Consider the following 115343-nt stretch of genomic DNA (forward strand, 5'->3'; position numbering starts at 1 on the left):
CGGAGTCCGAGTCGACGTGGAGCAGGACCACCTCAGGGGTGTCCGGCCCGTCCGGGAACCAGGCCTCCACCACCTGATTCCACATGTCGTGGATCAGTTGCCGGTCAGTGACCACTTCAGCGGTCCCGGCCACCGAAACCCACTCGGTGCGCTTGCCGAAGGAGACGTTCACCGCCGGGTTGGCGCGGATGTGGGCCACCTGAGAGGTGGTCGCCGACGTGAAAAACCACATGTCGCCGTCGTCCTTGACCTCCTGGACGGCCAGCGGCCGGCTGACGAGCGCGCCTGCTTCGTTGATGGTGGTGAACATTCCGATGTGCGAATCGTTGATGATGTCCGTGACCTTGCTGATGCTTTCGGCATCCGACATGCTCTCACCTCGTTCTGGTTCCAACGGAGGAAGGTCCCCCTCCGGACAGCCTATTGGTAAGTGTGCTTACTTTCCAACGGCTGCCGGCCGGAGACCTTCCCGGGACCTTCCCTGAACCGGCAGTGGACTCAGTGCCCGCGGGTCAGGACCTGGCCCCTGAAGAACTCGGGGCGGAGCTTGGCCATGACCAGCATGAGCACCACGCCCAGCAGGAGGACGCCCATGCCCAGGATGAAGACCAGCCCCACACCGCCGATCGACGACCCTGATCCGTACGCGGGATCCATGGAGTCGTAGGCGGTCTTGACGAACATGACCAGCAGGATGACGCCGCCCAGGAGTGGCGCGAGGAACTTGAAGAAGAAGGCCCTCGCTCCGCTGAACGCCTCGGCGCGGAAGAACCAGACACAGGCCAACGCGGTGATGCCGTAGTAGAAGCAGATCATCATGCCCAGGGCCGTGATGGTGTCCCACAGTGCGTTTTCCGACGTGGTCCGGGTGATGACATAGAACGCCGCGGCCGCGATGGCAGAGGCGATCGTGGCATAACTCGGCGACTTGTATGTGGGGCTGATCCTGCCGAACTTCTGCGGCAGCGCCCGGTAATGGCCCATGGACAGCAGGGTGCGCGCCGGCGAGACAAATGTGGACTGCAGAGACGCGGCGGAGCTGCTCAGGATAGCCAGGGACATCAGGATGGCGAACGGGCCCATTACCGGTCCCGCCAGAACGGCGAAGATGCTGCCCTGGTTCTCCGGGTTGCCGGTGCCCAGCCCCGTGTCGCCGACGCCGGCGTAGCTCAGCGTGGCCAGGGCAACCGTCATGTAGATGATCACGATGACCAGCACGGTGATCGTGGCGGCACGTCCCGGCGTTTTCTCCGGGTTCTTGGTCTCCTCGTTCATGGTCAGCGTGACGTCCCAGCCCCAGTAGATGAAGATGGACAGCGAAACGCCGGCGGCGAAGGCGGAGAAGGATCCCACGGCGAACGGGTTAAACCAGTCCGGGGAGATGGCCGTGGCGTCAAAGGCGGTTCCGTTGGCGACGTGGCTGAACGCTGAGATCGAGAACCAGGCGAGGACCAGCAACTGAAATCCCACGAGAACGTACTGGACGGTCTTGGTGGTTTCCATGCCGCGGTAGGAGATCCAGCACGCGAGGGCGATAAACACCAGTGTGGTCGCGATATTCAGCGGCAGGTTGGTGGTGAGGTCGGCGAGTTCGGGATTGCCGAAGATCTGCGCCAGCATGAGGTAGAAGAAGTCCACCGCTACGGCGGCCAGGTTCGAGAGCACGATGATGGTGGCGGCGATGAGTCCCCAGCCGCCCATCCAGCCAATCCAGGGGCCGAACGCCCGCGACGCCCAGGTGAAGGAGGTCCCGGCGTCGGGCATGGCGTTGTTCAGCTCCCGGTAGCCGAAGGCCACCAGCAGCATGGGGATAAAGCCCACCAGGAAGATCGCCGGCAGTTGCACGCCGACCTCGGCCACGGTGGGACCCAGGGCGGCCGTAAGGGTGTATGCCGGGGCGATACAGGAAATGCCGATGACGACGGCGCCAATGAGCCCCACCGATCCGGCTTTCAGGCCCTTCTCACTGAGTCCGTGCTGCTGTTCGGTGTGCTGTCCTGTCTGCTGTCCTGTCTGCGACGGCTTGGACATCGCATGGTCTGCGCTCATTGTTGTGCCTCTCGGGGGGTGTCACTCGACGCTGAATGATTGAGGTGCTTGAGTTCATAGTCGCTGGGGACCACGATCATCGGCACCGGCAGGGCGCGCAGAATGCGGCCCGCTGTGCTGCCGAGGAAGATGGACCGGCCCTTGGCAAGCCGGCTGGATCCGATCAACAGGACCTCGCCGTCTTCCCAGTCCAGGCGGTCCACGGCTTCCTCGATGCTGCGCCCGTGGGCGACGACGATTTCCGTCTTCGCCTCCACCTGGGCTTCCGTCTTGGCCTCCCCCGGGACCTCCGCCTTCGCCTCCCCCGGTACTGCCGGCCCGCCGGCAGCCAGTGCGTCGGCAAGGCACTTGGCCGCATACTCCCGGGCCGCGTCGGCTGAATCGGCCGCATCGCCGTCGAGGGCCAGAAGCGACACCACCCGCAGTGGCACGTCCCGGTTCGACGCCATGCCTAGGGCGAATTCGAGCAGCTTCTCCGCACCGGCCCGGGTTCCGAGCCCGCAACTGATCCGGGTCAGAGCCTCCTGGCGGTGATAGCCGTGCGGTGCCAGGGCCACCGGAACGGTCGAGGCGTGGAGCAATGCACTGGCCACCGACCCGATCGTGAACCGTTTGAAGAGTCCGGTGCTGGTGGCCCCGATGATGAGCATGTCCGCGCCCAATTCCTCGGCCGCCTCGATCAGTGCGTGCGCGTCGGAATCATGGCTGCGGATGTGTGCCTGCGCCGGGACACTGGATGGAACCAGCGCCAGGGCCTGGTCGAGCCACTCCTGGGCCTGCTCGGTGAGCAGATTTTCGAAGCCGGCCTTCGGCGCGAGGGCGTGCCCGGACTGCTGCACTTCGGGCACCACCAGCACAAGGTCCAGGCTCGCCCCCCGCCCGAGCGCCAGGGAGACGGCCAGATTGACCGCATCATGGCCCCTGGCATTGGCTGAATACCCCACTACGTAACGCATCTGGCCGCTCTCCTAACTGAACTGGACTGCATTCAACTGAATTGTTGGGATTCTCTACGAGGCGACGGACGCACGGTCCGCAGCAGCGACGATCCGGGCCGCCGTGAGCTGCCCTATCCGGACGGCGCCGTCAACATGCTGGTAGCCCTCGGCCGCAAGATCCGAGCAGGACCAATAGATCGGCCCGACCGGCGTCAGCTGGTCCTTGCCGTAGCGGTGCAGTCCGCCAAGGTCGTAGCTGGCGGCGTAAGCCCCCCGGGTCCATTCCTCCGAACCCCAGTCGGACTCGTAGTAAACCTCGGGATCCAGGGCCTTTTCGCCGAGGAAGGACGCAATCGACTCGAGGATGGCGCGGCGGCGGTCCTCCGCGCTGAGCTCGAACATGGCGTCGGCCTTCTCATCCGAGACAAAGCCCACCAGCGTGCCGCGCGGGTCCTCGTGGTTGGTGTTGTCGTAGACCTCCTGCACAATGGCGCCGGCGCCGAAGGCCGTTCCGGACAGGCCGTCTTCGCGCCAGAACGGGCTGCTATAGACGGCGTGGACCTTGATGACCAGGCCAAGTGACTGGTGCTGGTGCATCTGGTGCTGGCGGCGGGGCAACGGCGGGTTAAAGGACACCCGGGTGTAGAGGTTCGGCGGCACGGCCATAATGACGAAACGTGCGTTCACCGTGGCCCGGTCGGAGACGGCAGTGACACGGTAGCCTCCGCTCGCGTCATCGGCCCAGTTGATGGTGCGGACCGGGCTGCCGAGGACGACGTCGTCGCCCAGTTCCGCGGCCTGCAGCAGCGAAACCTGCTGCATCCCGCCGACAACCCGCTTGTCCAGGATGAAGTCCTCATCCGTGAGGTTGGTGAAGGACCCCGCCGAGGCAGCCATGAGGACGGCCTGCAGGGCGGAGAAGGCGTGGGCCGGTTTGGTCAGCATGCCGCCGGCGATGAACAGGCCGATGTTGTTGCAGGCTTCCTCATCTGTTGAGTTCTGCCGCAGCCAATGGTGAAAGGAGATGGTGTCCAGCTCGCGGGCCTTGGGGTGGGCCCACGGCTCCTCGGGAGCCATCTCCGCGGCCAGGGAGTCCAGCAGGGCCGTGAGCTTGTCCATTTCGACGGCGGTGGTTTCGCTGACCGGGAAGGTGTCACCGGTGTACAGGGTGCGCCTGCCGTCCGCGCCAATGTAGACGGATTCGCCGTCGCGGTAGCGGGAATAGGTCTGCAGTCCGAGCTCATCCAGGAGCCCCAGGAGCCCGGTCTGGTCCGGCGAAACCCACTGGCCGCCGATCTCGAGCATGGCCCCGTCAACCGTGTCGGTCCAGGTCCGGCCGCCCACGCGGTCCCGCGCCTCGAGCACCGCCACACTGAGTCCGGCCTTTCTCAGCTCGCGGGCGGCGGTCAAGCCCGACGGGCCGGCTCCTACGATGACGACGTCGCGGTCAAGTTCCAGCATGATGTTCCTCCCCGTGGCCGCTAGAGTGATGCGGACCACAAAATGAATGGCGTTCATTTAGAATGATAGACCTTCCACACGCTTCGGGGAAGACCCTCCGCCTAATGAATTTCGCCCGTAAAGTAGGGGCAGAACGGGCTCACCCCGAACCCGCCAGCCAAACTGAGAAGCCAAGCAGAGAAGAAAGGCCCGGAATGACGGCAGCAACCAGCGCCCCCGCCGATCCGCACGGCCCCGCAGCCAGGCCCCGCCGCCGCGCGGGACGGCCCGCCGCGGCAGTGCTGGACCAGAACGGCATCACCGTGGCGGCCCTGCAGCTGATTGGCAAGAGCGGCTACGACGGGTTCACCATGGCTGCCCTGGCGAGGACCCTCAACGTGGCTCCCTCGGCGCTGTACAACCATGTCTCGTCCAAACGGGACGTGCTGGTCCTCGTCCAGGACCACCTGACCTCGTTCGTGGACGTCACCGCCTTCGAGGCCAGGGACTGGGAACAGGCCGTGAGGGATTGGGCCTGGAGCTACCGCGATGTATTTTCCAAGCACACCCCGCTGATTCCCGTCATTGCCGTACTGCCCGTGACCGACGCGCCCAAGACACTGGCCATGTATGAGGCCGTCAGTGCCGGTTTCAGCCGCGCAGGCTTTCCGCAGGAGCGCATTGTCCCGGCCATTGTCGCGATCGAATCGTTCATCTTTGGCTCCGCCTACGACGTCACCGCACCCGCGGACATCTTCGATTCCGGCACCATGGCCGCGTCGACACCGCATTTCACCGCCGCCGTCCAGCGCCTGGCCGAGGAAGGCCATGAGAAACCGGCCGACGTCGCCTTCAAGCTGGGACTCGAGGCACTCCTCGCCGGGCTCGGGGCACTGCGGGCAGCCTAGCGGTCTTGCCGCGTGGTCCGCTGCTGCGGAGTTTCCCCACTTTTGACGGACCGGCGCCGCCACACACCGGTGTGTCGGCGCAACACGCCGGGCCAAGCCTTCGAATGTGGGGAAACCGGGAAACCCCGACGCCGGCTGCCCCCGTGCGGGTTAAACAAAAGAACCCCGGTCCAAGACCGGGGTTCTTTCGATTGCGTGCGCGAGGGGGGATTTGAACCCCCACGCCCTTTCGGACACTGGCACCTGAAGCCAGCGCGTCTGCCGTTCCGCCACTCGCGCGCAACTTCTTCCACTCGGATAGGGCCGGTTTCCCGGACCGCCAACCTCGTAAAAGCAGCGAGATCAAGCATAACGGACAATTGCCGGAAAACACCAATCGAGCCCCAGAGCCCCCTGAATGGGGTCGTTTGCCGGCCACGCTTGCCCCGCCGCCGGGCGTCAAGCGGGGACCCGCCGCGGCAGTCCCGGCGGCGGTGTCCGCGCACGTCAGGGCGCGGCGGGCACTCATTTTGACGTCGCCCCGGCGGCGTCCGTTGAGGCCATTCCCAGACACGCCCAGTAGTATCTGATGTAGGAGTGTCCGCTGAGCGCGGGCTCGCAAAAGTTGGAAACCGAGTTCCGGAACGAACGCTGCCCCGCAGCCAACAGGAAAGGAGAAGGACCATGGGATTGCTGGACAAAGTCGAGCGCGGCATCGAAAAGGCCGTCCGCGGAGTCTTCTCCACCGGTTCCCGCGCCCAGGTTGAGCCTGTCGAGATCGCGAGCCGCCTCCGCACCGAGGTGGACAACAAGGCCATCACGATCGCCGCGGGACGCACCCTGGCCCCTAACGTTTTTGACGTACTCCTCAGCAGCGAGGACTTCCAGCGCGCCCAGGAATGGGGCACACCGCTCGCGGAGGAACTGTGCGACGTCGTCATCAACCATGTCCGCAGCCAGGGCTACACCCTCCAGGGCCCGGTCCGGATCAGTTTCCGCCGCGATGAGGAGCACCGCGCCGGGAATTTCGACATCACCTCGCGGACCGAGAAAGCCTCCGCCCCTTCCGTCCCGGCGCAGCCTGGTATTCACGGCAACGTACCCGCGGCTCCAACACGCCAGCCGGCACAGCTTCAGCCTGTACTGGACATCGACGGCCAGCGCTATTCGCTGAACGCGCCCTCAATCGTCCTCGGACGGTCCTCCGAAGCAGACATCCTTATTGACGACACCGGCGTTTCGCGCCGCCACCTGGAAATCCGGACTGGGCCTGGTACGGCCCAGGCGATCGATCTCGGCTCCACGAACGGCAGCTACGTCAACGGCCAAAAGATCGTGGGCAGTTCGGATCTTGCTGACGGCGCCACGATCATGATGGGACGAACCAAAATCATCTTCCGCCTACTGCCCGCCCACCCAGGCGGCCACGCATGAGCGAATTGACCATCACGGCCCTGCGTTTCGGGTTCCTCATCCTCCTGTGGGTGCTGATCTTCAGCATTGTCTCGGCCATGCGCCGCGACCTGATGATCGGCCGCAAGGCGGCGGCCGGTGCCCCCACGGCACGCCAGGTGCGCAAGAATCCTTCCCTTGCCGAACCGCCGCCCGCCCCCGTCAAACAACAGGCCCGCCAGCTGATCGTGACCGAGGGACCGTTGAAGGGCACCACCATCGCCCTCGCGGCGAGCCCCATCCTCCTTGGCCGGGCACAGGAAGCCACCCTGGTCCTGGAGGACGACTACGCCTCGGGCCGCCATGCCCGCCTGTTCCCGCAGGGCAGCCGCTGGTTCATCGAGGACCTCGGCTCCACTAATGGCACATATCTGGCAGACCAGCAGCTGACCCGGGCCCTCCCGGTGGAGCTGGGCGTCCCCGTGAGAATCGGCAAGACGGTCATCGAATTGAGGCCGTAGCCGTGGCTGCCCCGGAATTTCCCGCAGACAGGGCCGAAGGCAAGCCAACTGCCCCGAAGCGGCCGCTCATCATGCGCTACGCCGCGCGGTCAGACGTCGGCCGCATACGCGCCAAGAATGACGACTCCGCCTACGTCGGCCGGCACCTCGCCGTCGTTGCCGACGGCATGGGTGGCCATGCCGGCGGCGACGTCGCCTCCGCCGCGACCGTCCTGGACATGATCCACCTGGACCATGACGACTACGACGGCGACGCCGGCACCGTGCTCGCCGACGAAATCCAGACGGCCAACTCCCTGCTGTCCGAACTGGTGCACATGAATCCCAAGCTCGCCGGGATGGGCACCACGGTCACGGCCCTGCTCCTCGCCGAAGGAAAGCTCCACTTCGCCCACATCGGCGACTCCCGGGCCTACCGGCTGCGCGACGGCGAGTTCGAACAGGTCAGTGTCGACCACACCTTTGTCCAGCGGCTCATCGATGAGGGCAGGCTCCGCCCCGAAGAGGCCGAAACGCATCCGCACAAGAACGTCCTCATGCGCGTGCTGGGCGACGTCGATGCCAGCCCGGAGCTGGATCTTGACACACTGGCAGTCCAGGCCGGGGAACGATGGCTGCTCTGCTCGGACGGCTTGAACTATGTGGCCGGCCACGTCGTGGAGCGCACCGTCCGGGAGACGAAGGACCTGGGCGAATGCGCCGAACTGCTGGTTGAACTCACGCTGGAGGCCGGCGCCCCGGACAACGTGACCGTGGTGGTACTCGACATCGCCGAGCCGACACGCGATGACGTCCGGACCGCCGCCGTCGACGTCGTACCCGCGCCCGCAGCGGCCGCCGGGACGTCAGCGCCCGCCGCCCCGGCCGGACCCCTGGCCGGCAGCACCGTTGGTGCCGCGAAAACCCCCGGCGAGTCCGTAAAGAAGGACAACTCCGCCCAGGACACCGGGCCCGCCGCGCTGGCCGCCGCGGCAGGAGCCTCGGGGCCGCCGGCCGACCCGGCCCCAGGGTCCCCGGCCGACGGCACATCGCCGGCCGCATCCACACAGAAGGCCGCCGAGGGCAAGGAACCCGAGACCACCACCGACCCGCATCTGGGCGAACACCTCTCGGCCGAAGTCCTGCGGGAAGAACTCTCCATGCGCCCGCACGAACTTGTCGGGGCCGCCGCCGCTGCAGCGGAATCAGGGTCCATTCCTTCCATCGCCGGACGCACCGTGGCCCGGCGCGCGGCCACGGTCCTCACGCACAAGTCCGAACAGGACCGCGAGGAGGCAGACGACTTCAGGCCCGCCGGACGGCCGCGCCGGTGGCTTACCGTATCCATTGCCGCCGCGATCGTCGCGCTGCTGGCCGTCGGACTCTGGCTTGGCTACGCCTGGACCCAGACGCGCTACTACATCGGCGAACACGATCAGCATGTGGCCATCTTCAACGGCGTCTCCCAGCGTCTCGGGCCCATCCAGCTTTCCACTCTCGAAGCGGTAACCGATATCAAGATGTCCGACCTTCCCGAATTTTCGCAGCAGCGGGTGCGCCAGACTGTGCCCGCCCGCGACCTCTACGACGCGCAGCGGATCGTCAAAAACCTGGAACGCACCGGCACGACCGCCCCGGCCGATGAATGCCTCACCCCGTCCCCCGCAGCGACGGCCGCCGGTGCCACCCCCTCCCCCGGGACCACGGCCAAGCCGGGCTCCACGGCGTCGCCAAGTGCCACAGCCTCCCCTGGAGCGGCGGCCAAGCCGTCGCCATCCGCCACCCCGACTACGAATTGCGAGGGGGCCAAATGACACCCATCGACCCCGTGCCCAGGCCACGACGAAACGTGGAGCTTGTCCTCCTGGTCCTCGCCCTCGCCGTAGGGATTGGTGCCCAGGCACTCGTGGGCGTGGACCGGCAAAAAGCGTTTGACACCGACTTCTGGTTCCAGTCCGGACTCCTGGCGTTGGCCGCCCTCGCCTTCCATGTGGTGCTGCGGCTCCGCGCAAAATATGCCGACCCGGTAATACTTCCGCTCGTGGTCGCCCTTAACGGGCTGGGCCTGGCCATGATCCACCGGCTGGACAGGGTGGGCGAAGACACCGGCAACAACCAGCTGCGCTGGACCCTGGTGGCCATGGCGGTCGCGATCGCGGTCATTTGGTTCCTCAAGGACCACCGGATCCTGCGCCGCTTCACCTATATCTCCCTGGCCATCAGCGCCGTGCTCCTCATCCTGCCGCTGGTTCCCGGCGTCTCCGCCGGAGAGGTCCTGGGTGCCAGCGTCTGGATCAAGATCGGTTCCATGACCTTCCAGCCGGGTGAAATCGCCAAGATCACGCTGGCCATCTTCTTTGCCGGCTATCTGTCGTCGAACCGGGACCTCATCCTGCTGGCGGGCCGCAAGATCGGCCCGGTGCAGTTCCCGCGGTTCAAGGACATGGGCCCCATGATCACCGCCTGGCTCGTGAGCATCGGCGTGCTGGTCTTCCAGCGTGACCTGGGATCCTCGATCCTGTTCTTCGGCCTGTTCCTCGTCATGATCTACGTCGCCACGAGCCGCATCAGCTGGGTGATCATCGGCCTCGTGCTGATTGCCGTCGGCGGCGTCGTCGCTGCCCGCGTGTTCTCGCACGTGGCCCTGCGGATCGACGGCTGGCTCAACGCGTTCACCGATGAGGTCTACGGCCGGCAGTTCGGCGGCAGCCTCCAAATTGTCGAGGGCCTGTTCGGCATGGCCAACGGCGGCCTGGTCGGCACCGGCCTCGGCCAGGGCCGGCCCAACCTCGTCCCCTTCGCCAACAGCGACATGATCATCGCCTCCTTTGGTGAGGAACTGGGCCTGATCGGCGTCTTCGCGATCGTCCTGATGTACCTGCTGCTGTTCACCCGGGGCTTCCGTGCCGCGCTGGGCACCCGTGACGCGTTCGGCAAACTGCTCGCCACCGGGCTCTCCTTCGCGATCGCGCTGCAGTGCTTTGTGGTGATCGGCGGCGTGACGCGCCTGATCCCCCTGACCGGACTTACGACGCCGTTCCTCGCCGCCGGCGGGTCCTCGCTCCTGGCGAACTGGATCATTGTGGGTCTGCTGCTCATGATTTCGCACTCTGCGCGCGGCCCGGTGGATACAACGCCGTTGCCGCCCGGCCAGGAACCCGGTGCGCGCAAGAACTTCCCCGTGCTGCCTGCCAAACCGGCGCCGGATCCCCGTAACAGTCCCGACGCACCCACCGAGGCGGTGAAACAGCTGTGAACCAGGCCATCCGCAATTCATGGATTGCCGCCATCGCGATGTTCGTGCTGATCTTCGGCGCGCTCAGCTATGTGCAGGTGGTTGGCGCCGACGAGCTTAAGGCCAACGCCTGGAACAGGCGCGCCATCCTGCAGAACTACTGCAACGACCGCGGTGCGATCATTGTCGGCGGCACCCCGGTGGCAGAGTCCGTGCCCGCCACGGAAAGCTGCAAATTCCAGCGGACCTACTCCCAGCCCGAGCTCTACGCGGGCGTCACCGGCTACTTCTCCAAGAACTACGGCCTCACCGGACTCGAGAAGTCCATGAACGATGTCCTGGCCGGCAGCTCGGACCAGCAGTTCCTGGACCGGGTGGGCCAGTTGTTCCTCGGCAACCAGCCCAAGGGCGCGTCCGTGGAGCTGACCCTGGACCCCAAGCTCCAGAAGCTGGCGTACGACCTCATCCCGGACGGCATTCGCGGGCACATCGTGGTCACCAACCCGAAGACCGGCGCGGTCCTGGCCATGGTGTCCAAACCGTCCTATGACCCCAACCTGATTGCCACCCAGGACGCTGCCGCCGAACAGGCCAACTACACCGAGCTGAACCAGGTCCCCGGGATCAACCTGAACCAGAACGTCTCTGGACCCACGGGCGAGCTGCTGGCACCGGGATCGGTGTTCAAGCTCATCGACACCTCTGCGGCGCTGAAATCGGGCAAGTACAACAAGGACAGCGACCTGCCCAACCCGGCCGAGATGTCCTTCCCCGGCATCGACTACAAGCTGCCCAACTACGCGGGCGGCAACTGCTACACGCGCACGACGGCGTCGTTCGCGTTTGCCCTGCAGCAGTCCTGCAACACACCGTTCGCCAGCATCGCCCTGGACCTGAAGCAGAAAGCCATCGCGGACGAGGCGGAGAAATTCGGCTTCGGCCAGGACTTCGGCGACCAGCTCAAGCTCGACAGTGCCCCAAGCTTCTTCCCGACCGAACCGCTGGACGACGCCGGGCTGGCGCAGTCCTCGATCGGCCAGCGCGACGTCCGCGCCACGCCGCTGCAGATCAACACCATGACGGCGGCGATCGCCAACGACGGAGTGCAGATGCAGCCGAACCTGATCAAGGCCGTACGCGCCCCCGACCTGCGGACGATCAACGAACCGAAACCCCAGGCCCTGCGCACCGCCACGACTCCGGAGATCGCACGGCAGATCAACGAGTGGATGGTCAGCGTTGTCGACGACGGCATCGCACACCGTGCGGCCGTGCCCGGTGTCCAGGTGGCCGGCAAGACCGGTACCGCGGAACTCGGCAACGGCCTGAACAATTCTTGGTTTACCGGGTTTGCCCCGGCAAATGACCCGCAAGTGGCCGTCACCATCGTCATGGAAGGCGTAGACATCACCACTGGCGCAAACCTAACCAGTCCGAACGCGAAGAAGATTTTTGAGGCGGTGTTGAATAAGTGAGGCCTACTTCGGGAATCACCCTCGGCGGCAGATTCCAGCTGACCACGCGCATTGCGATCGGCGGCATGGGAGAAGTCTGGAAAGCCAAAGACCTGATCCTTGGCCGCATCGTCGCCATCAAGGTGCTCAAGGAGGAATACACGGGCGACCCCGGTTTCCTGCAGCGCTTCCGCGCCGAGGCACGCCATACCGCCCTGCTGAACCACGTGGGCATCGCCAACGTCTTCGATTACGGCGAGGAAGAGGGTTCCGCCTACCTGGTCATGGAACTGGTTCCGGGCCAGCCGCTGAGCAGCATCATCGAGCACGAACAAGTGCTTTCCCCGGACCGCACCCTTTCGATGATCGCCCAGACGGCGCGGGCCCTGGCAGTCGCCCACGCCCAGGGCCTCGTGCACCGCGACATCAAGCCGGGGAACCTGCTCATCACCCCCGACGGCCGCGTCAAGGTCACCGACTTCGGCATCGCGCGCCTGGCCGACCAGGTTCCGCTGACCCAGACCGGCCAGGTGATGGGCACCGCCCAGTACCTGGCGCCCGAACAGGCCACGGGGCAGACTGCCACCGGAGCCTCGGACATCTACTCCCTCGGCGTCATCGGCTACGAGTGCCTCACGGGCCACCGGCCGTTCTCCGGGGAATCCCAGATCGCCATCGCGCTGGCCCAGGTCAACGATGCGCCTCCGCCCCTGCCGGACACACTGCCCAGACCCGTCCGCGCCCTGCTGATGTCCATGCTGGCCAAGGATCCGAAGAACCGCCCGGCCGACGCCATCAAGCTGTCCGAGGCGGCCGAGGCCATCCGCAACGGTGATATCGCCGCCGCACACGCAGCCGTACCGGGCATGCTGCTTTTCGAGGCAGCCACCGGGCCCATCACGGCCCCCGTCGACGTCCCCACAGCGGCCACCAGCGTCATTGGCTCCAGCGCCGCAGAGGACAAGTCGACGTCGGCGACGTCCGCGCTGCCCGTAGTGGGCGCCGCCGGTGCAGGTGCAGCCGCGGGCCTGGCAGCAGGCGCTGCCGCAGCCAGCGGCTACGGCGCCCGCAACGCTCTCAACCGCGCCGATGCCCTGGCGGCCGAGCGAAGCTGGGTGCAGGAAGAGGAGGAAGAAGACTACGACGAGCCGGAGGAGGAGCCGAAGCGCCGCGGACGCAGCCCGTGGACGTGGCCGCTGATTGCGCTGATCCTGCTGGTGGTGTTCGCCCTGGTCGGTGTGGTCCTGAGCCAGGCCGGCAGCCTCTTCCCCTCGCAGGGTCCGGCCACGAGCAGTGCCACGTCCAGCATCGCGAAACCGAGCAGTGCCACGCCGTCGGCGTCCTCGGCTTCCCCGACCGAGACCCCCACCCCCACGCCCAGCTCCGCGACACCCACCGAATCCACCCCGGCCGCGGTCAACCTGATCCCGGACGCCTACCTCGGGCGGCCGTACAACGATGTCCGCAATGAGCTGATCGGCAAGGGGCTGCAAGTCACTGGTGTCGAGGTCGTCAACGACGCGACGCCAGGCACCGTCACCAACATCGATCCCTCCGGTGCGGTCCAGCCCGGCACCACCATCACGGTCAGCTACTCCAAGGGCCCGGAAATGGTCGACGTCCCGTCCATCAAGGCGGGCGCCAGCGAGGCTGAAGTCCAGCAGGCAATCCAGGACGCCGGGCTGCGCTGGGCCAAGGGAGCCGACGTCAGTCCCACAAACAAGAAGGAAGATCCGGGCACTTTCGTGAGCTCGCAGCCTCCTTCCGGGTCCAAAGTGACCGCGGGAAGCGTCGTGACCTACCACCTCGCCAAGGCCACGGCCGCATCCCCTTCACCTTCAGCTACCAAGTCCGGACCCTAAACGATCATGAGCAATACACCCCGCACTCCGTCGCACAGGGAGGAACGCCCGGCGAACACGCAGCGCGTCCTCAGCGGGCGCTATGAGCTGGGTGAGCTGATCGGCCGTGGCGGCATGGCGGATGTTTTCCGCGGCCTCGATACCCGGCTGGGACGTACCGTGGCCGTCAAGCTGCTGCGCCCGGACCTGGCCCGGGATCCGCAGTTCCAGGCCCGCTTCAAGCGCGAGGCCCAGGCTGTCGCGGCACTCAACCACCCCTCGATCGTGGCTGTCTTCGACACCGGGGACCACGCGGTCCCCGGTGACCACGACGACAGCGTCCGGGTGCCCTACATCGTGATGGAGTTCGTTTCCGGCAAGACCATCCGCGACATGGTGCGGGCCAAGGACGTCACCATCGACCAGGCGATCGACTTCACCCTGGGCGTGCTGTCCGCGCTCGATTACAGCCACAAGGCCGGGATCGTGCACCGCGACATCAAGCCGGCCAACGTGATGTTTTGCCCCGATTCAAACAGCGTCAAGGTCATGGACTTCGGAATCGCCCGCGCCATTGCGGATTCGTCCGCTACCATGACACAGACGCAGGCCGTCGTCGGCACGGCGCAGTACCTGTCCCCGGAACAGGCGCGGGGCGAAGCCGTCGACGCGCGCAGCGACCTGTACTCCGCCGGATGCCTTCTCTACGAGATGCTGACCGGCCGGCCGCCCTTCATCGGCGACAGCCCCGTCTCCGTGGCCTACCAGCACGTTCGCGAGATCCCCGAGCCCGCCAGCAGCCTCAATCCCGAAGTCTCCGCCGCGCTGGACAGCGTGTTGATGAAGGCCCTGCAGAAGAACCGCGCCGACCGTTTCCAGGACGCCGCCGCCTTCCGCCGCGCCCTGCGGGCCGCGCGCAGCGGCGTTCCGGTGACGGCGCCGTCCGCCAGCGAGGCCCCCACCGACCCCACCAACGAGGTTCCCCGGCACGACCCCCTGGCGCCCACGGCAGCTTTCTCCCTGACCGGCGCCAAGTTCCTCGACGATTCCCCCGGCGGCCGGCTGCGGCCCGCCGAAGAAATACCCGACGACGAGGAAGTGCTGCAGCCGGCTGGCACCGAACTCTATGGCATTGCGGACACCGGCAGCCTGCCACTGGCACTGCCGGTCGAACGCGAGCACACCCCGCGCCAGAAGACGCGCCGCCGCACCTGGATCGCGACGCTCGTGGTCCTCACACTGCTGGTGCTGGCCGGCGGCGGCCTGTGGCTGTACAACCTCATGAATCAGGCCCCGCCGCAGGCAACCAAGGTACTGGTTCCCACGGTGACGTCCCTGACGGAATCAGAGGCCCTGCAAAGGCTGTACAATGCAGGTTTCAAGCCACAGCTCCAACGGCTGCAGCACGAGAGCATTCCCAAAGGCACCGCGATTGGCACCGTGCCGACGTCGGGGAGTTCCATGGACGCCAACTCGGACATCATCCTCAACATCTCCGAGGGCCCCAGCGCGATCACCATCCCGACGGACCTGCCCGGCCGGACCGAGGCGGCAGCCCGCGATCTTCTCCACCAAACGGGGCTGACTGGCGCCCTCACCACCAAGATGTCCAACAACCCCACGGTTCCGGTCGGCATTGTCATCACCACCAACCCGGCCCCCGGCCAGATTGTGGCCGTGGCGGACGCGGTCGAAATCGTCGTCTCCACCGGCAAGGTGGCTGTGCCGCAGCTGATCGGGCTGCCGCTGGCGGAGGCGGAGGCGAAACTGAAGGAACAGGGCCTGGTGCTCAAGGCCACCGAGGTGGAGAACTCCCAGGTGGCTCCGGGCAAGGTGACAGGCCAGGCCGATGCCGCGGATTCGCTCGTCGAACAGGGCAAGACCATTACCGTGACCGTGGCGAAGGCACCGGCGCCGCCGCCGCCCCCGCCGTCGCCCACACCGACGCCGACCAAGAGCGCGTCCAAAGAGGACGCGGCCCTGGGCGGACTGTTCCCCTAACCCGGTCGGGAAAAACCTAAGGTGCCGGCTACCGCCGCGCCCGCGCTTTCAGTGCCTGCCGGGTCAGTGTTTGATGAGCGGGCTCAGGTCCGCTGCCCGTTCGGCAGCGCCCGCCATGCCCAGTGACTCCAGCCAGTTGCCGAGCATCTGGTAGCCGCCTTCGGTCAGGACGGATTCCGGGTGGAACTGGACGCCGCACAGCGGGGCGGTGCGGTGCTGCAGGCCCATCACCACACCGGTGCCCGTTTCCGCGGTGATCTCCAGGACCTCCGGGATGCTCTCGCGGACAGCGGCCAGCGAATGGTAGCGGGTGGCCGTGAGGGGCGACGGGAGCCCCGCAAAGACGCTGGTTCCATGGTGTTCGACGAGGGAAGTCTTGCCGTGCATCAGTTCGGGAGCGTGCGTCACGGTTCCGCCGTAGGCCTCCGCCAGCGCCTGGTGCCCCAGGCAGACACCCAGCATGGGCTTGTCGTAGCTGCCGCACCACTTGATCAGCTCAATGCAGACGCCGGCCCCGGCTGGATTCCCCGGACCGGGAGAGATAAGGACCCCGTCCCGCGCCTCGGCCATTTCGATCGCCTCGGCGAGCGTGACGTCGTCGTTGCGGACTACGGTGGTCTCCGCACCGAGCTCCTGGAGATAGCCGACCAGGGTGTAGACAAAGCTGTCGTAGTTGTCTACGACCAGGATCTTCGTTGTGCTCATGGGTGCCTTGCCGAACCAATCGTTGAATCTGTTAACTGGGTGAATTGCGCCAGCCAGGGAAAAAGGAACTGAACCATCAATACCAGTGCTCCGGCCGCCAGCACCAGCGCGGTCGCAATCCTGAGCCACAAGGGCCCGGGAAGGCGGCGGAAAAGCCAGCCATACATTCGTCAGCCTTCCCCGGCCGCGCGGGCCGCCCGGGAAATTTCAGCCGGCGGTCCAGCCGAAAGGGACTGCCACCGCTCCAGCAGGGCGTAGGCCACAAAGCGTTCCTCGGAGCCAAACCGCGGGTTGCAGCTCGTCATGGTCAGGTAGCTCTCTGTCGGCGCGGCGCCCGGCCGCATCGGCACCGGCAACAGCACATCGGTCCGCGAGGGGAGGACTGTCTGGCTGTTCCGGAACACGTAGACATAGTAGCCCTCACGGGTCTGGACGTAGATCCGGTCCCCGGGCACCAGGGCGTCGATATGGTCCAGGACGGCGCCGTGGGTCTGCCGGTGCCCTGCCAGGGCGAAGTTTCCCGCAGCCCCTGGCATGGCCGTGCCCTGATAGTGCCCGATGCCCAGCGTGTCCAACACCGCCGGAGTGGTTCCCTGAACGATTGGACGCGTGTATCCGGCGCCGAAACGGGGAACATACAGGATGCCGATGGTCGCGCCCTCGGCCGGTTCGGGCGCGACGGCGGGATCCGGGGCAACAGCCGACGGCAGAGGCGGCGCTGCGGGAGCGGCTGTTCCAATCCCGCGGGCAAAGTCGTGCACCGCCTCGCGCTGCCGGGCGTCGGAGGCCACATTCGTCCACCACAACTGCCAGGCTACAAAGAGCAGGACAATGACGCCCACGGTCAGGAGCAGCTCGCCCGCGACGTGGATGGAGCGCAGGAGCAGCCCGCGGCGGCTGCGCGCCGTCCGGCCGGATTCCTGCTCCAACTCCAGCACTGCGGGTTCTCCTCCAGGACGGTTGCGCGGGTCCACGGCGTGGCCGGAACTACAGCTAGAATTGTGCGACACAAGAATTCAAGCTCGACCAAGAGCACGTTGGCCGGCGGGGGCTCGCTTCCTGCAGGATACCAAGCCACGTTGGCCGCTCTTGTTCCAGCCCGCCAAGGAGGATCAGTGCCCGAGTCGAAGCCGCGTAAAAGGACTGCCCGTGTGGCCCCGCAGACTTCTGCCGCGGAGGCCTACAAGCCCAATCCGGTCTGGTTCAAGCCCGTCATGTTTGGCCTGATGATCATTGGCCTGCTGTGGATCATCACGTTCTACATCACAGAGGGCGCCTTCCCGGTTCAGGCTTGGGGCTCGTTGAACATCGTCGCCGGCTTCGGAATCGCGATCATCGGCTTCCTGATGACCACACGCTGGCGTTCCTGACACCAGGCCCGCGCGGCGCAGATCCCTGACGGGCCGGTACACACAGTGTGCCGGCCCGTCGCCGTTAACCCACAGCACTAGTCCCGGCCCAGCGAAGGAATCCAGATGACCCCGGCAGTAAACGGCTCGACCATTGGCGACGACGGACTGGCGCGGCCGGCGTGGGCCGCCGTGGATCCCATGCTGCGCGAGTATTACGACTCCGAATGGGGCATGCCCGTCCGGGACGAACAGGGCCTCTACGAACGCATCAGCCTCGAGGGATTCCAGGCGGGGCTTTCATGGGCGACAATCCTGCGCAAGCGGCCCTCTTTCCGCGCGGCTTTCAAGGAGTTCGACCCGGAACTGGTGGCGCGCTTCACGGACGCCGATGTGGAGCGGCTCATGCTCGATGCCGGGATCGTCCGGAACCGGCTGAAGATCCAGGCAACCATCACCAATGCCCGCGCTACTCTGGCGTTGAGGGACGACGGCGGCCTGGCTGACTTCGTATGGGCGTTCCAGCCGCCCGCCACACCCCGGCCGAACTCCCTGGATGAGGTCCCCACCACCTCGGCCGAGTCCGTCGCGCTCTCCAAGGCGCTGCGCAAGAAGGGCTTCGCCTTCGTGGGGCCCACCACGATGTTCGCGCTCATGGAGGCCATCGGAATGGTGGACACCCATCTGCTGGACAGCCACCGGCGCGGGTCATCGGGCGTCTGGCCACATTGACCCGGCGGCGACCCGGCGAGGTCCCGCCTCATTATCCACAGCTGTGCACAAGTCTGGGGAAACTTATCCACACTGTTCATAAGTTTCCGGGTCTTCATGCGGTTCAGTCGGGTTCCGAGGCCACAGCGGGGCGCAAAGCCACTTTTGAGATCCCCGGCCTGCCCTGAATTACACGGCTGTAAGTTATTAACAGTGTGGATTTCCTGTGGACAAGTTCCCTGATCCCGGCAACAGGCCGCGGATGGCACCGCCGTCCCGCCGCACGGCCGCCGCACGGCCGGCTCACGGCAGCCTCGGTGCCGCCTCGGGGCAGGCCGGCCTCCCGACATTGTGGCCCGTCCCGACCACAGCTGCACCGGACGAGTTATCCACTTAATAACAGCCCACTACCCACAAGTTATCCACAGCTGGGGATAACAGGCGGCGCATCGGAGCCGCAACCCCCTCTGCCGGGCCATGAGCCGGGTTAAATCCCGCGGATGCTCAGACCATCAAGTTATTAACACTGTGAATAACCCTGTTGAAACACACACCGCGGCCGTCCCACGGCCCGTCGCGACCTGCCGCCGCCGCGCGCGGGCCCTGTGGGGGCGACGGCGCTGGGAGAACGTCGGGGAGACGCGGCGCCGCCTGGAGGTCCTGAGGCACCGGTCCCTGGTGTGCCCGTGGCACCGTTCTGTGGAGTACTCCCTGGGGTGCCCGCGGCGCAGGGCCGGAACAGGGCTGGTGCCGCCCGGCGCCAGGCAACAGGGCCTGGGCGGGCACAGTTGTCCACTTACTCACAGGGCAACCCACAGAAGTTATCCACAGGTGTGGAGATCGGGTCGGCAGCATCGCCTGCAAGCTGGATAATCGCCAGCCCGGGCGGTCAGAACCGGGTCGTCACAGTGAACTACACGCTTGTAAGTTATTAACAATGTGGATAACCGCTGTGGAAAACTCTCGGATCCGCACCTGTGATTTCAGGTTCGGGGCGCGGCCCGGGTGTACAGGGGGAAAGATCCACAAAGCGGAGGGAACAGCCAAGGAACACCAGCGAGGGAAACACTGGAAAAGAGTGAAGGGGCCGGGCGTTCAATTCCGGCCGGTTACGGCCGATTGCGGCCGGGGACTTCGGCAGGAGCGGGCTAAGCGCCGGCGCCGGCCATCCGCACGACGGACACGGCGATCACCAAGGCCAGGACCACCGCGAGGCCGATGGCCTGCAGCAGGGTCTGCCGCGGGCCGCGGGGGGTGTAGGCAATCACGGCGGCGCTCAGGGCGCCGGTGACGAGGCCGCCAAGATGGGCCTGCCAGGCGATCTGCGGGACCATGAAGCCGATGACGCCGTTGATGGCAATCAGGACCAGGAGCTGGCGGACTTCACCGCCGCGCTGGCGCTGGACCACCAGCAGGGCGCCAAACAGGCCGAAGATGGCGCCGGAGGCGCCGACGAGGCCCACCGGGCCGTTCACCGGATACACCGGGGTCAGCAGGAGGAAGCCGACGGAGCCTCCGACGGCCGAGAGCAGGTAGATGGCCAGGAAGCGGGCGTGGCCCAGCAGCGGCTCAAGGATCTGGCCGAATATCCACAGCGTGTACATGTTCAGGACGATGTGGAGCAGGAATCCCTGCGAGTGCAGGAACGCCGAGGTGAGCATCCGCCACGGTTCAACGCCGGTCAGGGCGGGAGCGTAGGCCAGTTGCTGGTAAATCCCGTCGTTGGGGACTATCCACTGCAGCGCATAGACAAGGGCACACAGCGCGATGATCACGTAAGTGACCACGGGTTTGCCGGCGGTCACAGCGCCGCCGTAGACGGTCCTGACGGCCGGCGTCGTGCGCTTGGTTTCGTTGACACAGTCAACGCATTGGAATCCGACGGCGGCCGCCCGCTGGCAGTCGGGGCACGCAGGGCGCCCGCACCGCTGGCAACGCACATAGGCGGGCCGGTCCGGGTGCCTGGGGCATACCGGGACCTCTGCGGACGGCTCTGCCGCCGGAATTCCGTAGCTCATGGTGGTGGGTTAGAGCTTTTCGATGTCAATGCTGTTAATGGTGACATCCTCGACGGGGCGGTCGCCCATGCCGGTGCGGACGCCTTCGATCGCGTCGACGACCTTCTTGGATTCGTCGTCGGCGACCTCACCGAAGATGCTGTGCTTGCCCTGCAGCCAGCCGGTGGGGATGGTGGTGATGAAGAACTGCGAGCCGTTGGTGCCGCGGCCCATCTGGACGCCGGCGTTGGCCATGGCCAGCTTGTACGGCTCGTTGAAAGTCAGTTCCGGGTGGATCTCATCGTCGAACTTGTAGCCCGGTCCACCGGTGCCGCGGCCCAGGGGATCGCCGGCCTGGATCATGAAGTCCTTGATGATGCGGTGGAAGATGGTGCCGTTGTAGAGCGGCGTGCCGGTCTTGTCCTCGCCCGTTTCCGGGTGGGTCCAGGCCTTCTCACCGGTGGCCAGCCCGACGAAGTTGTCGACGGTCTTCGGCGCGTGGTTGCCAAAGAGGTTGACGACGATGTCGCCGAGGCTCGTGTGGATAGTGGCTTTTGCGGTTGCGTTGGCAGTCATAGGGCCCATTCTTCCATGACGGCTACGCCCGCATGGGGCCGCACAGTCAGTTCCGCGCTGGGTGAAATCCACTGGAAATCGGCCTGAAGAATAGCCGGTGCGTTCCTAGACACGTAGGCTAACAGCAGAACCGTCACATTAATCGGGAGGTAGTTGTGAAGAAAACGGATCGTATTGCCCGTGACTTGGAGCAGTCAGTCAGCACCGGAGTAGACAGCGCCAAGGATTGGGCGGCCCCGCGGGTTGAGGCTGCCGTGAACTGGGCTGTTCCCCGCCTGCAGCACGGACTGGACACCGCCTCTCCCAAGATCCAGGAGGGCCTCAAGTCGGCGGCCCACAATCTGGCCGGCGGCGTTGCCACTGTCACTCCCCGCCTTCAGGATGGCCTGGCCCAGCTGGCGCCGAGGATCCACGATGCCGCGGACAGCGCGACCCCGCGCCTGCACGAAGCTGTGGACAAGGCAGCCCCGGTCATCGCCAATGCACGCGACCGGGTAGTTGTCGAGTACCTGCCCAGGCTTTCCGACCAGATCGGGCAGGCTTCCGTGGCCGTCCACCGCACGTTGGAAAACGCCCCGGCCCACGTGGACGCCGTCGCACAGAAGCTTGTTGATTCCGGTGTTGTCACCGGCGTCCAGACGCAGGCCCAGGCCGTCAAGGGACACGCCAAAAAGGCAGGCAAGAACGCCAGCAAGAACATCAAGGCGGCCGCCAATGAGGTCACCAAGACGGCTAATGCCAAGCTCGCCAAGCAGCAGAAGCCCAAGCACCGCGGCCTGCTGATCTTCGGCATCATCGCTGCCGCCGTTGCAGCCGGTGTCGCCGCCTGGCGGGCGTCCAGGCCGGTGGAGGACCCCTGGAAGGTACCGACGCCGGTAAAGCCCGCCCCCACGGCCGCCCCGGCCGGCGAATCGCTGAAGGACGCCGCCGACAAGGCCGGTTCCGCGACTGTAGCGGCAGCGGACTCCGCGGCTGAGGCATCCAAGGAGGCTTCCGATTCCGCAGCCACCGCGGCGGACAAAGCCACGGAAACGGCCAAGGACGCCGCCGGCAACGCCGCTGAGGCCGCCGACAAGGTTGCCACCGACGCCAAAACGGCCGTACGCAACATCGCGGCCAGCCTGAACAACGGCGCAGACAAGCCCGGCAAGTAGAACCTGGCCGGCACAGGCCGGCTGAGTCGAGACCCTGCGCCGGGCAGTCCCGCTGCCGGCAGGTGACCTGCACTCTCCCAAGGAGGGATTCCGCCACGGTGCGGGATCCCTCCTTTTGTTTGACGCGGCCTCCGCAGGCACGTCACGGTCCGGCTTGAAATGCCAGGCTAGATGCTAAATTTGTGGTGATGTCACCCCATAGATCACCCCAGGATGCCTTGCTCCTTGCTTCGCCGCCGGCTGTGTCTATCGTCATCCCGGCGTACAACGAGGAAAGCGTCATCCGGCAGTGTCTGATCGCCGCGGTTTACCAGTCGGTGCCCGCTCACGAAATCATTGTGGTGGACAACCTGTCCAAGGACCGCACGGCGGAAATCGTGCGGCAGATGCAGCTGGAGTATCCGGAGAGCCCGATCATCCTGCTCAGCCAGGACCGCGACCAGGGGCTCATCCCCACACGCAATTTCGGTTTGGACCACGCCACGGGCGATATCCTCGGCCGGATCGACGCCGATTCCGTGCTGGAACCGGACTGGGTGGAGCAGGTGCAGAAGGCCTTCGCCGACGAGTCTGTGCACGCTGCGACCGGTCCGGTGGTCTATTACGACATGCCCATGCGCCGGTTCGGGCTCAAGGCCGACGACAAAATGCGCCAACTGATGCTCAGGCTTGCCAAGCACCAGTATCACTTCCTCTTCGGGTCCAACATGGCAATGCGCCGCTCGGCCTGGGAGACCATCCGCACAGAAGCCTGCCGCGACGAGCGGGACGAGATGCACGAGGACATCGATCTGTCGCTGCACCTGGCCGATCACGAGCTCCGGATCCAGTACTGGCCGCAGATGATCTCGGGCATGTCGGCCCGGCGACTGGAGGACTCGCCGCGGGATTACCGCTACTACGTGACGCGCTTTGACCGCACCTACAAGGCCCACAACGTCAAGAAGATGGCACTGAAGGCGCCCATGGTGGTCTTCTTCTCGGTCTACTTCCCGGCGAAACTGCTCCGTGCCATCCACACGGTAAACGTTCCCCAGCCGGCCCGCCGCGGCGGCCAATAGCGGCCAATGACGGCGGCCACGCGGCCACCGGGAGATGCGGCCGCCGGGAGCGGCCTAGTCGGTGCCGAGCTCCGCCAGCCGCTCTTCACCGGCTCCCTCGCCCGTTCTCCGGGCGGAGCGTGAGCCTCGCTGCCCCAGGACCACGACGGCGAGCCCCACCAGGATCATCGCCAGCCCCGCGTAGGTTCCGGCCGGCAGCGTCTCGTCCAGGAAGGCTGCGGCCAGGAGCGCCGCTCCGGGGATTTCCAGCAGGATGATCATGGACACCAGCAGCGGGCTCATGGTCGCCAGCAGATAGTTGAACGCGGTGTGCCCCACCAGCTGTGCGCACACGGTAATGGCGAGGATCCCCAGCCAGCCGGTGGCTTCGAACCCTGCCAGCGGCTGTCCAGCCAACAGCGCCATCCCCGCCACAATCGCGGCGCACATGCCGTAGCACAGGGTCGTATAGACGCCGGTGCCCATGCTCTGCCGCGCCTTGCCTCCGGCGAGCGTGTAGATGCCCGCCAGGGCGCCGCCGGCGACGGCCAGGAGATCGCCCACAAGCGCCTCGGGCGAGGAACCCATATCAAAACCGGTGATTGTCACGACACCGCCGAAGGCGAGCCCCAGCCCTACCAGGACCGGCCAGCGGAACCGGACTCCCCGGAAGAGTTGGAAGATCGCGATCCAGCCTGACTGAAGGCACACCAGCGCCGTCGCCGCCGCGACCGACGTCAGCTGCAGGGAGGTAATGAAGCACGCGAAGTGCAGGGCCAGGGCCACCGCCGCGGCGAGCGACCAGCGGAACTCGGCTCCGGTCACCTTTCCGAACTGACGGGGGTTGCGGACCACAACCGGACCGGCCATCACGACTGCTCCAATGGCGTTGCGCCAGAAAGCGATGGCGAGGGCACTGACCGACGTGGCGCCCAGCGTGGCGGCAATGAGGGGCCCCGACGAGGCCACACCCAGCACGCCTACGGCCGCAAGTAAGAAGTTCACGCTCCAACACTAATGGGACGGACAGCAGGGGCCCTTACGGCCGCTGCTCCTTGACGGGTGCATACCGCGGTGCCAATCTTAAGGCGCGGTCTCACGTTCCGGTCTCGCCATCATCGAAGAAGGAGACCATCATGGCGTCAATGATCCGCAAGAGCCTGGACGATCCCGAAGAGACGCGCCCCGTTGCCGAGGGCATGGGTCAGGTGGATCTCGTCAACCTCGAGGCCGGCCCGGTTGGACGGGCCACCTTCCTTCCGGGCTGGAAATGGTCAGACCACGTCAAGCCGATCGCCAAAACTGACAGCTGCATGGCCAGCCATACCGGCTACACGATTTCCGGCCGCATCAAAGTCGTCATGGACGACGGCGAAGAACTCGAATTCGGGCCCGGCGACTTCGGTGTGATTCCGCCGGGCCACGACGCCTGGGTCCTCGGCGACGAGCCCTACGTGTATATCGACTGGCAAGGGATGGCGGACTACGCCAAGCCGAAGGAGTGAGTGGGGAAGGCATGAAAAAAGCCCCGGACAGCGTTTCCGCTGTCCGGGGCTTTTCCTATGGTGGAGGCACGGGGACTCGAACCCCGAACCCCCTGCTTGCAAAGCAGGTGCGCTACCAATTGCGCCATGCCCCCATAAGAAGCAACCAGACAATCATACCCTAGGTCCGGAGAGCCGGTTTCCAGCTTCCATCCCCAGATTCCGGGCTAGTCAACCGTATCGGTTGAATTGCTCCAGACCACTTTCCGGGCTTCGGATTCCTGCACTTTCCTGTAGAGGAGGACGCCTGCGACCGTGGCTGCGATAACCAGCAACTTCTTCACATGCACCCCGTTCCGGTTCTGTCATGGACGAACCTTCACTAACCTCTGCCAGAACCAGTACAGGTTCCGTGGGCGTACCAGGACTTGAACCTGGGACCTCTTCGTTATCAGCGAAGCGCTCTAACCGCCTGAGCTATACGCCCCGATGCCTCATCGGGCCGAGATATGACTGTACAGCACATCCCGGCCCGATCTCAAATCGAGGCCTTTTTCCGCGGGAATCCGCGGAAAAGTACGGGAATTAGTCGTCCGTGAGGGTCACGCCGATGCCGCCGACGAGCGTCGCGGCAATGTTGTAGAGCACCGCCGAAAGCATCGACAACGCCGTCAGCAGCACCACATTGATCACGGCGATGATGGTGGCGAATGAAGCCACCTGGCCCAGGGATGCCACCTTCTTCAATTCGAAGCCGCCGCCTTCAGAGCCCGCGAGGGTCCCGAGCAGGCTGTCCACCTGGTCAAAGATCCCGGTCAGGTCCAGGACGGTCCAGAGCACGATCGCCGCCACGACGGTGACGATTCCCAGCGCTACGGAGAGCAGGAAGGCCATTTTCAGCACGGACCAGGGGTCCACCTTGCTGACCAGCAGCCGGGCACGGCGCACCTTGGCCTTGGGAGCGGGCTTGATCAGCCCGGCAGTGCCTTGCCCGCCGGACTGGGCGGGGCGCTGCCCCGGGACGGCTGGGCGCTGGCCGGGGACCGTGGGGCGCTGGCCGGGTGCGGCGGGCCGCTGGCCCGTTCCCGTGGCTGCGCCGGACACGCCGGGGCGCTGCTGCGGACGCGAGGGGGCGCCTACGCGCGGTGCGGCGGCGGGCTGCCGCACTCCGCTCGGCACGCCGCTGCTCGGCTTGGGATATGAGTCGGAATTACTCACTCGTTACCTCCGGTATTGTCTTCGTCCAGCTCGGCATTGCCTGATGACTCATCTGACTCCGGGGCCGGTACTGATTCTGCCGCTGCGGACTCCTCATGCAGTCCGCCATCTTCAGCCAACGTTACGTCATCGGGCGTGGATGCCCGATTTTCGGTCACGTCTGCGGTATTTTCGCCGGTGTCTTCACCGGCATCTTGACCCTCGGCCGGTTCCTCGACTTCGAGCCCGCGTTCGCTGTTGCGCGCGACGGCGATGATGCGGTCGTTCTTGTCCGGCTTGGCAAAGATCACGCCCATGGTGTCGCGGCCCTTGGCCGGCACGCCGCTGACCGACGAGCGGACCACCTTGCCGCCTTCCATGACCACCAGGACTTCGTCTTCCTCGTTGACAATGAGGGCCCCGACGAGGTGGCCGCGTTCTTCCTGGTACTTGCCCACCTTGATGCCAAGGCCGCCGCGGCCCTGGAGGCGGTATTCCTCCACAGCGGTCCGCTTGGCGAAGCCGCCTTCGGTGACAATGAAGACAAACGAACCGTCCTGCACGACGTCGGCCGCCAGCAGTTCGTCGTCCTCGCGGAACTTCATGCCGGTCACGCCCGAGGTGGCACGGCCCATCGGGCGCAGCGCATCGTCCGTCGCGGTGAAGCGGACGGACTGGCCCTTGCGGGAGACCAGCATGAGGTCATCGGTCTCGGACACCAGCTGGGCCGAGACAAGCTCATCGCCGTCGCGCAGGTTGATGGCGATGACGCCGGCGGACCGGTTGGTGTCGTAGTCCTCCAGACGGGTCTTTTTGACGAGGCCGCGTTTGGTGGCGAGCACCAGGTACGGGGCGTGCTGGTAGTCGCGCAGGTCCAGCACCTGGGCGATGTGCTCGTCCGGCTGGAACGCCATCAGGTTTGCCACGTGCTGGCCCTTGGCGTCGCGGCCGGCTTCCACGAGCTCGTACGCCTTGGCGCGGTAGACCCGGCCCAGGTTGGTGAAGAAGAGCAGCCAGTGGTGGGTGGTGGTGACGAAGAAGTGTTCGACGACGTCGTCGCCGCGCAGCTGCGCGCCCTTGATGCCCTTGCCGCCGCGCTGCTGCGAGCGGTAGTTGTCGCTGCGGGTGCGCTTGACGTAGCCGCCGCGGGTAATGGTGACGACCATTTCCTCCTCGGGGATCAGATCCTCGATGGACATGTCGCCGTCGTAGCCCAGCAGGACCTTGGTGCGGCGGTCATCGCCGTGCTTGGCCACGATCTCCGAGAGTTCGGTGCTGATGATCTCGCGCTGGCGCTCCTCCGAGGCCAGGATCGAGTTGTATTCGACGATCAGGGCCTCAAGTTCGGCGTGCTTGTCCTGGATCTTCTGGCGCTCCAAGGCGGCGAGCCGGCGCAGCTGCATGTCCAGGATGGCCCGGGCCTGCACCTCGTCGATGTCCAGCAGCTCCATCAGCCCGTCGCGGGCCGCTTCGGTGGTGGTGGACGCACGGATCAGGGCAATGACCTCATCGAGCGCATCCAGCGCCTTGAGAAGGGCCCGCAGGATGTGCGCTTCCTCCTCCGCCTTCCGCAGCCGGTACCGGGTGCGGCGGGCAATGACGTCCATCTGGTGCGTGACCCAGTGCCGGATGAAGGCATCGAGGCTGAGCGTGCGCGGCACGCCGTCGACGATCGCGAGCATGTTGGCGGCGAAGTTGTCCTGCAGCTGGGTGTGCTTGTAGAGGTTGTTCAGCACCACCTTGGCCACGGCGTCGCGCTTGAGCACGATCACCAGTCGCTGGCCGGTGCGGCCCGAGGTCTCGTCGCGGAGGTCGGCGATGCCGGAGATCTTGCCGTCCTTGACGAGTTCGGCGATCTTGATGGCCAGGTTGTCCGGGTTGGCCTGGTACGGCAGCTCGGTGACCACCAGGCACGTGCGGCCCTGGAGTTCCTCGACGTTGACCACGGCGCGCATCGTGATGGAGCCGCGGCCCGTGCGGTAGGCGTCCTCGATGCCCTTGTGGCCCAGGATCGTGGCGCCGGTCGGGAAGTCCGGTCCCTTGACGCGCTGGATCAGCTCTTCGAGCAGCTCTTCGCGGCTGGCGGTCGGGTTGGCCAAGTACCACTGCACACCGTCGGCGACCTCACGGAGGTTGTGCGGCGGGATGTTGGTGGCCATGCCGACGGCGATGCCCGAGGAACCGTTCACCAGCAGGTTCGGGAACCGGGCCGGCAGGATGGTCGGCTCCTGGTTCTTGCCGTCGTAGTTGTCCTGGAAGTCGACGGTTTCCTCGTCGATGTCCCGGACCATCTCCATGGCCAGCGGCGCCATCTTGGTTTCGGTGTACCGCGGGGCGGCCGCGCCGTCGTTGCCGGGCGAGCCGAAGTTGCCCTGGCCCAGTGCCAGCGGGTAGCGCATGGTCCAGTCCTGGATCAGGCGGACCAGGGCGTCGTAGATCGCGGTGTCGCCGTGCGGGTGGTACTGGCCCATGACCTCGCCCACCACGCGGGCACACTTGTTGAAGGAGCGTTCCGGGCGGTAGCCGCCGTCGAACATCGCATAGAGCACGCGGCGGTGGACGGGCTTGAGGCCGTCGCGGACATCCGGCAGGGCACGGCCCACGATCACAGCCATGGCGTAGTCGAGGTAGGAGCGCTGCATTTCGGTCTGCAGGTCCACCTGCTCGACGCGGTCGGTCAGTACGTCGCCATCGAGGATGGCGCCTTCAAGGACGGGCTCGGAGCCGGCCGGCACCTCTGGTGTTTCGTCACTCATAGTCTATATTTTCCGTTTCAGGTATATATCAGTCCGGGCATATTCGGGGCTTGACTGCCCTCTAGATGTCCAGGAACCGAACGTCCTTGGCGTTCTGCTGAATGAAGTTTCGGCGCGATTCAACGTCCTCGCCCATCAGGACCGAGAAGATCTGGTCCGCCGCCAGGGCATCGTCCATCGTCACCTGCAGCAGGGTCCGGTGGTCCGGGTCCATGGTGGTGTCCCACAGTTCCGTGTAGTCCATTTCACCGAGGCCCTTGTAGCGCTGAATGCCGTTGTCCTTGGGGATGCGGCGGCCGGCGGCCTGGCCCGAGAGCAGCTTCGCGTCGCGTTCACGGTCGCTGTAGACGTAGTCGTGCGGGGCATTGGACCACTTGATCCGGTACAGCGGCGGCTGCGCGAGGTAGACGTAGCCGTTTTCGATCAGCGGGCGCATGTAGCGGAACAGCAGCGTCATCAGCAGCGTCGTGATGTGCTGGCCGTCGACGTCGGCATCGGCCATGAGCACGATCTTGTGGTAGCGCAGCTTGGCGATGTCGAAGTCCTCGCCAATGCCGGTGCCGAATGCCGTGATCATGGACTGGACCTCCGCATTGCCGAGCGCCTTGTCCAGCCGGGCACGCTCGACGTTCAGGATCTTGCCGCGCAGCGGCAGGATGGCCTGGGTCTCCGGGTTGCGGCCGCGCTTGGCGGAGCCGCCGGCCGAGTCACCCTCCACGATGTAGACCTCGCACCTCTCCGGGTTCTTCGAGGAGCAGTCGGACAGCTTGCCGGGCATGCCGAAGGATTCCAGCGGGCTCTTGCGGCGGGCGTTGTCCCGGGCCTTCCGGGCGGCCATGCGCGCCTGGGCTGCGGAGATGGCCTTGCGGATGACGTCCCGGGCGGGGCCGGGGTTGCGCTCGAGCCAGTCGCCCAGGCCGTCGGTGACAACGCGCTGGACAAAGCCCTTGACCTCGGAGTTGCCGAGCTTGGTCTTGGTCTGGCCCTCGAACTGCGGTTCGGAGAGCTTCACGGAAATGACTGCCGTCAGGCCCTCGCGGATGTCGTCCCCGGTGAGGTTGTCTTCCTTTTCCTTGATGATGTTCTTCTCCCGCGCATAGCGGTTGATGAGTGAAGTCATCGCGGCGCGGAAACCCTCTTCGTGGGTGCCGCCCTCGTGCGTGTTGATCGTGTTGGCGTAGGTGTGGACGCTTTCGGAGTACGCGTTGGTCCACTGCATCGCCATTTCCAGGGCAATGTGCCGTTCCGTGTCCTCGGTTTCGAAGGCGATGACGTCCTCGTGGACCACATCAACCTTCTTGCCGGAGTTCAGGTGCTTGACGTAGTCCAGCAGGCCGTCGTCGTACTGGTAGACCACGGTGTGGAATTCCGCGGCGATCTCACCTTCGGTGGGGACGGTGTCCAGGTCCAGGTCGTCGTCCTCGGACGATTCCTCCGGAGCGCGGCGCTCGTCCGTCAACGTGATGCGCAGGCCCTTGTTGAGGAATGCCATCTGCTGGAAGCGGGCCCGCAGTGTTTCGAAGTCGAAGTCGGTGCTCTCGAAGATGCTGGCATCGGGGTAGAACGTCTGGGTGGTGCCGGTCTCGGTGGTTTCCTCGCCCTCGACCAGGCCGCCTTGCGGCTTGCCGCCGTCAGCGAAAGACATCCGCCAGACGTGTCCCTGGCGGCGGACCTCGGTGTCGACCCGGCTGGAGAGTGCGTTGACCACCGAAATGCCGACGCCGTGCAGGCCGCCGGAGACAGCATATCCGCCGCCGCCGAACTTGCCGCCGGCGTGCAGGATCGTCATGACGACTTCCACGGTGGGCTTGTGCTCGGTGGGGTGCATGTCCACGGGGATGCCGCGGCCGTTGTCGACCACCTTGACCCCGCCGTCGGCCTGCAGCACGATTTCGATGTGCGTGCAGTAGCCGGCCAGGGCCTCGTCCACCGAGTTGTCCACCACTTCATAGACCAGGTGGTGCAGGCCGCGGGGGCCGGTGGAGCCGATGTACATGCCGGGACGTTTCCGGACAGCTTCCAGGCCTTCAAGTACGGTGATGTCGCTGGCGCCGTATTCGCGCGATGTCGCGGTCCCCGACGGCGCCGCCACCGCAGCCTCTTGTTCCACTGCTTCCGCTACGTCTTCCACTGCCGGGATCTCTGCATTGTCGTTAGCCACAGGCGCTTTCGACTCCTCTATGTTCGTTGAAGGCCGGCGGTTGCCCCTTCCGTGGAAAAGGCTCCTGCCAACAGGCACGTCACTGACGACGCCGGGTGTTTCCGCTGACTTGGGGATCCCGTCCGCCGCACGCTGAAATTGCGTCGGAAACGGACTCAGTCAACGCTTCACCGGCGCCCAGTTATCTACACCGATTCTATCGTGTTATAGGGGCCAAACTTGCATTCCAGGGCGCCAAACGGGCGGGAAAGTGCCGCTGGGAGGGCGCTGGCTCCCCCTGCAAGGCTTTCGGGGTCCAGCCCTAGGGTTCCTATACGACTCCGGGAGGTTCAAGCGCCCTACACGCCGCTTGCGGATTTTTCAAGGGTTTTTGCAAGAAGTGCTTCAGATCCGGTGCCCGCCATTGGGCCGGGGCTATCCGTACGTGTCGCGGGGACCCCGGCCGTTGACCGTCCGGAGGCCCTTGCGCCAGCTCGGGGCGGCGGGTCCGAGCACCTGGATGCTGGTGACGACGCCATCGCCAAGCTCGGTCCGGAATTTTTCCAGCAGGCTGCTGCTGAGCAGCCGCAGCTGGGTTGCCCAAGCCGTGGAATCGGTCCGCACATGCAAGGTGGTGTCGGTAAAACTCTCGGGAGTGCAGTGCGCCGAGATCTCCGGGCCCACCAGCACGGCCCACTGCGCCATGACGGACCCGACGGCCACCGGCGAGCTCCAGCCGCGTTCGGCCACGAGGCGTCCCACGACTTTTCCGAGGCCCAACGGATCCCTGCCGGTACCGTGGAATTGGGAGAACCCGCGGGTTCCAGCGCTGCGGGCAGGCTTTTGGGTACTGCCGGGCCGCGGCGGCGCCTTTCGGCGGATTTCGCCCCGGGCCGCGGCGGCGTCGCGCATCCGGTTCAATGCGGCCTGCGCGGCATCGATATCGTCGGGGTCACGGCCGGGCTGCAGGCCGCCGTCGGTATCCTTATTCATCGATCTTCCTGCTCATCGATTCCTCCCGGGATGACCTTCACCCGCCGTCCGGTCAGCTCTGCCGGGATATCGTCCTCGACGGCGGCAGTGACCAGCACTTGCTCGGCGCCGGATACTATTGCCGCCAGTTTACGCCGCCGCTGGACGTCGAGTTCGGCAAAGACATCGTCCAGAATCAGGATCGGGGGCGAGCCGCCCGTGCGGGCATCGTCGAGCATGACGTAGTAGGAGGCCAGGCGCAGGGACAGGCACATGGACCAGGTTTCCCCGTGGGAGGCGTAGCCCTTGGCCGGCGCCGATCCAAGCACGAGCTCAAGTTCGTCGCGGTGTGGCCCGACCAGCGAAATTCCCCGTTCCAGTTCCTTGCGCCGGGCTGCGGCGAAGGCCTGGATGTAGCGGTCGGTGAGCTGCTCGACGGAGAGCAGGCGCAGGTCTTCCGCCGGCGCGGCCTCATCGGCTGCGGTTCCGTCCGCAGGCCTGGAATCTGCTGGTCCTGAGGTGGCGCCGTCGTCGTCCAGGCTGTCCTGCAGCGTGGAACGGTACACCGCAGTGGCCTCCTTGGAGCCGTCAGTCAGCTGCGCGTAGGCATTTTTCAGGTGCGGTTGCAGCCGGTCCACCAGCTCCAGGCGCGCGTGCAGCAGCTCAGCCCCGGCCCGGGCCATGTGCTGGTCCCAGACATCGAGCGTTGCCTCGTGGCCGGTGCTGAATTTTCCGGCGCGGGCCGACTTGAGCAGCGCGTTGCGCTGCTTCAGGACCCGGTCATAGTCGCTCCTGGTCGCGGCGTGGCGCGGCATGAGGCTGACCAGGAGCTCGTCCAGGAACCGGCGGCGGCTGGACGGATCGCCCTTGACCAGCGCCAGGTCCTCCGGCGCGAAGAGCACCGTCTGGCAGATCCCGAGCAGGTCCCGGGCGCGGACCGGATTGCTCCGGTTGATTCGGCCGCGGTTGGCCCGGCCCGCGTTGATTTCCAGCTCCAGCACGGTGGACTGCTCGCCACGGACCAGCTTGGCCCGGATCATGGCCCGTTCGGCACCGAACCGCAACAGCGGCGCGTCCGTGCTGACCCGGTGCGAGTTGAGCGTGGCCAGATACCCGATCGCTTCCATCAGATTGGTCTTGCCGATGCCGTTGGAACCCACCAGCACGGTGACTCCGGGCTCAAGGCTGAGATCGACCTGGGCGTAGCTGCGGAAATCGGTGAGCGAGAGCTTTTCTAGGTACACGCGGGATTCAGGACTTCACAGGCAGGATCAAGTGGCCGGGCAGGATTATTTGGCCGGCCGGGTCGCGTGGCCGCCGAACTGGTGGCGCAGCGCGGACACCATCTTCATGGCCGGCGAATTGTCCTCGCGGGAGGAGAACCTGGCGAACAGCGCAGCCGTGATCGCCGGGGCCGGCACCGCGTTGGCAATGGCCTCCTCGACGGTCCAGCGGCCTTCGCCCGAATCCTCGACGTAGTCGGAGATCGATTCCAGTCCGGGATCCTCGTCAAGGGCCTTGACCATGAGGTCCAGGAGCCAGGAGCGGACAACCGTTCCCTTCTGCCAGGCCCGGAATGTCCCGGGAAGATCGGCGACGATTTCCTTGGCGGCCAGGAGCTCGTACCCCTCGGCGTAAGCCTGCATCAGGCCATATTCGATCCCGTTGTGGACCATTTTGGCGTAGTGCCCGGCGCCGACGCCGCCCACGTGCACAAAGCTGTCGGCCCGCTCACCTGCGGGACGGAGCGCATCGAAGACGGGGAGTGCCCGTTCGATGTCCGCGGCATCGCCGCCCGCCATCAGGCCGTAACCGTTCTGGAGGCCCCAGACCCCGCCGGACACGCCGCAGTCCGCAAAGCGGATTCCCTTTTCGGCCAGCGCGGCACCGTGCTTCTGGTCTTCCGTGAAGCGGGAGTTGCCGCCGTCGATCACGAGGTCACCGGCGTCGAGCTTGGTGCCCAGTTCGGTGATCACGGCGTCGGTAATCTCGCCCGAGGGGACCATGACCCAGATCAGGCGCGGCGCCGGGACGGCGGCGATGAGTTCGTCCAGGGTGGCGACGTCGGCAACGTCGGGGTTGCGGTCAAACCCGGTGACCTCGATCCCGCCGTTGCGCAGCCGTTCACGCATGTTGAAGCCCATTTTTCCAAGGCCGATTAGTCCGATGTGCACGGGGATGAACTCTTTTCTGCGCTGGGGTGCTTCGTTGGTGACGGCCGTGATGGCCCGCAGGTGCCGTGCTCCGGAGGTCCGGGGCACGGCAATGACGGGCTAGTTGGGCAGCCGGACGGGCATGACGAGGTAGCGGTAGTCGCCCTGGTCCTCGCCCTCGGCGTCCTGCTGGGCAGTGATCATGGCCGGCTTGGGTGCGGTGGTGAAGGAGAACCGCACAAACTTGGTTTCGATGACGCTGAGGCCCTCGATCAGGTAGTGCGGGTTGAAGGCCACGGTGATGTCTTCACCGGACAGCTGGGCTTCGAGCTCTTCGGAGGCCTGGGCGTCCTCGCCGGTGCCGGCGTCCAGGTGCAGCTGGCCCTGGGTGAAAGCGAGCCGGACAGGCGTGTTGCGTTCGGCCACGAGCGAGACGCGGCGCACGGCTTCGACCAGTTCCTGGGTCTGCACGGTGGCGTGGATGGGGGTCGAATCCGGGAAGAGCGAACGGATCTTCGGGTAGTCGCCGTCGACCAGGAGTGAAGTGGTGGTCCTGCCGCCGCTCTCGAAGCCGATCAGCCGGCTGTCGTCGTCGGCGAGGGCGATGTTGATATCGCCGCTGCTGCCCAGGGTCTTCGCCACTTCGTTGAGGGTCTTGGCCTTGACCAGGGCGCTCGTGGAGATGCCCGGCGTCGCAGGCTTCCAGGGGACTTCCCGCATGGCCAGGCGGTAGCGGTCGGTGGCCAGGAGGGTGATGAGGTCGTCCTCGATTTCCATCCGCACGCCGGTCAGGATCGGCAGGGTGTCGTCCTTGCTGGCCGCGATGATCACCTGGGATACGGCTTGGGCGAACGAATCGCCGGGCACGGTGCCGCTGATCGTCGGCAGGGCCGGCAGCGGCGGGTATTCAGCCTCGGGCATCGTGGCCAGGTGGAAGCTGCTTCGGCGGCAGGTGAGCGTCACTTTGTTGCCGTCGGTTTCGACCTCGACGGGGGCGGACGGCAGGCTGCGGCAGATGTCCGCGAGCAGGCGGCCCGATACCAGGATAGTGCCCTCGGTGCTGATGTCAGCGGGGATTTCGAGCCTCGCGGAGGTCTCGTAGTCGAAGCTCGACAGGCTGACGGTACCGGCTTCAGCTTTCAGGAGCAGGCCCGAAAGTACGGGAACGGGCGGCCGCGGAGACAACGACCGGGCGGTCCATGTCACGGCTTCTGCCAGGACGTCCCGTTCGACTCTGAACTTCACGGAAGGGTGCCGCCTTTCATTGCTGCTGTTAGTGCTGAAAATCGCTGAAACTGCTCGAGCTGCGGCGGACGTCGGCAGGGACGCCGAATTCCGTCAACAAGGGAATCGTCCGCCCACCCGGGCCCCATGGCCCGGTAGGAACCACAAAAGATGTCCGGGACGGACGCACTGCAGACAGCTTAGCCCCAAGGTGTGCGTTTCTCCCATCCCCGGGTTACATCGGTGTTGTTCGTGGGGCCGGTCTCCTGCGCCGGTCCGGAACGGGCCTGGGAGCTGCTCGGAGGTGGGAAGGAGATTGTTGTTTGAGGGAATTTCATTTTCTTGGGATTAGTAGTGTTAATAACTGCTGTGGAAACTGTGGATAACTCGATCCTGCCGTGCGAATCCGCGGTTAAGCCCTGTTCATGGACTGTGGGCGGAGCAGGTTTTAAACAGGGTGTGGATGGGGACAAGATTTTTGGCCGACTGGCCAATCCACAGGTGCCTTAAGGGTTTTAAGCCCATTAACCGCGGTTGTCCCCTTAAGTATCCACAGGGTTGTCCACAGGGCCCTGTTAATAAGGTATGAGTGCGCCGGCCGATGGCTCAGGAATTGCGCTGCTGCTGCTTGATCCGGTTGGTCAGCTCGGTCACCTGGTTGTAGATGACCCGGCGCTCGGCCATGAGTTCGCGGATCTTGCGGTCGGCGTGGATAACGGTGGTGTGGTCGCGGCCGCCCAGCTCCTGTCCGATCTTGGGCAGGGACATGTCCGTCAGCTCCCGGCACAGGTACATCGCGATCTGCCGGGCGGTCACCAGCGTGCGGGTGCGCGACTTGCTGCAGAGTTCTTCCATGCTGAGCTTGAAGTAGTCGGCTGTCTGGGTGAGGATCTGCGCCGAGGTGATTTCCTGGGCACCGTCGTCGGTGATCAGGTCCTTGAGCACCATCTCGGCCAGGGCCACATCCACCGGCTGCCGGTTCAGGCTGGCGAACGCCGTGACGCGGATGAGGGCTCCCTCAAGTTCGCGGATGTTGCTGGAAATCTTGGAGGCGATGTATTCGAGCGCATCGTCCGGCGCGGAAAGGCCCTCGCTGAGGGCCTTCTTCCGGAGGATCGCGATGCGGGTCTCCAGTTCGGGTGGCTGGATGTCGGTCAGCAGGCCCCATTCGAAGCGCGACTTCATCCGGTCCTCGAAGCCGGCGAGCAGTTTCGGCGGCTGGTCCGAGGTGATGACCACCTGCTTGTTGTTGTTGTGCAGGGCGTTGAACGTGTGGAAGAACTCCTCCAGCGTCCGGTCCTTGCCGGCCAGGAACTGGATGTCGTCGATCAGCAGCACATCCACGTTGCGGTACGTGGTCTTGAAGCTGGTGCCTTCATCGTCGCGGATGGAGTTGATGAAGTCGTTGGTGAATTCCTCGGAATTGACGTAGCGGACCCGGATCCCGCTGTAGAGCCGGCGCGCATAGTGGCCGATCGCGTGAAGCAGGTGGGTCTTGCCGAGTCCGGAGTCCCCGTAGATGAACAGCGGGTTGTAGGCCTTCGCCGGCGCCTCGGCTACTGCCACGGCGGCTGCGTGGGCGAACCGGTTGGAGGAACCGATCACGAAGGTGTCGAAGACGTACTTCGGATTCAGCCGGCCGAATTCATGCGAGGTGCTCGGCAGCATCGGCTGCGGCTTCAACTCCACGGTCGGGTCGGCTGCCAGGGAAAGTTCGACGGCGGGTTCGGGTTCTGTGTGCAGCGGCACCAGATCCGTGTCGACGTCGATCGCGCAGCGGATTTCGTCGGAAAACACGCTGCGGAGCGCGTCGTCGAGGGCTTCCTTGACCTGGGTCTGCAGCACTTCGCGGGTGAGCTCATTCGGAACTGCCACCAGCAGGGTGGAACCGATGAGCCCCTGCGCCTGGGCGAGGATGACGAAGCCGCGCTGCCGGGGAGAGACACGGTGGTCGTTCTCCAGGAGGCTCACTACCCGCCGCCAGGAACTTCCGACAGTGTTGGCTTGGTTGGCTTCGTCTACTGTCATCAATCAGTTCCTCAAACTTGCTGGCCTGCATTACGTGCATCCACGCGGTCCGGAGCTGTCCACCGGCCGGCTCAATCCACAGGGTTATGCACAGTCCGTGGATAAGGGGTTACTGAGACACTGTAGGGGATGAAAACGCCAGAAGATAGCTGGGTTCAGTCCTGTGGATAATTACACCGTTGTGGTTCTGAAATGGGGCGCGTGACGCACTTCATCCACAGGTTGCGGGAGTAGTTAGCCACAGCTGGGGATAGCGTGCGGAGCGGTCCCCGGTTTGACTCGGGAGGTTGGCAAGCCCTAACGTTGTGAAGTCCCATGTGTACGCTTTTCGCCTCATCTGCATCTTTCCTGACGCCCCGCGTCGTGTGAGATACGAGGGAAGCGGCACATACCAAAACTTAGCGTCGGCCAGTTCTTCCCCTTGATCGGGTGGGCGCACCTTTGATCCACTGGAGTAACTAACGTGAGCAAGCGGACTTTTCAGCCGAATAACCGCCGTCGAGCCAAGAAGCACGGCTTCCGCCTTCGTATGCGTACCCGTGCCGGCCGTGCCATCCTGGCAGCCCGTCGTGGCAAGGGCCGCACCGAACTGTCGGCCTAAATAACTGACTCGTCGGTCCATATCCCTGTGCGAGTTGAACGGTGCTAGCCACCAGGAACCGTCTGCGGACATCAACCGATTTTTCAACAACTGTACGTTCCGGTGTCCGCAATGGACGCCGGAACGTAGTGTTATATGCGGCAGCTCTCGCTGCCGATGAACCAAGCCGGATCGGATTCATCGTTTCCAAGAGTGTCGGGAACGCTGTTGTCAGGAACCTCGTTAAGAGGAGACTGAGAGAAGCCGGTGCTTTGTCGTTGCAGAAATACGGCAGCGGGTTCGCCATTGTGGTCCGGGCCCTGCCCGCCGCAGCGGGAGCCAGCTGGGACCAGCTGCTCGCCGACTATGACGCCGCTTTGGAGACGACCATGAAAAGGCTGGGCAACCGCCTTTCGCAGGCTGCTTCACCAGGTTCTAACGAGACGACACAGGAAGGGACCCCGCGTGCGTAACTCAACTGCCGCCGTCGTCCCTCCTGCAAGATCCGCAGCAGCATGGTTGGCCCGGGCAGTCTGGAACTTGCCCCGCGATGTCCTCATCCTGTTGCTCCTGGCGTACCGCAAGGTGATCTCACCGCTGTACGGCCAGGTTTGCCGTTTTTTCCCCAGCTGTTCGGCCTATGCCCTTGAAGCGATCACCGTCCACGGCGCGGTGAAAGGAAGCTGGCTCGCTGCGAGGCGCCTGTTGCGCTGCCATCCATGGAATGCCGGTGGTGTGGACCATGTCCCCGCCGGGCATCGGGAATGGCCCGCGGGCCGCACCCCCACAATTGTTGTGCTGAACAATCCGGACATCTACCTGGCTGCTCAGCCTGATGGAGAAGGCCGCACTGCGGCCTGACGAATAGGGAATCGTATGGACATCTTTGGAACAATCTTGGCGCCGTTCAAATGGCTGGTCTCAGCCATCATGGTCGGCTTCCATGACGGACTCAGCGCCATTGGCATGCCGGCGGCCAGCGGCTGGACCTGGACCCTGGCCATCATCGGGCTGGTGCTGGTCATCCGCGCCGCCCTGATTCCCGTCTTCGTCAAGCAGATCAAGGCCCAGCGCGGGATGCAGCTCCTGCAGCCGGACCTGAAGAAAATGCAGGACAAGTACAAGGGCAAGACGGACCAGCTCTCCCGCCAGGCCATGGCGCAGGAACAGATGGCGCTGTACAAGAAGCACGGCACCAACCCGTTCTCCGCCTGCCTGCCCATGCTGATCCAGATGCCCTTCTTCTTTGCGCTCTTCCAGGTGCTCTCCGGCATCACTGCGGCGGCCACCACCGGCCAGGGCATCGGCGCCATGAGCCCCGAGCAGGTCAAGCAGTTCGACGAGTCCACCATCTTCGGTGCCCCGCTGTCCGCCACGCTGCTGCACGGCACGCCTCCGGGCGGCAATGTGGTGTCGGTGTGGATCCTCTCCATCGTGATGATCCTGGCCATGACGGCCTCGCAGTTCATCACGCAGAAGCAGATCATGGCCAAGAACATGTCCGAAGAGGCCCTGGCCAGCCCGTTCATGCGCCAGCAGAAAATGATGCTCTACATCCTGCCGGTCGTCTTCGGTGTGGGCGGTATTAACTTCCCCATCGGCGTCCTGATCTACTGGACCACCACCAACCTGTGGACCATGGGACAGCAGTTCTTCGTGATCCGCCGGATGCCTACGCCGGGATCGCCGGCGGCCAAGGCTCTCGCCGAGCGCCGGGCAGCCAAGGGCCTGCCCGCCCTGCCCCTTTTGGGCGGCAAGAAGGTCGACGCCGAGGCCGAAGCCTCCGCCGCGGCCGCCGTCGAAGCCAAGACCCAGCGCGTCCAGCCGCAACGTAAGAACAGGAAGAGGAAGTAATGTCCGCCGAGAGCACCGAACACGCTATTTCCGCCGAGTTTGACGACGACCGGGACGACGCCCAGAGCGCGGCCGACGACTCGTCACAGGGTGCGGAGACCGGCACCGGCAAGAGTGTTTCCGCCAGCCGCCTCGAAGAAGAAGGCGACGTCGCTGCGGACTATCTCGAGGAACTGCTGGATATCGCGGACATTGATGGCGACATCGACATCGAGGTCCGCAACGGCCGCACGTACATCTCGATCGTCGCCGAAGAGGAAGCCGCCGGGCTGGACAGCCTGGTGGGCCGTGACGGCGAAGTCCTTGAGGCCCTCCAGGAGCTCACGCGGCTCGCGGTCCTCTCCGCGACGGAGAACCGCTCCCGCCTGGTGCTGGATATCAACGGCTACCGTGCCGAGCGCGCCGGCGACCTGCAGAAGATCGCTGAAGACGCCGTCGCCGCTGTGAAGGATTCCGGTGAGGCAGTTGCCCTGGCTCCGATGAGCGCCTACGAACGCAAGATCGTGCATGACGCCGTCGCTGATTTGGGACTCGTGAGCGAGTCCGAAGGCGAAGGCGCCGACCGGCACATCGTTGTCTCCGCAGACTGAACCGTTGACTAGCTTGATGGTTGAAATTACCGCGCCGGAACTCAAGGCAGCAGAGTCCATCTTCGGCGACCGCCTGGAACTGGCGAAACGCTACGTCGAGCACCTGGCGACATCCGGGACCGAGCGGGGCCTGATCGGGCCCCGTGAGGTGCCGCGGCTTTGGAGCCGGCACGTGCTTAACTGCGCCGTCATTGAGAGCCAGATTGCCCACGGAAGCCATGTCGCCGACGTCGGCAGCGGCGCCGGCCTGCCTGGCCTGTGCCTGGCCATTGCGCGGCCGGATCTGGAACTGACGCTGATCGAACCACTGGAGCGCCGCGTCATCTGGCTCCAGGAGGTGGTGGATGATCTTGGCCTCCAGAACGTCACGATCATGCGCACCCGCGCGGAACTCGCAGTGGGACTCGTGAACGCCGACGTCGTGACTGCCCGCGCCGTATCCGCGCTGTCCAATCTCGCCGGGCTGACCATTCCGCTCCTGGCCGGGAAGGGAGAAGTCGTCGCCATCAAGGGACGCAGCGCCGGCGAGGAAATCGAAAAGGCCGCCAAGGTTATCCGCAAACTGGGCGGCATTCAGACGTCCGTGGTGGTGGTGGGTGAAGACCTGCTTGAGGAACCCACCACCGTTGTGCGAATCGTAGTGAACAAGCCTCAAAAGATTACCTAGCACCGGCCCCGGTGCCCGGGGAGTCTGAGGGGAAGAGGTTAGGCTAGTAACCGGCAGTAAGAGCCGAATGAGAGTGAGCGTGTCATAGTGAGCAGTAGCGAAGCCTCCACACAACGGATCCCGCCGTTTGTGTCCCTGGGGTCCGCACGGGCGTTTACGGCTCCTGCAGTAGCTTTTGACTACTCCGGAAATCACACGGCTTCGGTTGCGAAGACGACCGAGATGGCCGGTGTTTCACGTGAAACATCCCTTCCGCACACGGGGAACGTGCTGGATTCCATCGACGATTCCAGTCCCATCGCCCGCGAACTCGCACACGAAAACAAGCGCCGCGAGCGGTTGCTCGGCCGGCAGCTCCCCAAACCGGAGAAAACCCGGATCTTCACCGTTTCCAACCAGAAGGGCGGCGTCGGCAAGACCACGACGACCGTGAACATCGCCGCCGCGCTGGCGGCCGCTGGCCTGAACGTGCTCGTCATCGACATCGATCCGCAGGGCAACGCCTCCACCGCCCTGGGAATCGAGCACCACGCCGATGTCGACAGCATCTACGATGTGCTGATCAATGATGTCCCGCTGAAGGACGTCGTGGCCCCGTGCCCCGACATCGACAACCTGATCTGTGCGCCCGCCACCATCCACCTTGCCGGTGCCGAAATTGAACTCGTCAGCCTGGTGGCCCGCGAGCAGCGGCTGCGCCGCGCAATCGATGTGTACTCCAAGGAGCGCGCCAAGAATGGCGAGGAGCGGCTGGACTACATCTTCATCGACTGCCCGCCGAGCCTCGGGCTCCTGACGGTCAATGCGTTCTGTGCGGCCGGCGAAGTCCTCATCCCGATCCAGTGCGAGTACTACGCCCTCGAAGGCCTCAGCCAGCTCCTGAAGAACATCGAGATGATCCAGAAGCACCTGAACGCTGATCTGGTTGTTTCCACTATTCTGCTGACCATGTATGACGGCCGCACCAACCTCGCCGCCCAGGTGGCAGCCGAGGTCCGGGAACACTTCCCGAAGCAGGTGCTCGGCGCTGTGGTGCCGAGGTCGGTCCGTATTTCCGAGGCGCCGAGCTACCAGCAAACTGTCATGACGTATGATCCTTCTTCCAGCGGTGCCCTGTCCTACCTGGAAGCCGCCGCGGAAATCGCGGAACGTTAGAATCTTTCAAGAATTGCACTAACCAGAGCCAGGTGAATCCCGGCTCTTCCACTGGAGGGATTTATCCATGAGCGATAAGCGACGCGGCCTCGGCCGTGGACTTGGCGCACTCATTCCAAGTTCCGCCGCGGCTAACGCCTCCGGAAGCGGTGCTGCCCCATCCCGGCCCGTGGACCTCTTCTTCCCTGAAGCCCGAAAAAAGACCTCCGACGCCGAGACGCTCGCGGACACCAAGGCCGCGCTGGCCAAGGAGCCGGAGTCCACACCTGTCAAGGCCGACGATTCCGCTGATCTCACGGTTGACACCACTGAAGCAACCAGCGCTGTTGCCGGAGCCGACGTTGCTGCCGACAAAGCCGACGCAGCTGGCGCCGCCGTGACCAAGAAAACCCCCGCCCGAAAGTCGGCTGCCTCCAAGCCGGCGACCGCTGCTGCCAAGGCGGCCGCATCCGACGCCGGCGAACAGCTGACGTTGGACTCCACGCCCGAGCACGGTGACGAGGGAACTGTTGACCTCGTAGAGGTGCCCGGCGTCAGATTTGCCGAAATCCCGGTCACGGACATCCATCCCAACCGCAAGCAGCCCCGCTCGGTCTTCGATGAGGATGACATGGCGGAGCTGGTGCACTCTGTGCGGGAAATTGGCGTCCTCCAGCCAATTGTGGTCCGTACCTCAACCGAAGAGGGTGGCGAACCCTATGAGCTCGTCATGGGTGAGCGACGGTGGCGTGCAGTACAGGCCGCAGGCCTGGAAACTATCCCCGCGATTGTCCGTGACACCACCGATGACGACCTCCTTCGCGACGCGCTGCTGGAGAACCTGCATCGCAGCCAGCTGAATCCGCTCGAAGAGGCGGCGGCCTACCAGCAGCTACTCGAGGACTTCGGCACCACACACGAGCAGCTGGCGGACCGGATCGGACGTTCGCGGCCCCAGGTTTCCAACACCCTGCGCCTGCTGAAGCTGCCCCCGCTGGTGCAGCGCCGGGTTGCGGCAAATGTCATCTCCGCAGGGCACGCCCGCGCACTCCTAGCACTTCCTGACGCCGCGGCCATGGAACGCCTGGCGCAGAAGATTGTTTCAGAAGGCATGTCGGTCCGGGCGACCGAAGAAGCTGTGACCCTGTATCAGAGCCCCGCCTCGCCGGCCAAGAACAACATCCCGCGGGCCGGAGCCCGCCACGAACGACTGGATTACCTGGCGTCGTCGCTGTCTGACCGCCTTGATACTAATGTCAAGATTTCGCTTGGTGCCCGCAAGGGGCGTGTCAGCATTGAGTTCGCCAGCGTCGAGGACCTGAACCGCATCATGGACGTCCTCACGCCGGGAGCTCCCAGCTAGGTCGCGACTCGCTGAGTCCTCCGGGAGGGTCTGTTTCACGTGAAACAGACCCTCCCTTCTTTGTCTCTACCGATGCTGCCGGTGCCGGCGAATTCGGTGGTGCCGAGTTCGGCGCTGCCGTGTTCGCCCACTGCCGGAGAGTTGCGGGGGGTGCCTCTATGGTTTTCGTCAAGCCGCTGGGGTTTAGCCGTGGTTCGTATAGAGTGCGGTCGCGCAACATGGCGTAGAGGGTGTCGCAACGGCGGCGGGCGAGGGCGAGGGCGAGGGCCTCGACCCGGGTGAAGACGGTGTCCCGGGACTCGCGGATGTCGGCGAGCATCCGGGCCAGTTGGGGCAGCACGATCGTGGCCGCGTTCGTCCCCACGACAGTGACTGTTTGCTGGCCGAGTGCGTCGATGATTTCGCCGGCAAGGCGTTCGCCCATCCGGGGTGCACGCCTTTTTAGCCGGTTTCCGATCCTGCGCCGACCTGCATGGCGCAAGGCTTCTGGGGTTGGCCAGGCCCGCAGCAGGTCCAACACTGCCGGGTGGTCCAGGCGCTGGCCAAGGACACGCTCCAGGGCAGGGGTGGATCTGGGTCTGCAGGCCTCGGATCCTGTTCGATGTTGCGTGGCCTGTTTTGCCAAGTCGTCGTCGAAGCCGCAGAGCATGGTCAGTTCGGCGAGCTGTTCATCGGCGATCTGGATGGAGCGCAGTGTGTGGGGCATGGTCCGGGCCGCTTCGGCGATGATGAACGCGTCCCGGGCGTCGGTTTTCGCTTCGCCCGGGTGCAGGTCCGCGATCCGGCGCATCGCCAGCCCGGGCAGGTATCCGACGGTGACACGGGCGGCCTGGGCAACCGCGACGGGGAGTGCACCGATCGTCGCGGGCTGGTCAACGACCAGCAGAATGCGGCCGTGTTTGCCCAGAGAAGTCAGTATTTCGCGCAGCCGGGCCTCGTCGTTGGGCAAAGCCTTGTCGAAGAGCTTCATCCCCGTCCGGTCCACTGCAACGGCGTGGTGCTCGCCCTTGCCGACGTCCAGGCCGATGAAGACATCAATGCTTTCGTGGTTTCCGATCACCTGTACCTCGCCGTCACAGCAGCTGATACCTGTGCTGGACTGTCCGCGGTGTCAGAGCCCGCATCCACGCTACGCACGACGATCCCAAACTGTCCTGCCTCTATTAGCGGTCTCTCCGGCACCTACCGGACCCCGGTGACAACACCCCCCCGGATCATTGACGACTGGGGGCGGCACCGGTGGCGCCGACTAGTTCCGGCGGCTCTCTCGCTTCCGTCCTGGCCCGGGCTCTCGCGGGTTGCGGCCGTGGGTGGGGGGCCGACGCAGTGCCGTGGTCTTTCTGTGGAAATCGTCAGCATCGCCGGCCCTGCTTGGGCGAGACCGAGGGACACGTGCGGAACGACGGGCTGGTGCTGGGCAGGCGGGTGTCCCTGACTGGGGCGGAGCTTCCTGAGCGTGGAGTCCGATGCGTTTCCGGTGGCCGTACCGTCCACTCTGTTGCGTTCCGTGGGTGGAGCTTCTGATCGCATGGAACGGCCACACCGTTCATAAATGGCAGCTGCACAGTTCTCGTTGTTGCGGAAGGGCCCCCTCTCTGCGGGTGCCGCTGCGATCGCGCTAGTCAGCAACAGCCATCTTCGCCGCCTTCCAGAGCTCACTGACCATCTGGGCTGGAGTGGTCCGTCAATGTTTCACGTGAAACGGGGCCGCGAATCTGCGCCTTGCCCCATCGAACGCCAGGCAGGCTGGGCACCTATGTGAGGAGACATAAGGGCAGATGAATCCGGCCAGCGGTTGGAGACCGCTGCGCAGTCGTCAATCCGGCAGCCGGACCACATCCCTGCCCATGCGAGTCCGCCTGCGGATTGGCGATCCGGCTCGGCCATTGCACCGTAGGTGGTCAGCGCAATGCCGGTGGACTGGGGTGCCGACCAGTCGTTTGACCAAGGGTCCACCGTCTGCGTCATGATGGTTCGGCTTCCCCTTGCAAGGAATCGACCCACAGCTGTGGCCCACCTTTGCCTGTCGGCCAGGCCGGCCGCGGGTGCGCCATGCGACCACATTCGTCCATCCCGGTGCGAAGCAGGAGAAACGGCTCACGTCGGCGCGGCTGCTGCTGGGCGGCGGAGCAAGCTCGCCGCAGCCACAGACGAACCTCGGAGCGACTGTTGTACCGTTCCCAGTCTCTGCGGGATCATCTGCTCCTGGACGCCTCTGAAAGCGTCATATGGCGCCGCTGCTGCGTTGAATGGCCGCGTGGTTGGCTGAACGAAGGCTAAGCAGGCTGCAGGGCATCTGAAGCCTTGCACGCCTTGGGATGCTCTAATACGGCACTGTCCGGTCCTGGTAGAGGCTGGCGGCACTCTCTCGCTGCTTACGATCACGGGTCGTGGGGGCAGCTTCCGTGAACGAAAATTGAAGTGGGTTGAACCGTGAATTCGCGCGCGGGCCGGCAGGTTGGTCTGCTTGCTGCTTCGTCGGGTTCGGGCCATGGCTTTGTAGGAACGTTCCGGTGGTTACGGTAGAAATTGGCGCCGGACACGCGCCTCGAAAAGCGAACCTCAACAGAGGGCTCGATGTGGGCGTGGACGAAGATCGGGACAAAGTCGACGGCGCAGACCTGGACGCCGACCTTGGCGCGGGAACGGACGCGGGCCGTGATGCGGACGGTGATCTGGCGTCGGCGCCACAGGAAGCATGTAGTCTCGATCGCATTGTTGAAGACCTCTTGTGGGAGTCTGATCGCGAAAGCTGACCGGAACTGCCTCGCTTTGCGGATGTCTGCGTCCTTCGACTCCCCCGCTAACTTGCCGCTCACCCCTTTCGCCGGCTTGCTCCGACGTCCCCGATTCCGCATTCGGTACATGATTGTGCCTGTCAGTATGCCGGGACCCGGGCAAAGGGAACCGGGGCCCTGACACGCATCCTCCCCACCCAGGTAGCCGGGTGCCATGACCGCCAACGTTCTGCCGCAGTCCCGTCGCCGCATTCAGCTGTAACCATGCGCCATGCCGGCATGCCTGATCTCCTGGGGGCCCCGGCGGGCGTGCTGTTCCTGCCGCATTTTTCAGCTTCCTCCGGTGAGCCCGACGCCTTATCCAATAGCCGAGATGGCCCTGGGGGGTCTTTCCCGGCACTCCGGACACGGCTCCCCTCATCCGGAACAGCACACCGGACGCCTCGCGGGCCCCCCACACTGTGCCGCTGCTGACGCACCTGCCGGCTTGCCAGTACCCGCTTGATGAGAGTGCAGTGCAGATCCAGTACTGCTGCACACCGGCTGATCCTGCTGCAGAGTGGTTGGAAGGAGTCTTCCGGCAGGAGCTCAGGCCGCGCGCCGCACCCGCGAGAAGGGAAGCGGAGGCCATGTGAAGTAGGGTCAGGGCCGTGCCGACTGATCCCAGACGCCGACCACGCCTTCCTGTGGATACGGCCTGGCTGGAACTGTCGGGATGGCTCTTGTGTGGGCATCCAGCCGCCATCATAGGGAAGCAGCCGAGCTGCTGCATGTTCCAACTACACGGCTACCCGCGCCGGGTCCGCTCCCCCGGACCAGTGTGTTTCGGGCGGCCAGGTTCGTCGCCCCGGGCACCAGGGCGCAGTTGCCTGCAGGATCCAATCCGCTGATCGCACCGGACCCGTAAGTTGGTGCGGCAACCGGAGGGATTCAAACCGCAAAGAAGGAAGGTCTGCATCCGGACCAATCTGATTGGGTTCGGGACTCGTGCATGCGCGTGTCAACTGTGCGGGCTCGACCGACCCGACCGCTTTTGCAGTCCGGTGCCTCCCTCATCCGAATCCCCGGGTCGACAGGAAATGCTTTAGTCGGGACACGTCCAGGGCCGTCTCAATGCAAACAACGCATGACAAACACACGGTCGACGAGCCTCTTCGTGTTGGCATCGGCCAACGGACCCGGCGGGTCCGCGAGGACCGGAGTGGAAAGATGATCGACCGGACAGACCCAGCGAGGGCGTGAGGGCCGCCAAGGTCTCCGAGCTCAGAGCAAGTGAGCTGCCCGGCAAAGCCCATCGATTCAGCGGGTGCCGTCGTCGCATCTTGGCCCGGCAAAACGATCGCCTGGACGTGGGACGGGAGAGTTCCTTGGGACAGTGACTCCGCTCCCCTGGTCTTCTTGAAGTCCGCCTTGCGCTGTGGAACAAGCTGGCTTCGGCCGGCGCGGCGGGCGATGCAATGACACGTCGGCGGTCCTGGCGTTCGACGGGTTTTGGTTCGACCCACCTGGATTTGCAGCTCCCGGCCGCCGTGGGATGACACGTCCGGAGGGTACTTCACCGCAGGTCAAAGCTGCATCCAGGCGAGGTTCGCGGGGCCGCTCCCGGCCCGAGTTTTAGCCAGCGGCCGGTCGATGGCGCGGTGGATAGGGCGGTGGATATTGCTGTGGATAACTTTGTGGATTAGTGACTGACGGCAGCCCGCTCGGGACGCCAGATCCTTGTACGAGCTGCTGCCGTGACAACTGCCCCGAACCTCCTTTGAAAGGCCCACTGTCCGTTTCACGTGAAACATGACTATGGTGCAGCGACGATGGTCGAAACATTCGCGAAGATGTACTAAATCGCCGTTCTACGGTTAATTTTTCAGGGATATACGCTCGAAGACCTGATTGCGGGCCGGAGTTCCTCATTGGGGTCCAGGACATATCCCCGGCACGGCGGGTGGCTGGTCAGAGGACCAGTGCCGGAGGGGCGACGGCGCTCGGCCGCTCACCAGGAAGGGCATGTGAATAATCTCTCAGCACCTGTGGATAACGGTGTGAATAACTTCTGTGGAGAAACTGGTGGATATCGAGTGAGCTCCGGATCGTATAGCCGCTGGACAGACGGGAAATGCTTGGGTTTCGGCCACCGCCGACCTCCGCCTGGTACCCAGGGCGGCGGTCGTGATGGCTCGTGGATTGACGGTCGGAAGGCCTGCACCGGTCACTACGAGAGTGGGGAATTGCGGACAGACGCCGAGGGCTCGAAGGACATCCATAGCGGGCAGCGGCGGTTGCGGCGCCTGCCGGGGCGGGGGCAGGTTCGCGGCTGGACCTGCGTGTCCTTGGTCTTGCCGCCATGGAATCGAACCTGCTGCGCCGCGGCTGTCAGGGCACAGACACCAACCTTCATGAGAACAAGACTTCATGAGAGCAGGCGTGCGATCTTCTTGTCCCGCGAATGCCGAATGGACCCTACCCGGGGACACAAGAGCCGGCCCAATCCGGTCCCCTCTAGAGCAAAATGGGGCGACCAGCCGCTAACGGCACAGGAGTTTGGGCAAGCCCAATGCAGCTTGAGTGGAGCCTGAGACCGAACCGGGCCTGGGCGGAGACAGTGGGCATTGATCAGCGGGGACAAGATCATGTCGCGGGCTGAACGGTGATGGTGATTGATGAACCGATCAGCCCACGAACTCTGAACAGGCACTGCACGATTGACCTTGACCGCCGCCGGAGTGACCCTGGACAGGAACCCTGGTGAAGCGGAGCAGCGTCTCGTACAGGGGCGTAGGACGCGGACCCGAGGCTGCGACGGTCCAATTGTCGGGACTAGCCATGAATTGGACAAAGTGTCGGACCTGACCGTCAGAATCGCCTCAGAGCCGGGCCCTGTGTTTGGTCGGGTGCCCTATGGAATGCAGGACCGGTTCCGTGCGTCCCACGCCGCGCAGGGTGCGGGAACTGCGGCGGCCGTAACGGCGGCGGGCGTGTTCATTCGATGACTGACTGCCGCAGCGATCCGAAATTGATCATCGGTTCGCTTTCAAATCAGACAACATAGGCCCATGGTCGTAAGCGGGCGGCCGAGAACGCCCATGAACACTCTGCCCCAAGCTCCGGCGGCTGAGCACAGGCAAGTCCCCTCGCCGGTTCCGGGGCGCACTGCACGCCGCTTCAAAGGCACCCACGTTCGCCTGTCCCCACACACGGCGGGTCACAGAGGCCTGAAGGCTGGCGGGCGTTCCCCCGTCGGTGGCTACGGACGGGAATCTCGGGTCTGCTTCGCCGCAGACTGTTTCTGGTCCGCCGACATGTTTCACGTGAAACCAGGCGGTCTGGAGATGTTGGGACGGGATCGGATCCGGTGAACCGTGCGAAATCCGGTCTGTTGTGCGGAATTTGGGTCGGAGCCGGCGGTGCTGGTGCGAGCGCTAGGGCGAGGAACGATGGCCTTCACGGGCGCAGGCCAACGTCCCTGGGGCCGCTCAGCCAAGGTTGGGCCGGGCCTTTCCAGCAGGGAGGCGCAGACCATCAAGCGCATCTTTGCGTCCCACCGACCTCTGTTCCTGCGGAAATGGGCACGCTGAGTCGGTAACCGCAGTGGCTTATCGAAGAGTCCACTATCACTTCGCACCAAGTTGCGATTTATGGACTGCGACTAGGGGTGTTTCACGTGAAACATCGGCGCGGCGGAGGTGGGCGGGAGGAGTCGGCACTCTCGCGACGTGCACACCCGTTTCACGTGAAACATGGGGAGCCTGGAGGTGGGCCGGGCAATTCGGCAGCTGCGACGTACACGCCTGTTTCACGTGAAACAGGGTCCGAACCGGGCGGCCGGTGGCTACGGCCGGTAGTGACTGGCCGGCATTGATCGCCGTTCTTGGGAAACGGGGCGAATGTGTGTGTTAGAGACAGTCGATCGCAGTCCTGGCCACCCGTCGACTGGTCTACTATTTCGCCGCGGACCCGGGTGGCCCCCAACCCTCCCCGGACCCGTGGCGGACGTGCAGGAGCAGTCATGGCGTGTTGCGCTGGCAGGAGGGCGCTGCCCCTGCCCGAACTCGGGGCGGCAGCGGAGTGCGGCACCGCCCTAACGGCAGTATCGGCGGAAGCCTTCCCGTCAGAAAACCACGACCCTGGTATATGTGGGACCTCCACCGTCGACTCCCCCGCGGCGGGCCACGGGTGTACGGAGTGCATTTCGAGTCCGGACTCATCCGAAAGCCGTCCCAAACTTCATGACCCTCAGGAAGTTGGATGTTTCACGTGAAACACGTCCATTACGCGACATGGCGCATTGTGCTTCGTCGAAATTTGGGCAACCAGCCCTCGGCCTACACGCAGGCAACGCAAATCGACCGTGATGTTCTAGTAGGAAACCGCTGTGTCTACGCGTAGGTTCACGCCGCGCACCGAACTGATATGTGGGGGTGCAGCGATCATCATGTTTCACGTGAAACAAGAGGGTGGCGTCCCCTAAGCAACGGCCAAACACCTTCCGTGACTGTCAGCACGAATAGCAGTTCGCCGGCCAAGGGATGGCCCATTTCACAAGCCGGCGGCGGCCAAGGGAATTCTCAGTCAGCAGAACAAAAAACCAATCCCATAGACAACCACCCAAGGTTGCAATACCGGTTATGGCAGATTTAGGGGCTGTCCGCCTAGTGCTACTCCCCGATCGTGGGCCGTGGAGCACAACAAAAAAGTGGCCCCCGCCAGAAGCGGGGGCCACTTTCGGTCAGCCTAGGACAAGACGTCCGCAAATTCCTTCTCGAAGAACTGCTTGGGCCGGGCGCCGATCACGGTGCCCTTGACCTCGCCGCCCTGGAACAGGTACACGGCAGGGATGGAGGTGATGCCGTACTCGGCAGCGATGGCCGGGTTGTCGTCAACGTTCACCTTGACCACATCAACCTTCTCGCCGTACTCGACCGAAATCTCGTCAAGAATCGGACCGAGCTTGCGGCAGGGGCCGCACCATTCGGCCCAGAAATCGACAATGACGGGCTTCTCGGAGGCCAGTACATCAGTGCTGAAGCTGGCGTCCGTTACGTCTTTTGCGTTGCTCATAACCTTTGTCTCTCTTCCGTTGGTTGCTGCGCGCCGGTTAGGCGTGGAAATCTGCGAGGTAGTGCTCGACGTCGAGGGCGGCCACGCACCCGGAACCGGAGGCCGTGATGGCCTGGCGGTAGGTCGGATCAATGACGTCGCCGGCAGCGAAGACGCCCTGGACGCTGGTCTTCGAGGTGCGGCCGTCCACGGCGATGGTTCCCTCTGCGGTCAGCTCGAGTTTGCCCTTGACCAGATCGGTGCGGGGATCGTTGCCGATTGCCACGAATACTCCGGTTACGGCCAGTTCGGATTCCGTGCCGTCCACGAGGTTCTTCAACCGCAATGCGGTGACTTTGTCCTGTCCCAACACGTCTTCCACACCGGTGTTCCACACAAAGTTGATCTTCTCGTGGGCCAAGGCGCGGTCAGCCATGATCTTTGAAGCGCGGAGGGCATCGCGGCGGTGGACCACCGTGACGGACTTGGCGAACTTGGTGAGGAACAGGGCCTCTTCCATGGCGGAGTCGCCGCCGCCAATGACGGCAATGTCTTGATCCTTGAAGAAGAAACCGTCGCAGGTTGCACACCAGCTCACACCGTGGCCCGAAAGCCTCTTCTCGTTCGGCAAGCCGAGCTCGCGGTAGGCCGAACCGGTGGAAAGAATGATGGAACGGGCCTTGAAGGTCTCCCCCGTGCCGATGGTGACGGTCTTGACGTCGCCGTCGAGGTCCAAATCGGTGACGTCCTCAAACTGGATCTCCGTGCCGAAACGGGCAGCCTGCTTCTCGAAGTTCTCCATCAGGTCCGGGCCCATGATGCCGTCGGGGAATCCTGGGTAGTTCTCCACGTCCGTAGTGTTCATCAGTTCGCCGCCGGCCGTAACCGAGCCTGCCAGGAGCAGCGGCTTCAGGTTCGCGCGCGCCGTGTACACCGCTGCGGTGTAGCCCGCCGGGCCGGAGCCGACGATGATGACATCACGTACTTCGGAGGCAGTGTTTTCTGCGTTGCTCACTGAGCGGTGAACCTCTTCCTTTGTCGATGCGCCCGCCTCGATGGCCGGCCACATGGCACAACTATTGCCGGGCATTGAATATTCCGGCCGAAATGGGCGTCACGGAGCAACACCACTACTCAGGGTACCGGTTTGCCGGGGCCGGGGCCGGAGACGGCCCAGGATTACCGGCCATCCGGCGGGCACGGCCTCCGCTGCACGACAGCCGCCTGAGGGCGCAGCGGCAGCCTTAGAGCGCAGCCGCAGCCTTACAGCGCAGCCGCCGCCTTGGGGCGCAGCGGCAGCCGCGCAGGGCCGCTACTGGACTTTGATTTCGGCCAGGCGCAGGCCGTACCCATAGCGGGTCTTGGGTGCGGCCAGCTTCGGAAGCTTCTTGATGGACACGATCACGTACTGCGCCGTGACGGGTTCAGACAGCGGCATGGTCAGGTCCGGTGACGTAAAGCTGTTGCTGCCAATCTGCTTTGCACCGTCCAGGGTCGGCTTGTCATTGGTGAAGACGCTGATGTTGCCACCGGAGGCCCCCAACTGGCTCAGAGTGACGGAAGAGACCTTGGAAGGGTCCTTCAGCTTGACCACGAGCGGAACTTCGGAGGCGAGTCCGCCCCAGTCGTCCGTCGCGAATTCCATGTCTGACCAGAAGCTCGCGCCGTTGCCGTCAAAAGTCTTGACGAGGTCGGAGTCGTAATTTCCGGCGAAATCGAAGTTGCCGAGTCGCGTCACGTCTTCGATGACGGGCGGTCCGGCCGCCGGCGCCTCGGTGGCGGTCGACGACGGCTGCGCGGTGGACGGTTCCGGTGCGCTGGAGGAGGCGGAGGTTGCGGCGTTGGTCTGCGGGCTGCTCTTGAAGAGGCTGCCAAGGTTGGTGACCGCGAAGATCAGGCCGACCACCAGCACGGCAGCCAGGAGCCCGCCCACCAGCCAGCGCATGGAACGCGGCTCCCGGTTGGGCTCGTCCTCGTCTTCGTACTCGTACTCGTCCTCATCCTGGTCGACGGCGGCACGGGCGGAGGCGGGGAAGTTGCCCGGAGCCCGATCCGCCGAGTCGAAGCCGGCAGCAGCCACTCCGGCAGCCGCGGCTGCGCCGCCGTGGTGCTCTCCGCCGCGGTGATCGTCACCGGTGTAGTCGTCGTCGGACCACAAGGAAACTTTTGGTGCCGCGGCGGTTGCCGGCTGCTGCGCTGCCGCTTCGGCCTGGCGGGGCGCGCCGCCGTTCTGGACGGGCTGCGGCGCCGTTGAATGCGCCGCCGTCTCCTGCGGTGCGGTTGTGGGGGCCTTGGGTGCCCTGGCGGCCGCCGCGGCTGCTGCCGCGGCAGCAGGAGCGGAAGCGGGCCGCGACGGTACTCCCGCAGGGGGCGCCGCCGGAGAAGCCGGCGGCTGTGCGTTTGTGCCCTGGGCCTGGCCATAGTTGATGTACCCGGCGTCGACTTCCTCGTCGTCGTAAAGCCCGTCGTAGGTTTCGGGTTCGTGGGAGCGGGCCTGCCCAAAGATCTCGCTGCCCAGCGTGTCCGTGAAGAAGGGTTCGACGTACGGCGGGTTGGAAGAGACCACAAGATCCAGCAGATCCGCCGCCGAGGTGTGGTTGGTGATCAGGTACGTGGTGGCGTCGCTGACGCCAAGATCGAGGATCTGCACGTTTCCGGGGCGTTCGCCCGTGGCCACTTCACGGGCGCTCTGGGCCACCTGGTCGGCGTTGCCCGGGCCTGCGACGAGGATGCTCACGGGGCGGTTGAGCACCTGGTCCACACCGTCCAGCACCAGATCCTGGTCATGTGAGGTCAGTACGGTGGCAGTGACCTTGTAGCGGCCACCGAGTACTGATCCGACATCGATCGGGTGGGACACGGGCTCCTCCTAGACTGTCCGGGACCTGCCGACGTGGTCACTCCGAGAGCGACCGTGTGCCCTCCGGTAAGCCGGTTGACCGCTGGTCCGCAACTTCCCTTGTTAGTCTTCGATCCTAGCCGATGCTCTGTCCAGGCCGCGTGAGTACGGCAGTTCGAAACGGAGCCGGGATCATTTTTTCTTTTTCCCGCCAAACGGGAAGTAGGGGTTGTGGCCGGCCGGCCCCTGGTAGGTGCGGCGGCCCGGCAGGGGAACATCGCCCTTGCCCAAGCCGCCCTGCGCGGTGCTGGGGAGGTCTTCTGCCGGCAGGTAACCGCCCTCCGGGCCCGCGGGACGGCCGTAAGGGAACGAGTCCTCTTCCCTGATGTCGGGACCGGCACGGAACGACTCGGCGTCGAACTCGCCGGAAATTCGCGGAATCAGGCCCGTATCCACCGAGACGGTGGCCCGCTCCGGTGCCCTCCGGACCTCCGCCGCGCCGTCTGCCTGCGGCCCCGTGCCGGGCCCTGCGGCGGTGCTGCGCCGGAGCCGCCCAAGCAGCGGCTGCAGGAGGTCCTGCAGCTCGGTGACCCGGAAGAGCTTCAGCAGCAGGAAATAGGCGGCCAGCATGACGGGACCGACGACGACGATTGTCACCAGGGCGGCGGTCCGGTCGCTCCAGGCGTAGCCGTCCGGGTTGTAGCTGCCCAGCAGCCACAACGCCACAGCTCCGGCGAGGGCGGAACCCAGGGCCGCATACCCCATGCGGATGTAGGAGCTGGCGATGCGGGGCCCGTCGAGGTGTCCCAGGAGCCGGCGCAGGAAGGTCGCGCTGACGATCACGGAAAGGATGTTGCCGGCCGTGTAGAGGATCGCGATGGCGAAGATGATCTGATCGAACGGCAGGAACTGGATCGCGAACGCGGCCGACAGGTTGACCAGCGCCAGGACCAGCTGGATGAAGAACGGCGTCCGTGCGTCCTCATTGGCGTAGAACACCCGCGACATCATGAAGTTGGCGCTCATGAACGGGGTGCTGAGGGCCAGGATCGTGAGGGTTTGGGCCAGCATGACGCCGTCCAGGCGATTGTTGCCGGAGAAGAACATGCCCAGCGGTCCGGCCAGCGCGAAGAGCGCCAGCGCGCCGAAGACGGTTGCCACGGCCATGGTCCGCAGCCCGTGGGAGAGCGCGTTTCGCAGGGCGGCCCGGTCACCGTCCTGGGACGCCCGGGTCATCCGGTTGAACAGCACGGTGGCCAGGGACAGGGCAATGATGGAGTGCGGCAGCAGGTACAGCTGGCTGGCCACCTCCAGCACCGCGTTGCCTGGAATGAAGGCTGCCGCGGGATCCCCGGCCTGCTGGAGGCGGAGCCGTTCCGCGCCCGGGATCGTCGCGATGCGCATGACGTAAAGGAAGGCGAACTGCCCGACGGCGGCGGTCGCCAGGGTCCAGACGCTCAGCTTCGCGGCATGGCCCAGACCGACCCCGCGCCAGCCGAAGCGCGGCCGCAGCCCCAGCCGGAGCCTGAACACGGGGATGAGCAGCACGGCGGTCTGGGTGACGACGCCGATTGTGGAGAACCCGGCGACGAGGATGGTCTGGAACGGGCCCCAGTTGTCGATCGTGTGCGGGTTGGTGGCGTTGGCCCCCATGATGCCGATGAACATGCCCAGCCCGGCGATCGCCACGACGTTGTTGATGATTGGCGCCCACATCGCGGGTCCAAAGGCCCCGTGGGCGTTGAGGACCTGGGTCAGCAGGGCGTACAGGCCGTAGAAGAAGATCTGCGGAAGGCACCAGAACGCGAACGACACCGCGAGGGCCTTCTGCTGCGGCGAGTAGCCCTGGGTGGTCAGTTGAATGACTGACGGCGCCAGGAGCGTGACCAGCAGCGTGAGAACGAGCAGCACCAGCACCGCCAGCGTCAGCAGCCGGCTGATGTAGTCCGCTCCCTTGTCCGGCGCCTTGCTGGCTTTGATGATCTGCGGCACCAGAACAGCATTGAACACCCCGCCGGCCACCAGCAGGAAGATCAGGTTGGGAAGGTTGTTGGCGTTGATGAAAGTGTCGTTGACCGTCGAGCCCAGGCCCAGGGCGGCGGCCAGCATCCAGGTCTTGGCGAAGCCCAGGAAACGCGAAACGAGGGTTCCGGCGGCCATGACGGCGCTGGAACGGGCTTCTCCGGATTGGGCAGCTTTGGAATCGGCGGGGCCGGAGGGTACGGGGGCGGGTTTGGCTGATGACATCGTCTTCATCGTCTCACCCGCGCGGGGCATTAGTCGCTATCCGTGGACGTGACCGGCCGCACCGGCGGCCTTCAGCGGTCTTCCGGCAGGACTTCTTTGGCCAGATCCGCGATGCGGCGTTCGTTGGGGAAGGACAGCTTGCGCGCCAGCTCCTGGATCGGAACCCATGCGACGTCCACGGCTTCCTTGTCCGGATCGTTTTCGATGGTGAGTTCCCCGCCGGTGGCCCGCAACAGGTAGTGGTGCACGGTCTTGTGGACGCGGTGCCCGCTCACGGTGAACCAGTAGTCGATGCTCCCCAGCGGTGCCAGGATCCTGCCTTCGATCCCGGTTTCCTCGGCGATCTCGCGGACCGCGGCTTCCTCGTTGCTTTCCTTGCCTTCCGGGTGGCCCTTCGGCAGGCACCACTCGAGACGTCCGCCGCGGTTAAGGCGCGCGATGATCGCTACCCGCAGGTCGGCGTCGGACATGTCCACCACGACGCCGCCGGCGGAGATTTCCTCCACGGTGGGCAGGGAGGCCTGGCCCGTGTGCTGGACAGGCGCGACGTTGGCACCTATTGCCGACGGCAACGGTGCGTTTGTCCTCCTGCCGGGAGCGCTCGGTACGGGATGGGCCATGAGGTCCACTCTAACGACTCTTGCCCGCTGTTGATGACCTAAACATGGCCGGAAAGTAGACGGCCGGGAAAGTCGGCCCGCGCCGGTTCGTGCGCAATCGTGACGAACCCGCCGGATCCTTGCGGGTTCCGGTGTGGTGCTGGCGCGGTTTTCTGACAAGCTTAAGTAACTATGGCGCACGCACATCACAAGACTGACTCCCACACCGTTTCTTTCCAGGTGGATCCGGTGGTTCTGGAGCTCGGGCAGCGCTTCGTGGACGCCGGCCACGAGCTGTCCCTCGTGGGCGGGCCGGTCCGTGACCTTTTTCTTGGCCGGGTCTCGCCCGACCTGGACTTCACCACTGACGCCACTCCGGACCAGACGGTTGCCCTGATCAAGAAATGGGCGGACAACTACTGGGAGATCGGGCGCGCCTTCGGCACCATCGGGATGCGCAAGGACGACTTCCAGATCGAAATCACCACCTACCGGGCCGACGCCTACGATCCGGAGTCCCGCAAGCCGATAGTGGCCTTCGGAACATCCCTGACGGATGACCTGTTGCGGCGGGACTTCACCATCAATGCCATGGCCCTGCGGCTGCCCATGCTGGAGCTCGTCGATCCTTTCGGCGGCGTCCGCGACCTGCACGCCTCGATCCTCAATACGCCCGGGCCGCCGGAAACGTCCTTCTCCGACGACCCCCTGCGCATGATGCGCGCCGCGAGGTTCGCGGCCCAACTGGGGGTGTCGCTGCACGCAGACGTCCGCGAGGCCATGGTCCGGATGGCTGAACGGATCAGCATCATCTCGGCCGAACGCGTGCGCGATGAACTGATCAAGCTCATCTGCGCCGCGCAGCCGCGGGCCGGCGTGGACCTGCTGGTCGATACCGGACTCGCGGACCTGGTGCTGCCGGAAGTCTCGGCCCTGCGCCTGGAATCCGATGAACACCACCGCCACAAGGACGTCTACCAGCACTCGCTGCAGGTCCTGGAACAGGCAGCAGCGCTGGAGTCGAAGGCGGACGGCCCGGTTCCCGGCCCGGACTTCGTGTTGCGGTTCGCCGCCCTCATGCACGACGTCGGCAAGCCGGCCACGCGCCGCTTTGAACCGGGCGGCGCAGTGAGCTTCCGCCACCACGACATGGTGGGCGCCAAGCTGACCGCCAAGCGCATGAAGGCGCTGCGCTTCGACAACGACACCATCAAGGCCGTGGCCAGGCTTGTGGAGCTGCACATGCGCTTTTACGGCTACGGTGAGGCCGGCTGGAGCGATTCCGCGGTCCGCCGCTACATCACCGACGCCGGTCCCCTCCTGGAGCGCCTGCACCGGCTCACCCGCTCCGACGTCACCACCCGGAACCAGCGCAAGGCGGACCGGCTGTCCTTCGCCTACGACGACCTCGAGGACAGGATTGCGGCGCTGCGGGAGCAGGAGTCCCTCGACGCCGTCCGCCCGGACCTGGACGGCGGCCGGATTATGGCGCTGCTTGGTCTCAAGCCCGGTCCCGTGGTGGGCCGCGCCTACAAATTCCTGCTGGAAGAACGCATGGAGCACGGCCCGCTCGATCCCGCCGTCGCCGAATCCCGCCTGCGGGACTGGTGGGCGGCACAGCCCGAGGCGGCGCCCGCCGGCGCCGAACTCTCCACCACTGAGGAGTCCTAAGTGATTGCACCATCCAACGGCCCCCGCCCCCAACTGTGGATCCTGCGGCACGGTGAAACAGAGTGGTCCAAGAGCGGGCAATACACCGGTCTCACGGACATGCCCCTCACGGTGGAAGGCGAGCAGCAGGCCGTGGAGGCGCGCAGGGTGCTCGAGACAGTCGACTTCGACCTCGTACTGACCTCACCCCTGCGCCGCGCCCGCCGGACCGCCGAACTCGCCGGCTACCCCGACGCCCAGTTGGAGCCGCTGGCGGTGGAGTGGGACTACGGCGACTACGAGGGCATCAGCTCGGACCTCATCCGCAAGGACAACCCCGAATACCTGATCTGGACGCACGGCGTGCCCAATGGTGAAGCGCTCGACGACGTCGCCGCCCGCGCGGACAAGATCGTGGCCCGGGTGCTCGAATCGGGCCTGGACAATGTGCTGATCGTAGCGCACGGGCATTTCTCCCGCATCCTGACCGCCCGGTGGCTCGGATTGGACCCCCGCGAGGGCCGGCATTTCGTGTTGGGGACCGCCAAAGTCTGCACACTGGGATGGGATAAGAAGACACCGGCAATCGTGCGCTGGGGACTCTAAAACCGGTTTTTAAAACAAAGTTAAAAAAAGTTTATGAATTCGGTAGGCAACTGCCGCATTCGTAGTGTATTTTTATTTCTGACCCCAAGGCGACTTGCCGGGGTCACGGCGCGCGTCGCCCGGCCTGTCAGCCGGAGCCACGGCAGAACAGAAAAGGAGGTTGGGAAAATGATGATTACTTTGACTAGCGGATGGATGTACTCCACCACCGCCAACCCGGCCTCGTTCGCTGACCCGCGCCCAAATGTCGGACTGACTGTTTCCTGACCGCTTTCCCGTCCCAGGCAATGCAGCCTGGGACCCGCGGCAGTTGGCCTTCCATGACGGAAAGCCGAATGACGGCAGCCTGAACAGGCGGAACCACGCGGTTGCGCAGCCTCCCCATAGTTCGGAACCCAGCTTCTTGTTGGGGTTTCGGCGCTACCGCGTCCAGGGGCCATTCTCCATCGAATAACTATTTCCTATCCGGAATTCCGGCCTAATTAAGGCCGGGGATTTTCGGGCTAATTGCCACGCCCGGAACCGGTTATTCGAATTCCCTGCATCCAGCGCTCTATTTGTCGCGCCCAAAATACGGCGGCCCGTTTCATCCGCCCATTCCTGCTGCCTCCTGTTCGCCCCATTGAACCAAGGCGGCTCAATCCCCACCAACGAAAGGTCCCTGTGACTACCGCAACCACCGCTCCTGCCCACCGCACAGCCCTGCCCGCCACCAGGGCGCGCCGATCGAGTCCCCGAGGGGAGGTAAGAACCATGATGAACAAGCTCTATACGGTCCTGTTCCGAAAGCTGAGCCGCAGGGAGTCGACACGCTTCAACGGCCAACTCCTGGACCAAAGGCGGGACGACACGTTCCTCGCCATGCATCAGGCCGGCCTGATTCGCTGACGCCCGATCTGCTGACGGCCGGACATTTCCGCCACCGGCGCATGGACTAGTCCCGTGCAGGGGCGGAGCCCGTTGCCGGCAGGACTGTCCGCAGCGAAGGAGGACCTGATGACTGACATTGGAACCGATCCCAGGGAGCCCGTGCGTCGCCGCACGGGCTCCCCCTTTTAAGCATCCCTTCGTGGCCAGCCGTTGTGGCGGCTCCGATACGACGTGCCAGCGAAGACCGCGGCGCGGCACGGGTCAATGTCCCCCGGTAAGCTCAAGGTCATGCAGGAGACAAAGCCGCCGGAGCGCAAACGGGTCCGATTGGTCATCCCGAGCCGCAGCGACCCTTTTCTCCGAAACTTCACGGAACTGGTAGGCGGTCCCTTGGGCCACCGCTCGGCGCCCGGGATCGTTTCGCCGGGATTCTTTACGGTGGATCGTGTTCTGGTCATCCTCACTGTCCTCGCCGCCCTGGCCGGGATTCTGCTCAAGAACTTCTGCCGCACCAACGGCTGGGAAACACCCGGGCAGTTCTACGCCACGTGCTACTCGGACTTTCCGGAGCTGTTCCGCAACCGCGGCCTCGGCGATGGCGCCTTCCCCTTCATTACCCCGGGAAGCCTCTTCGAGTACCCCGTGCTGATGGGTTTGATTGCGGGTGCCACCGCACTTCTGGTGCCCGGCGCCGGCACCGACGATCCCCGCGTCCTTGGCTACTTCGACGTCAACGCCACCTTGATCGCCGCCGTCTGGATCATCACCGTGCTGGCCACGGCGCGGACGAACCGCCGGCGGTCCTGGGACGCGGCGATGGTTGCCCTCGCCCCCGGCATTGTCCTGGCGGGCGTCATTAACTGGGACATGTGGGCCGTGTGCATGCTGGCTCTTGGCATGTACTTCTTTGCGCGGAACAAGCTCGTCCTCGCCGGGATCTTCATCGGCCTGGGCACGGCCACCAAGCTCTACCCGCTGTTGATCCTCGGCGCCGTCCTGCTGCTGGCGCTCCGGAGCGGGCGCATCCGGGCGCTGCTGATCACGGCCGGTGCCGCAACCGCGGCCTGGCTGGCGGTCAACGTCCCGGCAGCCGCGGCAAATCCGGACGGCTGGAAGTACTTCTACCAGTTCACGCAGGAGCGGCCGGCGGGCTACAGCTCGCCCTGGTTCGCCTACAACCTGGTGGCCGCCCGGCTGGGCTGGAATCCGCTTGAGGCCGCGGCCATCAACTCCCTGGCACTGGACCTGTTTCTCCTGGCCTGCATCCTGATTGCGGTCCTGGCACTGACGGCACCCCGCCGGCCGAGGATCGCGCAGCTGGCGTTCCTGATCGTGGCCGCGTTCATCCTGACCAACAAGGTGTACTCCCCCCAGTTCGTGTTGTGGCTGATCCCCCTGATCGCCCTTGCCCGGCCCCGCTGGCGTGACTTCGTCATCTGGCAAGCCATCGAAGCGCTGCACTGGGGCGCCATCTGGATGTACCTCGGGCAGGCAACCAGCGGCGGCTCGACCCAGCACAACATCGACATGCCCTACTACGTCCTGGCCGTGGTTGCCCACATGCTCGCCACCGCGTACCTGATGGCCCGTGTCGCCTGGGACATCTGGGATCCGTCCAGCGACGTGATCCGCCGCCACCGCATCGATGATCCGCATGGCGGCCCCTTCGACGGTGCACCGGACTGGCTGCGGATTGATCTGCGCCGGCCCGCGGCGTCCCTGGTGCCGTGGCGGAAGCGTGCCGTGGCGGAAAGCCACAGCGCATGACTGACGTCGCCGTCGTCGGTTCCGGCCCCAACGGGCTGGCCGCGGCGGTGACCATGGCGCGGGCCGGACTCAAAGTCCACGTGTTCGAGGCGGCCGCCACACCCGGCGGCGGACTGCGCACCGCCGAACTGATGGAACCGGGCCACTTCCACGACGTCTGTTCGGCCGTGCACCCCATGGTTCTGGCCTCACCCTTTTTCCGCCGGTTCGAGCTGTCCAGGCGCGTGCCCCTGGAGGTGCCCGAGCTCTCGTACGGATCCCCGCTCGACGGCGGCCGCGCGGCGCTGGCCTACCGTTCCCTGGACCGCACCGTTGCGGAACTCGGGAGGGACGGCGCCGCCTACCGCCAGCTCATGGAGCCCCTCGTGCGGCGGATGGAGGGCGTCGCGGACCTCACCCTGAACCAGCTGCTGCGGATTCCGGCAGATCCCCTGGCCGCCGCCGCGTTCGGCCTCCGGGCGCTCGAACAAGGCTCGCCGCTGTGGAATGCGAGGTTCAGCCAGGACCTGGCTCCCGCACTGCTGAGCGGCGTCGCCGCTCATGCCGTGGCGCCGCTGCCCTCGATCACCGCCGCCGGCGCCGGGCTGATGCTGGGCGCCCTGGGCCATGCCGGCGGCTGGCCGGTTCCGCGCGGCGGATCGGCCGCGATTGCCCGGGCGCTGACCGCTGACATCGAGGCCCATGGCGGGGTGGTCGAGACCGGCAGGCGGATCACATCGCTCGCGGAGCTGCCGCCGGCCCGGGCCACGCTGCTGGATGTGGCACCCCCCGCGCTGCTGCACCTGGCGGAGGGCCGGCTCCCGTCGCGCTATAGGAGCGCCCTGGCGTCCTTCCGCTTCGGGAACGCTTCCTGCAAGGTCGATTTCATCCTCTCCGGACCGGTGCCGTGGGCGGCGGACGGCCTCGCCGATGCCGGGACGGTGCACGTGGGCGGCACCCGGGCGGAAACCGCCGAAGCGGAACGCCTGGTCGCCTCGGGACGGCATCCGGACCGGCCCTACGTGCTGGTATCCCAGCCCTCGCGTTTTGATGCCGGCCGCGCGCCGGCCGGCCGGCACATCCTGTGGACCTATTGCCACGTTCCGGCCGGTTCCACCGTGGACATGAGCGATGCGGTCATGGCGCAACTGGAGCGCTTCGCGCCCGGGTTCCGGGATGTGGTGGTGCAGTTCAAGGTGACCACGGCCGCAGGGCTGGCGGCGTACGACGAGAACTTCGTCGGTGGGGACTTCGGCGCAGGCCGCATGGACCGTTGGGGCATGTTGCGGCGGCCGGTGCTGAGCCCGGTGCCCTGGCGGACGCCGCTGCCAGGGGTGTACTTGTGCTCGTCGTCGACCCCGCCCGGTCCCGGCGTCACCGGGATGCCCGGCTTCCACGCCGCCCGGCATGCCCTCAAGGACATGTTCGGTCTCGGCGTCCCGGACCTCGGATACCGGGTCCCCTAGCCGCTAGCCCCGACGCGGCGCCGCAACGGCCGCCGTCGCCGCCCTGGCGGACAGCCGTCCGTCGCGCATGCTCGCGACGGCGTCGGTGAGCGGCACGAAATCGGTGTCGTGGGTGACCATGACCGTTGCCACGCTGAACTCGTCGGTGACCTGCCGCAGCAGCCGGACGATTGCTTCGCTGCGCTGGTGGTCAAGGGCTGCCGTCGGCTCGTCCACCAGCAGCACGGCAGGGTTGCCCATGAGTGCCCGGGCAATGTTGACGCGCTGGCGCTGGCCGCCGGAGAGCTGGTGCGGCCGTTTCGCCAGGGCATGCCCGAGGCCGACAAGGTCCAGCAGAGCCGCGGCGCGTTCCCCGGCCGCCCGCGCCGTCCCGCCGCGCAGGCGCTGGGTGATCACGAGCTGCTCGACCGCGGTGAGGGAGGGCAGGAGGTTGGGCTGCTGGAAGATGATGCCGATCTTGTCCCGCCGCAGTGCGGTGCGGCCGGAGTCGGGCAATCCGCCGGCGTCCTCGCCGTCGACCACCACCAGGCCGGCGGTGGGCCGGACCAGGGTGGCGGCGACGGCCAGCAGGGACGACTTGCCGGACCCCGAGGGGCCGATCAGGGACACGAATTCGCCTGCGTTCACCTTGAGGCTCACGGAGTCCAGGGCCTTGAGGGTGCCGTCTCCGTCCGGGTACTCCAGGGTGACGTTGACGAGGTTCAGGGCGGTGTTGTTCAGGGTTGAATTCACGAGATATGCCTTTCTAGGAATATATGGGGCGGGCCGGGGCTGCTCAGTTGCCGCCGAGGGCGATGAGCGGATCGACGCGGGCCACGCTGCGGACCGCGAGGGCTGCCCCAGCCAGGCCCAGGAGCACGATTCCGGCGACGGGCAGCAGCGTTGTCCAAGGCGTGAGGAGGAACGGTGCCGCCTGCGACGCGAGGACTCCACCGGCCACACCGGCCAGCCCGCCGGCCACCGCGCCGGCCAGCAGGACCAGGGCCGCCTGCGCCATGGCGTCCCGGAGGATGTAGCGGGCGGACCCGCCCAGTGCCTTCAGAACGGCGATGTCCCGGGTGCGCTGGACCGTCCAGACCGTCAGGAAGGCAACAATCACGAGGGCTGAGATGCCGTAAAGGAAGGCCTGCATGAACAGCAGCGAGCCGTTCTCGCTCTTGTACGAGCCGAGGGCCTGGAAAGACCCTTCGATCGTGGTGCTGACGGTTCCCGCGGCGGTATTGGCGGCACCGAGATCCACCCCTGTACCGGACGTGGAGTCGAATGTCACGGCCAGCACCGTCGCGGCGTCCGCGTCTTGGATATGGGCCAGCTTCTGCCAGTCGGCCAGCGTGGTCCACACGACGCCGGTGTGGGAATACCACTGCTCCGGCACGACCGCCGTCACCACGAGGTCGGCGCCGCCCACCGAGGCGTGGCTGCCGATGCTGAGCTCCAGGTCCTCCGCCAGTCCAGCTCCGACGGCGATGGTTCCCTCTGCCAGCGGGGCGGGAGCCAGGCCTGCGCCGGGCTCGGTGCCGAAGACCGCAACGCTTGCCGTGCGTGCCGGCACGCCTCCGGCGCCGAGTGCCTGGAAGCGGCTCTGGCTGATCCCAACGGCGTCGGCGCGGGCGACGCCGTCGCGCGCCGACCACAGGCCCTGTTGGGCGCGCGTGACCTCGGATTCGGTAAACGAGGCCTTGGGTTCGCTCCCGGCCGGGGCGCCGAAGACCAGCTGGTCGGCCGGGAGGGCGGCGAGGGCCGACGTCGACTGGTTTCCGAGGCCGGCCGTCAGTCCGGAAAGCATGACGAGCAGGAGGGTAATGAGGGCGACGACCGCACCCATCAGGGCGAACCGTCCCTTGGCAAAGCGGATATCGCGGATGGCGAGATACATGGTGTCCTTCGTGGTGTCGTTTGAGGCGCTTGTGGCGTTTCTTCCAGCCTTCCCTCCGCCGGACTCCGGGGCATCGGCCGCCCGGTTGGACCGCCGGCACCGGTCGGACGGCCCTGCGATCAACCAAAAGGTTGATTCCGCCGGGGGCGGGCCGTTTTCCGCAGGAGCCCCGCCGCACCGGCACTACGCTGGAAGCATGGAGGGCGACGCCGGCAACACGGTCCACAACGGCACAGGACCCAAGGGCGCTGGGCATGCCGGCGCACCGGCGCCGGGCACGGAGCCCACCGGGGCGGCCGTCATTCTGCGCGTCCTTCGCGTGAGCCTGCACGTCGGCTTTGCGGTGCTGCTCTTGGTGGCGCTGCTCCGGCTCCTGGCCGGTGGCATCACGGGCCAGGAGTGGATCACCTTGTTGCTGGCCGTGCTGCTCGCCGCGTTCTACCTCGCGGGCACGGTGCTGGAGAAACGGCACGCCGCCCGCCGGTCCCGGTTCGATCCGCGGCCCTACTCGGCCTGGTGGCTGGGCGGCGTCTGCCTCCTCTGGCTACTGCTGGTCTGGGCCAGTGCCGACTTCGTCTGGCTGGCCTTCCCGCTGTTCTTCCTGCAGTTGCACGTGCTCCGGCGCCGGCTGGCGCTGCCGGCGATCGCACTGAGCACAGTGTTTGTCATTGCGGCGCTCTGGTTCCACAACGGCGGTACCGCGTCTCCCGATCTGGCCAGTGCGGATCCGGCCAGCGTGGGGCTGCAGCTGCCCATGGTGCTCGGGCCCGTTTTCGGCGCAGCCTTCGCTGTGGTCACCGGGCTGGCCTACCGGGCACTGTTCCTGGAAGCGGAAAACCAGCGGCTGGCGGCCGAAGAGCTCCGCCGCACCCGTGCCGAACTCGCCCGGACCCAGCACAATGCCGGCACCCTGGCCGAGCGGACCCGGCTGGCCCGCGAAATCCATGACACCCTCGCCCAGGGCTTGTCCAGCATTGTGCTGATGGGGCGCGCGGCCGAGAAGGCCCTGGACGACGGCGAACCCGCCGTGGCACGGGACAGGCTCCGCATTGTCCGGGACACGGCCGCCGCCAACCTGGCAGAGGCCCGCAACTTCGTCCGGGCCCTGCAGTCCCCCGATCTTGAGGACGGCTCCCTCGTGGCCGGACTTCTCCGGCTGTGCGAAACGACCGAAGCGGAGACCGCGGCGCGGGGTGCCCGGCTGCGTTGCCGCCTCGACGTCGAAGGCGTGCCGTTGGAACTCCCCGGCGCCCACCAGACGGTCCTGCTCCGGGCCGCGCAGGCGAGCCTGGCCAACGTGCGGGCGCATGCGCAGGCGGGCACCGCCGTCGTCACCCTTTCCTTCCTCGGCCCGGACGTGGCCATGGACATCTACGACGACGGCGCCGGATTCGACCCCTTGGCCTTGCCGGCCCGTCCGGACGGGTCCGGCTATGGTCTGACGTCGCTGCGGGACCGCGTGGCCGCCCTCCACGGGCAGCTGGACATCGAGTCTGCCCCGGGTGAGGGAACCGTGGTGGCCATCCGGCTGCCACTGGGCCAAGCACCCGGTTCCAACGCCGCGCCGGCGCCGGCCCGCGGGGACCGGAAATGAACAACATCCGGGTGTTCCTGGTGGACGACCACCCGGTGGTCCGGGCCGGTCTGCGGGCAATGCTGGGTGATCTGGAGGACATCACAGTGGTGGCCGAGGCCGCCGACGGCGCCGCCGCGCTGGCCGGACTGGCCAGGCTCCACACCCTGGGCGAGCCCGCGGACGTGGTGCTCATGGACCTGCAGATGGGCGCGGGCATGGACGGCGTCACCGCGACCGGCCGGATCAAGGCAGGAGAGGCCGGCGAGCCGGCGCCGCCAGTGCTCATCCTGACCACCTATGACTCCGACGCCGACATCCTGGCCGCCGTCGAGGCCGGCGCCAGCGGCTACATGCTCAAGGATGCCCCGCCCGAGCAGATCCGCCAGGCGGTGCTCTCTGCCGCGGCGGGCGGCACCGCGCTGGCCCCCGAGGTCGCGGCCCGGCTGATGGGCCGGATCAGGAATCCGGAGCCCGCCCTGTCCGCCCGCGAGGTCCAGCTGCTCGGATTGCTGGCCACCGGGATGGGAAACCGGGCGATCGCGAAGCAGCTGTTCATTTCCGAGGCCACGGTCAAGACGCACCTGGTGCACATCTACGGCAAACTCGGCGTGGACAACCGCACCGCCGCGATCGCCGTGGCAGCGCAGCGCAGGATCATCCGGCGGCCCTAGGCGTCCCCGGCGGGCAGGTGACGGTGTTATGTGACAACAGAATTGTCGGTGGCCCGGGGCATAATGGGCGCCATGGGGAACTCATCAAAACTTGCACTGGCCCTTGTGGGCCTTGTTCTTGGCGGCTCGCTGGTCGCCTGCGGCGACGGCCGTGAGGGCGCCGAAAGCGCTGCCAAACAGCTCGCCTCCGCGGTGTCCGCGCTCGACGTCGGATCCGTCGCCTTTGAGGGCAAGGACTCCGGTGCCGCCAACGACCAGCTCAAGGAAATATTCAAGGGGCTTGACCCGGCCCGGCCTGCAGTGGACAGCGGCCAACTGACGCTGGAGTCCGATAAGGCCACGGTCCCGCTCAACTACCGCTGGAAGATCGGCTCCGAAGAGTGGAAGTACACCACCTTCGCCGAATTCAAGAAGTCCGGCGACAAATGGCTGACGGTCTGGAACCCGGCCACCCTGGTCCCCGAACTGGCCGAAGGCGAGCTCGTCGGCTCGGCAACCCATTCGCCGTCGCGCGCCGACATCCTGGGCGCCGGCGGGGTCCCGCTGGTCACGTACCGGCCCGTGGTCAATGTTGGCATCGACAAGCCGGCGCTCGGCGGTGCAGACGCCGCCGATTCCGCCACCAAGCTTGCCCAACTGGTGGGGGTCGACCCTGCGGCGTACGGCCAGCAGGTCGCGGCGGCCGGCCCCGAGGCGTTCGTTGCCGCCATCACTTTGCGTGAAGAAGGACGGACCATCACCGACGCTCAGATCGGTGAGATTCCCGGCGCCCGTGCCATCCGCGACTCCCTTCCGCTGGCACCAAACCGCACCTTCGCCCGCGCCCTGCTGGGCACGGCAGCGGAGGCGAATGCAGAACAGATCGAAAAATCGAACGGCGCACTCAAAGCAGGGGACACCACGGGCACCGGTGGCCTGCAACAGCAATACGACGCGCAGCTTCGCGGCAGCGACGGCATTCAGGTCTTCGCCGAGAAGGCAGGCCTCACCGCCGCAGAGAAGCAGGCTCTGCCCAACGCGGGACGCCGCGTACTTTTTCAGACTGAGATAAAAGAAGGCACCCCGCTGAAAACCACCCTGGACCCGAAGCTGCAGCAGCTTGCGGAAGACGTCCTCGGCAAGGTCGGCCCGGCGTCGGCGATTGTGGCGCTCCGGCCCTCCAGCGGCGCCGTCCTGGCGGCCGCCTCCGGGCCGGGCAGCAACGGCTACGACACCGCGATGCTGGGACAGTATGCCCCCGGATCGATCTTCAAGATGGTCGATTCCCTGGCCATGTTCCGCAACGGCATGACGCCCGACTCCAAGGTGAACTGCCCGCCCACCCTCACGGTGGACGGCCGCACCTTCAAGAACGCCGAGGGATACCCTGAGTCCTCCCTGGGGTCCGTGACGCTGCGCGACGCCTTTGCGCACTCCTGCAACACCGCGTTCATCAACGCCCGCGACACCGTCACCCAGGCACAGCTCGAATCCGCCGCGACCTCCCTGGGCGTGGCAGTTGAAGCACCTGCGCTCGGCGCGGCCGCATTCCTCGGCTCCGTCCCCGGGGATGCCGAAGGAACCGAACATGCCGCCTCCATGATCGGCCAGGGCAAAGTGCTCCTGTCCCCCCTGGCCGCCGCCGTCATGGCCGGCTCGGTTGCCAAGGGAGCCCCGGTGGCCGCCCAGCTGGTATTGAATCCGAACGAGGGCGACAGTCCCCCAGATGCCCAGGGCGCCGCCCCCACAGGAACGGCTACAGCCGGCACGTCGCCGGCTGCCCCGGCCTCCGGTGACGCGACGCCGTCGGCCCCAGCACCGGCCACGGCCGTCGAAAAGCCGGTAACTGCAGCGGAAGCCGCGGCACTGGCTGACATGATGCGGGCCGTCGTCACCAGCGGTCATGCCGGGTTCCTGGCCTCCGTCCCGGGCGAGCCCGTCGGGGCCAAGACCGGAACGGCCGAGTTCGGCAACGACACCCCGCCCAAGACGCACGCCTGGATCGTGGCCGTGCACGGTGACCTCGCCGTCGCCGTGTTCGTCGAGGACGGCGGACTCGGGGCCACCACGTCCGGGCCGCTGCTCAAGGAGTTCCTGACCCGGGCCGGCTGAGCGGACGCTTTCCCGGCCGTGGGAAGATTGAACGCGTGGCTCATATTGACGTATCCGGCATCGACTACTTCCTCTCCGACGGCACCCAGCTGCTCAACGGGGTGACCTTCAAGGTCCCGGACGGCACCAAGACAGCGCTGATCGGGCCCAACGGGACCGGCAAGACCACGCTGTTCCGGATCATTTCCGGCGATCTCGTCCCGGACGAAGGCGTGATCGGCCGGTCCGGCAACATGGGCATCATGCGCCAGTTCGTGGGCCAGGTCCGGGACGAGTCCACGGTCCGCGACCTGCTGGTCTCCGCCGCCCCGCCTGCCCTGGCCGCCGCCGCGCGGGCCGTCGACGAGGCAGAGCTCGCCATGCTGGAGCACGACGACGAGCCCACCCAAATGGCCTATGCCCAGGCGATCGTGGACTGGGGGGATGCCGGCGGCTACGACGTCGAAACCGTCTGGGACGAGGTCTGCATGGCCGCCCTCGGACTGCCCTTCGACCGGGCACAGCACCGCCCGGCGTCGAGCCTGTCCGGCGGCGAGCAGAAGCGGCTGGTCCTCGAGGCCCTCTTCGCCGGCCCCGACGAACTGCTGCTCCTCGACGAGCCGGACAACTACCTCGATGTTCCGGGCAAGCGCTGGCTCGAGGCCAAACTGAATGATTCGAAGAAGACCGTGTTCTTCATCAGCCACGACCGCGAACTGCTCAACAACGCCGCCGGCCGCATCGTCACCCTGGAACCGGGCATCAACGGCGCCGGCGCCTGGATCCACGGCGGCGGCTTCGGGTCCTACGTGGACGCCCGGGCCGACCGGAACGCGCGCTTCGAGGAACTGCGCAAGCGCTGGGACGAGGAGCACGTCAAGCTCAAGGAACTCGTCAACATGTACAAGAACAAGGCCGCGTTCCGCTCCGACATGGCCAACCGCTATCACGCGGCGCAGACCCGGCTCGCGAAGTTCCTCGAAGCCGGCCCGCCCGAGGCCCTTCCCATCGAACAGAACGTGCAGATGCGGCTCAAGGGCGGGCGCACCGCCAAGCGCGCCGTCGTGGCCGAGAAGCTGGAACTGACCGGCCTGATGAAGCCGTTCTCCACCGAGATCTGGTTCGGGGACCGGGTGGGCGTCCTGGGTTCCAACGGTTCGGGCAAGAGCCACTTCCTGCGCCTGCTCGCCACCGGCGGCACGGATCCCGAGCGGGAGCACCTGCCGGTGTCCGACGTCGAGATCGCCGAGGTGCCGCACGAGGGCACCGTGAAACTCGGCGCCCGGATCCGGCCCGGATTCTTCGCCCAGACCCACGTCCGGCCCGACCTGCTGGGTAAGACCCTGCTCGAAATCCTGCACCGGGGCGACGAGCACCGCTCGGGCATGGGCCGCGAAGCCGCCGCCGGGGCCCTCGACGGCTACGGGCTGGCGGCGCAGTCCGAGCAGAAGTACGAATCCCTCTCCGGCGGCCAGCAGGCGAGGTTCCAGATCCTGCTGCTGCAACTCTCCGGGGCCACGCTGCTGCTGCTCGACGAGCCCACGGACAACCTGGACCTGCACTCGGCCGAGGCCCTGGAACGGGCGATCGACCACTTCGAGGGCACCGTCCTGGCCGTCACCCACGACCGCTGGTTCGCCCGAACCTTCGACCGCTTCCTGGTTTTCGGCTCCGACGGCAGGGTCTACGAGTCCGCCGAACCGGTCTGGGACGAAAAGCGCGTCGAGCGCGCCCGCTAGAGCCATCACGGGGTCCACTAAGCAACGCGGGGTCAGATGCGGCCCATGCCGGGGCGGTTATGGGCGCGAAGTGACCCCGCGTTGCTATTTGAAACGCGCAACAAATGATTAAATGATCACCAGCCGCTAGCATTTGAGCATGAACACTGATGAGCGGCACCGCCTGATCGGCGGACTGCTGCGCGACCGGGAGCACGTGACGGTGGACGATCTGACGGCCGCCTGCGGCGCCTCCGGCGCCACCATCCGCCGTGACCTCGACATCCTGGCCCTGCACGGCGTGTTGCGGAGGGTCCACGGCGGAGCCAAGAGCCTCGTTTTCGGCGGCGAAAACCCGCACTACGGGCAACGCGAACTCGAGGACCACACCGCCAAGATGCGGATCGCCGCCGGGGTGGCGGCCATGCTCGCGGACCGTGGACACGTCTGGCTGGACAGCGGCACCACCGCCACGGAGATCGCACGCCAGTTGCGCCAGCGTGAGATGACGATCATGCCGATGTCGCTGCGGGCCGTCACCGCGCTGTCCGCGGACGACGGTCCGGCCGGGCGCCGCCCCGAACTCCTGATGCCCGGCGGCAGCCTCGTCCCCGGCGAACTTTCCTTCCGGGGGCCGATGACGGAATCCAACATCCGCTCGCTGCGCTTCGACACCGCCGTCGTCACGCCCTGCGCCCTGAACCTCAAGGACGGGCTGTTGGCCCACGACCTCGACGACGCCGCAGTCAAACGCGCCGGCCTCGAATCCGCCGCCCGGGTGATCGTCGCCTGTGCCGCCGCCAAATGGAACGCCACCGCCGTCGCCCTCGTCGCATCCCTGGACGCCGTGGATGCCATCGTGACCGACCGGCAGCTCAGCCCTGAAGAACTTGACCAACTCGCCCAGCACTCGGTGGAAGCAGTGATCGTATGACCAGTACCGCAACCGTCCCGCAACTCAAGGCTGCCACCGGGGCGACTTTCCTTGTCTTCGGGATCAACGGGTTAGTTTTCGCCAGCTGGGCAGCCCGCATCCCGGCCGTGACGGAGATCCTGCAGATCACCGCGGGCCAGATGGGAACCCTGCTGCTGTGCGTCGCGGTCGGTTCGCTGATCGCCCTGCCGACGGCCGGGTTCGTCGTCGGCCGGATCGGCACCGCCAACACCGTCCGCAGCGCCGGACTCGTGGCCGCGGCGGCCGGTGTCGGCGTCGCGCTCTCCCTGATGGCGGCCTCCATCCCGGGGACTGCCATTGCCCTGTTCTTCTTCGGGATAGGCGTCGGGTTGTGGGATGTTTCGCAGAACATTGAAGGTGCCGACGTCGAACACCGGCTCGGGCGCACCATCATGCCGCAGTTCCACGCGGCCTTCAGCGGCGGCGCGTTCGTCGGTGCCCTGATCGGCGCCGGATTATCCACCCTGGGGGTCGGGCTCCCGGAGCACCTGCTGGTCATAGCCGCCGTCGTCGCCGTCCTGACCACGGTGGCCCCCCGGTATTTCCTGCCCCACCTGCCTGCCGAGGCACCCTCCGCGGGGGACGCGGACCGGGGCAACGCAGGTTCGGCCTGGCGGGACGGGCGCACGCTGCTGATCGGTGTCGTCGTCCTCGGCGCCACCCTGACCGAAGGCGCCGGCAACGACTGGATTGCCAAGGCCGCGGTTGACGGCCTGGGCGCCGAACAGTCCACGGGGGCGCTGCTGTTCGCCGCGTTCGTCCTGGCCATGACTGCTATGCGCTTCTTTGGTGGCCGTGCGATCGACGTCTACGGCCGCGTTGCCGTGCTGCGGGCCAGCATGGCGGCGGCGACCGCGGGCCTCTGCCTCTTCGTGTTCGCCGGCACCATCTGGCTGGCCGCCGCCGGCGCCGTGCTCTGGGGCGTGGGGGCGGCCCTCGCGTTCCCGATCGGAATGTCCGCCGCCGCGGACGATCCCAAGAAGGCGGCCGCCCGGGTGTCCGTGGTGTCCACACTGGGCTACATTGCCTTCCTCGCCGGGCCGCCCCTGCTGGGCTACCTGGGCGATGTCACCGGTGTCAGGACCGCCCTGCTGGCGATCGGGATTCCGATTGTGGTGGCGCTGGTCCTCGCCGGAGCCGCGAAGCCGCTGCCCGCGAGGTAGCAGTATGGTGGTCCAATGCGAACCATGCTGAGGAAGGCCCCCGGCCGCCTGTCGAAATTCGATCGCAAACTGGTGCGCGCCGTCTCCAATCTGCCGGGAGGAGGCCATGACGACTTCTTCCGCCGTCTGTCCGCCGCCGCCAACAAGGGCAAACTTTGGTTCGGCGTTGCCGGAGCCATGGCCCTGGTGCCCGGCAAGACGCGCCGGGCAGCGGTGCACGGACTCATCGCGCAAGGCGCCGCCTCGGCGGTCACCAACGTCGTGTTCAAGACCCTCCTGCCCCGGGCCCGCCCCCTGCCCGAACACCTTCCGGTCTTCCGCTTCGTGAACCCGCAGCCGACGAGTTCGTCGATGCCGTCGGGACACTCCGCCTCCGCGGTGGCTTTCGCACTCGGGGTCGGCATGGTCCGCCCGGCCCTCGGTGCGGCGCTGGCCCCCCTCGCGGCCGGAGTGGCCTACTCCCGGGTCCACACCGGGGCCCACTGGCCCTCGGATGTGCTGTTCGGGTCCGCGATCGGCGCCGGCGCGGCCATGGTGACGCGGAAGTGGTGGCCCGTCCGTCCGCCGTTCCCGGAAACCAGCCGCGGCGCCGCCCCGGCCGCGGAATTACCGGACGGCCAGGGGCTCGGCATCGCGGTCAACACCCTCGGCGGGTCCTATGCTGACGAGACTGTCGACGCCCTGCAAAAAGTATTCCCTAAGGCGTATATAAAGGAAATCGGGCCCGGTGAGTCCGTCGACGCGGGCATCGCCCAGGTCGCGACCCGACCGGGCATTGCGGCCCTGGGCGTCTGGGGCGGCGACGGAACCGTGGGCGCCGCGGCGGCCGCCGCCGTCGAACGTTCCCTTCCGCTGCTGGTGCTCCCCGGCGGAACGCTGAACCATTTCGCCCGCGACGCCGGAACCCCCACCCTGGCGGACGCCGTGCAGGCGGCGTCGCGCGGCGAGGCCGCCGTGGCCGACGTCGGCCACGTGAGTGTCGAGCGCGGGCTCCCCGACAGCCCGGAGCAGCTCGAGCTGATCATGCTCAACACGGCCAGCATCGGCCTCTACCCGAACCTGGTCCGCCGGCGGGAGCAGCTCCAGCCGGCACTGGGCAAACCCCTGGCCGGAGTGGTGGCCATGTTCCGGACCTTCGCGGCCGGCACCCCCACCACGCTGATCGTCAACGGGGTCCGGCACCGGCTCTGGATCCTGTACATCGGCCGCGGCCGCTATTACCCCCGCGACCACGCGCCGCTGGTGCGCCCGGTACTCGCGGACGGTGTCCTGGACCTGCGGATGATCACTGCCGATGAGCCGTTCGCCCGGTTGCGCCTGCTCTGGGCCGTGCTCACGGGCACCGTGGCCACGTCCGGGATCACCCATCTGAGCGAAACGGACCGGATCACGGTGGAACCCGGGAACGGGCCCATGGTCCTCGCCGTCGACGGAGAGGTCATGCCCGGGGTGCGGCGGGTGGAATTCACGGTCCGCCCCGGCGCGCTGACCTACTACTCGCCCCTCGGCTGAACCCGGTCATCCAAACCCGTCATCCAAACCCTGTCATCCTCCCGGACTACCCTGATTAGCCCCTGAATCATCCCTGAGACCGGCGAAATACGCAGCTTGCCTCGGTAGCGTGGTGTGCAGACGGGCCCGTGACTGCGGTGCCCCGGATCATCTCCCGCTACGCAAAGGAACGCTTCCATGATCGAAGCACGAGGCCTGACCAAGGTTTACGGCGACAAGACCGCCGTCGCCGGCGTCAACTTCACCGTCGAAGCCGGCCGGGTCACCGGCTTCCTGGGTCCGAACGGGGCCGGAAAATCCACCACCATGCGCATGATCATGGGGCTGGACCGGCCGACGTCGGGCTCGGTGACCGTCAACGGGTCCCCGCTGACCAGGCACGCCGCCCCGCTGCGCGACGTCGGCGCGCTGCTCGATGCCAAGGCAGTCCACACGAGCCGCTCCGCCTACAACCACCTTCTGGCCATGGCGGCGACCCACAGCATCCCGAAGAAACGGGTCCACGAAGTCATTGAGATGACCGGGCTGGCCGAGGTGGCCAGGAAGAAGGTCGGCGGCTTCTCGCTCGGCATGGGCCAGCGGCTGGGCATCGCCGCCGCCCTCCTGGGCGACCCGCAGACCGTCATCCTGGACGAGCCCGTCAATGGCCTTGACCCGGAGGGGGTGGTGTGGGTCCGCAACCTGGTGAAGTACCTGGCCTCCGAGGGCCGCACGGTCTTCCTTTCCAGCCACCTCATGAGCGAGATGGCCGTCACGGCGGACCACCTGATCGTGATCGGCCGCGGGAGGATCATTGCGGACGCCCCGATCCAGGAGATCATCACCGGCAAGGGCCAGGGCCGTACGCGGGTCCGCACCGACCAGCCGGACCGGCTCATGCAGCTGCTGGCCGGGACCGGGGTCTCGGTGGAGGTCCAGGAGCGCGAACTCCTCGAAGTCACAGGCCTGGACCCGCGCCAGATCGCCACTGCGGCGCTGGAGAACCACGTCATGATCTACGAACTCACCCCGCTGCAGGCCAGCCTCGAGGAGGCCTACATGGAACTGACCAAGGATGAGGTCGAATACCACTCGCTGATCACCACGGGCGCCGTTCCCGTCGAAGCCGGAGGCAACTAAGCCATGAGCTCCACAACCGTTGAATCCACGCCCTCGCGCCGCGGCGCCGACTCACAGCGGTCCGGAAACGGCAGCAGTTCCGGCCCCGGCCCCAGCTTCCTGCGGGTCCTCAACTCCGAATTCATCAAGTTCCGCACCCTGCTCTCCACGCTGATCCTGCTCGGCTCAACAGTGGTGGTCATGGTGGGGTTCGGGGCGCTTTCGGCCTGGGGGACGGGCCAGTTCTCCGAGGCCGCGGCCCGGGACCCGGAGGTCGGGGCCAGGCTCGCGGCCCAGGGCGGCGACATCGCCGTCAGCGTGCCCACCTCCGGCATCGCGTTCGCCCAGCTGATCCTGGGCTCCCTCGGCGTGCTGCTGATGAGCTCCGAGTTCACCACGGGCATGGCCCGGTCCACGTTCGCGGCGGTGCCCAAACGCATCCCCGCGTTCGCGGCCAAGCTCGTGGTGGTGGTGGTGACCTCCTTCGTCGTCACCGCCGCATCCACCCTGGCCGCCGGATTCGTATCCGTGCCGATCCTGGACAACTACGGCCTGGGCCTGGACCTGGGCAGCCCGCAGTCGGTCAAGCTGCTCCTTGTCAACAGCATTTACGTGGCGGCGGTCGCGGCCATCGGCATGGCGCTGGGCACGCTGATCCGCAACTCGGCGGGCGGCATCATGAGCCTGGTGGGACTGTTCTTCGTGGCACCCATCGCGTTCCAGCTCATTCCGGGCGACTTCTTCGTGGAGGCCCGCAAATACCTGCCCGGCAACACCGTGGATCCGCTGACCGCGGTGGAGCACATCCCGGACACCCTCGAAGCCTGGCAGGCGGCCCTGGTGCTGGGCGCCTGGGTTGTCATCCCGGTGCTCCTGGCCGCCGTCCTGCTCAAGAGGCGGGACGTCTAGGCCGGCGCCACGGGCAGCGTCCAAGCCCTTCAGCATCTAGGCTCAGAGCATGATCGATGCGGTACCTGTCAGGGACGCGCCGGCCGGACCGGCCGACGCGTCCCTTGCTGAACTCACGGCCCGCCGCCGCGGCCGGCTCCGGCGCTACCTGCTGGCCAATCCGCGGGTCATGGACGTCCTGGTGGTGTTCTGCTACCTGGTCCTGGTCACGCCCACGGCGGTCGAATCGGTCATCCACGGCGACTGGCCGGTGGCCGTGCTGCTCGCCGCGGCCGCGCCCGTCCTGCTCTTCCGGCGGGCGTATCCGGTGCGGGTGGCGGCTGTTGTGGGGGCCCTGGAACTGGCGGTCACCTTCCTGCATCCCTGGGGGTCCAATGTCTCCGCCGGGCTCTGGTTTTCGCTGTACGCCGTCGCCGTCGTCCGCACCCGGCGGTTCGCCCTCGCCGCCCTGGCCCTGACCACCGCCCCGCTGCTGCTCCTGTACTTCCTGCTGGCCGTCGGCCCGCTGGACGGCCGGCTCCCGGACATGGCCGTCCGCACACCGGAGAATTTCCAGCTGCTGACGGGCATCGCGGCGGGCATCGGCATCGCGCTCTCGAATGTGATCGCCACGGGGATCGGGATCTCGGTGCGGCAGCGGCGCGAGCACGAGCACGAGATCGCGGCCTGGGCCGCCCGGGCCCAGCAGCTGGGCTCGGTCACGGAACGGAACCGGATCGCGCGCGAAATGCACGACGTCGTGGCGCACTCGCTGACGGTCATGATCAGCCTGTCGGACGGCGCCGCCGTCGTGGTCAAGAAGGATCCGGAGCGCGCCGCCGGCGTCCTGGCCGAACTCTCCCGGACCGGGCGCACCGCGCTGGCCGACATGCGGCGCGTCCTGGGCGTGCTGCGCGAGGACGCCCCCACCGGACATGCCCCGCGCGAGCCGCTGGTGGCCGGGGGCAGCCTGGCCAAACTGCTCGAGGGCTTCCGCACCGCGGGACTGCCCCTGCACTACACGCACACCGGCCCGTCCCTGCCCGACGATGCGGCGTTCCAGCTGACCGTCTACAGAATTGTGCAGGAGTCGCTGACCAACGTGCTGCGCTACGGCCGCGCACTCAGCCGGGTGGAGGTCAGCATTGTCCGGAACGGCTCCCGCGTCACCATTGAAGTGCTCGACGACGGCAGGGGCACCGTTGACCCGGGCGCTCCCGGGACCGGCGCGCAGGCGAAGCCTGACGCACTGGACTCCTTCGGCACCGGGCATGGAATCGCCGGGATGCGGGAGCGGGCCAGGATCTACGCTGGCACCGTGTACGCCGGGCGCGCCGGTGACCGCGGCTGGCGCGTGCACGCGGAACTGAACTGCAACGGCGAGAAAGCCACGGAATCAAGGGGGAACAATGTCCGACAACACGCCGGTACGCGTCCTGCTGGTGGATGACCAGCCGCTGCTTAGGATGGGCTTCCGCCTCATCCTGGAGGGTGAAGACGATTTGCGCATCGTGGGCGAGGCATCCAACGGCGCCGAAGCGGTCCGCCACGTCCGGGAGCTCGCGCCCGACGTCGTCCTGATGGATGTGCGGATGCCGGTGCTGGACGGGATCGAGGCCACCCGGGCGATCGCCGCCTCGGGCTCCGACGCCAAAATCATCATCCTGACCACCTTTGACCTCGATGAATACGCCTTTGCAGCACTGCGGGCAGGCGCCTCTGCGTTCCTGCTCAAGGACGTGGCGCCGGCAGAACTGGTCAGCGCGGTCCGGGTGGTGGCCAGTGGCGACGCCGTGGTGGCACCCCGTGTTACGCAGCGGCTGCTGGAGACCTATGTCCGCGGTGCAGGCAGCCTGGATCCTGCAGGGACAGGCGGCGCCGGCGGCCAGCAGGCCGGGGCGGACGAGGGCGGTCAGCAGGCTGGCAGCCCCGCACGCCCGGCGCGGGATCCGTTGCTGGAGGACCTGACGCCCCGCGAAAACGAGATGCTCGGGGCGATGGCGGAGGGACTCTCCAATGCCGAAATCGCGCACCGATACTTCCTGTCCGAGGCCACCGTCAAGACGCATGTGCGCCGGATCCTGACCAAGCTCCACCTCCGCGACCGCGTCCAGGCCGTGGTGTACGCATATGAGACCGGCCTCGTGGTGCCAAGCAACGCGGACTACTGACCGCCGCCGCCCTGCCGCCGCAAGGCAGGTTACCGGCAGGTAGTACCTGAAGCAGTGGTTTCAGGCACATTGCCGAATTGCCCGTGAGGCAACTTTGGTTGACCCTATGGCCCTCGCGTTGGGTGATGGCCCGGTCTGACCCGCCGTCATTTGTGGGACTGCACAAGACGGACGGTCCGCCGCGCGGTCTAGTGTGAAACGACATTGTGGTCCGCCGCACAGCATGGATTCGATTCCGTGCCGGCATCGAGCGGGCCTGCACCCCCCACGAAGGACGGCGCTTCCATGCCCGCTGACCAGCAGCTTTCAAAATCCCTGAAACCCAGGCATCTGTCCATGATTGCCATCGCCGGAGTGATCGGCGCCGGACTGTTTGTCGGTTCGGGTGCGGCGATCCAGCAGGCCGGCCCCGGCATCCTGGTTGCGTACGCCGCGGCGGGACTCGTCGTCATCCTCGTCATGCGGATGCTGGGCGAGATGGCCGCGGCCAACCCGGAAACCGGCTCATTTTCCACCTACGCGGACAAGGCCCTGGGCCGCTGGGCCGGGTTCAGCATCGGCTGGCTCTACGCATGGTTCTGGATCATTGTCCTCGGCATCGAGGCAACGGCTGGGGCAGCGATCATGCACCGCTGGGTCCCCGGCATTGACCAGTGGGTGTGGGCGCTTGCCCTGATGGTGCTGCTGACGCTGACCAACCTCGGGTCCGTTAAGTCGTTCGGCGAGTTCGAGTTCTGGTTCGCTTCCATCAAGGTCGCGGCAATCGTGCTCTTCCTGCTCTTCGGCGTCGCCGCGATCCTGGGCCTCATCCCCGGCGTTCCGGCGCCCGGCCTGGACAACCTGATCGGCAACGGCGGGTTCATGCCCAACGGCCCCGGCGCCGTCCTGGCCGGCATCCTCGTGGTGGTGTTCTCGTTCTTCGGCGCGGAAATTGCCACCATTGCCGCCGGCGAATCCGAGAACCCGGTCGATGCCGTCAAGAAGGCCGTGAAGTCCACTGTCTGGCGCATCCTCGTGTTCTACATCGGCTCCATCGCCATTGTGGTCACCCTGCTGCCCTGGAACTCCGCTTCCGTCGCCAAGAGCCCCTACGTCGCGGTCATTGAGCTGTTCGGCATCCCCGGCGCCGGAACCATCATGGACATTGTGGTGCTGACCTCGGTGCTCTCCTGCCTGAACTCCGGGCTCTACACCGCCAGCCGCATGCTGTTCTCGCTGTCCCGCCGCGGCGACGCCCCCAAGTCGTGGATGCGGATTTCCAAGCGCGGCGTGCCCGCCGCCGCGGTACTGGCCTCCACCGTGGTCGGCTTCGTCACCGTCGGACTGAACTACGTCGCCCCGGACACGGTCTTCCTGTTCCTGGTCAACACCTCCGGCGCCATCGCGCTGTTCGTGTGGCTCGTCATCGCGACCTCCCAGCTGATCCTGCGCCGCCGCATGGGCGCCGCCGCCAAGGACCTCCAGCTGAAAATGTGGCTCTTCCCGTACCTGACCTGGGTGTCGATCGTGAGCATCGTGGCCCTGCTGATCGGCATGGTGATCCTGGAAACCACGCGGGAATCGCTGCTGCTCTCGCTGGCTCTCGCCGCCGCCGTCGTGGGGATCGGCGTCATCCGCTACCGCAGGAACGGTGCCAAGGCCGCTGTTCCCGCAACAGGTGCCGGCGAGGCTCCTGCCGGTGACGCCACCCCGGTTGACGCCGAGCCTGGCGCTGAAGACGCCACAGTGGGCGCCCGCCCGGTGTCGTAGCCCCGGAAGGCTCCCGCGGCCGTCCCGCACCACCGGACATGCCCTCCCCCTGCGCCCACCACTGGACATAGCGCCATCATGTCCACTGCCCGGCGCGAGGGGAGGGCATGTCCATGCGTGCCGGGGCACAGCCGCGCCCCGGGCCGAGGGGAGGGCATGTCCACGTGTGCCGGGGCACAGCCGCGTCACAGGAAGGGACTAGCCAGCCCATAGCGCTGCCGGGTTCGATGGGGTCATGACAAAAATGCCGCAGCCCCCGCACGAGCCGCACCCCAACCACGACCGCGGCCTGGAATTCGATCTCTCCACCCTCGTCAGCCGCCGATCGCTGGGCATGTTCCTCGGCGCGGGAACGGCCGCAGCCCTTGCGGCCTGCAGCCCGGGCGGCACCAGCGGCACCAGCGGCAGTTCGACGTCGGCCGCGGGGACCTCGGCGGCAACAGCCCCGGCGCCCTCGGCCGCCTCGGCCTCGGCCTCGGCCACTCCGACGCTCACCCGGGCGATCGCCGAGTGCGGGGTCGAAATCCCGCAGGAAACCGCCGGCCCCTACCCCGGTGACGGTTCCAACGGGCCCAACGTCCTCGAGGCATCCGGCGTGGTCCGTCAGGACATCACATCCAGCTTCGGGACCTCCACCAGCACAGCCGAGGGCGTACCGCTGACCGTCACGCTGACCCTTCTCGACAACGCCAACGGCTGCACCCCGCTGGCCGGTGCCGCGGTGTACGCCTGGCACTGTGACCGCGAGGGCAAATACTCCATGTACGACTCGGGGCTTCAGAACGAGAACTACCTCCGCGGCGTCCAGGAGGCCGACGCCAACGGCCAGGTCACGTTCAAGACCATCTACCCCGGCGCCTACAACGGCCGCTGGCCGCACATCCACTTCGAAGTGTTCGAGTCCATGAACAATGCGACGGCGGCCGGCCAGGTCCTGGCGGTGTCACAGATCGCGCTGACCGAGGCCGCGTGCAAGGAGGTCTACGCGTCGGCCGGGTACGAATCCAGCGCGCAGAACTTCCCCCGCACCACGCTGAAGTCCGACAACGTGTTCGGCAACGACGGCGGCATCTACCAGCTGGCCACCATCACCGGCTCGGTGGCCGCGGGCTACGCCGCCGGCCTCAACGTCACCGTCTAGGCGCGGCGTCGCCCGGCACCGCGGCCCCCAGGGCCCGTGCGTGCCGGGCTAGACTCGGAGCCATGCCCACACCGAGCACTGCCGCAGAGCACATCCAGGACCTCGGCGCGTACGTCAGCGCGTCGCCGTCGAGCTTCCACGCCGTCCACGAGGCCGCGCGCCGGCTGGACGCGGCGGGCTTCACCGGCCTGGACGAACTGAAGCCCTGGCCGGAGCCCGCGGCCGCTGCCGGCAAGTTCTACGTGATCCGCGACGGCGCCCTCATCGCCTGGGTGGTGCCGGCAGGCGCCGGACCGACCACGGGTTTCAACATCCTCGGCGCGCACACGGACTCGCCCTCCTTCAAACTCAAGCCGAAGCCCACCACCGGCAAGTTCGGCTGGCTGCAGGCCGGCGTCGAGGTCTACGGCGGACCCCTCCTGAACTCCTGGCTGGACCGCGAACTCCAGCTCGCCGGCCGGCTCGTCATGCGCGACGGCACGCAGCACCTCACGGCCACCGGCCCGCTGCTGCGCTTCCCGCAGCTCGCCATCCACCTGGACCGGGCCGTCAATGAGGGCCTGGCCCTGGACAAGCAGCAGCACATGAATCCGGTCTTTGGCCTGGGCGATCCCGCCGGCGAGGACCTGCTCGGACTCCTTGCGGACCGCGTTGCCGATGCCGAGGTGGATCCGGCGCAGATCGGCGGGTACGACGTCGTCATCGCAGACACCCAGGCACCGGCGGTGTTCGGCGCCAGGGGCGAATTCTTCGCCTCGGGCCGGCTCGACAACCTCTCCGCGACGCACGCGGGGCTCACGGCGCTGGTGGCGCACGCTGCCACGCCCGTGCCGGACGGTGCGCCGATTGCCGTGCTGGCCGCCTTCGACCACGAGGAAATCGGCTCGGCGTCCCGGTCCGGGGCGTGCGGGCCCATCCTCGAGGACGTCCTCGTGCGGATCTCGGACGGACTCGGCGCCTCTGCAAGCCAGCGGCGGCAGGCCTTCGCGGCGTCGTTCTGCGTCTCCGCGGACGCCGGCCACGCCGTGCACCCGAACTATCCCGAGCGGCACGATCCCGCCAACCGGCCGGTCCTCAACGGCGGGCCGCTGCTGAAGATCAATGCCAACCAGCGCTATGCCACCGACGCCGCCGGCGCCGCCCTCTGGGCCCGGCTGTGCACCGACGCCGGTATTCCGTACCAGGAATTCGTCTCCAATAATGTGATGCCGTGCGGGTCGACGATCGGCCCGCTGACCGCCACCCGGCTGGGAATCCGGACGGTCGACGTCGGGGTCGCCCTGCTGTCGATGCATTCGGCGCGCGAGCTCTGCGGCGTCGAGGACCCGCACCGGCTGGCCGCGGTGACCCGGACGTTCTTCCGGACGGCGGCCTGACGCCTGGCGCCCTACGCGGCGACGCCGACTACGAGGTTGATGGTGGTTGCCAGAATGATGGTCCCAAAGAGGTACGAGAGCAGGCTGTGCTTGAGGGCCTCGGCCCGGATGCCATGGTTCTGCAGCGCGGTGTCCGATACCTGGTACGTCATGCCCAGACTTGTGGCTAAGTAGGCGAAATCGGTGTACTGCGGCGGCCGGCTCTGGTTGAAGTCGATGCCGCCCACCCGGGAGCCTGCCCTCGTGCCCGTGCCGTAGTACAGCTCCGCGTACCGCAGTGTGAACAGCGTCTGGACCAGGGTCCAGGACAGCGCCACCGAGACTACCGCGAGCAGCCCGCCGGCAATCCTGGAGAGGGTGTCAGTGTTGTTGTGCGAATCCACGATGACCGCTGCCGCCGCCCCCAGGCTGGCGGCGTTGGCGGCCAGGATAAGCAGGTCCGTCGTGCTCCGGGCCGGGTCTTCCGTTGTGGCGTGCAACCGGGTGTCCGCGGGGTCGAGGCGGCCGATAACCAGCCAGACCCAGACGACGTAGGTCAAGGCGGCGGCGCACCAGCCAATCGTGGGAGCCTGCACCCAGTGCCCTGACATTCCGGCCGCCCCGGCGGCGAGTAGCCCCAACAGCACCATGGCGGCGAAGCGGAGACGGCTGCGGCGGAGCGGTGGCGGCACGGCTGACGAGGGGTTGGTGTGCATTTTCAGATCATGGCACAGCCGATGCGCCCCCCGACTGAACGCTGGCCGTGTGGCGGTTATCCACATGGCCGCCGACGCTCTTCCCGGCCAGGCCGCGGGGCCGTACGGTGGAGGCACGGAATCGCGGATTCCGGCCCGCATGCACTAAGCTATTGAAGTCTGTGCTGCGCCCTGCCTCCGTTCCGGCGGCCGGGCATTGCACGACACCGCAAATGAACCTCCTGTTACGGAAATGCCGTAACCGCTTAGCCCAAAGGAGGTGGGTTCACATATGCGTCCTTACGAATTGATGGTAATCATCGACCCCGAGGTCGAAGAGCGTGCCGTTGAGCCGTCGCTTCAGAAGTTCCTGAACGTCATCACCAACGATGGTGGAACCATCGAAAAGGTTGACATCTGGGGCCGTCGTCGCCTGGCTTACGAAATCCAGAAGAAGTCCGAAGGTATCTACGCCGTGGTGAACTTCACCGCTGAGCCGGCTACCGCCAAGGAACTTGACCGCCAGCTGAGTCTCAACGAGACCATCATGCGCACCAAGATCACCCGCCCCGAAGAGCAGAAAGTTGTTGCTGAGTAATTCAGCGGCCAACCTTCAATCTTCATCCCCGCAGGAACGCACAAGGAGGCAGTAGATGGCAGGCGAAACCACTATCACGGTTATCGGTAACCTCACCAATGACCCCGAACTCAGGTTCACACCGTCCGGTTCGGCCGTAGCGAATTTCACCATCGCTTCTACTCCCCGCACCTTCGACCGGCAGTCCAATGAGTGGAAGGACGGGGAAACCCTGTTCCTCCGCGCTTCGGTCTGGCGCGAAGCAGCCGAAAACGTCGCCGAGTCCCTGACCAAGGGCATGCGCGTTATCGTCTCCGGCCGCTTGAAGAGCCGTTCCTACGAAACAAAAGAAGGCGAGAAGCGCACCGTTATCGAGCTTGAGGTCGATGAAATCGGCCCGAGCCTGCGCTACGCCAACGCCAAGGTCAACCGCACCCAGCGCTCCGGCGGTCAGGGTGGTCAGGGTGGCTTCGGCGGCGGCAACAGCGGCGGTGGATTCGGTGGCGGCCAGGGTGCAAACCAGGGCGGCAACACCGGTGGGACATGGGGCGGCAACCAGCCCGCCGCGCAGGAAGACCCGTGGGCCACGCCCGGGGTCAGCAATGCGGGCGGCGGCTGGGGCAACGGCCCGGACTCCGAACCTCCCTTCTAAACAACATCTAAGGTCCGGCAACGAAAACCGACTGGCCGCCGCAAGGCGGTCTGGTGCAGACTGCGCCGGATCACCACCATCCCGTGGATCAATATCCACGGGCTCCATCGAATAGGAGCTCCACGATGGCTAAGGCTGAACTCCGTAAGCCCAAACCAAAGTCCAACCCCTTGAAGGCCGCTGACATCACTGTCATCGACTACAAGGACGTAGCATTGCTGCGCAAGTTCATCTCCGACCGCGGAAAGATCCGCGCCCGTCGCGTCACTGGCGTCACGGTGCAGGAACAGCGCAAGATCGCCCAGGCAATCAAGAACGCCCGCGAAGTTGCTCTGCTGCCTTACTCCGGCGCTGGCCGCGGCTAAGGAAGGGATTAACTAAAATGGCAAAGCTCATTCTGACCCACGAAGTAACCGGTCTCGGTGCTGCTGGCGACGTTGTCGAGGTCAAGGACGGTTACGCACGTAACTACCTGCTGCCCCGCAACTTCGCCCTGACCTGGTCCAAGGGTGGCGAGAAGCAGGTTGAGTCCATCAAGGCTGCCCGCGTTGCCCGCGAGCACGCTTCCCTGGAAGACGCTCAGAAGCAGGCTGCTGCACTCTCCGCCAAGCCGGTCAAGCTGGTCGTCAAGGCTGGCGCAACCGGACGCCTGTTCGGCACCGTCAAGCAGGGCGACGTGGCCGACGCTGTTGAGGCCGCAGGCCTGGGCCGCATCGACAAGCGCAAGGTTGAACTGCCGGCACACATCAAGTCGACCGGTTCCTACCAGGCAAACGTCCGTCTGCACGACGACGTTTCCGCTGTGATCGAACTCGACGTAGTCGCAGGCAAGTAGCCCTCACCGGCTGCAGTCTGAACTGCTGGAAGGCCCCCGCCTCCGGACCTCTCTGAGGACCGAAGCGGGGGCCTTCTGCTTTAACCCCAACACGAGGTCACTTGCGGTCCATGTTGGACGGCGTCATGGGCCGTAGGTGACCCCGCGTTGCTTTGGCGGGGCGGATCCCCTTAGGCGTGGTGCAGCGCCGTGGTGACATGCCGGTAGCCGAGCCGGACGAGTTCGGTGAGCACGGCCTCGTCGACGTCGTCGAGCTTGTTGACGTACAGGCAGCCGGCGCCGAGCTTGTGCCTGCCCAGCCTGCCGAGGAGTTCGGCGGCCTCCGGTCCATATGTCAGGCCGTAGAGCGACAGGCTGGATTTCCTGGGGGAGAAGCCCACCGCCGCGGCATCGCCCTCCCTGCCGCTCGCGTACTTGTAGTGGTAGCGGCCGAAGCCCACAATCGTCGGACCCCACATTTGCGCCGGTTCGCCCGTTATTTCGGACATCAGTGCCAGCAGGCGGAACCCGTCGGCGCGCCGGACCGGATGCTCGACGGCGGCCAGGAACTCCTGAACCGACGCGCCGGTTGCCTGCGTTTTGTTTTCTGCCATGAGGGCAGTCTTGCAGAGCGCGACATTCCTGTCAGGCGGGGAGGGTGGCCGGGAATAAATCCCCTATCCCGCCGCTTCTAAAGGTAGATGCAAACGCATGTAGTCGCGTTGCTGACCAGGATTCAACTTAGGAGCACTCCGTGGAAACCCGCCGTATCACCGTTATCTCCGCCGGACTCGGCGTCCCCTCCTCAAGCCGCCTGCTCGCGGACCAGCTGGCGGCCTCGGCCGAGCGGCAGCTTGCCGCGGCCGGCTACGCCGTGGACATCGAGGTCCTGGAGTTGCGGGACCTCGCCGTGGACATCGCCAACAACTTTGTAACCGGGTATGCGGCTCCGCGGCTCGCCGAAGTGATTGCCGGCGTCCAGGCCTCTGATGGCCTGATCGCCGTCAGCCCCGTGTTCAGCGCGTCCTACAGCGGGCTTTTCAAGTCCTTCATCGACGTGCTCGATCCCAAGGCGCTCGAAGGCAAGGCCGTGCTGATCGGGGCCACCGCCGGCACGGACCGGCACCAGATGGTGCTGGACTTCGCGATGCGGCCGCTGTTCACCTACCTGCGCACCCGGATCGCCGCCACCGCGGTTTTCGCCGGGCCGCAGGACTGGGGAAACAACAACGACGACGGCGGCTCGCCACTGTCGGTGCGCGTGGACCGGGCGGCGGGGGAGTTTGTCGCCCTGCTGCAGGACTCAGGGCCGCAGCAGAAGCCGGCCGCGCTGGAGTCCCTGCCGTTTGAGCAGCTGCTGGCCGGGATCGCTGCCCAGCGGTAGGTCTGCCCGGCGCCGGGCTTCCGGGCCCGCAGCTCCGTCCGAACCTTTTCGGCCGCCCGCTCGTTGTCCGGGACATGAAGTGTCCCGTGGATTCTATTGACCTGATCATGAGTGAACGCAGCGGCGTGGAGATCGACTATTGCCCCCAATGCCGCGGAGTGTGGCTGGACCGGGGAGAGCTGGACAAGATCATCGACCGTGCGGCAGAGTCGTTGGGCCCGAAAGCCGGCGTCCCCGCCGCACCCGTGCCGCCGGCAGCGATCCCACCTGCGGCGTTTCCACCTGCTGAGTTTTCACCTGCGGCGGCTGGCCATATTCCGCCGCCGCTGTACAACCTCGACCCGCGCCGGGACGACCGGCGTCCGGATGACGGCAGCTATGACGAGCGCCGGTACGATGACCGCCGCGACCGTCCGCGTCCCGACCAGTCCAGGTATGAGCAGCCGCGTTACGATGACCGCCGTCGTCCGAAGAAGAAGGAAGGCTGGCTGGGGGACTTGTTCGACTTCTAGCCCTGCCGGGCCCCGGCCGTGCCGGTGGCCCGGAGCCGGCGCGGGCCCCGCGGGGCTCAGTCGCCAAGCAGTGCGATGAATTCCCGGGCCTGTTTCATGGAAATATCCGAGTGGCGGGTCAGGGCGGTCGCTGCGGCCTCGGTGTCGCCGCTCTTGGCCAGGGTGCGGATCCTCCCGTAGATCTCATCATTGAGCATGTTGCTGCTCACCTCGCGGGTGACATCGCCCTTGCTGGCGATCGCGCGGTAGCGGTACGAGAACCGCTGGGGCACGTCGTCGTCGTCCGGAACGGCCGCCGGCGCCGGCTCAGGGGCGCGGAAGGGCTGGGGGTGGGCTGCCAGCGCCGCGACGGCGTCGCGGGACGCCCGTAGGCCCTCGCCTGTGGCCTCGAGGTAGACCTTGATGGCGGTCATGGCCTGCCCCTGCGCGATCAGCGCGTAGAGCTGCCGGTGCTGGTCCTCGGTGAGCCTGGCGGCCGCCGTCCGGGCCAGCTCCGCGGAGTTGGGGTCCGGCTGCGGCGCTGGTGCCGGCATGGTGCGTTCGCCGCGGCGGCTCCACGCCCGTATCGCCAGCAGTACGGCGGCGGCCACGAGCACCAGGATCAGTACGGGAATGAGCAGGGAGTCCATGTGCTAGAGCCGATCTACGTAATTCTTTGCGGTCTTCAGGTCCGAGCGCGTCGATTGCCGCAGCAGCCGGACGGCCTTCGTCTTGTGGCCGTCGTGGGCCAGCGACTGGAGCTGCAAGAGGAGCTGTGGGCTCAGGTGTCCAATGGCGGACAACGCATCCTGGTGGCCGGAGCTGTCCCGGCCCAAAAGGGCGGAGCGGGCGTGGTCGGCCTGCTGCGATTGCTGCTGGGAGTTCTGGCTGGGGCGCGTGGTAGCTTCAATCCGGGCGCGGGAGGCCTCGGCAGCCCGGACCTGTGCCGCGTAGTGGGCCTGGGACTTGAGCGCCAGTTCCTGCTGGTAACGCTCGGCATCTGAGATGCCGTGGTTCCGCGGCTTCAACGCCGTGACCGCCGCCCAGAGCACCGCCGCGAGGATGAGGGCAGGCAACATGACTATCAGTACATCGCCCATGATTAGAGCTTATGCCAGATTGCGGTTATCCACAGCATGTTCCGCACCTCGCGTACAGTGCGCCGCTGCTGGCGTCAATTCGGCTCGGCGGGAATGAATCCGGTCACAAAATGTGCGTATCGGGCGGCAAATGTGGCCTCCTGTGCCGCATCGTATCCCCAGCTCCAAGGTGCAGGCTGTGGATGAAGCTTGGCGGAAATTGTTGTGTGTCCACAAGATGAATGCAACATTTCCGCAGGTCAAGCACTGATTACAGGCTTAACTTTTTTTCTATCCACAGCTCTACCCACAGACTGTGCACAAGCATCAGGCACTAGTGCACAGGTTATCCACAGGGCAGCGGAGCGGCCGGGTTGGTGCCTGCCCCGGCGGCGGATAACGTAGCAGGATATCGGGCGTGGGAAGCGGAAAAACCTGCGGTCGCCGGATGGTGCCCACCAGGACACCGGCTCCGGGATCCGGCGCCCTGCGGCCGCACCAGCACTGTGGATAACGGCGGTTGCTGGTCCGGCGCGAACTGTCGGAGCTGACTGGTAAGAATAGAGCGGCCGGCATGTGCCGGGTTTTGCCGCCCGCATCACAGCAGTTCGGCAACACAGCAGTTCGGGATCACAGCAGTTCGGAATCACAGCAGTTCGCAATCACAGCTCCGCAATGACAGCAGTTCGGCATCACGGCCGTTGAGCACCGCCGCGGCTGGGCGTTGACCCGCCGGGATACGGCGCTTGGCTGTAAAGCACTGGGTACGAGGGCATTGGGCATAAGGCGCAGTGCTTACGCGCCGCGGCGAACGGACATCCGCCACGGCACACAATGAAGGACGGCAGTTTTGTCAGTTACGCATCTGGACTCAGTCGAGGGTACGCGGGGAGCCGAGGGCAGCCGCAAGCCTCCGCAGGACATCCCCGCGGAGCAGTCAGTCCTGGGCGGCATGATGCTGTCCAAGGACGCCATCGCAGACGTCGTCGAGATCCTGCGTGGCCAGGACTTCTACCGTCCGGCGCACGAAACCATCTACGAGGCCATCATCGACCTCTATGGCCGCGGCGAGCCCGCCGACGCCGTGACCGTCTCGGACGAGCTGACCAAGCGCGGCGAAATCAACAGGATCGGCGGACCCGCCTACCTGCACGAACTCATCCAGACGGTCCCCACGGCGGCCAACGCCGGTTACTACGCTGAAATCGTGGGCGAACGCGCGGTGTTGCGCCGCCTGGTCAACGCCGGCACCAAGATCGTCCAGCTCGGCTACGGACAGGACGGCGAGGTCGAAGACCTGGTCAACCAGGCCCAGGCCGAGGTCTACGCCGTCGCCGAACGCCGGACCGCGGAGGACTATGTGGTCCTCAAGGACGTCATGGAATCCACCGTGGACGAGATCGAGGCCTCCGGCCACCGCGGCGAGGGCATGGTGGGTGTACCCACCGGCTTCTACGAGCTCGATGAACTCACCCACGGCCTGCATCCCGGCCAGATGATCGTCATCGCCGCCCGCCCGGCCGTCGGCAAGTCCACGTTCGCGCTGGACTTCGCCCGCTCGGCCGCCATCAAGAACAACCTTGCGACCGTCATGTTTTCCCTCGAAATGGGCCGCAACGAGATCGCCATGCGCCTGCTGTCCGCCGAGGCCACGATCGGTCTCCAGGACCTCCGCAAGGGCACCATCAAGGACGAGCAGTGGTCCAAGATTGCCACCACCATGGGCCGGATGAACGATGCGCCGCTGTTCATCGATGACAGCCCCAACATGTCGCTGATGGAGATCCGGGCCAAGTGCCGGCGCCTGAAGCAGCAGCATGACCTCAAACTGGTGATCCTGGACTACCTGCAGCTCATGAGCTCGGGCAAGAAAGTGGAATCCCGCCAGCAGGAAGTCTCCGAGTTCTCCCGTGCCCTGAAGCTCCTGGCCAAGGAACTCCAGGTGCCGGTGATCGCGCTGTCGCAGCTGAACCGTGGCTCCGAGCAGCGCCAGGACAAGCGCCCCATGGTCTCGGACCTGCGCGAATCCGGCTCCATCGAGCAGGATGCCGACATGGTGATCCTGCTGCACCGCGAAGACGTCTATGACAAGGAGTCCCCGCGCGCGGGCGAGGCGGACATCCTGATCGCCAAGCACCGTAACGGCCCCACAAAAGACATTGTGGTGGCCTTCCAGGGCCACTACTCGCGGTTTGCCAACATGGCCGCCGACGCCGGCGGTGGCGGCGGCTTCTAGCCCCGCCCGGCTAGTGGTCGCGGGCCGCGAGCAGGTGGTTGGGCAGCCGGTTCCCCGGGGCCCGGCCGCGGATTTCCAGCAGTTCGCGGGCGTGGGCGTGCAGCCGGATATCCTCCGCTGACACCGGCACCCACTGCGGAATCGGGACCGAGGTGCCGGTCTCGTCGCGGGCGACCATGACCGTCAGGCAGTACGTGGTCAGGTTCAGCTCGCGCCCCTTGGGGTCTCCGGAGCGGACGTGGACGGCGATGTGCATGCCCTTGGTGCCGGTGTAGACCAGACGGGCCTCCACCTCTACGACGTGGCCGATCAGCAGCGGCCGGTAGAACCGGACGCCGCCGGAGAATACGGCCACGGTGTCCTTGCCGCAGTAGCGGGAGGCGCAGACATAGGCAGCCTCGTCGATCCACTTCATGACGATGCCGCCGTGCACCTTGCCGCCCCAGTTCACGTCCGTGGGCGCGGCCATGAACCGCAGCACCACGCTCTCGGCCGTGCCGGCGTCGGTATATTCCTGTCCGCTCATGGCCTCCACGATGTCCTCGCGGACCTTGATCCGGGCCAGCGCGTGGTCCCGCTGTTCGATTTCGTCCGGCGTCTCAGGGACGAACTGCGGCACCGGTATGGGCTTGCCGTCCGCGCCCACGGCCACGAAGATCACGATGCACTGGCTGCGCATGGTGGCGGGGCCGCCCTTCGGATCGCCCGAGGACACCACGGTGCGGATATGCATCGAGGACCGCCCGGTGTACACGATCGTGGCCTCGACCTCCACCATGTCGCCACTGTTGACCGGGTCCGCGAAGTGGATGTTCCCCACGTAGGCCGTCACGCAGTAGGACTTTGCCCAGCCGACGGCGGCGGCATAGGCCGCCTTGTCCACCCACTCGAGCACGGTGCCGGCGTCGACCGAGCCGCTGTGGCCGACATCGGTGGGGGCCGCCAGGAAGCGCAGGGTCACGGAATTGGGCGCGTTCTCGCTCATGTTGTGAGTTTACTGATTGGCCCGGCAGGCGCGGCCGGCCAGCGACACAATCGCTCTCCTGCAGGCCACAACCACGCCATAACCCGGAGACACACGACGGCGGGCGGCCACCAAAAGGTGACCGCCCGCCGTCGCGCTCCAGGCCGTGAGCTATGCCATGGATGCCTTAGGCCAGGACGCGGAGCTTCGAGTCGGCGCGGCCGAAGAGGGCGCGGTCGGCGGAGAACTTGCCCGCACCGACGAGTGCCACGGCTGCGGCGGCGGCCGCCAGGATCAGGACGAGTTCATAGCCGCCGGTTGCGACGAAGACGCCGGCGGAGGCGTGGACCATGAACAGGGCGCCGAGCATGTCCAGTGCGAGGAGGACCGCAAACACGCGGGTGAGCACGCCCAGGATCAGCGCGACACCGCCGACGAGCTCGAGGGTCGCGACGACGGGAGCCACCGCCTGGGCTGCCGGAACACCCATCTGGGTGAAGGCGGCCTGGGTGCCTGCGATCGTGAATTCATTGAACTTCTGCCAGCCGTGGGCGGCGAAAAGGAAGCCGGCGATGACGCGCAGGATGGTTCGGGCGGAGGTGGTCAGGGCGGGCTGGTTCATGGGAAATACCGTTTCGTAAGTAGGGGGCGTCGCGGCTCTCAGCCGCCGCGGCTTCGGTTGCGTTCAAGATCCAGTCTTCCGGACATTTAGTTGAAATGTCAACTAAATGACGCGCTGGGTCGATTCAACGGCCCGGCTAGGGTTAACGCGTGCAACCTTCCCCTCAGCTGTCCACCGCGCCGCCGCCGACTACCGGGCAGCGCCGGGAAATCCTGCGCCTGGCAGTGCCGGCCTTCGGCGCCCTGATCGCCGAGCCGCTGTTCCTGCTCGCGGATTCGGCCATTGTGGGCCATCTCGGCGTAGCCGAACTGGCCGGCGTCGGGCTGGCATCGGCGGTCCTGCACACGGCAGTCGGACTGATGGTGTTCCTCGCGTACTCCACCACCCCGGCAGTGGCGCGGGCCATCGGCAACGGCCAGCTGGCCAAAGCCCTCGCCGCCGGGCGCGACGGCATCTGGTTGGCGCTGCTGCTCGGACTCGCCCTTGCGGTCGCCGGGTTCCTGGCCGCGGGCCCGCTCCTGGACCTGATGGGCGCCGACGGCGAGGTGCATGCCTTTGCCGTGGACTACCTGCGCGGGTCCATGCCCGGCCTCGTGGCGATGCTGCTCATCTTCGCGGGCACCGGGGTGCTGCGCGGACTCCAGGACACCCGGACCCCGCTGATCGTCGCCGCCGCGGGTTTCACGCTGAACATCGCGCTGAACCTGGTCCTCGTCTACGGGTTGGGCTGGTCCGTGACCGGCTCGGCCGTGGGCACGAGCATCGCGCAGTGGGCCATGGCGGCCGTCTATGTGCTGATCGTCCGGCGCAACGCCCGCAACAACGGGGTGTCCCTGCGGCCGGACTGGCGTGGCATCCGGGCCCTGACCGGGGTGGGTTCCTGGCTGATGCTGCGCACGCTCAGCCTGCGGATCGCGATTCTCGCCACGGTAGTGGTGGTCACCGCCCAGGGGCCGGTCAATCTCGCCGCGCATCAGCTGGCCATGACCATCTTCACGTTCTTCGCTTTCGCCCTCGACGCCCTCGCGATCGCGGCCCAGGCCTTGATCGGCAAGGAACTCGGCGCGGCCCGGCCGGTGGCGGCACGAGCGCTGACGCGCACCATGACCCGGTGGGGGGTCGGCTTCGGCGTCCTGACCGGAATCCTTCTGGCAGCCGCGGCACCGTGGGCGGGCGCCCTCTTCACACCCGACGCCGAAGTCCGGGCGGCACTCACCCTCGCCCTCTGGGTGCTCGCCGCCGGGCAGCCGCTGGCCGGGTACGTCTTCGTCCTTGACGGCGTCCTCATCGGCGCGGGCGACGCCCGCTACCTGGCGATCGCCGGCGTCGTCAACCTCGCTGCCTACCTGCCGCTGCTGCTGGCCGTGCTTTATTCCGGCGCCGGTGCCGGCGCGGGATTGCTCTGGCTGTGGGCCGCGTTCTCACTCGGCTACATGGCGGCGCGGGCGCTGACGCTGGGCCTCCGGGCCAGGACGGACCGGTGGCTGGTGCTCGGCGCGCGGTGAGTGCGGGCTGGGCGCGCGCCAAGCGCGCCCCCTGGCGCGAACCGCCGCCGGGCCCGCACTGGGCCGGTACTTCCGGCAGGCGTGCGAAGCCGCGGCTTCGCACTAAACTGGACGGGTGACTCTTCCCGCAGCGCCTGACGCGACCCCTGCCATCCGCGCCGCGGCCGACCTCTTCAAGCCCGTGCTTGTCAGGGCGGCCGTCGCGCTCGTGTTTGGCGCGGTCACCGTGTTCTGGGCGGCGCCGCCAGAATCGGGCATGGGCTGGGCCGGCGGCCTCTACCTGCTGGCCACCGGTGTGGTGATGATCTGGACCGTACCCAAGACCGGATTCCCCCCGCGGGAAGGCGCTGGCAGAGTCCTTTCCGCCGGCGGGGCAGCCCTGGCCGGAGCCGGCGCGGCCGTGGCCCTGATCCCCGCCCCGCTCGTCTTCGGAACCATCGCGGCCCTGGGCCTGGGCGTGGCCGGCGCCGCGGAGCTGTTCGCGGGCATTCGTGGCCGCGGCCGGTCCGTGCTGGCCCGTGACTGGATCGCCTCCGGCGTGATCGGACTGGGCACTGCGATCGCGCTGCCGTTCTTCATCGGCCTCGGCCCGCATGCCCTCCTCGGCGTTGCCGGCGGCGGGGCCATCATCAGCGGCGTCCTGTGGATGTTGTCCGGACTGACCCTGCGCCATGATGCTCCGGGCGATTCCGCGGAGGCCGTAAACTAGTACCGACAGGTTCTACCCGGCGTAGAACAATCGCGGTAACAAGACAGCCACGCTATTTGCGCGGGCTGCAGGAGGAAAACACCTTGGCACAGCAGAAACCCGGAGCGCCCCGCAGCCTGCGGACCTCGGTCAAGGGACCGCTCATGTTCTCCGCGTTCTGGGCCGTGGTGGTTTTCTTCGGCGTCCTGATCTTCGCCTCGGGCGGCAGCGCCCGCTCGCCCCGGTTCGATCTGGCGCTCACCGGCGCCGGCATCGCCTTTATTGTGATCCTGGTGGTGGCCGCCATGCTGGCCATGAGCCACAAGGAGAATCCCGCTGACCTGGGGAAGGGTTCCGGCGTCAACCTCAGTTCCAAGCGCACGCCCTCCGGCCATGGCGGCCCGTCAGCGCAGCCCCGGCCCGAGGCCGGCCCCGGCGATTCCCGTGACAGCGGCCCGCAGGCCTAGCAACGAGGCCTCACGGTGAGGCCCGACAGGCCGGCCTGAGGCCCGACACCGCGGGCCCCTCCCGCCGGCACCTTCGGCGTCAGGACGCGGCTTTCCGGGCCCGGTACGCGGCCACGTGCGCGCGGTTGGCGCAGTTTCCCGTGTCGCAGTAGCGCTTCGAACGGTTGCGGCTCAGGTCCAGCACGACGGCGTCGCAGTCGTCCGCGGCGCACACCAGCAGGCGGTCCATTTCCTTGCTGCGGATCACGTCCACGATCGCCATGGCCGCCTCCGTACTCATCCGGTCGGCCAGCGGCGCCTCCGGGGTGGTGGCGTGCAGGTGCCAGTCCCAGGGTTCGTGCTTGACCAGCTGGGGCAGCGCCCGGGCCTCCCGGAGCAGCCGGTTCACGGTTCCCGCGGCTGCCGACTCCTCGGCCTGCCAGAGCTCGGCGAGCTCGCCGCGGAGCCGCCGCACGCTGGCCAGCTCGGCCCCGTCCCGGGTGCGGGAACCGGTGAAGCCCTCGGCCTCCAGGAAGGCATCCAGATCCCTGACCGTGGCCAAATGTTCCTCACCGTTGGCCGCGGTGTTGATGAGGTTGACCACAGAACGCAGGGCAACTTCCGTGTCAGGGGCAAAAACCATCTTGACTCCTTACCTTGCCGGGGCGTAATGTCATGAGCATAACCCTACTTTACTCCTGACAGGAGAATGCCCGTGTCTGCCCCCCAGCGCCCCGTCGCCACGCCGGTCCGAGACCTAGCCGCCCAGCGGTCTGCCTCCGAACCGGGCGGCACCCCGCAGGGAAGCAAACTCGAAGGCAAACGGGGAGGCAAGCAGGCCGCCAGGCAGAGCACTACGCCGGCCGCCGCACCATCAGGGTTCATGGCATCGGGCCTGGGCGTCGCCCTGTTTTCGTCCGCGGTGTTCGGGCTCTCCGGATCATTCGCCAAGGCGCTCCTGGAAACGGGCTGGACTCCCGGGGCGGCCGTCACGGCCCGGCTTACCGGTGCGGCCCTGATTCTGGCCGTCTTCGCCATTCCCTCCTTGCGCGGGCGTTGGCACCAGCTCCGGGACAACTGGCTGACCCTGCTGCTGTTCGGATTCATCGGCGTCGCCGCCTGCCAGCTGTTCTATTTCAACGCCGTATCCCGGCTCTCGGTCGGCGTCGCCCTGCTGCTGGAGTACCTGGCGCCGGTGCTGATCGTCCTCTGGCTGTGGGCCGCCAGCCGGAAACGGCCGCGGCCACTGACGATTGCCGGCACCCTCCTGTCCCTCGGCGGGCTGATCCTGGTCCTGGACCTCACCGGAGCCGTCAAAGTCGACCTCATCGGGGTGCTGTGGGGGATCGCGGCCGCGGTGTGCCTGGCCATCTATTTCTTCATCACGGCCAAGGAAAACGACACCCTGCCGCCCATCCTTCTGGCCTCCGGCGGGCTCATGGTGGGCGCCATCGTCATGTGGCTCGCCGCGGCAACCGGGCTGCTGCCGATGGCCTTCAGCACGGCCGACACCCGCCTGGGGGCCTGGATCACCCCGTGGTGGGTGGCGCTGGGCGGCCTCGTGGTCCTGGCCACGGTGGTGGCGTACGTGTCCGGAATTGTCGCCGCCCGGGCACTCGGCTCGAAAGTCGCGTCCTTTGTCTCGCTCACCGAGGTGCTGTTCGCCGTCATCTGGGCGTGGCTGCTCCTCGGCGAACTGCCCGGACCCATCCAGCTCCTGGGCGGCCTGCTGATCGTCGGCGGGGTGGTGCTGGTCCGGCTGGACGAGCTCCGGGCCCCGTCCGGCACCGGCGCGGCAGCGCTGGACCACGCGAACGACTGCGAGCCCGTGCCGTAGTCGGTTGTCCGTTCGGGCCCGGGCACCTCCTTCCCGGGCCGAAGGAATCCCAATCGGCCGACAGCCTACAACGCGCCTAACCCTGCCTCAATCACCACAAGGCCCTTAGCATGGAGATATGTGCCGAAATATCCGGACCCTCCACAATTTTGAACCCCACGCCACCACCGCGGAGGTGGAGGCCGCCGCGTTGCAATACGTGCGCAAGATCAGTGGCAGCACCAAGCCGTCCAAGGCCAACGAGGAGGCCTTCAACCGGGCTGTGCATGAGATTGCCCATGCGACGCAGCACCTCCTCGACTCCCTGGTGACCCACGCCCCGTCAAAGGACCGCGGGGAGGAAGCGGCCAAAGCCAAAGCCAGGGCTGCCATCCGCTATGGCGCGGCCTGAGGCGGGGCGCCCGGCCCAAGGCCTGACTACTTTCCGAAGCTGCGCAGCCGCAGCGAGTTGGCCACCACCAGCACGGAGCTGGCGGCCATGGCGGCGCCGGCGATCATCGGGTTGAGCAGGCCCAGGGCTGCCACCGGGATGCCCACGGCGTTATAGAAGAAGGCCCAGAAGAGGTTCGTCTTGATGGTGCCGAGCGTTCGGCGGGAAAGCTCGATCGCCTGTGCCACCTGTCCGAGGTCGTTGCCCATCACCGTCAGATCGGCTGCCTCGATGGCGACGTCGGTGCCGGAACCCATGGCGATGCCCAGGTCCGCCTGCGCCAGCGCCGCGGCGTCGTTAACGCCGTCCCCGGCCATGGCCACAGTGGCGCCGGCCGCTTGCAGCGTCCGCACGGCCTCAACCTTGCCCGCCGGGAGCACACCGGCAAAGACGTCGCGCGGGCTGATCCCGACGGCGGCCGCCACCTGGGCAGCCACAGTGGCGTTGTCGCCGGTCAGCAGGATCGGCCGGAGCCCGAGCTCCCGGAGCCGGGTAACTGCGGCCGCGGAACCGGGCTTAACGGTGTCCCGCAGGCTGATGATTCCGGCGATTTCGCCGTCCACGGCAACCCAGACGGCCGTGGCGCCGGAGTCTTCGGCAGCACCAAGCGCCTCGCGCTGAGCCGGGGCCGGAGCGACGCCGGACTCCAACAGCCAGCCGGTGCGCCCCGCGACCACGCGCCGTCCTTCGACCGTGCCATCGACTCCGCCGCCGGGTGCGGACCGGAAGCCGGCGACGGCGGGGAGGCCCGCGCCGTCGTTGTTCACGCGCGCCGCCGCGCCCAACGCCGCAGCGGCGATGGCCCGGGCGATCGGGTGCTCGGAGGCGTTTTCCACAGCCCCCGCCAGGCGCAGGACCTCGGCTTCGCTGTGCGGCCCGAAACTTTGGACGCCGTCCACGGCAAGGCGGCCGGTGGTGACGGTCCCGGTCTTGTCCAGCAGGATCGTGTCCACCGTCCGGGTGTCCTCGAGGACTTGCGGACCCTTGATCAGGATCCCCAGCTGGGCGCCCCGCCCGGTCCCGGTCAGCAGTCCGACGGGCGTGGCCAGCCCGAGGGCGCAGGGGCAGGCAATGACCAGCACGGCGACGGCGGCGGTGAAGGCGGCCCGGACCTCGCCGGCGCTGACGGCCGGTGCGGCCGCAATCAGCCAGGCCCCGAAGGTGAGGGCGGCGATGACCAGGACGACCGGTACGAAGACGGCGCTGATGCGGTCGGCGAGCCGGGCGATGGGTGCTTTTCCGGTCTGCGCCGCGGAGACGAGCCTGCCCATCTGGGCCAGGGTGGTCTCGGACCCGACGCGGGTGGAACGGACCAGGAGCCGGCCTGAGGTATTGATGGTGGCCCCGGTGACCTGGCTGTCCGGGCCGACTTCCACGGGCACGGATTCGCCGGTCACGAGGGAGGCGTCCACCGCAGAGGCGCCGTCGATGACGACGCCATCGGCGGCGATCTTCTCGCCGGGGCGGACCACGATCACGTCTCCGAGGGCCAGCTGGTCGGCCGGGATCTTGTGCTCGGTGCCGCCGCGCAGCACCGTAGCGTCCTTGGCCCCCAGGTCCAGGAGGGCCTTGAGGGCGTCGCCCGCCTTCCGTTTGGCGTTGGCCTCGAGGTAGCGGCCGAGCAGCAGGAACGTGGTGACCACGGATGCGACCTCGAAATACAGGCCGCCGGAGCCCATGCCCTCCGCTGCGGGATGTTCGGTCATGCCCGGGTCGGCAAGGAGTTGCCCGACCGAGAACGAGTAGGCGGCAATCACGCCGATGGACACCAGGGTGTCCATGGTCGAGGCCAGATGCCGCGCGTTGATGGCCGCGGCGCGGTGGAACGGCCACGCCGCCCAGGCAACTACCGGCAGGGCCAGGATCGCGGCCACCCAGCCCCAGTTCGGGAACTGGAGTGCCGGGATCATCGAGATCGCGAAGACCGGGACCGTGAGTACGGCCGCCACAACCAGCCGCGGGCGAAGCGAGGGTGCGGCTGTGCCGGCCGGAAATTCGGTGCCGGCCGGGAGTCCTGCGTCCTCCACCGGCGTGCCCGGGTACCTGGCGGACCGGACCGTGGCCCTGTAGCCCGCGGCCGCGACAGTGGCCGTGATCTGGTCATCGGTGATGTCCGCCGGGACGCTGACCCGGGCGGACTCGAGGGGCAGGTTGACGCTGGCCTCGACGCCGTCGATCTTTCCGAGCCTGCGCTCGACCCGGTTGACGCAGGAGGCGCACGTCATGCCCTCGATATCGAGGTCAATGACACGGCTCCCGGCCTGGTCCAACAACTGCTGGTCCAACAACTGCTCGCTGCTCACGGCGCCCTTCTTTTCCCGCTCGATTGGTTTTCTGCCGTTCCGGTGTCTGCGCCCGCCCGGGGCTGTTGTCACTCAGGCTTCGCTGGCGACCACGAGGTAGCCGGCTTCGGCGATTGCCTCGCCGATTTCGGAGGAGGACAGTGCTTCGTTGGAGGTGATCGTGACGGTGGAGATGCCGCCGGCGTTGAGGTCGACGTCGATCTTTTCGACGCCGGAGAGCGCCTCAAGTTCTTCGCTGACAGAGGACACGCAGTGGCCGCAGGTCATGCCGGAAACGTTGACGGTGGTGGAAACGGGGGCCATGAGGTCCTCCTTGTCGCTGGGCCGGGTGTGGTTCCCCGGCCCGGTGGTGTGGTGGGTGGTACGGGTACTAGCGGAGCAGGCGTCCGATGGCATCGGTGGCCTCCTTGACTTTGACATCGATGGCCTCCGCCCGAAGCTCCGGGTCTGGCTCGGCGGCGGCGCCGACAACGCAGTGGCCGATGTGCTCTTCGACGAGCCCGAGGCTCACGGCATGCAGGGCCTTGGTGACGGCGGCGACCTGGGTGAGGATGTCGATGCAGTATTTGTCCTCGTCAACCATCCGGGCGATGCCGCGGACCTGCCCTTCGATCCGCTTGAGACGGCGAAGGTAGGCGTCCTTGTTGGACGTGTAGCCGTGTTCATGGGGCGGGGCGTCAAGGGGAACAGTGTCCAGACGTGCCGTGCCGGGGACTTCTGACTCGCTCATGCCCTCAACATATACCCCCTAGGGGTATGTTTCAAGCCCGCGGCCCGGCCGCAGCAGCATGTGGAATGTTGGGTAAAACAAAGAGCTCCGGAGTGCGTTATTGGGGGATACGCACTCCGGAGCAGCTTTGGGGTAGGCCGTTCCTCCGGCCTACAGATCGAGCTTACTCGCCGGTAGTGGGGTAACACCAGCGCTCTGAATAAGTACTTTCGCTTTATTTTCTTCCTGCTGGAGCGACGCCCGGAACCATCAGGATCGGACGTTCCTGATGGTGGCTGAGCCATGCCGCCACGGAGCCGTTCAGTGCGGCGGAGATGCGGTGGCCGATGCCGCGTTCGGGGGTCCCCACCACGATCATGGATGCGTTGGTGTCCGCGGCCAGCCTGCCGATCGCCCGGGCGGGATCCCCGGCCAGGGTGCGCAGCGTCCAGTCGATTCCCAGGGGAACGCAGAGTGCCTCAACAGCGGAACGCAGCTCCTGGGCGGTGGCCCGGATCCGGGCGTCGTCCGCGTCCGGGTGCAGGGACAGGCGGTGCGCGGACCGCGCCGGGTCCCACTCCACGAGGTAGCTGGCCTCGTCCACGTAGGCGCAGATCAAGGGCGCGGCGAGGGACTTCGCGAGGGATGCCGCCGTCTGCAGCACTTCCGGATGCTGTCCCGGAACCACACCCACCACGAGGGGCGCCGGGCCGTGGGCGGAGTCGTCAGGCATACTTCATTCTGGCGCCGGCGTGCGGCCCTGAACAGGGGCTTACTTCCCGTCTGCCGGCCCGGGAGGGTGCGGGCGCCGTTTGCCGCGGCCTCCCTTGAACAGCCCGGGGGTGGGGCCTACGGTTGAAGAACACAGGAGGAGGTGGCCGCCGTGGAGATCTACATGTGGTGGTTGGATCTGGATTTGGCGAGCAAGGAATGGCTTCGGGAAAACCTGCGGACCATTGAACTGCCCGAGGCCGTGCAGCGGGGAATCGCGGATGCCGGCGGGCCCGGTCCGGCTGAGCCGTCCGCCGCCGGCGCGGCCGTATTGACGGCCGCGGACTGGGACTTCATCGAGACGCAGTCGGAGTTCGTCGACTGAAAGATGCCACCGGCGCGGCAGCGCATGCCGGCGGGCGCCGGGAGAAAACCGTTGCGGCCTTCCGGCGGGGATGGTTGCATGGACCCCATGGCTACTGCAGAGAGTTACGTCCTGGCGATCGGGACCAAGAAAGGCCTTTGGCTGGCGACCAGCCGGGACCGGAAGGACTGGTCGCTGTCCGGCCCGCATTTTCTGATGAGTGAGGTGCCCAGCATCGCCATCGATACCCGCGATGACAGGACCCGGATCCTGGTGGGGGTCCGCTCCGAGCACTGGGGCCCCACGGTTTTCCACTCAGATGATCTCGGCGGATCCTGGACCGAACCCGAAAACGGCGCCATCACGTTCCCCGACGGCACCGACGCCGCCCTGGAACGGATCTGGCAGATCTATCCCGACGCCGACTCCCGCCCGGGCGTCGTGTGGGCGGGCTGCGAACCGATCTCGGTCTGGAAATCCACCGACGGCGGCGAGCACTTTGAGCTCAACCGCGGCCTCTGGGACCATCCGCACCGCAGCGAATGGGGCGCAGGCTATGGCGGCGCTGCGGCGCACTCGATCGTCGTCGACCCCACGGGCGAGAAAGTCCACGTCGCCATGAGCACCGGAGGGGTCTACCGCTCGCTCGACGGCGGCGCCTCCTGGGAGCCGCGGAACAAGGGCATTTCCGCGTACTTCATGCCGGATCCCAACCCGGAATTCGGCCAGTGCGTCCACAAGATCGCGGCCGACGCCGCCGTCGACGGCCGCCTGTACGCGCAAAACCATCACGGCGTGTACCGCAGCGACGACGGGGCCGAATCGTGGGAGTCGATCGCCGAAGGGCTGCCGGCGGACTTCGGTTTTGTGATGCTGACGCATCCGCGCCGGGCCGGTACCGCCTGGGTGGTCCCGCTGAAGGCTGACGGCGAACGTATCCCACCGGACGGGAAGCTGGCCGTACACCGGACCGATGACGCCGGCGCCAACTGGAAACGGCTCGATGCCGGGCTGCCGGAAGCCGAGTACAACGCCGTGCTCCGTGATGCTGCCAGCGTCGACAGCGCGGAGCCTGCGGGCGTCTACTTCGGGACGCGCGGCGGCAGTGTCTACGCCAGCGCTGACGAGGGAGAACACTTTACCGAGGTCGCCTCGCACCTGCCGGATGTGCTGTGCGTGCGGGCAGCCGTGGTCTCCACTGCCCTGCTCCCGGCGCAGGCGTGAAGGGGTAAAAAGCGCATGAACAGCGGCGAGATCAGCGGCGACGCCATGCCGGCAGACTCGGCGATCAGCGTGGTCCTGCCCAGCGTCCTCCAACCGCTCGCCGACGGGCAGTCCATCCTGACTGCGCCCGCCGAGGCAGCGGTGACGGTGGAGTGGGTGCTGGATACGGTGACCGGGGGCTATCCGGCGCTGTCGCGGCGGTTGCGGGACGAGACCGGAAGTGTTCGCCGTTACGTGAATATATACGTCAACGGGAATGAAATCCGGCGGCTACAGGGTCTGGTGACTGCCGTGGCGCCGGGCCAGGAAGTCCTCATCATCCAGTCGGTGGCCGGAGGCTGATGTCTCAGGCGACCCGCCAGACGCTGCATTCGTCGGCATTGATGGCCTTGCGCATGCCGGTGTGGCGGTCCATGATCCAGACGACGCCGATTCCGGGGGCCGTTTCCTGAACGCTGCCGCGGCGGATTACGACGTCATCGTAGTTCGGGCCCACCCGCAGGCGGGCCTCGATCTCGTCGCCGCGGTGCAGCTGGTCGAGCGCGCGGACGCGGGTTACATGGGCTTTCGCTTCCTTCAACATGGCGGGGCCTCCTGGACTGGAGTCGGTGCCTGCTCTTGCCGGCACTTCCAGTCTCCTGCGCCAATGTTGCGTCCGCGTTTCGGCACGGTAAGGGGCCGGTTAGATTTCGGGGGCGCAGCGGATACCGGCCACCATCAGGGCTGCGGGCGCCCTCAGGGGAGCTGGCGTTCGCCCGGGCGCTCGACCCGGAACCACCGGTACCCGTAGCGGTCCAGCGGGACTTCGAAGGCGCCGTCGTCGGAGAGCGGGATGTCCTCGCCGCCGAGCAGGTCCCGGAGCACGGCCCCGGCGTAGGACCGCCCCGCCGCGCCCTTCCCGTCCGGACCCTCCGGGCCGCCTTCCTCGCCTTTCGGCGGGACCACCGAGGCCGTCACAGACGCCGGTTCGGCGCCAAAATTGTGGGCGACCACCACTGTAGAGCCGTCCCACGTGCAGCGGTGCAGCAACACTGCCGGTGAGGCCTGCTTGATGAGGGCAAACCTGCCCCAGCCGAGCTCGGGACATTCCCGGTACCGCTGGATCAGTGTCGCGATGAAGTTCCACAGCGAATCGGGATCCCGTTTCGCGGCCGCGGCGTTGATGCGCGCGGGCCCGTATGGTCCGTCCACGGGCTGGGCGACGAGGTCCCCCGGCGGGGCGGTCGAGAAGCCGCCATTTTCGGTGTGGTCCCACTGCATGGGGGAGCGGACGGCCGAGCGGCCCTTCGCGCGCAGATCTTCGCCCATCCCGATCTCTTCGCCGTAGAAGAGCACCGGGGTGCCCGGCAGCGAGAACATCAGGGAGTACACCATGCGGATCCTGGCCGGGTCGCCGCCGAGCATGGTGGGCAGCCGCCGCCGCAGTCCGCGGCCGTACATCTGCATGTCGGGATCCGGACCGAAGGCCGCGAAGACCTCCTCGCGTTCGGCATCGCTGAGCTTGTCCAGGGTGAGTTCATCGTGGTTCCGGACGAACATGGCCCATTGGTTGTCGGGATTGATCTTCGGACGGCTGCCGAGCGTCCGGGCCAGCGGCCGGGCGTCCTGCCGGGCCAGTGACAGGTACATGTTCTGCATGGAGAGGAAATCAAACTGCATGTTCAGCTCGTTGCCGGCAGGGCCGCCGAAGTACTTCAGCTGCTCTTTGTATGGAAGGTTGACCTCGCCCAGCAGCACCGCGCTGCCATGGCGGCGGTTGAGGAAGCTGCGCAGGGCGCTCAGGTACTGGTGCGGGTCGATTTTCGCGGCTTCATCCTTGGGCTCGCCGACCAGCTCCAGGAAGAAGGGCACCGCGTCCAGCCGGAAGCCGTCCAGGCCCAGCTGCAGCCAGAATCCCATTGACTTCGCAATCTCGTCCCGCACCTTGGCATTCATCACGTTCAGGTCCGGCTGGTGTTTGGCGAACATGTGCAGATACCACTCACCGGTGGCCTTGTCCTGGGTCCAGATGGACGTTTCCTCGCCGGGAAACACCACCTGGTCCGAGGTGTCCGGCGGCGTGTCCTTCCGCCAGACGTAGTAGTCGCGGTAGGGGTTGTCCACGGACTTGCGCGCCTGGACGAACCACGGGTGCCGGTCGGAGGTGTGGTTGATGACGAAGTCCGCGATCACCCGGATGCCGCGGTCGTTGGCGGTGCGGATGAATTCCACCAGGTCCCCCAGGCTTCCGAGCCGGGGATCCACGCCGTACATGTCGGTGACGTCGTAGCCGTCGTCGCGGTCCGGGGAAGGGTAGAAGGGCATGAGCCAGATGCACGTGATGCCGAGAGCGGCAAGATAGTCCACCCGTTGGATCAGTCCGCCGAAATCTCCGGTGCCGTCGCCGTCGCCGTCGATGAACGTCTCCGGATCCAGGCAGTAAATCACCGCGTTCTTCCACCAGAGGTCCGAGGTCTCGGCGATTCTCACAGCGCACCGTCCGTTCCGGCCGGAGCCTGTCCCGCCGCCGGGCGGAGCTGGGGGAGGACGTGTTCGGCGAAGGTGTGGCCCTGCCGGGCGGGACGACGGCTCAATATGGTCCGAGCACATGGCGGCATAGAAGCCGGCCTGCCCGGCCAGTTGAACGTCCTGCAGGAGGCGCCGGGGGCTGATCTGCTCATGCGAGGCGTGGAACCCGATGGTAGCCATCACCCATGTTTACCGCCGGGGCCGGGCCGTGTCGAGGAGCCCCCAGTTGAGGAGCCCCTCGCGAGGACCCACAGCGTGGGGCTGGCGGTCCCGGGTCCGCGGCGCAAGAATGGGCGCTATGCACTTGCCGTTGATGCCTCCCATTGCGCCCATGCTGGCCAAAGCACTGCCGGCCCTGCCGTCGCCGGACGCCGGAACGGGCTGGCTCTTTGAGCCGAAATGGGACGGGTTCCGCTCCATCATCTTCCGTGACGGCGACGAGGTGGAGATCGGCAGCCGGAACGGCAAGCCGATGACGCGCTATTTCCCCGAGCTTGTCGAGGCGCTGAAGTCGGAGCTGCCCGAACGCTGCGTGGTGGACGGCGAGATCATCCTGGTGGCGGCCTCCGGTGACCGGCTGGACTTCGACGCGCTCCAGCAGCGCATCCATCCGGCCGCCAGCCGGGTGAAGCTGCTCGCGGAACAGACCCCGGCGCGCTTCGTGGCGTTCGACCTGCTGGCCCTCGGCGACGAGGATCTCACGGGCAAACCCTTCTCCGAGCGCCGCCGGCAGCTGGAGCGCGCACTGGCAGCCAGCGCGGCGCCGGTCCACCTCACAGCCGCGACCTCCGACCGGGACACGGCGCAGCGCTGGTTCCGGCAGTTCGAGGGCGCCGGACTGGACGGGATTGTGGCCAAGACGCTGGAGGGCAGCTACCAGCCGGACAAGCGCGCGATGGTCAAGGTCAAGCACGAACGGACGGCGGACTGCGTGCTCGCCGGATACCGCGTGCACACCTCCGGTCCAGACCGGATCGGCTCGCTGCTCCTGGGGCTCTACGACGACGCCGGGGTGCTGGCGAACGTCGGCGTGGTGGGAGCTTTCCCGATGGCCCGGCGCGCGGAGCTGTTTGCCGAGCTGCAGGAGCTGGTCACCGGTTTTGACGACCACCCCTGGGCCTGGGCCCGGCAGGAGGAGGGGGCGCGCACTCCGCGGAAGGCCGAGGGAAGCCGGTGGAGCGGCGGCAAAGACCTGTCCTTCACCCCGCTGCGGCCCGAGCGCGTGGTGGAAGTGAAGTATGACCATATGGAGGGCGAACGGTTCCGGCACACAGCCCAGTTCCTGCGCTGGCGTCCGGACCGTGATCCGCGTTCCTGCACCTATGACCAGCTGGAGGAACCGGTGAAGTTCGATCTCGCCGCGGTACTGGGCGCCGCCCGCTAACCGGTTAGCCCGCTGACCCGCTCAACGCATCAACGACGGCGGCCCGCCCCCAACGGGACGGGCCGCCGTCGTTGGTGCGGAAAAGCTGTGCGGAAGTGCGGTTGGGATCCGCTGCCGGTGCGGGGGCTACCGCTGGCCGAGCTGCTTGGTGGGGACCCGGAATGTTTCCTTGGCCGTCAGCGCCGCGACGGTGGCGATGAGGCAGATGATTGCGGTGAAGATGGAGATCTGGACCCAGCCGCCGGGCTGGATGCCGCCCATGGCCGCCACGATCGCCGGGGCGAAGCCGGCCATCAGGAAGCCCAGCTGGGTGCCGATTGCGAGGCCGGAGAAGCGGACGTTGGTGCTGAACATCTCGGCGTAGAAGGAGGGCCAGACCGCGTTGGCCGCAGCGTAGCCGAAGGAGAAGAACCCGATTGCCGCAAGGAACATCAGCGCGACGTTGCCGGATTCGAGGCTCAGCAGGAAGACCGGGGTCAGGGCTGCGCTGGACAGTGCGCCGTAGATGAAGACCGGCTTGCGGCCGATCTTGTCGGCGAGCATGCCGAAGAGCGGCTGGGTGCCCAGTGCCATGAAGTTGGCGCCGACGACGAGCCAGAGGGTGGTGGTGCCGTCCACGCCGGCGACGTTCTTGGCGTAGCTGATGGCCAGGGTGCCGAAGACGGTGGACACGGCGGCGATGAAGGCGCAGGCGATGACGCGGAGGACATCGCGCCAGTGGCTCTTGAGGAGGTCCGCGACGGGGAGCTTGGAGATCTGCTTGGTCTTCTGGGCCTCCTCGAACGCCGGCGGTTCGTGCAGGGTGCGGCGGATGAAGAACGCGATCAGCACAACCACGGCGCTGAGCCAGAACGGGATGCGCCAGCCGATCGTGTACTTGATGTCGTCAGGCAGGGCGAGGACCGGGATGAAGACGAGGGCGGCAAGGATCTGGCCGCCCTGGGTGCCGGTCAGGGTCCAGGAGGTGAAGAAGGAGCGGCGGTTGTCCGGGGCGTGCTCGAGCGTCATGGACGAGGCGCCGGCCTGCTCGCCGGCAGCGGAAAAGCCCTGGCAAAGACGCGCCAGCACCAGCAGGACAGGGGCCCACCAGCCGACCGTCTTGAAGTCCGGCAGGCAGCCGATGGCAAAGGTGGAAGCGCCCATCAGCAACAGCGTGAACATGAGGACCTTCCGGCGCCCTATCCTGTCACCGAAGTGGCCGAGGATAACGGCGCCGACCGGGCGGGCAATGTAGGCAAAGCCGAAGGTGGCGAACGACATGATCGCCGCGTTGGTGTCCGCATCGGGGAAGAAGACATGCGGGAAGATCAGCGCGGCTGCGGAACCGAAGATGAAGAAGTCGTAATACTCGACGGCGCTGCCCAGGAAGCTGGCAAGGGCCGCCTTCTTCGGCGTCCCTCCTGTGGTTATACCCGGCGTCGTGGACGGGACAGTGTGGCTCATGGTGTTCCTTTGGTGTGACGACGTTGTCGCGGATGGATCAGGAAGGTCTCGGCTGCCGCTTGCTTAAGTGTGGTGCAGCCGGAGGTCCGTGGAAAGACCCGGACTAGTAGCCACATGGTGGAAGCTACTTGTGCGATGTAGCAATCATGGCTGTGAGCGCAGTCACTTGTCAACAAAAATAATCACCATCTAGAAATAGCTCTCACTATGTGGGAACATCGATGCATGAGTGTGAATCAAACCACAGATGTTCCCGCCGCTTCCGCGTATCCGGCGGAAGCCCCTTCGAAGCCTGCCAAGGCCGCCAGGGAGGACTCGCGGACGGACATGGTGGGCAAGGCCCTGGGCCTGCTGGTCCTCCTGGGCGACGAGCCGCGGGGCGCCAGCGCCGCGGAGATCTCCCGCCGCGCGGATCTGCCGTTCAGTACCACCTACCGCCTGCTCGGCTCCCTGACGCGGGACGGCTTCGTTGACTACGAGCCGGACGGCCGCCGGTACCACCTGGGACTGAGGGTCTTCCAGCTTGGCCAGCGCGTCTCCAACCACCACGGCTTCGCGGGTACGGCGCTGCCGATCCTGCGGCGCGTGACCGAGGAAACGGGTGAGGCGACCATCCTCTCCGTGCGGGACGGCATCCACCACCTGACGGTGAACAAGGTGGACGGCCCGCAGACGTTCCGGGTCACGAGCGACCCCGGGCATCTCGGGGCACTTCATACCACCTCGGTGGGCAAGGCACTGGTCGCGTTCGCCGACGACGCCACCCGCGCCCAGCTCGTCGAGGAGCTGCCCCTGGAGCCGCTGACGGCGCTCTCCATTACGGACCGCGAGGCTTTCCGGGCCGAAATCGAGCAGGTCCGGCGCCAGGGCTTCGCCACCATGGATGAGGAAAACGAACTCGGCATGCGCGCCGTCGCCGTCCCGGTTTTCAACGCCCAGGGGCACGCCTTCGCCTCGCTGGCCACGGCGGTCCCGGTCTTCCGCCTGAGCATGGAGGCCCTCGTGGCCCTCGTGCCGCTGCTGCAGGCGGCGGCCGCCGAGCTGTCGGCCCGGCTGCCCCAGCGGTGACGGCCGACCAGCCGGCTTCATGAAAGCGGGCGCCGAAATACGCTGGCGCCGTAATAATATGTTCGTCATTCGAACAACAGTGCAACATGTGAACAAAGTCTGTAATGTAATCCCTATCACGCGGCCCGCCGCGGACGCCGCAAGCGTCGCAGCCCGCCGAGTGCCGTTGTTAAAGGAGCAAACTGGATGAGCAATCGAGCAGAGTCCTTCCTCGTGGGCCTCGTGGGAGACGGCGTCATGCCCTCCCTCACGCCCTACATGCATGAACGCGAGGGCGACGTGCAAGGCCTCCGGTACCTCTACCGCCCCATCGACCTCACCGAACTCGGCCTGCCCGGCCGGGCCGTGGGGGAGTTGCTCTCCGGCGCCCGAAGCCTCGGGTTCAACGGATTGAATATCACGCACCCCTGCAAGCAGCTCGTGCTCGAGTACCTGGATGAGGTCTCCGCCGACGCCCGGCGCCTGGGCGCCGTCAATACCGTGGTGATCCGCGACGGCCGCTTCATTGGCCACAACACCGACTTCTCCGGCTTCGCCGCGGCGCTGGCCTCCGGGCTTCCCGGCGCCACCCTGGATCGCGTGGTGCAGCTGGGGGCCGGCGGCGCCGGCTCCGCCGTCGCCTACGCCCTGCTCACCGCGGGGGTCCGCGAGCTGGACCTCGTGGACACCGACGCGGCCCGGTCCGCCGCCCGGGCGGCCGAGCTCGCCGGGTTCTTCCCGGACCGGACCGTCACCGCCCGGACGACGGCGGAGCTCCCGCAGCTCATGCCGCAGGCCGACGGCCTGGTGCACTGCACCCCCGTGGGCATGGCCGCCCATCCGGGGGTTCCGCTGGACATGTCCCTCGTGGAGTCCCGGCACTGGGTGGCCGACATCGTGTACCGGCCGATCGAAACCGAGCTCGTCCGCGAGGCGCGCGCCAAGGGCTGCGAGGTGCTCGACGGCGGCCGGATGGCCGTGGGCCAGGCGGCGGACGCCTTCCGGATCTTCACCGGGCGCCAGGCCGACGCCGACCGCATGCGCTCCCACTTCCTGGAACTTGTGGCCGCGGAAGAGGTGCCCGCCTGATGCGCACCGGGATCGCCACCGTCTGCCTATCCGGCACCTTGCGGGAAAAAATGCAGGCCTGCGCCGTTGCCGGCTTCGACGGGGTCGAAATCTTCGAGCAGGACCTCGTGACGTCCCCGCTGAGCCCGGAGGACGTCCGGAAGCTGGCCGCCGACCTCGGCCTGAACCTGGATCTCTACCAGCCCTTCCGGGACTTCGACAGCGTTCCCGAGGACCTGCTAGCCGCCAACCTGCGCCGCGCGGACGCCAAGTTCCGGCTCATGTCCCGCCTGGGCATGGACACCATGCTGCTCTGCTCCAACGTCGGCACCGCCACGATCGACGATGACGAGCTCCGCGCCGCACAGCTTTTCCGGCTCGCAGACCTCGCGGGTAACCACGGCGTCAAGGTCGCCTATGAGGCCCTGGCCTGGGGCAAGTACGTGAACGACTACGAGCACGCCCACCGGCTGGTTGGGATGGTGGACCACCCCAACCTGGGCACCTGCCTGGACTCTTTCCACATCCTCTCCCGGGACTGGGATACCGCGCCGATCGAGGCCTACGACCCGGAGAAAATCTTCTTCGTCCAGGTCGCCGATGCCCCCAAGCTGTCCATGGACGTGCTGTCCTGGAGCCGGCACTACCGGGTGTTTCCAGGGGAGGGCCAGTTCGAACTCGCCAAGTTCATGGGCCACGTGGTCCGCGCGGGCTACACGGGACCGGTGTCACTGGAAGTGTTCAACGACGTCTTCCGCCAGGCCGACGTCGAGCGCACCGCCGTCGACGCCATGCGGTCGCTGATCTGGCTCGAAGAGCAGAGCGCCGCGTGGCTCGAGGCAAACCCGGCGAATGCAGCAGGCGGGATGACCAGCGGGGCGGCAGGCCCGGTGTCCGGTGCCCGGCGCCGCTACCCCATGGAGCTTGCCACGCTTCCCCGCGTGGCCGAGCCCGCCGGCTTCAACTTCGCCGAGGTCCGGGCCGGTGACACCGCCGGACTGGAAACCCTGCTGGGCCAGCTGGGGTTTGCGTTCAACGGGCGGCATCGCACGAAGGATGTGCAATTGTGGACCATGGGCCACGCGCGCGTGATCATCAACGAAGAACCGGCAGCCATCGGCACGGCGGCCGCTGCCGCCGGTACCGGCCAGCCGGCTCCCGCCGCCCCTGCCATCTCCGCCCTGGGCTTCGACGTCGACTCTCCCGTTATCGCCGCTGCCCGCGCCCGGCAGCTCAAGGCCCCCGCCGTGCCGCGCAAGAGCCAGGCCAACGAGGAAGTCTTCCAGGGCTTCGCCGCGCCGGACTCCACCGAAATCTTCCTCTGCCAGGGCAGCCCGGACGGCACCGCCGCGTGGACCCGGGAATTCGGCGACGGCCTGGACGTCGCCGCGGCGGACCCGGCAGAGCACCCGGGCGCGGTGATCGACCACGTGAACCTCGCGCAGCCGTGGCAGCACTTCGACGAGGCCGTGCTCTTCTACACCAGCGCCCTCGCACTGGAACCGCAGCCGTTCGCCGAGGTGGCCAGCCCCACCGGGCTGGTCCGGTCCCAGGTGATGCTGACGCAGGACCGCGGCGTCCGCCTGGTGCTGAACCTGGCCCCGCTGATCCAGCAGGAAGGGACTGCCGGCACCGGCCACCGCCCCGGCTACCAGGAACACATCGCCTTCGCCGTGGATGACCTCGTAGCCACGGCCCGGGCCGCACGGGACCGCGGACTGGACTTCCTGCAGATCCCCGCGAACTACTACGAGGACCTCGACGCCCGGTTCGCTCTGGATCCGGAATTCCTGGCCACGCTCCGTGAGCTCAACCTGCTCTATGACCGCGACGCCGACGGCGAGTTCCTGCACTTCTACACCGCCACGGTGGGCAGCGTGTTCTTCGAAATGGTGGAGCGCCGCGGTGCCTACGACGGCTATGGCGCCCCGAACGCCCCGGTGCGGCACGCCGTCCAGTACGACCACCTGCACCAGCTGACCCGTACTTCCTGACCCCATCCGAACAACAAACACACCAACGAAAGGAGGCTGCTGTGCCTGAAGAAATCAACCTCGACGTCTTCAACGCCGACCCGATCACCGAGGACGTGTCCGACGAAGCCACGGAGGCCGCACCAAAGACGTATGCGCCCGCCGCGCATGCCTTGGATACTGCCGCGGAGTCGCAGGCGGACCTCAGCGCCGAGATGAAGGCGATCGGCGAAGCGTACGCGCAGGCCCTCAAAGGCGGAGCCCCGGCCGAAACCCAGCCGCGGCTCGACTACGCGCCGTACCGCAGCAGCGTCCTGCGCCACCCCACCAAGGATCTGCACCACGCGGATCCGGAAACCATCGAACTGTACTCGCCGGCGTTCGGGCACATGGACGTGCACGCGCTGGAAGCGGACCTGACCATCGCGCACAACGGCGAGCCGCTCGGCGAACGCATCGTGGTCTCCGGCCGGGTGCTCGACGGCGACGGACGCCCCGTCGCCGGCCAGCTTGTCGAAATCTGGCAGGCGAACTCCGCCGGCCGCTACATCCACAAGCGTGACCAGCACCCTGCACCGCTGGATCCCAACTTCACCGGCGTCGGCCGCTGCATCACGGGCGCGGACGGCTCCTACAGCTTCACCACCATCAAGCCCGGCGCCTACCCGTGGAAGAACCACCTCAATGCCTGGCGCCCGGCCCACATCCACTTCTCCCTGTTCGGGCAAGAGTTCACCCAGCGGATCGTCACCCAGATGTACTTCCCCGGTGACCAGCTGTTCCCGCTGGACCCGATCTACCAGTCGATCGTGGACCAGGATGCCCGCGACCGGCTCGTGGCCACCTACAACCACGAGCAGACCAAGCCTGAATGGGCTCTGGCGTACAACTGGGACATCGTCCTGACCGGGTCCAAGCGGACCTGGACCGAAAACGAGGCATTGGGCGCAGGAGGCGATGAGAATGAATAGCAACGCCGTGGGTAAACTCACTCCGACACCGGGCCAGACCGTGGGGCCGTTCTATGGCTACGCCCTGCCCTTCGCCAAGGACCGCGAGCTCCTGGCTCCCGGATCCCCGGGTTCCATCCGGCTCCAGGGCACCGTCTATGACGGCGCCGGGCACCCGATCCCGGACGCGATCCTGGAGATCTGGCAGGCCGACGCGGACGGCAAGGTCCCGCACCGCACGGGCTCCCTGGTCCGGGACGGCTACACCTTCACCGGCTTCGGCCGCAGCGCTGTCGGCAACACCGGCGCCTTCACCTTCACCACGGTGAACCCCGGCCCCACCGAGGAGGGCGCGGCGCCGTTCATCGCCGTCGCCGTCTTCGCCCGGGGCCTGATGAACCGCCTGTTCACCCGCGTCTACCTGCCGGAAGACGAGGAAGCCCTGGCCAAGGATCCGCTGCTCAGCTCGCTTGACCCGGACCGGCGCCGGACCCTGATCGCACGCCGGGATCCCGACGGCGGACTGAACTGGGACATCCGCCTCCAGGGCGAGGGCGAGACCGTGTTCCTGGATTTCAGCAGCGCCGAGGGTGCCTCCAAGTGACCTTCTTCGAAACCGACGGCGACGCCGGCCTGCTCAGTCCCGTGTCGGCGTCGCCGTTGGTGGCGGCGCTGACCGGGGACCGTGCGGTGCTCGCCGCCATCCTCAAGGTCGAGGCCGCCTGGGCGGCGGTCCTGGACGAGGCTGGCCTGGCCCCGGCCGGGTCCGCCGCGGTGGTGGCCGCCGCCGCGGACGTGCAGCGGTACGACGTCGCGGGCCTCGCCGTCCGGGCCCAAGGCGGCGGCAACCCCGTCATCCCGCTGCTCGCCGACCTCCGGGAGCAGGTCAGGAACCTGGACACCGCCGGACTCGGCGCCGTCCGCGCCGTTCACACGTCGCTGACCAGCCAGGACGTGCTCGACTCTGCCCTGATGGTGCTGGCCGCCGGGGCCATCCGCGAACTGCTCGCGGAGCTCCGGTCGGCAACGGCCGCCCTCGCCGGCCTCGCCGAAACCCACGGGCACACGCTTTGTGTGGCCCGCAGCCTGACCCAGCACTCGCTTCCCTACACCTTCGGGCTGCGGGCCGCGCAATGGTTCAGCGGGCTGGCCGCCGCGGCCGGCCGGCTCGAGGCCCTCGAACTGCCGGTACAGACCGGCGGCGCCGCCGGGACCCTGGCTTCCGGCACTGTACTTATTGACGGCACTGTACTTATTGACGGCGCTGTACTCACTGACGGCGCTGGGCTGGCCGCGGGGACGCTGTCCCCGTTTGACCTCGCCGACCGGCTGGCCGCCCGCCTGGGTCTCGCTCCCGTTCCTGCCCCCTGGCACAGCAACCGGCTGGCCGTGACCTCGCTCGGCGACGCGCTGGCGGCGGTGACCGACGCGGCCGGAAAGATGGCCGCAGACGTCCTGTTCCTGAGCCGGCCCGAAGTTGCCGAGGTCGCGGAACCGCGCGTCGCGGGGCGCGGCGTGTCCTCGGCCATGCCGCAGAAGCAGAACCCCGTGCTCTCCGTGCTGATCCGCAGCGCCGCCCTGCAGGCCCCGGCCCTGGCCGCGCAGCTGCATCTCGCGGCCGCCAATTTCAACGACGAACGCCCCGACGGCGCCTGGCACAGCGAATGGGCGGCCCTGCGCCAGCTGCTGCGCCTGGCCCTAGGCGCCGCGGTGCAGCTGCGCGAACTGGCCGAAGGGATGGCGGTCTTCCCCGGAGCGATGCGCCGCAACCTTGAGCTCGGCGGCCCGCTGCTGCTTTCCGAAGCCGTCAACGCCGCCGTCGCACCGCTTTTGGACGGGACCGTTGTGGACGGGACCGGTGCCGGCCCGGGAGCCGCCCGGACCGGGAAACAGCGGCTGCAGGCCGTCGTGGACGAAACGCTCCTGGCCCCGGCTGCGGAGCAGGCGGACACCTACCGGGCACTGCTCCGCGCCGCTGTCCCGGAGGAGCTGCTCAGCGACGCCCGGCTTGAGGAACTTTTGAACCCGGCCAACTACCTCGGCCAGGCCGCTGAGATCTCCCGCCGCATCCTCGCGGCGTATCCGGAATA

102 protein-coding genes, 3 tRNA genes and 1 pseudogene (2 of these 106 cut by a window edge) are annotated in these 115343 nt (G+C 66.6%); 63 read left to right on the top strand and 43 right to left on the bottom strand.

Annotated elements, in window-relative coordinates:
* The 4 genes from AC1DHX_RS01835 to AC1DHX_RS01850 all read right to left on the bottom strand — a co-directional run.
* Positions 1-370: the 5' portion of a pyridoxamine 5'-phosphate oxidase family protein gene (locus tag AC1DHX_RS01835; protein ID WP_018775641.1), read on the bottom strand. The gene continues 113 nt to the left of window position 1, outside the view; the window shows 370 of its 483 coding nt (coding positions 1-370); its start codon is at positions 368-370; its stop codon lies off the left edge, out of view.
* 128 nt (positions 371-498) lie between these two features.
* Positions 499-2031, bottom strand: coding sequence for an APC family permease (locus tag AC1DHX_RS01840; protein WP_476850727.1), 1533 nt, complete (start codon positions 2029-2031; stop codon positions 499-501).
* Positions 2032-2045: 14 nt separating this feature from the next.
* Positions 2046-3005: a universal stress protein gene (locus tag AC1DHX_RS01845; protein WP_459383496.1), complete on the bottom strand. Its 960-nt coding sequence runs from the start codon at positions 3003-3005 to the stop codon at positions 2046-2048.
* A gap of 54 nt (positions 3006-3059) precedes the next feature.
* Positions 3060-4448 carry a flavin monoamine oxidase family protein gene (locus AC1DHX_RS01850; protein WP_476859652.1) on the bottom strand — a complete coding sequence of 463 codons (1389 nt, stop codon included), beginning with the start codon at positions 4446-4448 and terminating at the stop codon, positions 3060-3062.
* 194 nt (positions 4449-4642) lie between these two features.
* Here AC1DHX_RS01850 and AC1DHX_RS01855 point away from each other — a divergent pair, with 194 nt between their 5' ends.
* Positions 4643-5335, top strand: a complete 693-nt coding sequence (locus tag AC1DHX_RS01855; RefSeq protein WP_476859651.1) for a TetR/AcrR family transcriptional regulator — start codon at positions 4643-4645, stop codon at positions 5333-5335.
* Between the two features lie 196 nt (positions 5336-5531).
* Here the strand turns inward: AC1DHX_RS01855 and AC1DHX_RS01860 are convergent.
* Positions 5532-5614, bottom strand: a tRNA-Leu gene (locus AC1DHX_RS01860).
* Positions 5615-5998: 384 nt separating this feature from the next.
* Between AC1DHX_RS01860 and AC1DHX_RS01865 the strand changes: the two genes are divergently transcribed.
* The 7 genes from AC1DHX_RS01865 to pknB are packed head-to-tail and all read left to right on the top strand — an operon-like array spanning position 5999 to position 15737.
* Positions 5999-6748, top strand: coding sequence for an FhaA domain-containing protein (locus tag AC1DHX_RS01865; RefSeq protein WP_223914854.1), 750 nt, complete (start codon positions 5999-6001; stop codon positions 6746-6748).
* On the top strand, positions 6745-7227 hold the full coding sequence (locus tag AC1DHX_RS01870) for an FHA domain-containing protein FhaB/FipA (RefSeq protein ID WP_018775647.1): 483 nt from the start codon (positions 6745-6747) through the stop codon (positions 7225-7227). Before AC1DHX_RS01865 ends, AC1DHX_RS01870 begins: the two co-directional genes overlap by 4 nt.
* 2 nt (positions 7228-7229) lie before the next feature.
* Positions 7230-9020 carry a PP2C family protein-serine/threonine phosphatase gene (locus AC1DHX_RS01875; RefSeq protein ID WP_476859650.1) on the top strand — a complete coding sequence of 597 codons (1791 nt, stop codon included), beginning with the start codon at positions 7230-7232 and terminating at the stop codon, positions 9018-9020.
* On the top strand, positions 9017-10462 hold the full coding sequence (locus tag AC1DHX_RS01880; RefSeq protein WP_476850716.1) for an FtsW/RodA/SpoVE family cell cycle protein: 1446 nt from the start codon (positions 9017-9019) through the stop codon (positions 10460-10462). Before AC1DHX_RS01875 ends, AC1DHX_RS01880 begins: the two co-directional genes overlap by 4 nt.
* The gene (locus AC1DHX_RS01885; protein ID WP_476850715.1) at positions 10459-11916 is read left to right on the top strand and encodes a peptidoglycan D,D-transpeptidase FtsI family protein; all 1458 of its coding nucleotides are present in this window, start codon (positions 10459-10461) and stop codon (positions 11914-11916) included. Before AC1DHX_RS01880 ends, AC1DHX_RS01885 begins: the two co-directional genes overlap by 4 nt.
* Positions 11913-13757 (top strand): protein kinase domain-containing protein, encoded by a 1845-nt coding sequence (locus tag AC1DHX_RS01890; protein ID WP_476850714.1) that lies wholly within the window; start codon positions 11913-11915, stop codon positions 13755-13757. Before AC1DHX_RS01885 ends, AC1DHX_RS01890 begins: the two co-directional genes overlap by 4 nt.
* A 6-nt stretch (positions 13758-13763) precedes the next feature.
* Complete coding sequence (pknB, locus tag AC1DHX_RS01895; RefSeq protein ID WP_476859649.1) at positions 13764-15737, top strand: Stk1 family PASTA domain-containing Ser/Thr kinase; 1974 nt, start codon at positions 13764-13766, stop codon at positions 15735-15737.
* A 63-nt stretch (positions 15738-15800) separates the two neighbouring features.
* Here the strand turns inward: pknB and AC1DHX_RS01900 are convergent, their stop codons facing one another.
* Together AC1DHX_RS01900 and AC1DHX_RS01905 are read right to left on the bottom strand one after the other, a co-directional pair.
* Positions 15801-16442, bottom strand: a complete 642-nt coding sequence (locus tag AC1DHX_RS01900) for an anthranilate synthase component II (RefSeq protein ID WP_476856755.1) — start codon at positions 16440-16442, stop codon at positions 15801-15803.
* Between the two features lie 170 nt (positions 16443-16612).
* Positions 16613-17380, bottom strand: coding sequence for a class E sortase (locus tag AC1DHX_RS01905; protein ID WP_476859648.1), 768 nt, complete (start codon positions 17378-17380; stop codon positions 16613-16615).
* Positions 17381-17557: 177 nt separating this feature from the next.
* Here AC1DHX_RS01905 and AC1DHX_RS01910 point away from each other — a divergent pair, with 177 nt between their 5' ends.
* Positions 17558-17812 carry a cell division protein CrgA gene (locus AC1DHX_RS01910; protein ID WP_028278234.1) on the top strand — a complete coding sequence of 85 codons (255 nt, stop codon included), beginning with the start codon at positions 17558-17560 and terminating at the stop codon, positions 17810-17812.
* Between the two features lie 105 nt (positions 17813-17917).
* Positions 17918-18523, top strand: coding sequence for a DNA-3-methyladenine glycosylase I (locus AC1DHX_RS01915; protein WP_476859647.1), 606 nt, complete (start codon positions 17918-17920; stop codon positions 18521-18523).
* Positions 18524-19650: 1127 nt separating this feature from the next.
* Here AC1DHX_RS01915 and AC1DHX_RS01920 read toward each other — a convergent pair.
* Together AC1DHX_RS01920 and AC1DHX_RS01925 are read right to left on the bottom strand one after the other, a co-directional pair.
* A complete protein-coding gene (locus AC1DHX_RS01920; protein WP_028278236.1) occupies positions 19651-20520 on the bottom strand; it encodes a rhomboid family intramembrane serine protease in 870 nt (289 codons plus the stop codon).
* 9 nt (positions 20521-20529) lie between these two features.
* A complete protein-coding gene (locus tag AC1DHX_RS01925; protein WP_026538031.1) occupies positions 20530-21075 on the bottom strand; it encodes a peptidylprolyl isomerase in 546 nt (181 codons plus the stop codon).
* 155 nt (positions 21076-21230) lie between these two features.
* Between AC1DHX_RS01925 and AC1DHX_RS01930 the strand changes: the two genes are divergently transcribed.
* The gene (locus tag AC1DHX_RS01930) at positions 21231-22229 is read left to right on the top strand and encodes a hypothetical protein (RefSeq protein ID WP_230011606.1); all 999 of its coding nucleotides are present in this window, start codon (positions 21231-21233) and stop codon (positions 22227-22229) included.
* Positions 22230-22417: 188 nt separating this feature from the next.
* On the top strand, positions 22418-23290 hold the full coding sequence (locus AC1DHX_RS01935) for a glycosyltransferase family 2 protein (protein WP_476859646.1): 873 nt from the start codon (positions 22418-22420) through the stop codon (positions 23288-23290).
* A 54-nt stretch (positions 23291-23344) separates the two neighbouring features.
* Here AC1DHX_RS01935 and AC1DHX_RS01940 read toward each other — a convergent pair whose 3' ends face one another.
* Positions 23345-24274 (bottom strand): DMT family transporter, encoded by a 930-nt coding sequence (locus AC1DHX_RS01940; RefSeq protein ID WP_476850708.1) that lies wholly within the window; start codon positions 24272-24274, stop codon positions 23345-23347.
* Positions 24275-24405: 131 nt separating this feature from the next.
* Between AC1DHX_RS01940 and AC1DHX_RS01945 the strand changes: the two genes are divergently transcribed.
* A complete protein-coding gene (locus tag AC1DHX_RS01945; protein WP_230006371.1) occupies positions 24406-24774 on the top strand; it encodes a cupin domain-containing protein in 369 nt (122 codons plus the stop codon).
* A gap of 58 nt (positions 24775-24832) precedes the next feature.
* Here the strand turns inward: AC1DHX_RS01945 and AC1DHX_RS01950 are convergent.
* The 11 genes from AC1DHX_RS01950 to dnaA all read right to left on the bottom strand — a co-directional run bounded on the left by AC1DHX_RS01950 (position 24833) and on the right by dnaA (position 37223).
* Positions 24833-24908: transfer RNA gene (locus AC1DHX_RS01950), tRNA-Ala, on the bottom strand.
* A 72-nt stretch (positions 24909-24980) separates the two neighbouring features.
* Entirely contained in the window at positions 24981-25103 is a 123-nt protein-coding gene (locus AC1DHX_RS01955; RefSeq protein WP_308288829.1) for a DLW-39 family protein, read from the bottom strand.
* 63 nt (positions 25104-25166) lie between these two features.
* Positions 25167-25240 (bottom strand) — tRNA-Ile (locus AC1DHX_RS01960).
* Positions 25241-25338: 98 nt separating this feature from the next.
* Positions 25339-25971, bottom strand: a complete 633-nt coding sequence (locus AC1DHX_RS01965; RefSeq protein ID WP_243178157.1) for a DUF3566 domain-containing protein — start codon at positions 25969-25971, stop codon at positions 25339-25341.
* Positions 25968-28706: a DNA gyrase subunit A gene (gene gyrA, locus AC1DHX_RS01970; RefSeq protein WP_476850707.1), complete on the bottom strand. Its 2739-nt coding sequence runs from the start codon at positions 28704-28706 to the stop codon at positions 25968-25970. The genes AC1DHX_RS01965 and gyrA overlap by 4 nt, the downstream gene beginning before the upstream one ends.
* 61 nt (positions 28707-28767) lie before the next feature.
* Positions 28768-30867, bottom strand: a complete 2100-nt coding sequence (gene gyrB / locus AC1DHX_RS01975; RefSeq protein ID WP_374706707.1) for a DNA topoisomerase (ATP-hydrolyzing) subunit B — start codon at positions 30865-30867, stop codon at positions 28768-28770.
* Positions 30868-31281: 414 nt separating this feature from the next.
* Positions 31282-31839: a DciA family protein gene (locus AC1DHX_RS01980; RefSeq protein WP_223914868.1), complete on the bottom strand. Its 558-nt coding sequence runs from the start codon at positions 31837-31839 to the stop codon at positions 31282-31284.
* The gene (gene recF / locus AC1DHX_RS01985) at positions 31836-33062 is read right to left on the bottom strand and encodes a DNA replication/repair protein RecF (protein ID WP_476859645.1); all 1227 of its coding nucleotides are present in this window, start codon (positions 33060-33062) and stop codon (positions 31836-31838) included. The genes AC1DHX_RS01980 and recF overlap by 4 nt, the downstream gene beginning before the upstream one ends.
* A 45-nt stretch (positions 33063-33107) precedes the next feature.
* A complete protein-coding gene (gene gnd / locus AC1DHX_RS01990; protein ID WP_223915420.1) occupies positions 33108-33992 on the bottom strand; it encodes a phosphogluconate dehydrogenase (NAD(+)-dependent, decarboxylating) in 885 nt (294 codons plus the stop codon).
* A 99-nt stretch (positions 33993-34091) separates the two neighbouring features.
* Positions 34092-35216, bottom strand: coding sequence for a DNA polymerase III subunit beta (dnaN, locus tag AC1DHX_RS01995; RefSeq protein WP_090582070.1), 1125 nt, complete (start codon positions 35214-35216; stop codon positions 34092-34094).
* A 585-nt stretch (positions 35217-35801) separates the two neighbouring features.
* A complete protein-coding gene (gene dnaA / locus AC1DHX_RS02000; RefSeq protein ID WP_018775671.1) occupies positions 35802-37223 on the bottom strand; it encodes a chromosomal replication initiator protein DnaA in 1422 nt (473 codons plus the stop codon).
* Positions 37224-37686: 463 nt separating this feature from the next.
* Here dnaA and rpmH point away from each other — a divergent pair, with 463 nt between their 5' ends.
* The 8 genes from rpmH (at position 37687) to AC1DHX_RS02040 (ending at position 43411) form a co-directional block, all read left to right on the top strand.
* Positions 37687-37824 (top strand): 50S ribosomal protein L34, encoded by a 138-nt coding sequence (rpmH, locus tag AC1DHX_RS02005; protein ID WP_003800212.1) that lies wholly within the window; start codon positions 37687-37689, stop codon positions 37822-37824.
* Positions 37825-37865: 41 nt separating this feature from the next.
* On the top strand, positions 37866-38276 hold the full coding sequence (rnpA, locus tag AC1DHX_RS02010) for a ribonuclease P protein component (RefSeq protein WP_079552763.1): 411 nt from the start codon (positions 37866-37868) through the stop codon (positions 38274-38276).
* Complete coding sequence (gene yidD, locus AC1DHX_RS02015) at positions 38269-38664, top strand: membrane protein insertion efficiency factor YidD (protein ID WP_476859644.1); 396 nt, start codon at positions 38269-38271, stop codon at positions 38662-38664. Before rnpA ends, yidD begins: the two co-directional genes overlap by 8 nt.
* Before the next feature lie 15 nt (positions 38665-38679).
* Positions 38680-39657, top strand: a complete 978-nt coding sequence (yidC, locus tag AC1DHX_RS02020) for a membrane protein insertase YidC (protein WP_476859643.1) — start codon at positions 38680-38682, stop codon at positions 39655-39657.
* A complete protein-coding gene (locus tag AC1DHX_RS02025; protein WP_230009108.1) occupies positions 39657-40247 on the top strand; it encodes a Jag family protein in 591 nt (196 codons plus the stop codon). The genes yidC and AC1DHX_RS02025 overlap by 1 nt, the downstream gene beginning before the upstream one ends.
* Positions 40248-40263: 16 nt before the next feature.
* On the top strand, positions 40264-40914 hold the full coding sequence (gene rsmG, locus AC1DHX_RS02030; protein WP_370116794.1) for a 16S rRNA (guanine(527)-N(7))-methyltransferase RsmG: 651 nt from the start codon (positions 40264-40266) through the stop codon (positions 40912-40914).
* Positions 40915-41001: 87 nt separating this feature from the next.
* A complete protein-coding gene (locus AC1DHX_RS02035; RefSeq protein WP_476859642.1) occupies positions 41002-42069 on the top strand; it encodes a ParA family protein in 1068 nt (355 codons plus the stop codon).
* 67 nt (positions 42070-42136) lie between these two features.
* The gene (locus tag AC1DHX_RS02040) at positions 42137-43411 is read left to right on the top strand and encodes a ParB/RepB/Spo0J family partition protein (protein ID WP_230009093.1); all 1275 of its coding nucleotides are present in this window, start codon (positions 42137-42139) and stop codon (positions 43409-43411) included.
* Positions 43412-43664: 253 nt separating this feature from the next.
* Here the strand turns inward: AC1DHX_RS02040 and AC1DHX_RS02045 are convergent.
* Positions 43665-44539, bottom strand: a pseudogene (locus AC1DHX_RS02045) (IS110 family transposase); the annotation flags it as partial.
* Between the two features lie 1385 nt (positions 44540-45924).
* On the opposite strand from AC1DHX_RS02045, the gene AC1DHX_RS02050 reads away from it, so the two are divergent.
* Positions 45925-46167 (top strand): hypothetical protein, encoded by a 243-nt coding sequence (locus AC1DHX_RS02050; protein WP_230008313.1) that lies wholly within the window; start codon positions 45925-45927, stop codon positions 46165-46167.
* 4710 nt (positions 46168-50877) lie between these two features.
* On the opposite strand, the gene trxA is transcribed toward AC1DHX_RS02050, so the two are convergent.
* From trxA to AC1DHX_RS02075, 5 genes are all read right to left on the bottom strand, one after another.
* Positions 50878-51204, bottom strand: coding sequence for a thioredoxin (gene trxA, locus AC1DHX_RS02055; RefSeq protein WP_223914875.1), 327 nt, complete (start codon positions 51202-51204; stop codon positions 50878-50880).
* Positions 51205-51241: 37 nt separating this feature from the next.
* A complete protein-coding gene (gene trxB, locus AC1DHX_RS02060) occupies positions 51242-52198 on the bottom strand; it encodes a thioredoxin-disulfide reductase (RefSeq protein ID WP_028277980.1) in 957 nt (318 codons plus the stop codon).
* A 297-nt stretch (positions 52199-52495) separates the two neighbouring features.
* Positions 52496-54043 (bottom strand): ABC transporter substrate-binding protein, encoded by a 1548-nt coding sequence (locus AC1DHX_RS02065; protein ID WP_476859641.1) that lies wholly within the window; start codon positions 54041-54043, stop codon positions 52496-52498.
* Positions 54044-54214: 171 nt separating this feature from the next.
* On the bottom strand, positions 54215-56278 hold the full coding sequence (gene murJ / locus AC1DHX_RS02070) for a murein biosynthesis integral membrane protein MurJ (protein WP_476859687.1): 2064 nt from the start codon (positions 56276-56278) through the stop codon (positions 54215-54217).
* Positions 56279-56340: 62 nt separating this feature from the next.
* Positions 56341-56889 carry an NUDIX hydrolase gene (locus AC1DHX_RS02075; protein ID WP_223914878.1) on the bottom strand — a complete coding sequence of 183 codons (549 nt, stop codon included), beginning with the start codon at positions 56887-56889 and terminating at the stop codon, positions 56341-56343.
* A 171-nt stretch (positions 56890-57060) separates the two neighbouring features.
* On the opposite strand from AC1DHX_RS02075, the gene AC1DHX_RS02080 reads away from it, so the two are divergent.
* The 5 genes from AC1DHX_RS02080 to AC1DHX_RS02100 all read left to right on the top strand — a co-directional run bounded on the left by AC1DHX_RS02080 (position 57061) and on the right by AC1DHX_RS02100 (position 63206).
* Positions 57061-58539, top strand: a complete 1479-nt coding sequence (locus tag AC1DHX_RS02080; protein WP_223914879.1) for a CCA tRNA nucleotidyltransferase — start codon at positions 57061-57063, stop codon at positions 58537-58539.
* On the top strand, positions 58540-59124 hold the full coding sequence (locus AC1DHX_RS02085) for a histidine phosphatase family protein (RefSeq protein ID WP_028277661.1): 585 nt from the start codon (positions 58540-58542) through the stop codon (positions 59122-59124). It abuts the gene before it with no gap.
* 753 nt (positions 59125-59877) lie between these two features.
* Positions 59878-60012: a hypothetical protein gene (locus tag AC1DHX_RS02090; RefSeq protein ID WP_263407439.1), complete on the top strand. Its 135-nt coding sequence runs from the start codon at positions 59878-59880 to the stop codon at positions 60010-60012.
* A gap of 270 nt (positions 60013-60282) precedes the next feature.
* On the top strand, positions 60283-61761 hold the full coding sequence (locus tag AC1DHX_RS02095; RefSeq protein WP_476850699.1) for a glycosyltransferase family 87 protein: 1479 nt from the start codon (positions 60283-60285) through the stop codon (positions 61759-61761).
* Positions 61758-63206 (top strand): phytoene desaturase family protein, encoded by a 1449-nt coding sequence (locus AC1DHX_RS02100; protein ID WP_476859640.1) that lies wholly within the window; start codon positions 61758-61760, stop codon positions 63204-63206. Before AC1DHX_RS02095 ends, AC1DHX_RS02100 begins: the two co-directional genes overlap by 4 nt.
* Positions 63207-63209: 3 nt before the next feature.
* Here AC1DHX_RS02100 and AC1DHX_RS02105 read toward each other — a convergent pair whose 3' ends face one another.
* Together AC1DHX_RS02105 and AC1DHX_RS02110 are read right to left on the bottom strand one after the other, a co-directional pair.
* Positions 63210-63938, bottom strand: coding sequence for an ABC transporter ATP-binding protein (locus AC1DHX_RS02105; RefSeq protein WP_476859639.1), 729 nt, complete (start codon positions 63936-63938; stop codon positions 63210-63212).
* Positions 63939-63981: 43 nt separating this feature from the next.
* Positions 63982-65082, bottom strand: a complete 1101-nt coding sequence (locus tag AC1DHX_RS02110; protein ID WP_476859638.1) for an FtsX-like permease family protein — start codon at positions 65080-65082, stop codon at positions 63982-63984.
* A 196-nt stretch (positions 65083-65278) separates the two neighbouring features.
* Here AC1DHX_RS02110 and AC1DHX_RS02115 point away from each other — a divergent pair, with 196 nt between their 5' ends.
* The 14 genes from AC1DHX_RS02115 to AC1DHX_RS02180 all read left to right on the top strand — a co-directional run bounded on the left by AC1DHX_RS02115 (position 65279) and on the right by AC1DHX_RS02180 (position 83170).
* On the top strand, positions 65279-66676 hold the full coding sequence (locus tag AC1DHX_RS02115) for a sensor histidine kinase (RefSeq protein ID WP_476850696.1): 1398 nt from the start codon (positions 65279-65281) through the stop codon (positions 66674-66676).
* Positions 66673-67329 (top strand): response regulator, encoded by a 657-nt coding sequence (locus AC1DHX_RS02120; protein ID WP_476856768.1) that lies wholly within the window; start codon positions 66673-66675, stop codon positions 67327-67329. Before AC1DHX_RS02115 ends, AC1DHX_RS02120 begins: the two co-directional genes overlap by 4 nt.
* 72 nt (positions 67330-67401) lie before the next feature.
* The gene (locus AC1DHX_RS02125; protein ID WP_476859637.1) at positions 67402-69420 is read left to right on the top strand and encodes a penicillin-binding transpeptidase domain-containing protein; all 2019 of its coding nucleotides are present in this window, start codon (positions 67402-67404) and stop codon (positions 69418-69420) included.
* A 35-nt stretch (positions 69421-69455) separates the two neighbouring features.
* Positions 69456-71138, top strand: a complete 1683-nt coding sequence (locus AC1DHX_RS02130; protein ID WP_476850693.1) for an ABC-F family ATP-binding cassette domain-containing protein — start codon at positions 69456-69458, stop codon at positions 71136-71138.
* Positions 71139-71277: 139 nt separating this feature from the next.
* On the top strand, positions 71278-72051 hold the full coding sequence (locus AC1DHX_RS02135; protein ID WP_476856771.1) for a DeoR/GlpR family DNA-binding transcription regulator: 774 nt from the start codon (positions 71278-71280) through the stop codon (positions 72049-72051).
* Complete coding sequence (locus tag AC1DHX_RS02140) at positions 72048-73235, top strand: MFS transporter (RefSeq protein ID WP_476859636.1); 1188 nt, start codon at positions 72048-72050, stop codon at positions 73233-73235. Before AC1DHX_RS02135 ends, AC1DHX_RS02140 begins: the two co-directional genes overlap by 4 nt.
* A gap of 15 nt (positions 73236-73250) precedes the next feature.
* Positions 73251-74747, top strand: a complete 1497-nt coding sequence (locus AC1DHX_RS02145; protein ID WP_476850690.1) for a phosphatase PAP2 family protein — start codon at positions 73251-73253, stop codon at positions 74745-74747.
* Positions 74748-74924: 177 nt separating this feature from the next.
* A complete protein-coding gene (locus tag AC1DHX_RS02150; RefSeq protein ID WP_476856774.1) occupies positions 74925-75866 on the top strand; it encodes an ABC transporter ATP-binding protein in 942 nt (313 codons plus the stop codon).
* Between the two features lie 3 nt (positions 75867-75869).
* Positions 75870-76754 carry an ABC transporter permease gene (locus AC1DHX_RS02155; RefSeq protein WP_476856775.1) on the top strand — a complete coding sequence of 295 codons (885 nt, stop codon included), beginning with the start codon at positions 75870-75872 and terminating at the stop codon, positions 76752-76754.
* Between the two features lie 49 nt (positions 76755-76803).
* On the top strand, positions 76804-78183 hold the full coding sequence (locus tag AC1DHX_RS02160; protein ID WP_476859635.1) for a sensor histidine kinase: 1380 nt from the start codon (positions 76804-76806) through the stop codon (positions 78181-78183).
* Positions 78143-78904 carry a response regulator gene (locus tag AC1DHX_RS02165; protein ID WP_476859634.1) on the top strand — a complete coding sequence of 254 codons (762 nt, stop codon included), beginning with the start codon at positions 78143-78145 and terminating at the stop codon, positions 78902-78904. Before AC1DHX_RS02160 ends, AC1DHX_RS02165 begins: the two co-directional genes overlap by 41 nt.
* 285 nt (positions 78905-79189) lie before the next feature.
* On the top strand, positions 79190-80653 hold the full coding sequence (locus AC1DHX_RS02170; protein ID WP_223914895.1) for an amino acid permease: 1464 nt from the start codon (positions 79190-79192) through the stop codon (positions 80651-80653).
* 244 nt (positions 80654-80897) lie between these two features.
* Complete coding sequence (locus AC1DHX_RS02175) at positions 80898-81794, top strand: intradiol ring-cleavage dioxygenase (protein WP_476859686.1); 897 nt, start codon at positions 80898-80900, stop codon at positions 81792-81794.
* 62 nt (positions 81795-81856) lie between these two features.
* Positions 81857-83170, top strand: coding sequence for a M18 family aminopeptidase (locus tag AC1DHX_RS02180; RefSeq protein WP_476859633.1), 1314 nt, complete (start codon positions 81857-81859; stop codon positions 83168-83170).
* An 11-nt stretch (positions 83171-83181) separates the two neighbouring features.
* Here the strand turns inward: AC1DHX_RS02180 and AC1DHX_RS02185 are convergent, their stop codons facing one another.
* Positions 83182-83865 carry a DUF1345 domain-containing protein gene (locus AC1DHX_RS02185; protein WP_476859632.1) on the bottom strand — a complete coding sequence of 228 codons (684 nt, stop codon included), beginning with the start codon at positions 83863-83865 and terminating at the stop codon, positions 83182-83184.
* Between the two features lie 271 nt (positions 83866-84136).
* On the opposite strand from AC1DHX_RS02185, the gene rpsF reads away from it, so the two are divergent.
* The 4 genes from rpsF (at position 84137) to rplI (ending at position 85908) form a co-directional block, all read left to right on the top strand.
* Complete coding sequence (rpsF, locus tag AC1DHX_RS02190) at positions 84137-84442, top strand: 30S ribosomal protein S6 (protein ID WP_026266755.1); 306 nt, start codon at positions 84137-84139, stop codon at positions 84440-84442.
* 55 nt (positions 84443-84497) lie between these two features.
* Positions 84498-85073 carry a single-stranded DNA-binding protein gene (locus AC1DHX_RS02195; protein ID WP_018775330.1) on the top strand — a complete coding sequence of 192 codons (576 nt, stop codon included), beginning with the start codon at positions 84498-84500 and terminating at the stop codon, positions 85071-85073.
* Positions 85074-85198: 125 nt separating this feature from the next.
* Positions 85199-85438, top strand: coding sequence for a 30S ribosomal protein S18 (gene rpsR, locus AC1DHX_RS02200; protein WP_003800144.1), 240 nt, complete (start codon positions 85199-85201; stop codon positions 85436-85438).
* Between the two features lie 17 nt (positions 85439-85455).
* The gene (gene rplI, locus AC1DHX_RS02205; RefSeq protein ID WP_018775331.1) at positions 85456-85908 is read left to right on the top strand and encodes a 50S ribosomal protein L9; all 453 of its coding nucleotides are present in this window, start codon (positions 85456-85458) and stop codon (positions 85906-85908) included.
* Between the two features lie 170 nt (positions 85909-86078).
* On the opposite strand, the gene AC1DHX_RS02210 is transcribed toward rplI, so the two are convergent.
* Positions 86079-86501, bottom strand: coding sequence for a DUF1801 domain-containing protein (locus tag AC1DHX_RS02210; protein ID WP_230009171.1), 423 nt, complete (start codon positions 86499-86501; stop codon positions 86079-86081).
* A 140-nt stretch (positions 86502-86641) separates the two neighbouring features.
* On the opposite strand from AC1DHX_RS02210, the gene AC1DHX_RS02215 reads away from it, so the two are divergent.
* Complete coding sequence (locus AC1DHX_RS02215) at positions 86642-87271, top strand: FMN reductase (RefSeq protein WP_476859631.1); 630 nt, start codon at positions 86642-86644, stop codon at positions 87269-87271.
* A 74-nt stretch (positions 87272-87345) separates the two neighbouring features.
* Positions 87346-87783: a TFIIB-type zinc ribbon-containing protein gene (locus tag AC1DHX_RS02220; protein ID WP_476859630.1), complete on the top strand. Its 438-nt coding sequence runs from the start codon at positions 87346-87348 to the stop codon at positions 87781-87783.
* Positions 87784-87839: 56 nt separating this feature from the next.
* Here AC1DHX_RS02220 and AC1DHX_RS02225 read toward each other — a convergent pair whose 3' ends face one another.
* Together AC1DHX_RS02225 and AC1DHX_RS02230 are read right to left on the bottom strand one after the other, a co-directional pair.
* Positions 87840-88412: a hypothetical protein gene (locus AC1DHX_RS02225; RefSeq protein ID WP_476859629.1), complete on the bottom strand. Its 573-nt coding sequence runs from the start codon at positions 88410-88412 to the stop codon at positions 87840-87842.
* A 3-nt stretch (positions 88413-88415) separates the two neighbouring features.
* Complete coding sequence (locus AC1DHX_RS02230) at positions 88416-88862, bottom strand: hypothetical protein (protein WP_476850679.1); 447 nt, start codon at positions 88860-88862, stop codon at positions 88416-88418.
* A gap of 829 nt (positions 88863-89691) precedes the next feature.
* On the opposite strand from AC1DHX_RS02230, the gene dnaB reads away from it, so the two are divergent.
* Complete coding sequence (dnaB, locus tag AC1DHX_RS02235) at positions 89692-91077, top strand: replicative DNA helicase (RefSeq protein ID WP_018775337.1); 1386 nt, start codon at positions 89692-89694, stop codon at positions 91075-91077.
* A gap of 10 nt (positions 91078-91087) precedes the next feature.
* On the opposite strand, the gene AC1DHX_RS02240 is transcribed toward dnaB, so the two are convergent.
* Both AC1DHX_RS02240 and AC1DHX_RS02245 read right to left on the bottom strand, forming a co-directional pair.
* On the bottom strand, positions 91088-92062 hold the full coding sequence (locus tag AC1DHX_RS02240) for an acyl-CoA thioesterase (protein ID WP_476850678.1): 975 nt from the start codon (positions 92060-92062) through the stop codon (positions 91088-91090).
* 166 nt (positions 92063-92228) lie between these two features.
* Positions 92229-92663: a DoxX family protein gene (locus AC1DHX_RS02245; protein WP_028277632.1), complete on the bottom strand. Its 435-nt coding sequence runs from the start codon at positions 92661-92663 to the stop codon at positions 92229-92231.
* A gap of 149 nt (positions 92664-92812) precedes the next feature.
* Here AC1DHX_RS02245 and AC1DHX_RS02250 point away from each other — a divergent pair, with 149 nt between their 5' ends.
* The 3 genes from AC1DHX_RS02250 (at position 92813) to AC1DHX_RS02260 (ending at position 95323) form a co-directional block, all read left to right on the top strand.
* Positions 92813-94168, top strand: a complete 1356-nt coding sequence (locus AC1DHX_RS02250) for an MATE family efflux transporter (protein ID WP_476859628.1) — start codon at positions 92813-92815, stop codon at positions 94166-94168.
* Between the two features lie 115 nt (positions 94169-94283).
* The gene (locus AC1DHX_RS02255; protein ID WP_028277630.1) at positions 94284-94877 is read left to right on the top strand and encodes a hypothetical protein; all 594 of its coding nucleotides are present in this window, start codon (positions 94284-94286) and stop codon (positions 94875-94877) included.
* An 83-nt stretch (positions 94878-94960) separates the two neighbouring features.
* Positions 94961-95323, top strand: a complete 363-nt coding sequence (locus tag AC1DHX_RS02260) for a hypothetical protein (protein ID WP_079555031.1) — start codon at positions 94961-94963, stop codon at positions 95321-95323.
* Positions 95324-95402: 79 nt separating this feature from the next.
* Here AC1DHX_RS02260 and AC1DHX_RS02265 read toward each other — a convergent pair whose 3' ends face one another.
* Entirely contained in the window at positions 95403-95945 is a 543-nt protein-coding gene (locus AC1DHX_RS02265) for a CGNR zinc finger domain-containing protein (RefSeq protein WP_230007185.1), read from the bottom strand.
* Between the two features lie 240 nt (positions 95946-96185).
* On the opposite strand from AC1DHX_RS02265, the gene AC1DHX_RS02270 reads away from it, so the two are divergent.
* Together AC1DHX_RS02270 and AC1DHX_RS02275 are read left to right on the top strand one after the other, a co-directional pair.
* The gene (locus tag AC1DHX_RS02270; RefSeq protein WP_476859685.1) at positions 96186-97139 is read left to right on the top strand and encodes an EamA family transporter; all 954 of its coding nucleotides are present in this window, start codon (positions 96186-96188) and stop codon (positions 97137-97139) included.
* Between the two features lie 118 nt (positions 97140-97257).
* Positions 97258-97530: a DUF2277 domain-containing protein gene (locus AC1DHX_RS02275; RefSeq protein ID WP_476856784.1), complete on the top strand. Its 273-nt coding sequence runs from the start codon at positions 97258-97260 to the stop codon at positions 97528-97530.
* Between the two features lie 26 nt (positions 97531-97556).
* On the opposite strand, the gene AC1DHX_RS02280 is transcribed toward AC1DHX_RS02275, so the two are convergent.
* The 4 genes from AC1DHX_RS02280 to AC1DHX_RS02295 form a co-directional block, all read right to left on the bottom strand.
* On the bottom strand, positions 97557-99857 hold the full coding sequence (locus AC1DHX_RS02280) for a heavy metal translocating P-type ATPase (protein WP_476859684.1): 2301 nt from the start codon (positions 99855-99857) through the stop codon (positions 97557-97559).
* Positions 99858-99944: 87 nt separating this feature from the next.
* Positions 99945-100175 carry a heavy-metal-associated domain-containing protein gene (locus AC1DHX_RS02285; protein WP_028277624.1) on the bottom strand — a complete coding sequence of 77 codons (231 nt, stop codon included), beginning with the start codon at positions 100173-100175 and terminating at the stop codon, positions 99945-99947.
* Positions 100176-100242: 67 nt separating this feature from the next.
* Complete coding sequence (locus AC1DHX_RS02290) at positions 100243-100602, bottom strand: metal-sensitive transcriptional regulator (RefSeq protein ID WP_230012592.1); 360 nt, start codon at positions 100600-100602, stop codon at positions 100243-100245.
* A 214-nt stretch (positions 100603-100816) separates the two neighbouring features.
* Positions 100817-101314, bottom strand: a complete 498-nt coding sequence (locus AC1DHX_RS02295) for a universal stress protein (protein ID WP_476859627.1) — start codon at positions 101312-101314, stop codon at positions 100817-100819.
* Between the two features lie 150 nt (positions 101315-101464).
* On the opposite strand from AC1DHX_RS02295, the gene AC1DHX_RS02300 reads away from it, so the two are divergent.
* The 3 genes from AC1DHX_RS02300 to AC1DHX_RS02310 all read left to right on the top strand — a co-directional run bounded on the left by AC1DHX_RS02300 (position 101465) and on the right by AC1DHX_RS02310 (position 103222).
* On the top strand, positions 101465-101677 hold the full coding sequence (locus AC1DHX_RS02300; RefSeq protein WP_028277621.1) for a hypothetical protein: 213 nt from the start codon (positions 101465-101467) through the stop codon (positions 101675-101677).
* Positions 101678-101755: 78 nt separating this feature from the next.
* Positions 101756-102880 (top strand): WD40/YVTN/BNR-like repeat-containing protein, encoded by a 1125-nt coding sequence (locus AC1DHX_RS02305; RefSeq protein ID WP_476856785.1) that lies wholly within the window; start codon positions 101756-101758, stop codon positions 102878-102880.
* 15 nt (positions 102881-102895) lie between these two features.
* A complete protein-coding gene (locus AC1DHX_RS02310) occupies positions 102896-103222 on the top strand; it encodes a MoaD/ThiS family protein (RefSeq protein ID WP_476859626.1) in 327 nt (108 codons plus the stop codon).
* Between the two features lie 4 nt (positions 103223-103226).
* Here the strand turns inward: AC1DHX_RS02310 and AC1DHX_RS02315 are convergent, their stop codons facing one another.
* Entirely contained in the window at positions 103227-103463 is a 237-nt protein-coding gene (locus tag AC1DHX_RS02315; protein ID WP_018775353.1) for a hypothetical protein, read from the bottom strand.
* 152 nt (positions 103464-103615) lie between these two features.
* Positions 103616-105349 (bottom strand): alpha-amylase family protein, encoded by a 1734-nt coding sequence (locus AC1DHX_RS02320; RefSeq protein WP_476859625.1) that lies wholly within the window; start codon positions 105347-105349, stop codon positions 103616-103618.
* A gap of 337 nt (positions 105350-105686) precedes the next feature.
* On the opposite strand from AC1DHX_RS02320, the gene AC1DHX_RS02325 reads away from it, so the two are divergent.
* Positions 105687-106772 (top strand): ATP-dependent DNA ligase, encoded by a 1086-nt coding sequence (locus AC1DHX_RS02325; protein WP_223914914.1) that lies wholly within the window; start codon positions 105687-105689, stop codon positions 106770-106772.
* A 126-nt stretch (positions 106773-106898) separates the two neighbouring features.
* On the opposite strand, the gene AC1DHX_RS02330 is transcribed toward AC1DHX_RS02325, so the two are convergent.
* A complete protein-coding gene (locus AC1DHX_RS02330) occupies positions 106899-108215 on the bottom strand; it encodes an MFS transporter (RefSeq protein ID WP_476859624.1) in 1317 nt (438 codons plus the stop codon).
* Positions 108216-108440: 225 nt separating this feature from the next.
* On the opposite strand from AC1DHX_RS02330, the gene AC1DHX_RS02335 reads away from it, so the two are divergent.
* The 6 genes from AC1DHX_RS02335 to AC1DHX_RS02360 form a co-directional block, all read left to right on the top strand.
* A complete protein-coding gene (locus AC1DHX_RS02335) occupies positions 108441-109283 on the top strand; it encodes an IclR family transcriptional regulator (RefSeq protein ID WP_476859623.1) in 843 nt (280 codons plus the stop codon).
* Between the two features lie 186 nt (positions 109284-109469).
* Positions 109470-110351 carry a shikimate dehydrogenase gene (locus tag AC1DHX_RS02340; RefSeq protein ID WP_230007572.1) on the top strand — a complete coding sequence of 294 codons (882 nt, stop codon included), beginning with the start codon at positions 109470-109472 and terminating at the stop codon, positions 110349-110351.
* Positions 110351-112324 carry a bifunctional sugar phosphate isomerase/epimerase/4-hydroxyphenylpyruvate dioxygenase family protein gene (locus AC1DHX_RS02345; protein ID WP_476859622.1) on the top strand — a complete coding sequence of 658 codons (1974 nt, stop codon included), beginning with the start codon at positions 110351-110353 and terminating at the stop codon, positions 112322-112324. Before AC1DHX_RS02340 ends, AC1DHX_RS02345 begins: the two co-directional genes overlap by 1 nt.
* A gap of 41 nt (positions 112325-112365) precedes the next feature.
* Positions 112366-113274, top strand: a complete 909-nt coding sequence (pcaH, locus tag AC1DHX_RS02350; protein WP_374706709.1) for a protocatechuate 3,4-dioxygenase subunit beta — start codon at positions 112366-112368, stop codon at positions 113272-113274.
* Complete coding sequence (gene pcaG / locus AC1DHX_RS02355) at positions 113267-113857, top strand: protocatechuate 3,4-dioxygenase subunit alpha (RefSeq protein WP_476850666.1); 591 nt, start codon at positions 113267-113269, stop codon at positions 113855-113857. The genes pcaH and pcaG overlap by 8 nt, the downstream gene beginning before the upstream one ends.
* Positions 113854-115343: the 5' portion of a lyase family protein gene (locus AC1DHX_RS02360; protein WP_476859621.1), read on the top strand. Its footprint extends 58 nt past the window's final position; only the first 1490 of its 1548 coding nucleotides appear in the window; the start codon lies at positions 113854-113856; the stop codon falls past the right edge of the window. The genes pcaG and AC1DHX_RS02360 overlap by 4 nt, the downstream gene beginning before the upstream one ends.

The sequence above is a fragment of the Arthrobacter sp. 05N33_2 genome (genome assembly GCF_056397425.1).

Coding starts and splice junctions, on each gene's coding strand:
- AC1DHX_RS02115 (WP_476850696.1), top strand. CDS start 65,279: ATGGAGGGCGACGCCGGCAACACGGTCCACAACGGCACAGGACCCAAG.
- AC1DHX_RS02345 (WP_476859622.1), top strand. CDS start 110,351: ATGCGCACCGGGATCGCCACCGTCTGCCTATCCGGCACCTTGCGGGAA.
- AC1DHX_RS02310 (WP_476859626.1), top strand. CDS start 102,896: ATGAACAGCGGCGAGATCAGCGGCGACGCCATGCCGGCAGACTCGGCG.
- rsmG (WP_370116794.1), top strand. CDS start 40,264: ATGGTTGAAATTACCGCGCCGGAACTCAAGGCAGCAGAGTCCATCTTC.
- AC1DHX_RS01900 (WP_476856755.1), bottom strand. CDS start 16,442: ATGAGCACAACGAAGATCCTGGTCGTAGACAACTACGACAGCTTTGTC.
- AC1DHX_RS02165 (WP_476859634.1), top strand. CDS start 78,143: ATGTCCGACAACACGCCGGTACGCGTCCTGCTGGTGGATGACCAGCCG.
- AC1DHX_RS02290 (WP_230012592.1), bottom strand. CDS start 100,602: ATGAGCGAGTCAGAAGTCCCCGGCACGGCACGTCTGGACACTGTTCCC.
- AC1DHX_RS02160 (WP_476859635.1), top strand. CDS start 76,804: ATGATCGATGCGGTACCTGTCAGGGACGCGCCGGCCGGACCGGCCGAC.
- AC1DHX_RS01935 (WP_476859646.1), top strand. CDS start 22,418: ATGTCACCCCATAGATCACCCCAGGATGCCTTGCTCCTTGCTTCGCCG.
- AC1DHX_RS02245 (WP_028277632.1), bottom strand. CDS start 92,663: ATGAACCAGCCCGCCCTGACCACCTCCGCCCGAACCATCCTGCGCGTC.
- AC1DHX_RS02195 (WP_018775330.1), top strand. CDS start 84,498: ATGGCAGGCGAAACCACTATCACGGTTATCGGTAACCTCACCAATGAC.
- pcaG (WP_476850666.1), top strand. CDS start 113,267: ATGAATAGCAACGCCGTGGGTAAACTCACTCCGACACCGGGCCAGACC.
- AC1DHX_RS02220 (WP_476859630.1), top strand. CDS start 87,346: ATGAAGTGTCCCGTGGATTCTATTGACCTGATCATGAGTGAACGCAGC.
- AC1DHX_RS02185 (WP_476859632.1), bottom strand. CDS start 83,865: ATGCACACCAACCCCTCGTCAGCCGTGCCGCCACCGCTCCGCCGCAGC.
- AC1DHX_RS02275 (WP_476856784.1), top strand. CDS start 97,258: ATGTGCCGAAATATCCGGACCCTCCACAATTTTGAACCCCACGCCACC.
- pknB (WP_476859649.1), top strand. CDS start 13,764: ATGAGCAATACACCCCGCACTCCGTCGCACAGGGAGGAACGCCCGGCG.
- AC1DHX_RS02340 (WP_230007572.1), top strand. CDS start 109,470: ATGAGCAATCGAGCAGAGTCCTTCCTCGTGGGCCTCGTGGGAGACGGC.
- AC1DHX_RS02270 (WP_476859685.1), top strand. CDS start 96,186: ATGGCATCGGGCCTGGGCGTCGCCCTGTTTTCGTCCGCGGTGTTCGGG.
- AC1DHX_RS02140 (WP_476859636.1), top strand. CDS start 72,048: ATGACCAGTACCGCAACCGTCCCGCAACTCAAGGCTGCCACCGGGGCG.
- AC1DHX_RS02080 (WP_223914879.1), top strand. CDS start 57,061: ATGGCGCACGCACATCACAAGACTGACTCCCACACCGTTTCTTTCCAG.
- AC1DHX_RS02315 (WP_018775353.1), bottom strand. CDS start 103,463: ATGTTGAAGGAAGCGAAAGCCCATGTAACCCGCGTCCGCGCGCTCGAC.
- AC1DHX_RS02325 (WP_223914914.1), top strand. CDS start 105,687: ATGCACTTGCCGTTGATGCCTCCCATTGCGCCCATGCTGGCCAAAGCA.
- AC1DHX_RS01925 (WP_026538031.1), bottom strand. CDS start 21,075: ATGACTGCCAACGCAACCGCAAAAGCCACTATCCACACGAGCCTCGGC.
- AC1DHX_RS02305 (WP_476856785.1), top strand. CDS start 101,756: ATGGACCCCATGGCTACTGCAGAGAGTTACGTCCTGGCGATCGGGACC.
- AC1DHX_RS02295 (WP_476859627.1), bottom strand. CDS start 101,314: ATGCCTGACGACTCCGCCCACGGCCCGGCGCCCCTCGTGGTGGGTGTG.
- trxA (WP_223914875.1), bottom strand. CDS start 51,204: ATGAGCAACGCAAAAGACGTAACGGACGCCAGCTTCAGCACTGATGTA.
- AC1DHX_RS02110 (WP_476859638.1), bottom strand. CDS start 65,082: ATGTATCTCGCCATCCGCGATATCCGCTTTGCCAAGGGACGGTTCGCC.
- AC1DHX_RS02230 (WP_476850679.1), bottom strand. CDS start 88,862: ATGGGCGATGTACTGATAGTCATGTTGCCTGCCCTCATCCTCGCGGCG.
- AC1DHX_RS02335 (WP_476859623.1), top strand. CDS start 108,441: ATGAGTGTGAATCAAACCACAGATGTTCCCGCCGCTTCCGCGTATCCG.
- AC1DHX_RS01915 (WP_476859647.1), top strand. CDS start 17,918: ATGACCCCGGCAGTAAACGGCTCGACCATTGGCGACGACGGACTGGCG.
- AC1DHX_RS02175 (WP_476859686.1), top strand. CDS start 80,898: ATGCCGCAGCCCCCGCACGAGCCGCACCCCAACCACGACCGCGGCCTG.
- AC1DHX_RS01980 (WP_223914868.1), bottom strand. CDS start 31,839: ATGAATAAGGATACCGACGGCGGCCTGCAGCCCGGCCGTGACCCCGAC.
- AC1DHX_RS02155 (WP_476856775.1), top strand. CDS start 75,870: ATGAGCTCCACAACCGTTGAATCCACGCCCTCGCGCCGCGGCGCCGAC.
- AC1DHX_RS02150 (WP_476856774.1), top strand. CDS start 74,925: ATGATCGAAGCACGAGGCCTGACCAAGGTTTACGGCGACAAGACCGCC.
- AC1DHX_RS01865 (WP_223914854.1), top strand. CDS start 5,999: ATGGGATTGCTGGACAAAGTCGAGCGCGGCATCGAAAAGGCCGTCCGC.
- AC1DHX_RS02180 (WP_476859633.1), top strand. CDS start 81,857: ATGCCCACACCGAGCACTGCCGCAGAGCACATCCAGGACCTCGGCGCG.
- AC1DHX_RS02225 (WP_476859629.1), bottom strand. CDS start 88,412: ATGGACTCCCTGCTCATTCCCGTACTGATCCTGGTGCTCGTGGCCGCC.
- AC1DHX_RS02125 (WP_476859637.1), top strand. CDS start 67,402: ATGGGGAACTCATCAAAACTTGCACTGGCCCTTGTGGGCCTTGTTCTT.
- AC1DHX_RS02040 (WP_230009093.1), top strand. CDS start 42,137: ATGAGCGATAAGCGACGCGGCCTCGGCCGTGGACTTGGCGCACTCATT.
- AC1DHX_RS01870 (WP_018775647.1), top strand. CDS start 6,745: ATGAGCGAATTGACCATCACGGCCCTGCGTTTCGGGTTCCTCATCCTC.
- AC1DHX_RS02100 (WP_476859640.1), top strand. CDS start 61,758: ATGACTGACGTCGCCGTCGTCGGTTCCGGCCCCAACGGGCTGGCCGCG.
- AC1DHX_RS02210 (WP_230009171.1), bottom strand. CDS start 86,501: ATGGCAGAAAACAAAACGCAGGCAACCGGCGCGTCGGTTCAGGAGTTC.
- AC1DHX_RS02120 (WP_476856768.1), top strand. CDS start 66,673: ATGAACAACATCCGGGTGTTCCTGGTGGACGACCACCCGGTGGTCCGG.
- gyrA (WP_476850707.1), bottom strand. CDS start 28,706: ATGAGTGACGAAACACCAGAGGTGCCGGCCGGCTCCGAGCCCGTCCTT.
- AC1DHX_RS02265 (WP_230007185.1), bottom strand. CDS start 95,945: ATGGTTTTTGCCCCTGACACGGAAGTTGCCCTGCGTTCTGTGGTCAAC.
- yidC (WP_476859643.1), top strand. CDS start 38,680: ATGGACATCTTTGGAACAATCTTGGCGCCGTTCAAATGGCTGGTCTCA.
- rplI (WP_018775331.1), top strand. CDS start 85,456: ATGGCAAAGCTCATTCTGACCCACGAAGTAACCGGTCTCGGTGCTGCT.
- AC1DHX_RS02095 (WP_476850699.1), top strand. CDS start 60,283: ATGCAGGAGACAAAGCCGCCGGAGCGCAAACGGGTCCGATTGGTCATC.
- AC1DHX_RS02145 (WP_476850690.1), top strand. CDS start 73,251: ATGCGAACCATGCTGAGGAAGGCCCCCGGCCGCCTGTCGAAATTCGAT.
- murJ (WP_476859687.1), bottom strand. CDS start 56,278: ATGAAGACGATGTCATCAGCCAAACCCGCCCCCGTACCCTCCGGCCCC.
- AC1DHX_RS01850 (WP_476859652.1), bottom strand. CDS start 4,448: ATGCTGGAACTTGACCGCGACGTCGTCATCGTAGGAGCCGGCCCGTCG.
- AC1DHX_RS02285 (WP_028277624.1), bottom strand. CDS start 100,175: ATGGCCCCCGTTTCCACCACCGTCAACGTTTCCGGCATGACCTGCGGC.
- rpsR (WP_003800144.1), top strand. CDS start 85,199: ATGGCTAAGGCTGAACTCCGTAAGCCCAAACCAAAGTCCAACCCCTTG.
- rpsF (WP_026266755.1), top strand. CDS start 84,137: ATGCGTCCTTACGAATTGATGGTAATCATCGACCCCGAGGTCGAAGAG.
- AC1DHX_RS02090 (WP_263407439.1), top strand. CDS start 59,878: ATGATGAACAAGCTCTATACGGTCCTGTTCCGAAAGCTGAGCCGCAGG.
- AC1DHX_RS01880 (WP_476850716.1), top strand. CDS start 9,017: ATGACACCCATCGACCCCGTGCCCAGGCCACGACGAAACGTGGAGCTT.
- AC1DHX_RS01840 (WP_476850727.1), bottom strand. CDS start 2,031: ATGTCCAAGCCGTCGCAGACAGGACAGCAGACAGGACAGCACACCGAA.
- AC1DHX_RS02330 (WP_476859624.1), bottom strand. CDS start 108,215: ATGAGCCACACTGTCCCGTCCACGACGCCGGGTATAACCACAGGAGGG.
- AC1DHX_RS01855 (WP_476859651.1), top strand. CDS start 4,643: ATGACGGCAGCAACCAGCGCCCCCGCCGATCCGCACGGCCCCGCAGCC.
- dnaA (WP_018775671.1), bottom strand. CDS start 37,223: ATGACAGTAGACGAAGCCAACCAAGCCAACACTGTCGGAAGTTCCTGG.
- AC1DHX_RS02240 (WP_476850678.1), bottom strand. CDS start 92,062: ATGAGCGAGAACGCGCCCAATTCCGTGACCCTGCGCTTCCTGGCGGCC.
- AC1DHX_RS02170 (WP_223914895.1), top strand. CDS start 79,190: ATGCCCGCTGACCAGCAGCTTTCAAAATCCCTGAAACCCAGGCATCTG.
- AC1DHX_RS01945 (WP_230006371.1), top strand. CDS start 24,406: ATGGCGTCAATGATCCGCAAGAGCCTGGACGATCCCGAAGAGACGCGC.
- AC1DHX_RS01845 (WP_459383496.1), bottom strand. CDS start 3,005: ATGCGTTACGTAGTGGGGTATTCAGCCAATGCCAGGGGCCATGATGCG.
- AC1DHX_RS01920 (WP_028278236.1), bottom strand. CDS start 20,520: ATGAGCTACGGAATTCCGGCGGCAGAGCCGTCCGCAGAGGTCCCGGTA.
- AC1DHX_RS02135 (WP_476856771.1), top strand. CDS start 71,278: ATGAACACTGATGAGCGGCACCGCCTGATCGGCGGACTGCTGCGCGAC.
- AC1DHX_RS02075 (WP_223914878.1), bottom strand. CDS start 56,889: ATGGCCCATCCCGTACCGAGCGCTCCCGGCAGGAGGACAAACGCACCG.
- AC1DHX_RS02025 (WP_230009108.1), top strand. CDS start 39,657: ATGTCCGCCGAGAGCACCGAACACGCTATTTCCGCCGAGTTTGACGAC.